Annotated in this window: 100 protein-coding genes, 3 tRNA genes, 1 other RNA gene and 4 pseudogenes (1 of these 108 only partly in view); 32 read left to right on the plus strand and 76 right to left on the minus strand. The window is 65.6% G+C overall.

The window, feature by feature from the left end; translation table 11 throughout:
* The 3 genes and pseudogenes from ABIE57_RS08855 to ABIE57_RS08865 all read right to left on the minus strand — a co-directional run.
* A pseudogene (locus ABIE57_RS08855) lies at positions 1–1203 on the minus strand (ABC transporter substrate-binding protein); it reaches 636 nt to the left of the window's first position.
* Positions 1127–2146, minus strand: coding sequence for an ABC transporter ATP-binding protein (locus tag ABIE57_RS08860; protein ID WP_354538651.1), 1020 nt, complete (start codon positions 2144–2146; stop codon positions 1127–1129). Before ABIE57_RS08860 ends, ABIE57_RS08855 begins: the two are co-directional and overlap by 77 nt.
* Entirely contained in the window at positions 2143–3114 is a 972-nt protein-coding gene (locus ABIE57_RS08865; RefSeq protein WP_354538652.1) for an ABC transporter ATP-binding protein, read from the minus strand. Before ABIE57_RS08865 ends, ABIE57_RS08860 begins: the two co-directional genes overlap by 4 nt.
* 300 nt (positions 3115–3414) lie before the next feature.
* Here ABIE57_RS08865 and ABIE57_RS08870 point away from each other — a divergent pair, with 300 nt between their 5' ends.
* The gene (locus ABIE57_RS08870; RefSeq protein ID WP_354538653.1) at positions 3415–5010 is read left to right on the plus strand and encodes a gamma-glutamyltransferase family protein; all 1596 of its coding nucleotides are present in this window, start codon (positions 3415–3417) and stop codon (positions 5008–5010) included.
* Between the two features lie 22 nt (positions 5011–5032).
* Here ABIE57_RS08870 and ABIE57_RS08875 read toward each other — a convergent pair whose 3' ends face one another.
* The 7 genes from ABIE57_RS08875 to ABIE57_RS08905 are packed head-to-tail and all read right to left on the minus strand — an operon-like array spanning position 5033 to position 12909.
* Positions 5033–6802 (minus strand): ABC transporter ATP-binding protein, encoded by a 1770-nt coding sequence (locus ABIE57_RS08875; RefSeq protein WP_354538654.1) that lies wholly within the window; start codon positions 6800–6802, stop codon positions 5033–5035.
* On the minus strand, positions 6799–7740 hold the full coding sequence (locus ABIE57_RS08880; RefSeq protein ID WP_354538655.1) for an acetamidase/formamidase family protein: 942 nt from the start codon (positions 7738–7740) through the stop codon (positions 6799–6801). Before ABIE57_RS08880 ends, ABIE57_RS08875 begins: the two co-directional genes overlap by 4 nt.
* 4 nt (positions 7741–7744) lie before the next feature.
* The gene (locus tag ABIE57_RS08885) at positions 7745–9370 is read right to left on the minus strand and encodes an ABC transporter substrate-binding protein (RefSeq protein WP_454283727.1); all 1626 of its coding nucleotides are present in this window, start codon (positions 9368–9370) and stop codon (positions 7745–7747) included.
* Positions 9371–9393: 23 nt separating this feature from the next.
* Entirely contained in the window at positions 9394–10314 is a 921-nt protein-coding gene (locus ABIE57_RS08890) for an ABC transporter permease (protein WP_354538656.1), read from the minus strand.
* The gene (locus ABIE57_RS08895) at positions 10311–11153 is read right to left on the minus strand and encodes an ABC transporter permease (RefSeq protein ID WP_354538657.1); all 843 of its coding nucleotides are present in this window, start codon (positions 11151–11153) and stop codon (positions 10311–10313) included. The genes ABIE57_RS08890 and ABIE57_RS08895 overlap by 4 nt, the downstream gene beginning before the upstream one ends.
* A 50-nt stretch (positions 11154–11203) precedes the next feature.
* Positions 11204–11794 carry an ANTAR domain-containing protein gene (locus tag ABIE57_RS08900; RefSeq protein ID WP_354538658.1) on the minus strand — a complete coding sequence of 197 codons (591 nt, stop codon included), beginning with the start codon at positions 11792–11794 and terminating at the stop codon, positions 11204–11206.
* Positions 11791–12909 carry a transporter substrate-binding protein gene (locus ABIE57_RS08905; RefSeq protein WP_354538659.1) on the minus strand — a complete coding sequence of 373 codons (1119 nt, stop codon included), beginning with the start codon at positions 12907–12909 and terminating at the stop codon, positions 11791–11793. Before ABIE57_RS08905 ends, ABIE57_RS08900 begins: the two co-directional genes overlap by 4 nt.
* 261 nt (positions 12910–13170) lie before the next feature.
* Here ABIE57_RS08905 and ABIE57_RS08910 point away from each other — a divergent pair, with 261 nt between their 5' ends.
* Positions 13171–13482, plus strand: a complete 312-nt coding sequence (locus tag ABIE57_RS08910; protein WP_354538660.1) for a hypothetical protein — start codon at positions 13171–13173, stop codon at positions 13480–13482.
* Positions 13483–13604: 122 nt separating this feature from the next.
* Here ABIE57_RS08910 and ABIE57_RS08915 read toward each other — a convergent pair whose 3' ends face one another.
* The 5 genes from ABIE57_RS08915 to ABIE57_RS08935 form a co-directional block, all read right to left on the minus strand.
* A complete protein-coding gene (locus ABIE57_RS08915) occupies positions 13605–15638 on the minus strand; it encodes an ASKHA domain-containing protein (protein ID WP_354538661.1) in 2034 nt (677 codons plus the stop codon).
* 101 nt (positions 15639–15739) lie between these two features.
* A complete protein-coding gene (locus ABIE57_RS08920) occupies positions 15740–16435 on the minus strand; it encodes a hypothetical protein (protein ID WP_354538662.1) in 696 nt (231 codons plus the stop codon).
* Positions 16436–16476: 41 nt separating this feature from the next.
* On the minus strand, positions 16477–17637 hold the full coding sequence (locus ABIE57_RS08925) for a CaiB/BaiF CoA transferase family protein (RefSeq protein WP_354538663.1): 1161 nt from the start codon (positions 17635–17637) through the stop codon (positions 16477–16479).
* Positions 17638–17860: 223 nt separating this feature from the next.
* Positions 17861–17986, minus strand: a complete 126-nt coding sequence (gene ykgO, locus ABIE57_RS08930; RefSeq protein WP_068338904.1) for a type B 50S ribosomal protein L36 — start codon at positions 17984–17986, stop codon at positions 17861–17863.
* Positions 17987–18067: 81 nt separating this feature from the next.
* A tRNA-Val gene (locus ABIE57_RS08935) sits at positions 18068–18142 on the minus strand.
* A 141-nt stretch (positions 18143–18283) separates the two neighbouring features.
* Between ABIE57_RS08935 and ABIE57_RS08940 the strand changes: the two genes are divergently transcribed.
* Positions 18284–19147 (plus strand): N-formylglutamate amidohydrolase, encoded by an 864-nt coding sequence (locus ABIE57_RS08940; protein ID WP_354538664.1) that lies wholly within the window; start codon positions 18284–18286, stop codon positions 19145–19147.
* A gap of 10 nt (positions 19148–19157) precedes the next feature.
* Here ABIE57_RS08940 and folD read toward each other — a convergent pair whose 3' ends face one another.
* From folD to tolQ, 12 genes are all read right to left on the minus strand, one after another.
* The gene (gene folD, locus ABIE57_RS08945; RefSeq protein WP_354538665.1) at positions 19158–20048 is read right to left on the minus strand and encodes a bifunctional methylenetetrahydrofolate dehydrogenase/methenyltetrahydrofolate cyclohydrolase FolD; all 891 of its coding nucleotides are present in this window, start codon (positions 20046–20048) and stop codon (positions 19158–19160) included.
* 51 nt (positions 20049–20099) lie between these two features.
* The gene (locus ABIE57_RS08950) at positions 20100–21776 is read right to left on the minus strand and encodes a formate--tetrahydrofolate ligase (RefSeq protein WP_354538666.1); all 1677 of its coding nucleotides are present in this window, start codon (positions 21774–21776) and stop codon (positions 20100–20102) included.
* Between the two features lie 134 nt (positions 21777–21910).
* Positions 21911–22507, minus strand: a complete 597-nt coding sequence (locus tag ABIE57_RS08955; RefSeq protein ID WP_354538667.1) for an MOSC domain-containing protein — start codon at positions 22505–22507, stop codon at positions 21911–21913.
* Positions 22508–22561: 54 nt separating this feature from the next.
* Entirely contained in the window at positions 22562–23278 is a 717-nt protein-coding gene (locus ABIE57_RS08960) for a methyltransferase domain-containing protein (protein WP_354538749.1), read from the minus strand.
* 62 nt (positions 23279–23340) lie between these two features.
* Positions 23341–25263 carry an ATP-dependent zinc metalloprotease FtsH gene (ftsH, locus tag ABIE57_RS08965; RefSeq protein ID WP_354538668.1) on the minus strand — a complete coding sequence of 641 codons (1923 nt, stop codon included), beginning with the start codon at positions 25261–25263 and terminating at the stop codon, positions 23341–23343.
* 78 nt (positions 25264–25341) lie between these two features.
* On the minus strand, positions 25342–26586 hold the full coding sequence (tilS, locus tag ABIE57_RS08970) for a tRNA lysidine(34) synthetase TilS (RefSeq protein WP_354538669.1): 1245 nt from the start codon (positions 26584–26586) through the stop codon (positions 25342–25344).
* The gene (locus ABIE57_RS08975) at positions 26583–27419 is read right to left on the minus strand and encodes a tetratricopeptide repeat protein (protein WP_354538670.1); all 837 of its coding nucleotides are present in this window, start codon (positions 27417–27419) and stop codon (positions 26583–26585) included. Before ABIE57_RS08975 ends, tilS begins: the two co-directional genes overlap by 4 nt.
* A gap of 9 nt (positions 27420–27428) precedes the next feature.
* Entirely contained in the window at positions 27429–27941 is a 513-nt protein-coding gene (gene pal / locus ABIE57_RS08980) for a peptidoglycan-associated lipoprotein Pal (protein ID WP_354538671.1), read from the minus strand.
* Between the two features lie 74 nt (positions 27942–28015).
* Positions 28016–29341: a Tol-Pal system beta propeller repeat protein TolB gene (gene tolB, locus ABIE57_RS08985; RefSeq protein ID WP_354538672.1), complete on the minus strand. Its 1326-nt coding sequence runs from the start codon at positions 29339–29341 to the stop codon at positions 28016–28018.
* The gene (gene tolA / locus ABIE57_RS08990; RefSeq protein ID WP_354538673.1) at positions 29338–30489 is read right to left on the minus strand and encodes a cell envelope integrity protein TolA; all 1152 of its coding nucleotides are present in this window, start codon (positions 30487–30489) and stop codon (positions 29338–29340) included. The genes tolB and tolA overlap by 4 nt, the downstream gene beginning before the upstream one ends.
* 13 nt (positions 30490–30502) lie before the next feature.
* Positions 30503–30976, minus strand: a complete 474-nt coding sequence (gene tolR / locus ABIE57_RS08995) for a protein TolR (protein WP_354538674.1) — start codon at positions 30974–30976, stop codon at positions 30503–30505.
* Between the two features lie 3 nt (positions 30977–30979).
* The gene (gene tolQ, locus ABIE57_RS09000; RefSeq protein ID WP_354538675.1) at positions 30980–31675 is read right to left on the minus strand and encodes a protein TolQ; all 696 of its coding nucleotides are present in this window, start codon (positions 31673–31675) and stop codon (positions 30980–30982) included.
* A 323-nt stretch (positions 31676–31998) separates the two neighbouring features.
* Here tolQ and ABIE57_RS09005 point away from each other — a divergent pair, with 323 nt between their 5' ends.
* Positions 31999–32733 carry a redoxin domain-containing protein gene (locus ABIE57_RS09005; protein WP_354538676.1) on the plus strand — a complete coding sequence of 245 codons (735 nt, stop codon included), beginning with the start codon at positions 31999–32001 and terminating at the stop codon, positions 32731–32733.
* Here the strand turns inward: ABIE57_RS09005 and ybgC are convergent.
* Positions 32716–33093 (minus strand): tol-pal system-associated acyl-CoA thioesterase, encoded by a 378-nt coding sequence (gene ybgC, locus ABIE57_RS09010; protein ID WP_354538677.1) that lies wholly within the window; start codon positions 33091–33093, stop codon positions 32716–32718. The two genes, ABIE57_RS09005 and ybgC, sit on opposite strands and share 18 nt — an antisense overlap.
* 89 nt (positions 33094–33182) lie before the next feature.
* Here ybgC and ABIE57_RS09015 point away from each other — a divergent pair, with 89 nt between their 5' ends.
* Both ABIE57_RS09015 and ABIE57_RS09020 read left to right on the plus strand, forming a co-directional pair.
* Positions 33183–34436 (plus strand): DNA polymerase IV, encoded by a 1254-nt coding sequence (locus ABIE57_RS09015; protein WP_354538678.1) that lies wholly within the window; start codon positions 33183–33185, stop codon positions 34434–34436.
* Between the two features lie 189 nt (positions 34437–34625).
* Positions 34626–35867 (plus strand): NAD(P)/FAD-dependent oxidoreductase, encoded by a 1242-nt coding sequence (locus ABIE57_RS09020; RefSeq protein ID WP_354538679.1) that lies wholly within the window; start codon positions 34626–34628, stop codon positions 35865–35867.
* A gap of 6 nt (positions 35868–35873) precedes the next feature.
* On the opposite strand, the gene ABIE57_RS09025 is transcribed toward ABIE57_RS09020, so the two are convergent.
* Positions 35874–36356 carry a transglycosylase SLT domain-containing protein gene (locus tag ABIE57_RS09025; RefSeq protein ID WP_354538680.1) on the minus strand — a complete coding sequence of 161 codons (483 nt, stop codon included), beginning with the start codon at positions 36354–36356 and terminating at the stop codon, positions 35874–35876.
* 120 nt (positions 36357–36476) lie between these two features.
* Here ABIE57_RS09025 and ABIE57_RS09030 point away from each other — a divergent pair, with 120 nt between their 5' ends.
* On the plus strand, positions 36477–37328 hold the full coding sequence (locus ABIE57_RS09030; protein WP_354538681.1) for an SDR family oxidoreductase: 852 nt from the start codon (positions 36477–36479) through the stop codon (positions 37326–37328).
* A 112-nt stretch (positions 37329–37440) separates the two neighbouring features.
* Here ABIE57_RS09030 and groL read toward each other — a convergent pair whose 3' ends face one another.
* From groL to ABIE57_RS09075, 9 genes are all read right to left on the minus strand, one after another.
* Positions 37441–39081 (minus strand): chaperonin GroEL, encoded by a 1641-nt coding sequence (gene groL, locus ABIE57_RS09035; protein ID WP_354538682.1) that lies wholly within the window; start codon positions 39079–39081, stop codon positions 37441–37443.
* A 56-nt stretch (positions 39082–39137) separates the two neighbouring features.
* Positions 39138–39449, minus strand: a complete 312-nt coding sequence (gene groES / locus ABIE57_RS09040; protein WP_354538750.1) for a co-chaperone GroES — start codon at positions 39447–39449, stop codon at positions 39138–39140.
* A 335-nt stretch (positions 39450–39784) separates the two neighbouring features.
* Complete coding sequence (pnp, locus tag ABIE57_RS09045; RefSeq protein ID WP_354538683.1) at positions 39785–41917, minus strand: polyribonucleotide nucleotidyltransferase; 2133 nt, start codon at positions 41915–41917, stop codon at positions 39785–39787.
* Positions 41918–42264: 347 nt separating this feature from the next.
* On the minus strand, positions 42265–42534 hold the full coding sequence (gene rpsO, locus ABIE57_RS09050; RefSeq protein WP_354538684.1) for a 30S ribosomal protein S15: 270 nt from the start codon (positions 42532–42534) through the stop codon (positions 42265–42267).
* Between the two features lie 138 nt (positions 42535–42672).
* Entirely contained in the window at positions 42673–43713 is a 1041-nt protein-coding gene (locus ABIE57_RS09055) for a calcium-binding protein (protein WP_354538685.1), read from the minus strand.
* A 143-nt stretch (positions 43714–43856) separates the two neighbouring features.
* A complete protein-coding gene (gene hisD / locus ABIE57_RS09060) occupies positions 43857–45158 on the minus strand; it encodes a histidinol dehydrogenase (protein WP_354538686.1) in 1302 nt (433 codons plus the stop codon).
* Positions 45159–45221: 63 nt separating this feature from the next.
* Positions 45222–45692, minus strand: coding sequence for a DUF2948 family protein (locus ABIE57_RS09065; protein ID WP_354538687.1), 471 nt, complete (start codon positions 45690–45692; stop codon positions 45222–45224).
* Complete coding sequence (gene murA, locus ABIE57_RS09070) at positions 45689–46957, minus strand: UDP-N-acetylglucosamine 1-carboxyvinyltransferase (RefSeq protein ID WP_354538688.1); 1269 nt, start codon at positions 46955–46957, stop codon at positions 45689–45691. Before murA ends, ABIE57_RS09065 begins: the two co-directional genes overlap by 4 nt.
* A 6-nt stretch (positions 46958–46963) precedes the next feature.
* On the minus strand, positions 46964–47128 hold the full coding sequence (locus ABIE57_RS09075; RefSeq protein ID WP_354538689.1) for a hypothetical protein: 165 nt from the start codon (positions 47126–47128) through the stop codon (positions 46964–46966).
* A 221-nt stretch (positions 47129–47349) separates the two neighbouring features.
* On the opposite strand from ABIE57_RS09075, the gene ABIE57_RS09080 reads away from it, so the two are divergent.
* Positions 47350–47424, plus strand: a tRNA-Thr gene (locus tag ABIE57_RS09080).
* Positions 47425–47635: 211 nt separating this feature from the next.
* Here the strand turns inward: ABIE57_RS09080 and ABIE57_RS09085 are convergent.
* The 6 genes from ABIE57_RS09085 to ABIE57_RS09110 all read right to left on the minus strand — a co-directional run bounded on the left by ABIE57_RS09085 (position 47636) and on the right by ABIE57_RS09110 (position 53043).
* On the minus strand, positions 47636–48376 hold the full coding sequence (locus ABIE57_RS09085; protein WP_354538690.1) for an aspartate/glutamate racemase family protein: 741 nt from the start codon (positions 48374–48376) through the stop codon (positions 47636–47638).
* Between the two features lie 8 nt (positions 48377–48384).
* The gene (locus tag ABIE57_RS09090; RefSeq protein WP_354538691.1) at positions 48385–49107 is read right to left on the minus strand and encodes an ABC transporter ATP-binding protein; all 723 of its coding nucleotides are present in this window, start codon (positions 49105–49107) and stop codon (positions 48385–48387) included.
* A gap of 3 nt (positions 49108–49110) precedes the next feature.
* Positions 49111–49893 (minus strand): ABC transporter ATP-binding protein, encoded by a 783-nt coding sequence (locus tag ABIE57_RS09095; RefSeq protein ID WP_354538692.1) that lies wholly within the window; start codon positions 49891–49893, stop codon positions 49111–49113.
* Entirely contained in the window at positions 49890–50876 is a 987-nt protein-coding gene (locus tag ABIE57_RS09100; RefSeq protein ID WP_354538693.1) for a branched-chain amino acid ABC transporter permease, read from the minus strand. The genes ABIE57_RS09095 and ABIE57_RS09100 overlap by 4 nt, the downstream gene beginning before the upstream one ends.
* A 4-nt stretch (positions 50877–50880) precedes the next feature.
* Positions 50881–51750 carry a branched-chain amino acid ABC transporter permease gene (locus ABIE57_RS09105; RefSeq protein WP_354538694.1) on the minus strand — a complete coding sequence of 290 codons (870 nt, stop codon included), beginning with the start codon at positions 51748–51750 and terminating at the stop codon, positions 50881–50883.
* A 105-nt stretch (positions 51751–51855) separates the two neighbouring features.
* The gene (locus ABIE57_RS09110) at positions 51856–53043 is read right to left on the minus strand and encodes an ABC transporter substrate-binding protein (protein ID WP_354538695.1); all 1188 of its coding nucleotides are present in this window, start codon (positions 53041–53043) and stop codon (positions 51856–51858) included.
* Between the two features lie 223 nt (positions 53044–53266).
* Here ABIE57_RS09110 and ABIE57_RS09115 point away from each other — a divergent pair.
* Positions 53267–53875: pseudogene (locus ABIE57_RS09115) on the plus strand (GntR family transcriptional regulator); the annotation flags it as partial.
* Positions 53876–54051: 176 nt separating this feature from the next.
* A pseudogene (locus ABIE57_RS20600) lies at positions 54052–54198 on the plus strand (IS256 family transposase); the annotation flags it as partial.
* A 40-nt stretch (positions 54199–54238) separates the two neighbouring features.
* Here ABIE57_RS20600 and ABIE57_RS09125 read toward each other — a convergent pair.
* Positions 54239–54315: transfer RNA gene (locus ABIE57_RS09125), tRNA-His, on the minus strand.
* A gap of 115 nt (positions 54316–54430) precedes the next feature.
* Here ABIE57_RS09125 and ABIE57_RS09130 point away from each other — a divergent pair.
* Positions 54431–54619 carry a DUF6324 family protein gene (locus ABIE57_RS09130; RefSeq protein WP_354538697.1) on the plus strand — a complete coding sequence of 63 codons (189 nt, stop codon included), beginning with the start codon at positions 54431–54433 and terminating at the stop codon, positions 54617–54619.
* Here the strand turns inward: ABIE57_RS09130 and ABIE57_RS09135 are convergent.
* The 9 genes from ABIE57_RS09135 to ABIE57_RS09175 form a co-directional block, all read right to left on the minus strand.
* Positions 54614–55054: an MmcB family DNA repair protein gene (locus tag ABIE57_RS09135; RefSeq protein WP_354538698.1), complete on the minus strand. Its 441-nt coding sequence runs from the start codon at positions 55052–55054 to the stop codon at positions 54614–54616. The two genes, ABIE57_RS09130 and ABIE57_RS09135, sit on opposite strands and share 6 nt — an antisense overlap.
* A 266-nt stretch (positions 55055–55320) precedes the next feature.
* On the minus strand, positions 55321–55653 hold the full coding sequence (locus ABIE57_RS09140; protein WP_354538699.1) for a hypothetical protein: 333 nt from the start codon (positions 55651–55653) through the stop codon (positions 55321–55323).
* 94 nt (positions 55654–55747) lie between these two features.
* Positions 55748–56347 carry an extensin-like domain-containing protein gene (locus tag ABIE57_RS09145; protein ID WP_354538700.1) on the minus strand — a complete coding sequence of 200 codons (600 nt, stop codon included), beginning with the start codon at positions 56345–56347 and terminating at the stop codon, positions 55748–55750.
* Positions 56344–57261, minus strand: a complete 918-nt coding sequence (locus ABIE57_RS09150) for a prephenate/arogenate dehydrogenase family protein (RefSeq protein ID WP_354538701.1) — start codon at positions 57259–57261, stop codon at positions 56344–56346. Before ABIE57_RS09150 ends, ABIE57_RS09145 begins: the two co-directional genes overlap by 4 nt.
* Complete coding sequence (gene hisC, locus ABIE57_RS09155; RefSeq protein ID WP_354538702.1) at positions 57258–58343, minus strand: histidinol-phosphate transaminase; 1086 nt, start codon at positions 58341–58343, stop codon at positions 57258–57260. Before hisC ends, ABIE57_RS09150 begins: the two co-directional genes overlap by 4 nt.
* 175 nt (positions 58344–58518) lie before the next feature.
* Positions 58519–58656 carry a hypothetical protein gene (locus tag ABIE57_RS09160; protein WP_354538703.1) on the minus strand — a complete coding sequence of 46 codons (138 nt, stop codon included), beginning with the start codon at positions 58654–58656 and terminating at the stop codon, positions 58519–58521.
* Positions 58657–58797: 141 nt separating this feature from the next.
* Positions 58798–59526 (minus strand): lysophospholipid acyltransferase family protein, encoded by a 729-nt coding sequence (locus tag ABIE57_RS09165; protein ID WP_354538704.1) that lies wholly within the window; start codon positions 59524–59526, stop codon positions 58798–58800.
* A complete protein-coding gene (locus tag ABIE57_RS09170; RefSeq protein WP_354538705.1) occupies positions 59523–60416 on the minus strand; it encodes a cell division protein FtsX in 894 nt (297 codons plus the stop codon). Before ABIE57_RS09170 ends, ABIE57_RS09165 begins: the two co-directional genes overlap by 4 nt.
* An 8-nt stretch (positions 60417–60424) precedes the next feature.
* Positions 60425–61102 (minus strand): cell division ATP-binding protein FtsE, encoded by a 678-nt coding sequence (locus tag ABIE57_RS09175; RefSeq protein ID WP_354538706.1) that lies wholly within the window; start codon positions 61100–61102, stop codon positions 60425–60427.
* A 164-nt stretch (positions 61103–61266) separates the two neighbouring features.
* On the opposite strand from ABIE57_RS09175, the gene ABIE57_RS09180 reads away from it, so the two are divergent.
* Complete coding sequence (locus ABIE57_RS09180; RefSeq protein WP_354538707.1) at positions 61267–62097, plus strand: zinc-ribbon domain-containing protein; 831 nt, start codon at positions 61267–61269, stop codon at positions 62095–62097.
* Between the two features lie 180 nt (positions 62098–62277).
* Here ABIE57_RS09180 and ABIE57_RS09185 read toward each other — a convergent pair whose 3' ends face one another.
* Genes ABIE57_RS09185 through argH form a run of 5 tightly spaced genes read right to left on the minus strand, consistent with a single transcriptional unit; the run spans position 62278 to position 68097 of the window.
* Entirely contained in the window at positions 62278–64857 is a 2580-nt protein-coding gene (locus tag ABIE57_RS09185; protein WP_354538708.1) for a TIGR02302 family protein, read from the minus strand.
* 39 nt (positions 64858–64896) lie between these two features.
* Positions 64897–66162: a diaminopimelate decarboxylase gene (gene lysA, locus ABIE57_RS09190; RefSeq protein WP_354538709.1), complete on the minus strand. Its 1266-nt coding sequence runs from the start codon at positions 66160–66162 to the stop codon at positions 64897–64899.
* A 41-nt stretch (positions 66163–66203) separates the two neighbouring features.
* A complete protein-coding gene (locus ABIE57_RS09195; protein WP_354538710.1) occupies positions 66204–66512 on the minus strand; it encodes a DUF2834 domain-containing protein in 309 nt (102 codons plus the stop codon).
* Positions 66509–66709 carry a lipoprotein gene (locus tag ABIE57_RS09200; protein WP_354538711.1) on the minus strand — a complete coding sequence of 67 codons (201 nt, stop codon included), beginning with the start codon at positions 66707–66709 and terminating at the stop codon, positions 66509–66511. The genes ABIE57_RS09195 and ABIE57_RS09200 overlap by 4 nt, the downstream gene beginning before the upstream one ends.
* Positions 66706–68097 (minus strand): argininosuccinate lyase, encoded by a 1392-nt coding sequence (gene argH / locus ABIE57_RS09205; protein ID WP_354538712.1) that lies wholly within the window; start codon positions 68095–68097, stop codon positions 66706–66708. The genes ABIE57_RS09200 and argH overlap by 4 nt, the downstream gene beginning before the upstream one ends.
* 24 nt (positions 68098–68121) lie before the next feature.
* Between argH and ABIE57_RS09210 the strand changes: the two genes are divergently transcribed.
* The 3 genes from ABIE57_RS09210 (at position 68122) to ABIE57_RS09220 (ending at position 73201) form a co-directional block, all read left to right on the plus strand.
* Positions 68122–68688 (plus strand): TlpA family protein disulfide reductase, encoded by a 567-nt coding sequence (locus ABIE57_RS09210; protein WP_354538713.1) that lies wholly within the window; start codon positions 68122–68124, stop codon positions 68686–68688.
* Positions 68689–68962: 274 nt separating this feature from the next.
* Positions 68963–70072, plus strand: a complete 1110-nt coding sequence (locus tag ABIE57_RS09215) for an efflux RND transporter periplasmic adaptor subunit (protein ID WP_354538714.1) — start codon at positions 68963–68965, stop codon at positions 70070–70072.
* 24 nt (positions 70073–70096) lie between these two features.
* Positions 70097–73201, plus strand: a complete 3105-nt coding sequence (locus ABIE57_RS09220) for an efflux RND transporter permease subunit (RefSeq protein WP_354538715.1) — start codon at positions 70097–70099, stop codon at positions 73199–73201.
* A gap of 57 nt (positions 73202–73258) precedes the next feature.
* Here ABIE57_RS09220 and ABIE57_RS09225 read toward each other — a convergent pair whose 3' ends face one another.
* Genes ABIE57_RS09225 through ABIE57_RS09240 form a run of 4 tightly spaced genes read right to left on the minus strand, consistent with a single transcriptional unit; the run spans position 73259 to position 77132 of the window.
* A complete protein-coding gene (locus ABIE57_RS09225; RefSeq protein ID WP_354538716.1) occupies positions 73259–73816 on the minus strand; it encodes a PqiC family protein in 558 nt (185 codons plus the stop codon).
* A gap of 3 nt (positions 73817–73819) precedes the next feature.
* A complete protein-coding gene (locus tag ABIE57_RS09230) occupies positions 73820–75886 on the minus strand; it encodes an MlaD family protein (RefSeq protein ID WP_354538717.1) in 2067 nt (688 codons plus the stop codon).
* Positions 75883–76536, minus strand: coding sequence for a paraquat-inducible protein A (locus tag ABIE57_RS09235; protein ID WP_354538718.1), 654 nt, complete (start codon positions 76534–76536; stop codon positions 75883–75885). The genes ABIE57_RS09230 and ABIE57_RS09235 overlap by 4 nt, the downstream gene beginning before the upstream one ends.
* Positions 76515–77132, minus strand: coding sequence for a paraquat-inducible protein A (locus ABIE57_RS09240; RefSeq protein ID WP_354538719.1), 618 nt, complete (start codon positions 77130–77132; stop codon positions 76515–76517). The genes ABIE57_RS09235 and ABIE57_RS09240 overlap by 22 nt, the downstream gene beginning before the upstream one ends.
* Before the next feature lie 248 nt (positions 77133–77380).
* On the opposite strand from ABIE57_RS09240, the gene ABIE57_RS09245 reads away from it, so the two are divergent.
* From ABIE57_RS09245 to ABIE57_RS09265, 5 genes are all read left to right on the plus strand, one after another.
* Positions 77381–77614 carry a hypothetical protein gene (locus ABIE57_RS09245; RefSeq protein ID WP_354538720.1) on the plus strand — a complete coding sequence of 78 codons (234 nt, stop codon included), beginning with the start codon at positions 77381–77383 and terminating at the stop codon, positions 77612–77614.
* A gap of 19 nt (positions 77615–77633) precedes the next feature.
* Positions 77634–78872: an MFS transporter gene (locus ABIE57_RS09250; RefSeq protein ID WP_354538721.1), complete on the plus strand. Its 1239-nt coding sequence runs from the start codon at positions 77634–77636 to the stop codon at positions 78870–78872.
* A gap of 53 nt (positions 78873–78925) precedes the next feature.
* Positions 78926–79684: an alpha/beta fold hydrolase gene (locus ABIE57_RS09255; RefSeq protein WP_354538722.1), complete on the plus strand. Its 759-nt coding sequence runs from the start codon at positions 78926–78928 to the stop codon at positions 79682–79684.
* The gene (locus ABIE57_RS09260; protein WP_354538751.1) at positions 79684–80661 is read left to right on the plus strand and encodes an alpha/beta hydrolase; all 978 of its coding nucleotides are present in this window, start codon (positions 79684–79686) and stop codon (positions 80659–80661) included. The genes ABIE57_RS09255 and ABIE57_RS09260 overlap by 1 nt, the downstream gene beginning before the upstream one ends.
* Before the next feature lie 75 nt (positions 80662–80736).
* Entirely contained in the window at positions 80737–81465 is a 729-nt protein-coding gene (locus ABIE57_RS09265) for an alpha/beta fold hydrolase (RefSeq protein ID WP_354538752.1), read from the plus strand.
* Between the two features lie 4 nt (positions 81466–81469).
* On the opposite strand, the gene phaZ is transcribed toward ABIE57_RS09265, so the two are convergent.
* Positions 81470–82744: a polyhydroxyalkanoate depolymerase gene (gene phaZ, locus ABIE57_RS09270; protein ID WP_354538723.1), complete on the minus strand. Its 1275-nt coding sequence runs from the start codon at positions 82742–82744 to the stop codon at positions 81470–81472.
* A 105-nt stretch (positions 82745–82849) separates the two neighbouring features.
* Between phaZ and ABIE57_RS09275 the strand changes: the two genes are divergently transcribed.
* From ABIE57_RS09275 to ABIE57_RS09290, 4 genes are all read left to right on the plus strand, one after another.
* Complete coding sequence (locus ABIE57_RS09275; protein ID WP_354538724.1) at positions 82850–84652, plus strand: PHA/PHB synthase family protein; 1803 nt, start codon at positions 82850–82852, stop codon at positions 84650–84652.
* A 139-nt stretch (positions 84653–84791) separates the two neighbouring features.
* Positions 84792–85241, plus strand: a complete 450-nt coding sequence (locus ABIE57_RS09280) for a phasin, PhaP (RefSeq protein ID WP_354538725.1) — start codon at positions 84792–84794, stop codon at positions 85239–85241.
* Positions 85242–85391: 150 nt separating this feature from the next.
* Positions 85392–85943: a polyhydroxyalkanoate synthesis repressor PhaR gene (gene phaR, locus ABIE57_RS09285; RefSeq protein ID WP_354538726.1), complete on the plus strand. Its 552-nt coding sequence runs from the start codon at positions 85392–85394 to the stop codon at positions 85941–85943.
* Between the two features lie 6 nt (positions 85944–85949).
* A complete protein-coding gene (locus ABIE57_RS09290) occupies positions 85950–86915 on the plus strand; it encodes a LysR family transcriptional regulator (RefSeq protein ID WP_354538727.1) in 966 nt (321 codons plus the stop codon).
* On the opposite strand, the gene ABIE57_RS09295 is transcribed toward ABIE57_RS09290, so the two are convergent.
* On the minus strand, positions 86910–87365 hold the full coding sequence (locus tag ABIE57_RS09295) for a nucleoside deaminase (RefSeq protein WP_354538728.1): 456 nt from the start codon (positions 87363–87365) through the stop codon (positions 86910–86912). The genes ABIE57_RS09290 and ABIE57_RS09295 overlap by 6 nt on opposite strands.
* Positions 87366–87427: 62 nt before the next feature.
* Here ABIE57_RS09295 and ABIE57_RS09300 point away from each other — a divergent pair, with 62 nt between their 5' ends.
* Positions 87428–88225, plus strand: a complete 798-nt coding sequence (locus tag ABIE57_RS09300; RefSeq protein ID WP_354538729.1) for a pseudouridine synthase — start codon at positions 87428–87430, stop codon at positions 88223–88225.
* 144 nt (positions 88226–88369) lie between these two features.
* Here the strand turns inward: ABIE57_RS09300 and ABIE57_RS09305 are convergent, their stop codons facing one another.
* Complete coding sequence (locus ABIE57_RS09305; protein ID WP_354538730.1) at positions 88370–89062, minus strand: metal-dependent hydrolase; 693 nt, start codon at positions 89060–89062, stop codon at positions 88370–88372.
* 125 nt (positions 89063–89187) lie between these two features.
* On the opposite strand from ABIE57_RS09305, the gene gatC reads away from it, so the two are divergent.
* The 6 genes from gatC (at position 89188) to ABIE57_RS09335 (ending at position 93420) form a co-directional block, all read left to right on the plus strand.
* A complete protein-coding gene (gene gatC / locus ABIE57_RS09310; RefSeq protein WP_354538731.1) occupies positions 89188–89475 on the plus strand; it encodes an Asp-tRNA(Asn)/Glu-tRNA(Gln) amidotransferase subunit GatC in 288 nt (95 codons plus the stop codon).
* A 2-nt stretch (positions 89476–89477) separates the two neighbouring features.
* Positions 89478–90965 carry an Asp-tRNA(Asn)/Glu-tRNA(Gln) amidotransferase subunit GatA gene (gene gatA, locus ABIE57_RS09315; protein ID WP_354538732.1) on the plus strand — a complete coding sequence of 496 codons (1488 nt, stop codon included), beginning with the start codon at positions 89478–89480 and terminating at the stop codon, positions 90963–90965.
* Positions 90966–91001: 36 nt separating this feature from the next.
* Positions 91002–91736 (plus strand): hypothetical protein, encoded by a 735-nt coding sequence (locus ABIE57_RS09320; protein WP_354538733.1) that lies wholly within the window; start codon positions 91002–91004, stop codon positions 91734–91736.
* A gap of 14 nt (positions 91737–91750) precedes the next feature.
* Positions 91751–92446 (plus strand): N-acetylmuramoyl-L-alanine amidase, encoded by a 696-nt coding sequence (locus ABIE57_RS09325; protein ID WP_354538734.1) that lies wholly within the window; start codon positions 91751–91753, stop codon positions 92444–92446.
* A gap of 12 nt (positions 92447–92458) precedes the next feature.
* Positions 92459–92879: RNase P RNA component class A (rnpB, locus tag ABIE57_RS09330), an RNA gene on the plus strand.
* Between the two features lie 37 nt (positions 92880–92916).
* A complete protein-coding gene (locus tag ABIE57_RS09335; protein ID WP_354538735.1) occupies positions 92917–93420 on the plus strand; it encodes a DUF2244 domain-containing protein in 504 nt (167 codons plus the stop codon).
* Between the two features lie 73 nt (positions 93421–93493).
* Here the strand turns inward: ABIE57_RS09335 and gltA are convergent, their stop codons facing one another.
* Together gltA and gltX are read right to left on the minus strand one after the other, a co-directional pair.
* Positions 93494–94789 (minus strand): citrate synthase, encoded by a 1296-nt coding sequence (gltA, locus tag ABIE57_RS09340; RefSeq protein WP_354538736.1) that lies wholly within the window; start codon positions 94787–94789, stop codon positions 93494–93496.
* A 77-nt stretch (positions 94790–94866) separates the two neighbouring features.
* The gene (gltX, locus tag ABIE57_RS09345; RefSeq protein ID WP_354538737.1) at positions 94867–96276 is read right to left on the minus strand and encodes a glutamate--tRNA ligase; all 1410 of its coding nucleotides are present in this window, start codon (positions 96274–96276) and stop codon (positions 94867–94869) included.
* A gap of 76 nt (positions 96277–96352) precedes the next feature.
* Here gltX and ABIE57_RS09350 point away from each other — a divergent pair, with 76 nt between their 5' ends.
* A complete protein-coding gene (locus ABIE57_RS09350) occupies positions 96353–98368 on the plus strand; it encodes a ComEC/Rec2 family competence protein (RefSeq protein WP_354538738.1) in 2016 nt (671 codons plus the stop codon).
* Here ABIE57_RS09350 and lexA read toward each other — a convergent pair.
* From lexA to ABIE57_RS09390, 8 genes and pseudogenes are all read right to left on the minus strand, one after another.
* Positions 98362–99060, minus strand: coding sequence for a transcriptional repressor LexA (lexA, locus tag ABIE57_RS09355; protein WP_354538739.1), 699 nt, complete (start codon positions 99058–99060; stop codon positions 98362–98364). The two genes, ABIE57_RS09350 and lexA, sit on opposite strands and share 7 nt — an antisense overlap.
* Positions 99061–99252: 192 nt before the next feature.
* Entirely contained in the window at positions 99253–99543 is a 291-nt protein-coding gene (locus ABIE57_RS09360; RefSeq protein ID WP_354538740.1) for a hypothetical protein, read from the minus strand.
* 50 nt (positions 99544–99593) lie between these two features.
* Positions 99594–100169 (minus strand): annotated as a pseudogene (locus tag ABIE57_RS09365) (integrase core domain-containing protein); the annotation flags it as partial.
* Positions 100099–100401 (minus strand): hypothetical protein, encoded by a 303-nt coding sequence (locus ABIE57_RS09370; RefSeq protein ID WP_354538753.1) that lies wholly within the window; start codon positions 100399–100401, stop codon positions 100099–100101. The gene ABIE57_RS09370 and the pseudogene ABIE57_RS09365, both read right to left, overlap by 71 nt.
* Before the next feature lie 53 nt (positions 100402–100454).
* On the minus strand, positions 100455–100751 hold the full coding sequence (locus ABIE57_RS09375) for a hypothetical protein (protein ID WP_354538741.1): 297 nt from the start codon (positions 100749–100751) through the stop codon (positions 100455–100457).
* The gene (locus ABIE57_RS09380) at positions 100714–100911 is read right to left on the minus strand and encodes a hypothetical protein (protein WP_354538742.1); all 198 of its coding nucleotides are present in this window, start codon (positions 100909–100911) and stop codon (positions 100714–100716) included. The genes ABIE57_RS09375 and ABIE57_RS09380 overlap by 38 nt, the downstream gene beginning before the upstream one ends.
* Positions 100908–101378, minus strand: coding sequence for a phage virion morphogenesis family protein (locus ABIE57_RS09385; RefSeq protein WP_354538743.1), 471 nt, complete (start codon positions 101376–101378; stop codon positions 100908–100910). The genes ABIE57_RS09380 and ABIE57_RS09385 overlap by 4 nt, the downstream gene beginning before the upstream one ends.
* A 155-nt stretch (positions 101379–101533) precedes the next feature.
* A partial coding sequence (locus tag ABIE57_RS09390) for a transposase (RefSeq protein ID WP_354538744.1) occupies positions 101534–101879 on the minus strand: 346 nt, incomplete at its 5' end.

Below are 101879 nucleotides of genomic sequence, written 5' to 3' on the forward strand. Positions count from 1 at the left end.
GACGCCATAGCTGAACAGACCCTGTTTGATGAAAAGGTCCCGGTCGAGCGCCTTGGCGATGGCCAGCCGCACCATGAAGCCCTATTCCTTCTTCAACTCCGCCACCGGCTTGTTGAAATCGCTGACCGTCATCGCCTCGTGCCAGGGATTGATCCAGATCGACTGGAATCCCGGCCCCGGCTTGATATCGACGACCAGATCGGGATTGGCCTGCATCCGCTCGATGAGCTGGGTCGGGAACGGATTGCCGCCCACGTACTGGATGTCGCCCGCTTCCAGCGCGGCTGCGAGCGGCTCCACACCGTCCACCGGCGTGATCGTGATCCGGTCGAGCTTGGGCCGGTCGGGATCGTAGTACTCGGCGAATTTCTCCAGCACGACGCCTTGCCCCAACTGATGCTCGACGACCTTGTAAGGCCCGGTGCCGATCGGCGTGAGGCCATATTGCGCAAGCCCCAGTGCCTCCAGCCCGCCGCGCGAGACGATGGTCATCGCCCGCCCCGAAGCGCGCTCCAGCGATTTGGTCAGGAACGAGGCCTGCGGCTGCTTGAGCCGGAAGCGCACCTCGTAATCGTTCAATTTCTCCAACTCGGCCACGTTGGCGATGACCCGGCTATGCACCGATTGCGCAGGGTCGCGCGAGCGGTTGAAGGTGAACACCACGTCATCCGCATTGAACGGATCGCCATTGTGGAACGTCACGCCCTCGCGCAGCTTGAAAGTGTAGTCGAGCCCGTCCTCGCTGACCTCCCAGCTTTCGGCAAGATCGCCCTGCGCCACCAGATCGTTGTCGATATGCATCAGCCCGCTGTAGATGTTCGAGGCGATCTGGAATTGCAGCACCTGGCCGATCTGCGCGGGATCGAGCGTGACGATCTCGCCGACACCGGCCCAGGCGCATTTCAACTCGCCCCCCGCCTTGCCCTGCGCCATCGCCGCCAGTGGCCGCAGGCCGGGCAGCACCTGTGCCAGCCCCAGCGCACCGCCCGCGGCCAGCAGGCGAAGCGTGGCGCGGCGGCTGAGCCGGTCGCCGCGCAACTCGTCGCGCGACAGACCAAAGAGCGGGTCGCGCGGATCATAGTCATGGGCCGCGCGCAGCTCCGCTTCGGCCCGTTTGATGAGGTCCTTATCGTCCATCTTTCTCTCCTGTTGTGGTGGTTTCTTTTGGCGGTCCGGTGGTGACGGCATGGCAGGCGACGGCATGTCCGGCACCTGCGCTTTCCAGTTCGGGGGCGATGCGGGTGCAGATATCCATCGCAATCGGACAGCGCGGGTGAAAGACGCAGCCCGATGGCGGGTCGAGCGGGCTTGGCACCTCGCCCTTCAGCATCGCCGGATTGCGGCTCTCTTCCGCGATCGGATCGGGGTTCGGAATGGCCGCGATCAACGCCTGCGTGTAGGGATGTTGCGGGTCGGAAAAGAGCGCGTCCGAACTCGCGGTCTCCATCACCCGGCCCAGATACATCACCGCCACCCGGTCGCACAGGTGGCGCACGATGGACAGGTCATGCCCGATAAAGAGATAGGTCAGGCCGTGCCGCACCCGCAGCTCTTCGAGAAGATTTATGATCTGCGCCTGAATGGACACGTCGAGCGCCGATACCGCCTCGTCGCAGACGATCAATTCAGGCTCCAGCGCGAGGGCGCGGGCGATGCCGATGCGCTGACGCTGCCCGCCGGACATCTGGTGCGGATAGAGATCGACAAACCGCTCCGACAACCCGCACATCGCCATCAACGCGACCACGCGCGCGGGGATATCCCCGGCATAGCGATGCACTTTCAGCACCTCGGCGATGATCGCGCCCGCCTTCATTCGCGGATTGAGCGAGGAAAACGGGTCCTGGAACACCGCCGACACGCGCTTGCGATAAGGGGTCAGCGCCGCGCCCTTCAGCGCGGTGATGTTCTCGCCGTCGAACCATACGGCACCGTCGGTCGCATCGACAAGGCGCAGCACCGTGCGCGCAAGCGTTGTCTTGCCGCAGCCGGATTCGCCCACCAGCCCGAAGGCTTCGCCGCGCCGCAGCGACAGCGTAACATTCTCCACCGCCTTGACGCTGGCAACCTGCCGTTGCAGCAGCCCCTTGTGCACCGGGAAATGCACGCTCAGACCCTCGATCCGCAGGAACGCATCCGCCGTCATGACGCCTCCCTCGTCTCGTCTGACAATGGGAAATGGCAGGCCACCTGTCCGTCGAACAGCGGGGCGGTGGTCGTGCAAATGGCCTGCGCATAGGGGCAGCGCGGGTGAAAGCGGCAACCGTCGATGCGCGCGAAGGGATCGGCGGGATTGCCGGCAATCGGTTCCAGCGGCTCGGAGCGGGGACGGTCCAGACGCGGCACCGAGCGCAACAGGCCCTGGGTATAGGGGTGGCGCGGCGCGTAATAGAGGGTGCGCGCCGCGCCGGTCTCGACGATCCGCCCGCCATACATGACATTGACCCGCCGTGCGTAGCGCGCGACGATGCCAAGGTTATGGGTGATCAGGATCAGCGCGGTGCCGTGATCGCGGCAGATCCGCGCCATGAGATCGAGAATCTGCGCCTGGATCGTCACATCGAGCGCCGTGGTCGGCTCGTCCGCGATGATCAGCTTTGGCTCAGCGGCGAGCGCGATGGCGATCATCACCCGCTGGCGCATCCCGCCCGAGAAATGATGCGGGTATTGCCGCATCCGTTGGGCTGCATCCGACACGCCGACCTCTTGCAGAAGCGCGATGGCCCGTGCCCGCGCCGCCGCGCCCGACAGGCCCATGTTTTCCTCGATGCTTTCGGTGATCTGGCTGCCGATGGTCCGCACCGGGTTGAGCGAGGTCATCGGCTCCTGGAACACCATCGAGATGTCGCGCCCGCGACGCTTGCGCATCTCCTCGGGCGACAACCCGAGCAGATCCACCCCCTCGAACCGGATGCTGCCGGAGGTGACATGCAGATCCTCGGCCATAAGCCCCATCACCGCCAGCGATGACAGCGATTTGCCCGACCCCGATTCCCCGACGATGGCCAGCGTCTCGCCCGCCTCGACTGCGTAGGACAAGCCCTCGACCAAAGTCGGCTCAACGCCCTGCTTGCGCAGCGTGATCGTCAGATTTTCGATCTTCAGAAGTGTCATCTTGGCTCTTGCGCTATTTGGTCTACCACATACCAAGCGTTAACGAAACGCATCGACATATCAACCTCGCGGTTTGGGGTTTGGTTTTTTTCCTATGACTTCATTGGTTTTTTCATGTGACCTCACATGATCGTGACCATTTTCGGTGCACACCGCGCGGCGTGCGGGGCGCAGCATCACGCCCTTGGTGACTGGACGCTGTGCCCGATCTTGCCTATTCATCGTGGTCATGCAGGCGGCACCCCGCCCCGTGACGGGAACGGACCGCGCAACAGGACACCACACGGAGACAGCAACCCCATGCAGATGCATCACGAACCGATCTATGCCTCGCGCCGTTCGCCGGTCCTTGCCGAAAATATCGTGGCGACATCGCAGCCGCTGGCGGCGCAGGCGGGGCTTTCGATGCTGGCGCGCGGCGGCAATGCGGTCGATGCCGCGCTTGCGGCGGCGATCACGCTGACCGTGGTCGAGCCCACCGGCAACGGGGTCGGGTCGGATGCGTTCTGCATCCTGTGGGACGGGCACGAATTGCACGGGCTCAACGCCTCGGGCGCGGCCCCCATGGCCTGGACGCCCGAGCGGTTCAAAGGGGCCACCGAGATGCCGTTCCGGGGCTGGGACAGCGTCACCGTGCCCGGTGCCGTGAGCGCGTGGGTGGAGCTGTCCCGACGCTTCGGCAGGCTCGATTTCACGACCCTGTTCGAACCGGCCATCGGCTATGCCGCGCATGGCTTCATCCTGTCGCCCGTCATCGCCGAGTTGTGGCAGCGCGGGGCAGGGGAGTTGGCAGGGCAGCCGGGTTTCGCCGAGACCTTCCTGCGCGACGGCAAAGCCCCCGCCGCCGGAGAGCGCTTTGTCAACGCTGCCCTGGCCGACAGCCTGCGCCAGATCGCCGAGACCGGGGGCCGCGCCTTTTACGAGGGTGCGCTGGCCGAGCGGATCGTCGCCGCAGCAAAGGCCCATGGGGGCGCGCTGATACTGGACGATCTCGCGCGCCACCGGCCCGATTGGTGCGGCACCCTGTCGATGGATTTCGACGATGTCACCCTGCACGAGATCCCCCCCAACGGGCAGGGCATCGCGGCGCTGATGACCCTCGGCATCCTGCGCCACACGCCGGTGCGCGAGTTCGGCCCCGACGACCCGATGGCGCTGCATTACCAGATCGAGGCGACCAAGCTCGCGTTCCGCGACATGGACGCCTATGTGGGTGACCTGCCCGCGATGACCGATATCACCCCCAAGGCGCTGCTGGACGCGGAGTATCTGGCCAGCCGCGCCGCCCTGATCCGGGCTGACATGGCACAGGATTTCGGCTCTGGCGCGCCGAAAAACGGCGGCACGGTCTATCTGTCGGCGGCAGATGCAAGCGGCATGATGGTGTCGTTCATCCAGTCGAACTATGCCGGGTTCGGCGCGGGCGTGGCGGTGCCGGGGACGGGCATTCACATGCAGAACCGTGGCGCGGGCTTCACGCTTCAACCCGGCCATCCCAATCAGGTCGCCCCCGGCAAGCGGCCGTTCCAGACCATCATTCCGGGGTTCCTGATGAAAGGCGGCGCGCCGCTGATGAGTTTCGGGGTCATGGGCGGGCCGATGCAGGCTCAGGGGCATGTGCAGATGGTGCTGCGCACGCAGCTCTGGGGGCAGGATGTGCAGACCGCGGCAGACGCCCCGCGCTGGCGGGTGGTCTCGGGGCTGGAGGTGGCCATTGAGACGGCGATGGCACCGCAGCCCCTTGAGCGCCTGCGCGCGCTCGGCCACGCGATCACGCTGGAAAGCCCCGACAACGCCTTCGGTTTCGGCGGCGCGCAGCTTGTCCACCGCCTGCTCTCGGGGGGATATTGCGCAGGCTCCGATCCGCGCAAGGACGGGCAGGCCGTGGGATTCTGAGACCCGTTTCACGCAGATCATATCAGCCCCCTCCCGCAACGCGGTGCCCGTCGGCCACGGTTTCAAGCCTTGCGCGTCGCAGCGTCTCGCCCACGGGCAGCACCGGGCTTGGCACCTCCGGCGCGGGGGGCAGGCGCGGTCGTGCGCGCAAGGGGTCTGGAACCGGCACCGCCGCCAGAAGCCGCCGCGTATAGGGGTGGCGCGGATCGTGCAGGACCGCCGCGCGCGGCCCCTCCTCCATCACCTGCCCCAGGCGCAGCACCATGACCCGGTCGGCCACCTGATCGACCACGGCCATGTCATGGCTGATGAAGAGATAGGACAGCCCGTCGGCGTCCTGCAATTCCTGCAACAGCTCCAGCACCTGCGCCTGCACCGAGACATCGAGCGCCGACACGCTCTCATCCGCCACGATCACCTTTGGCGAGAGGCTGAGCGCACGCGCGATGCAGACCCGCTGCCGCTGGCCGCCGGAAAACTCGTGCGGATACCGCCTCAGCATGTCGGCAGAGAGCCCGACCCGCTTGAACAGGAATTCGGCCCTGTCCATAAGCTCGGATCCCTGCGCCAGACCATGCACCCGGAGCGGCTCCACCACCTGCTCGCCCACGGTCATGCGCGCATCGAGCGAGGCACCGGGATCCTGGAATACCATCTGTATCTTGCGCAGAACGGGCCGCATCGCCGCGCGTGACAGCCCACGGGTCTGCTGGCCATCGATCCGCACCGAGCCTTGCCACGGCACAAGCCCCAGAAGCGCCTTGCCGATCGTCGATTTGCCCGACCCGGATTCACCCACGAGCGCAAGCGTTTCCCCGACCGCGATGTGAAACGACACGCCCTCCACGGCGTGCAGGCGCGCCACTGTCCGGTTGAAGATGCCGCCGGTCACGTCAAAGCGGACGCTCAGATCCTCGACCTCGACAATCTTCTGCGCCCCGGCCTTGGCCGCGCGCGCGGGTGCCGCGCCGAGCCGGGGCACGGCGGCCAGCAAGTGCCGCGCATAGGCCGAGCGGGGGGTGGCGAATATCTGCGCCACCGGGGCGCTTTCCTCGGGCCTGCCCTCGCGCAGGACGATGACACGGTCGGCCATCTCGGCGACCACGCCCATGTCATGGGTTATCATCAGAACGGCGGTGCCGTGATCCTTTTGCAGCAGGCGGATCAGGTCGAGAATCTCGGCCTGCACCGTGACATCGAGCGCCGTCGTCGGCTCGTCCGCGATCAGGATTTCGGGCTCGCAGGCCAGCGCGATGGCGATCATCACGCGCTGCCGCATGCCGCCCGAGAGTTCGTGCGGATATTGCTTGAGACGCCGCGCCGGATCGGTCAGTTGCAGATCCTCCAGCAGCCCGAGCGCGCGCGCGCGGGCCTCGCGGCGCAAACACATGCGATGCTCCAGCAGCACTTCGCACAACTGTTGCTCGACCGTCATCAGCGGATTGAGCGAGGTCATCGGCTCCTGAAAGATCATCGCGATCCGCCGCGCGCGGATGGCGCGGAACGCCCGCTCGTCCAGACCGGCAAGATCGCGCTCGCCGAGCCGGATCACCCCCCCTGTGATCCGCGCCATCGGTTGGGGCAAAAGCCCCATGATCGCCAGCGCCGTCATCGACTTGCCCGATCCGCTTTCACCAGCGAGCGCCAGCGTCTCGCCCGCGTGCAGATCGAACGACAGACGATCCACAACCGTCTTGCCGCCTTCGCCGGTCGCCACCTGCACGCTCAGATCGCGGACCGAGAGAACGGGGCGCGCGGTAGCGTCCCGCTCGTTGACGGCCTCCGGCTTCATTCGAAGACGATCCGGGGGAAGTAGAACGAGACCACCCAATTGGGCATGTCGACGATTTCCGAGATCCGCAGATCCCCCGCGACCGAGCACAGCAGATAGGCATCCTCGGCCGATAGCCCGTGCTCTTTGCCCAGCAGGTCGATCATGCCCGAGACGGCGTTGCGCGCCGCTTCCATCATGTCCGGCCCGATCCCCGTCGTGGCCTCATAGCCCTTGGCGTCGAGGTGACGCGTCACCGGTCCCGGGGTCGAGAAGCGGGGGAAGGCGAGCCGTTCCTGCTTGATCAGATCGAGCGTGATCTCGACATCCATCGGGCTTTCGATGGCGGTGCCGCAGACCTCTCCATCGCCCTGCGCCGCGTGCGTGTCACCCACCGAGAAGAGCGCGCCCGCAACCTCGACCGGCAGATAGAGCACCGATCCGGCGGAAAGGTCGCGAATGTCGAGATTGCCGCCCATCCGGCGCGGCGGCACCACCGAATGCAGCCCCGCCTCGGCCGGGGCAAGCCCGATGGTGCCGGTGAAGGGCTTGAGCGGCACGCGGGCGATATCGGAAAAGAGCGACGGGGCCAGCGTGTCCGGATCATAGGACCAGACCTTGAGATGCGGATCGGTGAACTGGTCGGCCAAGAGACCGAAGCCGGGGATATTGGCGGTCCAGCCGAAGCCCGAGGGGTGAAACTGCTCCAGCGTGATCTTCAGCACGTCCCCCGGCTCGGCCCCGTCGATATAGACGGGACCGGTGACCGGGTTGATCTTGCTGAAATCAAGGGCGGGCACATCCGCCGTGGTGCTGTCACGGGTCAGTTGCCCGCCCGAGCTGTCAAGGCAATGGAAATGCACGCGGCTGCCCGGTGCCACGATCTGCGCGGGCGGGAACGAATGGTCCCAGCCGTGATGATGGTGGCCATGGATGGTGTAGTCGCAGGTCTTGCACATGGTCTCACTCGCCTGTCGCGGAATGGATGTAATCGTAGTTCACCGGGATATGCACCGGATCCACGAAGAGGCTGTCATCGCCCGCGATCCTGTCTGATACCAAGGTGAAGCGCTGCTCGTGGAACACCGGCACCCAGGGCGCATCCTCCATGATGTCGAGATAGATCGACCGCCAGGCCGCCTCGCGCTCCGCCGCCTTGGCCGGGTCGGCCATCGCATCGGCGGCACTGGCGCGGGCGTCGATCTCCTCGTTGCAATACCACGACCAGTTCCAGCCGCCGGGCACCGCCCCCGCGCAGCCCAGGATGGGGCCGTAGAAATTGGACGGGTCGGGGAAATCCGCGATCCAGGCCATGCCGCCCGACCAGATCATCGGGGCCTGATCCGGCTCTCCGCCCGCTGCGATCACGTTGGCCTGTGCGAGGCTGCGGATCTCTGCCCTGATGCCGATCTCGGACAGGTCCTGCTGGATTGCCTGCGCGATGCGCGGGTTGGGATCGACATTCATCACGAAAAGCTCGGTGGTGAACCCGTCGGCAAAGCCCGCCTCGGCCAAGAGGGCGCGCGCCGCCTCGGGATCGAAGGCGTAGCCCTCATAATCGTCGGCATAGCCCGGCATGGTGGGCGGCAGGGGCTGATTGGCAGGCACCGCGCGACCGTTGATCATCTGCACGATCCGCGCCTTGTTGATCGCCATGTTGACGGCGCGGCGCACACCCACATTGTCGAACGGGGCCATCCGCGTGTTGAGCGTGATGTAGCCGGTATGCAACTGCCCGCCCTCGACGACGTTCTCGGCCTGCGCCGGATCGTTCATCACCTGAAGGAACTGCGCGGGCGGAATGCCGTCGCCCGGCACATCCGCCTCGCCGCTTTGCAGGCGTAACAGCGCCACGGTGGGATCGAGCCCGATATCAAAGGTCAACCGGTCAAGCTTGGGCACGCCGGCGCGGTGATACTCCTTGAACCGCTCGAACACGAGTTGCTGGCCCGGTGTCCACTCGGTCAGGCGGAAGGCACCTGAGCCCACCGGCTCGCGACCGAAATCCTCGCCCGAGGCCTCGACGGCCTCGCGCGGCACGATCGAGGCGAAGTTGAGCGCCATGACATGGCTGAAGGTCGCATCGGGCCGCGACAGGGTGATGCGCACGGTCTTGTCGTCCAGAACCTCGACCCCGCTCAGCCCCTCGCCCTCGCCCGCGTTCCACGCATCGAACCCCGCGATCATCCCGAAGAACCCGGCACCGGGGCTGCGGGTCTTGGGGTTGGTGACCCGGTCGAGCGAATATTTCACGTCCCCGGCGGTGATCTCGCGCCCGTTGTGGAACTTGATCCCGTCCTTCAGCACGAAGGTATGCACCATGCCATCCCCGGCAATCTCATGGCTTGCCGCCAACTCGTTGCGCAGGGTCGTGGTGCCGGGCTCATAGCCCATCAACCCGTCAAAGAGCGATTTGATCATCGACCAGTTCTGCCAGTCATAGCCGATCGCGGGATCGAGCGTGGCCACGTCATCCTGATAGGTCACGATCATCTCGCCGCCCTGCGGGGCATCCTCGTTCACCTGCGCGAACGCGCCGCCCGCGACAAGCGCCAGCCCGGCGACACCGGCCATCAATGCGTTTTTCATCGGTCTTCTCTCCTCTGTCGGTTTCATTTGGTCTTGATGCGGGGATCGATCAGCGGGGCCACCAGATCGGCGAGCAGATTGCCAAGCACGATGGCCGTGGCCGAAACCATGGTGACGCCCATGATCACGGGAATGTCGACGCGCTGGATGGCCTGCCAGGCAAGCTGACCGATCCCGGGCCATCCGAACACGCTTTCGACAACGACAATGCCCGACATGAACAACCCGATGTCGATGCCGATCATGGCGATGATCGGCAGGATCGCATTGGGCATGACATGGCGGGCGACGATGCGCAGTTTCGACAGGCCCTTGGCGCGGGCCGTGCGCACGAAATCCTGTTCCAGAACGTCGATCATCGACGAGCGCATCATGCGGCTATACCAGCCCGCGCCGAGAAACCCGAGCGTGATCGACGGCAGCACCAGATGCGCGAAGGTGCCATAGCCACCGATGGGCAGCCAGCCAAGCTGCACGGCAAAGACATAGAGCAGCAGGATGCCGATCACGAATTGCGGCGCCGAAATCGACACGAAACTGAAGATCATCAGCGAATGGTCGGCAAGGCGGTTGCGGCGCAGCGCGGCGACAACGCCGATGCTCAGCCCGAGGATCAGCTCGGTGACAATCGCCGAGACCATCAGCAGAAGGCTTGCAGGCAGGCGCGCGGCGATCAGGTCCGCCACCTCGGCGCGTTGCAGATAGGACCGGCCCATGTCGCCCTGCGCGAGGTTGCCGAGATAGCGGGCATATTGCACGAAAAGCGGATCGTTCAGCCCCAGTTGGTCGCGGATATTGGCGACCGTCTCGGCGGTGGCCGAGCGGCCCGCGATCTGCCGCGCCGGATCGGCGGGGATCAGGTAGAGCAGCACGAAGGTCACCAGGGTGATTCCGAGCAGGATCAGCGCGCTTTCCATCAGACGCCGGATCAGATAGCCGCTCATCCGTGCCGCCCCTTCAATGTCGGGTCGAGCACATCGCGCAGCGCATCGCCCACGAGGTTGAAGGCGAGCGCCAGAAGCACGATCAGCAGACCGGGAATGAACACCAGCCAGGGCGCGGTCGAGAAATAGGTCTGGTTCTCGAAGATGATGTTGCCCCAGCTTGGCATCGGCGGCTGCACACCCACGCCGAGAAAGCTCAGCGTCGCCTCCAGCAGCACGGTTGTCGAGATCCCCAGCGTGCCGAAGACGATGATCGACGACAGCAGATGCGGCAGCAGGTGCTTGCCGAGGATACGCAGCGGCGACGCGCCGATGGCGCGTTGCACCTGAATGAATTCACGTTCGGCAAGGCTGCGGGTCTCGGTATAGATTACCCGGCTCATCTGCACCCAGTTGACCATGGCAATCACCAGCGCGACGATCATCAGGCTGGGCTGGAAGATCGCCGCCAGCACGATCGCCAGCAAGAGCGCCGGGAACGCCATCATCAGGTCGGTGAACCGCATCAGGATCGCCGCCGTCCAGCCGCCGAAATACCCCGCCGTAATGCCCACACCCGCGCCAAGGATCACCGCGATGCCGTTCGCCACCACCCCGATGATCAGCGATGTGCGCGTGCCGAGGATCAGGCGCGACGCCAGATCGCGGCCCAGAAGATCGGTGCCCAGAAGATACTCTCCCCCCGGCGGCAGCGGGCCGCCCATCAGGTCCAGCCCGTCAAAGCTCTGCTCGAACGGATCATGCGGCATGATCCACGGCGCGAATATCGCGCAAAGCACCATAACCACGATCACCGCCATGCCAAAAGCCGCGCGCGGGCGGCGCAGCAGCTCCGCCATGACACGCCCAAACCTTCCCGAAGCGCGCGGGCGCAGGGTCTGCACATCGCTCATCTGGCCCGCCCCCGGATCGTGCGCCGTTCGGCCAGCAGGCGGACCGCCGCCTCCTCCACGGTGATCCGGTCCACCATGGCCAGCGTGCGCAATTGCTTGAGGGCAAGCGCCTCGTCGCGCCCCTCTTCCATCAGCGCGAGGACGGCGCGGATCACGTCGAGGCGATGCTGGCTGCGGCGGGACATCTCCGCCTCGCGGGCACGGCGCGCCGCCTTTCGCGCGAAAACCGCGTGCGCCACCACCATCGCCGAGAAGAGATTGCCGAGGCCCCCGACCGGCAGGAACGCGTCCACCTCCTGCGCCAGCGCCCATGCGAGCCTGCCGGGGCTTTCCGATCCGATAAGCCCGATCAGCGGCATCGGTGCCTCGGCGCGCGGCCACGGAAGCATCGCGTCATCGGTCGTGTCGATGTCGAGGATCACCATGTCGGCGCGGCGCGCGATCCCTGCATCGGGCGCATCCTTGTGCAACAGCGCGCGCACACCAAGCCGGTCGCAGCGCGCCTCGATCCGCTGGCCGATTTCCGGCGAGCGGTGCAGGACAAGCGCGCTCTGCCCGGAGAAATTATGCACGGGCGCGTGGCTCACTTCACGACCCTCAGCCTTGAGTGTGCCTGCGCAGCGGCGGGCCGTCGCGGGGCCTGCCCTGTCATGTAGGGATCCGCGGCAACCGGCGCACCCGCGCATTGCACGACATCGAACTGTCCATTGCGCGCAATCGCCAGCCGGGGCGTCAGCATCGCGTGCCGCATCACCGGATCAATCGGCATCTGCCCCATGGCGGTTGCCACGGGCCGCTCCGCCGCCGCGCGGAACACCGCCGAGGGCGTGTCGCTGCCCGCCCGCTCCACGGCGGCGGAAATGATCTCGACCGCAGCAAATGAGGTTGCAAAGAAGGACGAGACACGCCCGTTCGGCGCGTGACGCCGCGCGCATTCGCGTAACCGAGCGTCGGCATTCGTCTCAAAGAAACTGCCCGCCGACAAGAGCCCGTCCGCCGCCGGTCCGATCTCGGCCAGATCGGCCTCGGTCTGGTTGAAGCTCACCACGCGGACCGGTTTTTGCCTGTCCTCGCAACGCGCCGCCAGTCCCTTAAGGAAGCTGGTATTGGATGGCCCGATCAGGCTGTCGATCACGCAATCAGCCCGTTGCTCGCGGATTTCGTCGAGAATATGCGCGGGCGGTTCCGCCCCGAGCGGGACATGGCGTTCGCCCACCACCTCGATCCCGCGCGCCGTCAGACACTCCCGCGCCAGCCGCAGCGTCTCCCAGCCCCAGACGTAATTCGAGCCGAGCAGGAACGCGCGTCGCAGGCCCTGCGCTGCGATCCAGTCGGTTACCGGAACGACATGATGGTTCGGCGATGCGCCAAGATATACGACGTGATCGTTGCTCTCGAACCCTTCATAGGGGCACGGATACCAGAGCAGCCCGCCATGCCGTTCCAGCAGCGGGATCATCTCCTTGCGGCTCCATGAGGTGATCGCCCCGACGATATGCCGAACCCCGCTTTCCAGCATTGTTCGGGTCATTCGTTCATAGGCGGCCAGATCGCCGCCGGGATCGGCGATCACCGGCACGATCGGCGCGGCACCGCGCCTTGCCAGCGTCTCCATCGCCCCGAGCGCCCCTGCCAGCGCGCTTTGCCCAAGCGCGCCGTAGCTGCCGGTGGTGGAAAAGACGAGACCCAGACGCAGCGTCACGATGGTATCCTTTCCATAAAAAAACCCCGTCCCTCTGGCTGAGGAAAGACGGGGCTCGATTGCCGTTGGCTTATGCAGCCGGTTTCATGGATCGTGCAGCATCTTCGCCGGTCTGTCCAGCATGCTGTCCTCAATCAACCGAACCCGTCACCGCACCTGACTGAAAATTAATCAAAACCAAGGCGAACATTCTGGAAGAGGCGTGAGCCGCCGCCGATATGTCGAGGCGGCCCTTACCGTTCGGTGCCGTTCGCAGGCCAGATGGCCAAGGTTCCCGCCGCGGGCGCTCATCATCCCGAGGACGGTCAGGCAGGGCGTCTCCAGACGGCGTTTGCCCGGATCGATCTCAGGGCGCGAAATACTCATGAGGGCGGCTATCGCAGGGTGGAGCATTGGTCGGAGTCATCCAGCAAACCCCAACCAGCCGCCCTCAGCCAGCCCTGTATCGTGCAGGGTGATCGTGACGATATCGCCAATACGAAACACATGAGCGTTCAGTTGGGTGCCCGCAACTTATGCGCCGCGTTCTGGACTTTTTTGAGGGTGGTTGCGAAAGGCCAAAAATTCCCATGAGTTTGGAGAGAGGCCCTCGCCAGACAAACTGTCGGGGATTGGCCGGAACGGACCTCCGCTACCACCATTCCCCCCGACGCGTCCCACACCGATCATACCCGCGCAACACGAGACGCCCGGAGTTATCCCCGCCGTCGCCTGCGCCCGCCCGTATCGCCGCCGGTGTTGAAGCCCACCTGTGGCAGGGTAACGATCCTGTTGAGTTCCGGGAAGGGGTCTGTCTTGTGCGGAATCGCGTTGGCGGCCACGAAATGCTCCTGGAATTTCGGCTCGATGGCGGTCTCCACCTTGGTGATCTCGCCGACCACGCGCTCGATCTCGCGCCGTGCTGCGACATTGCACAGCGCAATCCGCGCGCCCGTGCCAGCGGCGTTGCCCGCCGAAGTCACCTTGTCCAGCGGCACATCGGGGATCATGCCAAGCACCATCGCGTGCAGGGGCGAGATATGCGCGCCGAACGCGCCCGCCAGCACCACGCGATCCACCTTGTCCACACCGCGCTCGTCCATCAGCAGGCGCGCGCCCGCATAGAGCGCGGATTTCGCAAGCTGAATCGCGCGGATATCGCCCTGCGTGACGGTGATGCGCGGGCCGCCCTCGGTGGTGCCGTCATGGACCAGATAGGCATGGGTGCGCGCCTCGGGGATCATGCGCGCCGTGCCGGTGGCTTCGGCAGACCCCATCAGCCCGCTCTCGTCCAGAAGCCCCGCCAGCCGCAACTCCGCCACCGCCTCGATGATGCCAGAGCCGCAAATGCCGGTGATACCGCCCGCGCCCACCTCGTCGAAAAACCCCGGATCATCCGACCACTTGTCACAGCCGATCACGCGGAAACGCGGCTCTTTGGTCTCGGGGTCGATGCGGATCGCCTCGATGGCGCCGGGTGCCGCGCGCTGCCCCGAGGAGATTTGCGCGCCCTCAAACGCGGGGCCGGTCGGCGAGGAACAGGCCAGAACGCGGGTCTTGTCACCCAGCAGGATTTCCGCGTTGGTGCCGACATCGACGATGAGGGCGAGATCCTCGGATTTGCCCGGCTCCTCGCTGAGCGCCACGGCAGCACAATCGGCCCCCACATGGCCCGCGATGCAGGGCAGGATATAGACCTGCGCGCGCGGGTTGAGGGTGTTCAGGTCCAGCTCTTTCGCGCCAAGCGACAGGCTTTGTGACGTGGCGAGCGCAAACGGTGCCTGCCCCAGTTCCACCGGGTCGATGCCCAGCAAGAGATGGTGCATCACCGGGTTGCAGACAAAAACCACCTCGACGATGAGCGACGGCTCGATCCCCGCCTCGCGCGCGATCTCGCCTGCCAGCGTGTCGATGGCCTCGCGCACCGCCGCCGTCATCTCGCGATCGCCGCCGGGGTTCATCATGGCATAGCTCACCCGGCTCATCAGGTCTTCGCCAAAGCGGATTTGCGGGTTCATGATGCCCGCGCTGGTCGTGACCTCGCCGGTCACAAGGTCGGTCAGGTGCGCGGCGATGGTGGTGGAGCCAAGGTCGATGGCGAGGCCATAAAGCCCGCCCTCGTGCAGTCCCGGCCAGATGTCGAGCACCTGCGCCACGTCGCCCTCATGGCCGCGATGGAGCGCCACCGTCACCTCGAATTTTCCCTTGCGCAGGACAGGTTGCAGCTTGGACAGCAAGGACAGATCGGCGCGGATGCCCTCGATCCCCCATTCGCGGCTCAACGCGCGCGCGAGGCGTTCGAAATCGCCCGAGGGTTCGTGCATGTCCGGCTCGTCCACCTCGATGAAATAGAGCCGGGTGGCCGGGTCCATCTCGATCACCCGCGCCGAGGCGGCCTTGCGCACCACCTGCTTGTGAACCTGGCTCTCGGGCGGCACGTCGATCACCACGTCTCCCATCACCTTCGCCTGACAGCCCAGACGGCGGCCCGGTTTCAGCCCGCGCTTCTCGTCATAGCGCGCCTCGACCGCGTTCCATTCCGACAGGGCATCGGCCTGCACCGTCACGCCATGCTTGGAAAACTCGCCATAGCCGGGCGTGATCTGGCATTTGGAGCAGATGCCGCGCCCGCCGCAGACCGAATCGAGATCGACGCCTAATTGCCGCGCGGCGGTCAGAACCGGCGTGCCGATGGCAAAGCGGCCGCGCTTGCCCGAGGGGGTAAAGACAACGAGGGGATCGGTGGTCATGGGGGGCTTTTCCTTGCAGCACTCCGACGGAACATAAGCCATAGGCGCGCGCCCGACAGCCCGCAAGCGTCAGAAATCCGCCCAAGCGCGGCATGGCGGGATCAGAGCCAGGGAAGTTGCAACCCGAAAAGCCAGATTGCCAGCGGCACAGGGGCTGTGGCCAGCGCGATGGTCAGCATCGTCAGCGGGGTTCGGAACAGCCCCGACAGCCCTGAAATCAGCGCGATGCCGCCGCCGCCGCCGATGACCGAATTGCCGGGAATGTTGATGAGAACGGCAAGGTTGATATAGCGGTATTTCACGATCCAGCCGCAATATTTCTTGGGCAGAAGGGTATGGACAAAGGCCACGCGCCCCTTGGGCGGCAGCGCCTCGAACCGCGCCACAAGCTGCGCCGCGCCGGTCAGGTGCAGGTCCAGAAGCACCCGGCGCAGCCAGCCAAGCGGCACGGTGCAGCCCACCAAATAGGCCAGTGTCAGCCCCGTCGCTGTAGCAAGCCAGACCAAGGGCGCGATATCCGCCCCGCCCGCCGCCAGCACCGAAAGCCCGATCTCGACCCCCGGCACAAACGGGATGGCGATGAGCACGGCATAGATCACCAGCACCAGCGCCAAGAGGCCCGGCATGGCCCAGCCGTAATCGTTGCGGGTGATCCACGCTTCGGCCCATGTGAAGAGGAAATGAAGCGCCACCGCCATCGCCGCGATGAGCGCGAGCCGCCAAAGGGTGCGCAACACCCCCAGTTTGAGCGGCGGGGGCACGGGGAGAGTCGGTGGTGACATGGCGGCTTCATCCATGGCCCGAGTCTAGGCCCGGCCCGCCCCCCGCACAATGCGCGTCACACGTTGTTCACGTCCTTTTGCAACCAGTTAATGATCTCCTGACGGTCGCCATCGAGCGCGGGCGCGGGCGGGCGGGTTGCCGGGTCCTCCATCCCGCTCAGCTTGATCGGGTTGCCCGCCGCCACAAAGGCGGGCTGCCCATCCGGCCCCAGCACGTCCACCACCATGTTGCGCGCAAGGATCTGACGGTCATGCAGCGCCTCGGCCACGGTCTGAATGGGGCCGGTGGGCACGCCTGCGGCCTCCAGCCGCTCGATCCAGTGGGATTTCGGACGGTCAAGCGTGATCGCCTCGATCAGCCGCTTGAGGGTGCGCGCGTTCTCGCAGCGCGCCGCATTGGTGGCAAAGCGCGGATCGCGGGCAATCGGCAGACCGAGCACATCGCAGAGCCGCGCGAAAAGCGCATCGTTGCCTGCGGCGATGACAAAGAGGCCGTCGGCAGCATGAAATGTTTCAAACGGGGTGATCGAAGGGTGCCGCGCACCCGATGGCGCGGGCGGCGTGCCGGTCACAGTGGTGATCGCCACCGCATGTTCGAGAATCGCCAACTGGCTGTCGAGCATGGCCACATCCACCTTGCGCCCCAGCCCCGTCTTGTCGCGGTCCAGAAGCGCCGCCAGCACGCCCTGCACCAGATACATCCCCGCCACGATATCGCCGATCGAGGCGCCCACGCGCACCGGCTCGCGGTCCTTCTCGCCGGTGATCGACATGACGCCGCCGCGCGCCTGCACCACCATGTCATAGGCCGGGCGCAGTGCATCGGGGCCGGTATGGCCAAAGCCGCTGACCGCGCCATAGATCAGCGCCGGGTGGCGGGCATGCAGCGCCTCCCAGCCATAGCCCAGCTTTTCCATCACGCCGGGGCGGTAATTCTCCAGCACGATATCGGCGCGCGCCAGCAGCGCGTCGAATATCTCGCGGTCGGCCTCGGCCTTGAGGTCGAGCGCGATGGACTGCTTGCCGTGGTTGATCGCGGCGAAATAGGCGCTTTGTCCGTCCTTGAAGGGCGGAAAGGTGCGGGTATCGTCGCCGGTGCCGGGGCGTTCCACCTTGATCACCCGCGCGCCGAGATCGCGCAGCGTGAGCGACGCAAACGGCCCCGCAAGCACATGGGTCAGATCAAGAACAGTCAAGCCGTCAAGCGGTGCGGTCATGGGGGCCTCCTTCGGTGCTGTCAGGGCGCATCTTTACCAAGCCTGCGTGACAGGTCCCTGACAAGGATCAAACGGGCGGACACGCCACGAACGGTCGCGCTGTCCCGTCTTGTCTGCCCGAGGGGCACATTTGCCAACGAGGTCCGCACCGAACCCTGCCCGTCACACGATAAAGGGCGCGAACCGCCGGTTCACGCCCCCAATCCATCGCGCAAGCGAGGTCTCAGCCCTGACGGGCCTTGAACTTGCGTTGGGTCTTGTTGATCACGTAGACGCGGCCCTTGCGGCGCACGACGCGGCAATCGCGGTGCCGGTTCTTGAGCGAACGCAGCGAATTGCGAACCTTCATGGTCGTCTCCTGTCTGTCGCGGCGCGCTCCTGCGCCTTGGTGGTTGCGGGTGTTACGTGCCTGACACGTAACGGAAATTCATGGTGGGCGATACAAGGTTCGAACTTGTGACCCCTTCGATGTCAACGAAGTGCTCTACCACTGAGCTAATCGCCCCGGCTGGCCCCAGCCCCCCGTAACAAAGAGGGGCGCGGAGTTCCGCGCCTGTCCGGCGGTCTATAAAAGGAGTCGGTGAGGGGATCAAGGGCTTTCAGCACGATGATTTAGCTCTATTATGGCCATCAAGGAGCGCGCGCGATGCCGAAGGCTGCCTATTACCTGACCCATCCCGAACGGCGCACCACATCGGTGGTGTTCGCCTCGCCGCATAGCGGGCGGGAGTATCCGTGGTCCTTCCTGCGGCGCACGGCGCTCAATGAACACTCGGTCCGCTCGTCCGAGGATGCCTTTGTCGATCAATTGTTTGACAGCGCCCCGCGCGCGGGCGCACCGTTTCTCCGGGCTGGTGCGCCGCGCGCCTTCGTCGATCTCAACCGCAGCGCGGACGAACTTGACCCGGCCCTGATCGAAGGTGTCAGCCGTCAGGGCCACAATCCCCGCGTCGCCTCGGGTCTCGGGGTCATCCCGCGCGTGGTGGCCAATGGCAAGGCGATCTATTCCGGCAAGATCTCGCTTTCCGAGGCTCAGGCGCGCATCGACAGCTATTGGCGGCCCTATCACGAGGCGCTTCAGGGCCAGCTTGACCAGGCGCATCTCATGTTCGGGCAATCCATCCTGATCGACTGCCATTCCATGCCGCACGAGGCCATGGATGCGGTCTCGCGCCGGGGGTTGCGCCGCCCCGAAATCGTGCTCGGGGACCGTTTCGGTGCCTCGGCCGATGCCGCCATCGTGGATCGGATCGAGGCGGCCTTTACCCGCGCGGGCCTTCTGGTGACGCGCAATACCCCCTTTGCCGGGGCCTATATCACACAGGCCTACGGGCGGCCCGCTCGCGGGCGGCACGCCGTCCAGATCGAAATCGACCGCGCGCTCTACATGAACGAGCGCCTCATTCGCCCCAACGGCAATTTCGAAGCCTTCCGCCGCCTTCTGCGCGGCGTCATCCGCGAAATAGCCGAGATCGGCCGCGCCGAGACGATGCCTCTCGCCGCCGAATAGCGCGCCCGCCTTACGCCGTCAGCCCCTCCGGCTCTGCCAGCCCATTCGCGCGGCAGCAGGCGGTGACGGTGTTGGCCAAAAGGCAAGCAATCGTCATCGGCCCCACGCCGCCCGGAACCGGGGTGATCGCGCCCGCCACCTCGCTCACCGAGGCGAAATCCACATCGCCCACCAGCACATTCTTGCCGTCCCGCTCGATGCGGTTGATGCCCACGTCGATCACGGTAGCGCCCGGCTTGATCCAGTCCCCCGGCACCATCTCGGGGCGGCCCACGGCGGCGACCACGATATCGGCGCGCCGCACCACATCGGCCAGATCGCGGGTGCGTGAATGGGCGATCGTCACGGTGCAGCTATCGCCCAAGAGAAGCTGCGCCATCGGCTTGCCGACGATGTTCGAGCGCCCCAGCACCACCGCATCCAGCCCGCTGAGCGATCCCAGATGGTCGCGCAGCATCATCAGGCACCCGAGCGGGGTGCAGGGCACCATGCTCTTTTGCCCGGTGCCCAGAAGGCCCACGTTGGAGATGTGGAAGCCGTCCACATCCTTGGCAGGATCAATGGAGTTGATGACCAGATCGGAATCGAGATGACCGGGCAGCGGCAGTTGCACAAGGATACCGTGCACCTCAGGGTCATTGTTCAGCGTGTCGATCAGCGCCAGCAGATCGGCCTCGGATGTGTCTGCATCAAGCCGGTGCTCATAGGAATTCATCCCCGCCTCGGCCGTCTGCTTGCCCTTGGAGCGCACATAGACCTGGCTCGCCGGGTCCTCGCCCACCAGCACCACGGCCAGCCCCGGCGTGATGCCATGCGCCGCTTTCAGGCGCGTGACGTGATCCGCCACCTTGCCCCGGATGGTGGCGGCGAAGGCCTTGCCGTCGATGATGTCTGCGCTCATGTCTTTCCCTTCCCTGTCGTCAGAGGCCGGGGTTTACCCCGGCCCCTGCTCTCAGAACAACCCTTCGATCTGGCCCGCATCGTTGAGGCGGATCGATTCCGCCGCAGGCTTCGAGGGCAGGCCCGGCATGGTCATGATCTCGCCGCACACGACCACGACGAAGCCCGCCCCGGCCGAAAGCCGCACTTCGCGCACCGGCACCGAATGGCCGGTGGGCGCGCCGCGCACGCTCGGATCGGTGGTAAAGCTGTATTGCGTCTTGGCCATGCAGACCGGCAGGTTGCCATAGCCCTGCGCCTCCCACTCGCGAAGCTGGTTGCGGATTTTCTGATCCGCCAGCACCTCGTCAGCCCGGTAGATGCGCTTGGCCACGGTCTCGATCTTTTCGAAAAGCGGCATCTCGTCGGGGTAGAGCGGGGCGAAGTCGGTCGTGCCTGCCTCGGCCAGCTCGACCACCTTGCGCGCCAGCGGCTCCGAGCCTTCCGAGCCAAGCTCCCAATGCCGCGACAGCACCGCCTCGGCCCCGTGGCCGGCGACATAGTCCCTGACCGCCTGAATCTCGGCCTCGGTATCGGTGACGAAATGGTTGATCGCCACCACCACCGGCACGCCGAAGCTCTTGACGTTCTCGATGTGGCGGCCAAGGTTGGGACAACCCGCCTTGACGGCCTCGACATTCTCCGCGCCCAGATCGGCCTTGGCCACGCCGCCATTCATCTTCATCGCGCGCACCGTGGCCACGATCACCACGCAATCGGGCGCAAGCCCCGCCTTGCGGCACTTGATGTTCATGAACTTCTCGGCCCCGAGATCGGCGCCAAAGCCGGCTTCGGTCACCACGTAATCGCTGATCTTGAGCGCCGTGGTCGTGGCGATGACCGAGTTGCAGCCATGGGCGATATTGGCAAACGGGCCGCCATGGACAAAGGCGGGGTTGTTTTCCAGCGTCTGCACAAGGTTGGGCTGCATCGCGTCCTTGAGGAGCACCGTCATCGCGCCCTCGGCCTGGATGTCGCGGCAGAAGACCGGCGTCTTGTCGCGCCGGTAGGCGACGATCATCGACCCCAGCCGCTCTTCGAGATCCTTGAGGTTCTTCGAGAGACACAGGATCGCCATGACCTCGGAGGCCACGGTGATGTCGAACCCGTCCTCGCGCGCGAAACCGTTCGAGACCCCGCCGAGCGAGGAGGTGATCTGCCGCAAAGAGCGGTCGTTCATGTCCACCACGCGCCGCCAAACGACGCGACGGGTGTCGATATCGAGCGTATTGCCCCAGTAGATATGGTTGTCGATCATGGCGCTGAGCAGGCTGTGCGCGCTGGTGATGGCGTGGAAATCGCCGGTGAAATGGAGGTTCATGTCCTCCATCGGCACGACCTGCGCATAGCCGCCCCCGGCAGCGCCGCCCTTCATCCCGAAATTGGGGCCCAAGGATGCCTCGCGGATACACACCGTCGCGCGCTTGCCGATCCGGTTCAGCCCGTCGCCCAGCCCCACGGTGGTCGTGGTCTTGCCCTCGCCCGCGGGCGTCGGGTTGATCGCGGTGACAAGCACCAGTTTGCCGCTCTTGTTGGCCTGCACCGAGGCGATGAAGTCCTGGCTGACCTTGGCCTTGTCATGTCCGTAGGGAAGCAGGTGCTCGGAGGGGATGCCAAGCTTGGCACCGATCTCCTGAATGGGCTTCTTGGTGGCTTCGCGCGCGATTTCGATGTCGGATTTGTAGCTCATGTCGGTCCCTGTTCTGGCCGCGGCTGCGGGGGTGTCACCCTTTCGCCTATAGCGGCTTTGTCCCGCGCGCTGCGCCGCGTTTCCGACATATCCCGCGCCGGTTGCGGCGGGATGACGCACGCCCCCGGCCGCTCTCAGCCCCGCGCGCGGGCCAGTTCCGACCAGACCGGTTGATCGGGGATATGCAACCGCAGCACATCGCCAAGCGCGATGCGCCCTTCGCGTTCCACCCAGGCCGTGACGCCGCGCCGCCCTTCGGCTGCGCGCTTGAAGAGCTTGCCCCGCCCCGGCCTGTGTCCCTCGATCACTTTCGCGGGCAACTGACAGGGCCGGTTCTCCATGTCGATCACCAGCGTTGCGCCGGACGGGGCCTGAAGCCGCGAGGAGGGCGGCACATGGCTGAAATCGGGAATGCCCTCGATCACCAGCGACGCCCCGAGCCAGGCCGGATAGAGCGCATCGACCCCCATTTCCCCGGCGATCATCGCAAGTTCCTCGGCCGAAAGAACCGACAATTGCCGCACATTGGCGATCTCCGTGCCGATCTTGTGCTGCTCTCTCACCCGACTGCAAGAGGGGCGCGTCACGCCGCCATGCGCCTCGCCAGCGATCCCGGCAAATGTCAGTTCGGCCTCCGCCAGCGCCTCGGCTTCCAGCCGCGCAGCGCGGTCCGTGACCCGGCCCAGCCAGACCACCCGCGCCGTGAACTCCGTCGGTGTCAGCGCCTGCATCCCGGCCCCCGTTTCATCGTTCCTGAAATACTCATATCCGGCATCGCCACCCGCTCAGACGGTGAGGGTAAAGAACATCCGCCGGAACGGGAACAGCACCGTTCCGTCTGCTCGCACCGGATAGGCGGTGTGCATCACCTCCTCGTAGCGGCGGATCAGATCGGCGCGCTCGGCCTCGTCCAGCGCGGCCAGAACCGGCCGTGCGTAGGTGCTCTCGGTAAAGCGGCGCACCGGATGGCTGCCCGGCTCGGCGGTCAGGCGCTGGTAATAGTCGGTCTCCCAGAGGCGGAACTGTCCCAGCGGGGCCAGCAACTCCTCGTATTTCACCGGGGCCATGACACCGGGCGTGCCCATCTTCTCTGCACGGCCCGGATACAGCTCTTCGGCCAGCGACAGCCACACCCGGTGCGAGGGGGCCTTGTTCTGATGCGGCATCTGCACCGCCAGCGTGCCACCCTTGCCCAGCATCCGCGCGAGCCGCGGCATCAGCACCTCGTGCCCGCCAACCCAATGCAGCGCGGCGTTGGAATAGATCAGCCCCGGGGCGCGATGCGGGTGCCAGTCGGCGATGTCAGCCTGTTGCAGCGCGTCATAGCCCGCCGCCCGTGCCTTCTCCAGCATGGCGGGGCTGGCATCCACGCCGGTGACGTTGCGCCCGCCTGCCCGCGCGCGCAGCGCCTCGGCCATCGCGCCATTGCCGCAGCCGAGATCGACCACGTCCCCCGCCCCCATCTGCCCGACCGCGTTCAGAAGGTCGAGCGCCGGGCGCAGACGCTGGTCACGAAAGCGCGCATAGGCTTTGGGGTTCCAGTCGGATTTTGCGGATGCCGGACTCACGTCGAGGGCTCAGGCTCCAGCCCGCCGTCGCCTGCACCGCGCGAGGATTTGGGCTTGGTCTTCGGGATCGCGGCAAGCGAGGGTTTGACCACCTCGGGGGTGCCACCGTCATCGTCATCCGCCATGGGTGGGTCGCCACGCATCACGCGCTTGATTTCCTCGCCGGTCAGCGTCTCGTATTCCAGGAGGCCCTGTGCCAGACGTTCCCATTCCTCTTGCCGCTCCTCGAGGATGGCACGGGCGTTCTGATAGGCCTCGTCGATGAGGCGGCGCACCTCGTCCTCGATCAACTCCTTGGTATGGGCCGAGATCGAGAAGCCACCTGCGCCGTTGCCCATGTACCCTTCATGCGCCTGCTGGTAATCGACATTGCCGACCTTGTCGGACATGCCCCAACGCATCACCATCGCGCGCGCCAGCCCGCTGGCCTGCTGGATGTCGCCCGCAGGCCCGTTCGAGACGTTCTCCTCGCCGTATTTCATCACCTCGGCGGCCTTGCCGGCCATGGTCATGGTCAGCTTTTCCTCGCACTCCGCCTTGTGCCAGTTGAGCCGGTCAATCTCGGGCAGGCTCACGACCATGCCAAGCGCGCCGCCGCGCGGAATGATCGTGGCCTTGTAGACCGGATCGCATTTCGGCAGGGCAAGACCGACCACCGCATGACCGGCCTCGTGATAGGCGGTCTTTTCCTTCTGGTCGTCGGTCAGCACCATCGAGCGGCGCTCGGCCCCCATCATCACCTTGTCCTTGGCGTTCTCGAAATCGACCATCGTGACGAAACGCCGCCCGATCCGTGCGGCCATGAGCGCCGCCTCGTTGACAAGGTTCGCCAGATCCGCGCCCGAGAAGCCCGGCGTGCCGCGCGCGATGAGGCGCAGGTCCACATCAGGACCAAGCGGCGTCTTGCGCGCGTGCACACCAAGGATCTTCTCGCGCCCCTTGATGTCGGGATTGGGCACCGTCACCTGCCGGTCAAAGCGACCGGGGCGCAACAGCGCCGGGTCGAGCACATCCTTGCGGTTGGTGGCGGCGATGATGATCACGCCCTCATTGGCCTCGAACCCGTCCATTTCCACCAGAAGCTGGTTCAGCGTCTGCTCGCGCTCGTCATTGCCCCCGCCATAGCCGGCACCCCGGTGGCGACCGACGGCGTCGATTTCGTCGATGAAGACAATGCAGGGCGCGTTCTTCTTGGCCTGCTCGAACATGTCGCGCACGCGCGAGGCACCCACGCCCACGAACATCTCGACGAAATCCGAGCCGGAAATGGTGAAGAAGGGCACGCCCGCCTCACCCGCGATGGCACGCGCCAGAAGCGTCTTACCGGTGCCCGGAGGGCCCACCAGAAGCGCCCCCTTGGGGATCTTGCCGCCCAGACGCGAAAATTTCTGCGGGTTGCGCAGGAATTCGACGATTTCCTCAAGCTCTTCCTTGGCCTCGTCGATCCCGGCCACATCGTCGAATGTCACGCGGCCATGCTTTTCGGTCAGCATCTTGGCCTTGGATTTGCCAAACCCCATGGCCCCGCCTTTGCCGCCGCCCTGCATCCGGTTCATGAAATAGATCCAGACGCCGATCAGCAAAAGGAAGGGCAGGAGAGACAGAAGGAAGGACTGGAAGCCCGATTGCTGCTGGCTCTCGGCCTTTACGGGAATGCCCCGCTCGATCAGGCGCTGCGTGATCTCGGCATCCTCGGGGCGGATGGTGCTGTAATCGTTGCCGTCATTGCCGCGATAGCGCACCGTTTCGCCATCGAGCGTGACCTGGCTTACCGCACCGCTGTCCACGGCGGCAACGAATTCGGAATAGGGCACTGACCGGCTCTGCAGCGTGTTGCCCGATCCGCTGAACAGGTTGAAAAGGGCCATGATCAGCAGGAACAGGATCAGCCAGAAGGCGATGTTGCGCGCGTTGCCCAAGAGAAATCTCCCAATTGTCGGTCTGAATGCCCATAGCATGAGGGCTTGACTAGTTAAATAGACATCCCTCGACCGGGTTCAATGAGAGATTACGCTGTCGAGATAGGCCGCGAGCGGACGGACAAGCGAAAGCTGCCAGCCATTTGCCCAACCATGGAGCGGCGCGGCGATGAGCGTATCCCCCCGCCAGAGGCCCGGCGCGGCCAGCGCGCTTGCATGCGGCAAGCCGCCCGCGCGCCAGTCGGGGCAGGCGGCAAGGCCCTCGGGGCCGAGTGCGGCAATCTCTGCCGCACCGTCGCCCGTGGCGCGCCAGCGCCCGTCCCAGACCTCGGTTGCCGGGGCGCGACATCCGGCCACGGCGCTCAATTCCCGGCCCAGGCGGAGATGCGCCCTGTCCGCGCTGAGCACGCACCCTTGCAGGGTCATCCTTTGCCCTGCGCGCGCGGCGCGCAGCAAATCCGTCATCGCCGTGCCGCGCGGCGGGTAGCCGTCACCGGTGCTCCAGCGCAACCCCGCCAGCAACAGCCGACGCGCGGTCTCGTCGGGCAGGGAGCCGAACCCGTCCCGCGCCAGCAGCAGATCGCCCGCCTGCACCGTGGCGAGCGCCCCTGCGGCCTGCCCTGCATGATGAGCCAGCGCCGCGCGCGCCTCGGCCAGACGCTCGGCCGTCCCCGCCAGCGTGTCCGCGCTCAGGTCCAGCGTGGTCAACGTGGCCAACACCGCCCGTGCGCGCGTCCGCTCGTAATCCGGGTCGGCATTGGTCGGGTCGTCGATCCACGCCACGCCACGCGCGCGCAGGTGCTCTCTGAGATGCTCGCGCCCGAGCGCGAGCATGGGCCGGTGAAAGGTCACGCCGTCCGCCTGCCACCGGGCCCGCATCGCCGAAAGCCCGTCAAGGCCCGATCCCCGCGCCAGGCGCATCAGGAAGGTTTCGGCCAGGTCGTCGCGGGTGTGCCCGATCGCCACATCCGCGATGCCGTGGACCCGCGCCCAATCGGCCAGCAAGCGGTAGCGCGCGCGCCGCGCCCGGTCGGGCAGGTTGCCGCCCGCCTCCTGGTCGGTCCAGTGCAGCGTGTCATGCGCCACGCCCAGCCCCGCGCAAAGGCGCGCCACCCCGGCGGCCTCCGCAGCGGCCTCCGCGCGCAAGCGGTGATCCACTGTCGCCACCCGGAGCAAGGGTCCCCCCGTGCCGCGCCAGTCATTCAGAAGGTGCAGCAGTGCCAGCGAATCGCTGCCGCCAGAGACGGCAACGCCCAGAACGCGCGGCGGGGCAGGGGCGAAGTGATCCGCCACTGCCCCGCGCGCGCGTCCGGTATCGCTCACGAACAGCCGAGCCGGGCCATTTCCGCCTGTGCCTCGGCCACCGCCGCAGCCCCGGGATAGCGCGGCGCGACTTGGCCCAGCGTGACGCAGGCCTCGTCGGTCTGGCCCAGCACGCCAAGCGCGCGACCCAGGTTATAAAGCGCGCCCGCCGCCTCCGGCCCGTCGGGGGCAGCACTGAACGTGTCGAGATAGGCGCGCGCGGCGGCGCTCTGCTGGCCCGAAGCCTCAAGCGCGCGCCCGCGCAAGAGCCCCGCCTGACCGCTCAGCGGGCTGCCGGGATAAGTGACAAGAAAGGCCCCAAGCTGCTCGGCCGCGCCCGCGTGATCGCCCGCGTCAAAGGCGGCTTGCGCGCGCTCGAAATCGTCGCGCTCGCCCACGGCAAGCTGCGGGCCGCCGGGGACAGGCGCGGGCGTGGGCGCGGGTATCGCTGCCCCGCCGCCCGCCTGCGGGATCACGCCGCCCAGCGTGCTGCCCGGCTCCAGCGTGCCGATATCGCAGCCCGGCTCCAATTCGCAGAGCCGAAACTCCAGATCGCCCACCCGGTTGGTGCCGTCGCTCACCACGCGGTCGATGCGAAACTCCAACTGCTCGGTTTTCGACGTGAGCCGCTGCACCTCGGATTCGATCGCGTTCAAGCGGTCAAGCGGCGAGCCGCCGCCCGAAAGCTGCCCCGCGCCGCCTGTCGTGCTCAGCTCGCGCTTGAGCTTTTGCAACTCGACGAAGAGCACGGCCAGTTCCTGCCGGATATCGGCGAGGGTCTCGGTGGCCTGCGCGGCGGCCCCGTGCGGGGCGACGAGCATCAGCGCGAGAAGCGGTCCCAGAAACGCGCGCATCATCGCCCCTTAACTGCCCAGGCCGGCGGCCAGAACCGTGACCGCACGGCGGTTCTTGGCATAGCAGGACTCGTCGCTGCAAATCTCGATGGGGCGCTCCTTGCCAAAGCTCACCACCCGGAGGCGGTTGCCCGCCACGCCCCGGCTGACAAGGTATTCCTGCACCGCGTTGGCGCGCCGCGCGCCAAGCGCGAGGTTGTATTCACGTGTGCCCTGTTCGTCGGCATGGCCCTCGATCACGGCGGTGAAATCGCGGTTGGTCATCAGCCACTGCGCCTGTCCGTCAAGCGTCGCCTGCGCCTCTCGCGACAGCGTGGACTGATCCACCGCGAAGAGCACCCGGTCGCCGATCGCTTGCTGGAAATAGGCGGGCGAGGTCGGGTCAGAGGCCGATCCGGCCAGCCCCGCGCCCGCGCCATTATTGAGATCGACCGTGTTCTGATCCGCGAACCGGTCGGGATTGGTGCAGCCCGCAAGCGCGAGCCCCGCCACCAGGATGATTGTCTTGCTCAGATAGGTCATGTCAGCCCCGTTTCTCTTGATTGGGTGTGTTCTAGCACAGGGCGCGCGCCCTGTCAGTCCTGCTCGAGTCTGCCTCAGTTCTGCAACGGCCCCCAGGACGGATCGCTCGCGCCGCCCTGTGTGGTCACCTGGCGCAGGTTGCGCCCGGTGATGTCCACCGAATACAGCCGCGCCTCGCCCTGCGCACCCTGCGTCTCGCGGGTGAACATGATCACGCGGCCGTTCGGGGCCCAGGTCGGCCCCTCGTCGAGAAACGACGCGGTCAGAAGCCGTTCCTCGCTGCCATCGAGGCGCATCACGCCGATATGGAACCGGCCTTTGGATTGCTTGGTAAAGGCGACAAGATCGCCGCGCGGCGACCAGACCGGCGTCCCATAGCGGCCCTCGCCGAAACTGATCCGCCGGGCCTCGCCCCCGCTTGCACTCATGATATAGAGCTGCGGCGTGCCCGAACGGTCGCTCTCAAACACGATCTGGCGGCCATCCGGGCTATAGCTCGGGGCGGTCTCGATCGAGGGCGCGGTGGTCAGCCGCGTGCTTGCGCCCGAACCGATATCCATGGAGTAAAGATCGGTATTGCCGCCCTGCGTCAGGGAATAGAGAACGGTGCGCCCGTCCGGCGCAAAGCGCGGCGCAAAGGCCATCGTCCCCTCCAGCGTCGGCAGCGCCCGCCGACCCACGCTTGCCACGTCGAGCACATAGATGCGCGGGAATCCCGTCTCGTAACTGGTATAGAGCACCCGGTCGCCCGTGGGCGAGAAGCGTGGCGCCAGCACGAGCGACGCGGCATCGGTCAGGAACTGCAGGTTCGCGCCGTCGTAATCCATGATCGCCAGCCGCTTGGCGCGCTGGTTCTTGGGACCGCTTTCCGAGACAAAGACCACGCGGCTGTCGAAATAGCCGCCTTCGCCGGTGATGCGCGCATAGACCTGATCGGCCACCTTGTGCGCGATGCGCCGCCAGCCGTCGCGCTGGCCGACAAGTTGCTGACCCTGCCCCAGTTCCTGCCCCGCGAACACGTCGTAGATGCGGAACCGCACCACCACGCGCCCCGCCCCGTCCACATTGACCGCGCCCGTGACCATCACCTGCGCGTTGATCGCCCGCCAGTCGGCGAATTGCACCGGGCTCTCGAAGCTGGTGATCCGGCTGATATGGGCATCGGCGGGGATCTCGCGGAAGAGGCCGGTGCCGGTCAGGTCGGCGGCAATCACGCGGGCGATGTTGCGGGCAAATTCCTGCGCGGCAGGCGTGTCGGCCACGAAGTCGGGCACGGCCACGGGCATCGGCTCGATCACGCCTTCGGTGATCTCGAGCCGCAGCGGCCCGCCTTGCTGGGCCATGGCGGGAAGACCCCAGAGCGTCAGGGCGGCAATCAGGGTCAGGAGTGAGCGCATCATTTGATCCTCATTCTCTCCGGGTTGAATGTCATTTCTATATCACGCCATTGCCCGAATTTCTCGGGCGGCAGGTCAAAGCCGTCATTGCCGCAACGGATGATCGCGCGGCGCGCGGCCTCATAGGCCTGTCTTGCAGCCTCGGCGGAGCCGCCGGAATGGCTCAGCATGCGGATACTCGACGTGTCGGGTTTCGAGGTCTCGAACATCCGCACGGTGACGACCACGGTGGTGGCGAGCGCCTCGGAACTGAGGCTGCCCACGTTCCAGCAGCGTTGCACGGCCACCCGCAGCGCGTCCTTTTCGCCGGCGGTGAGCGGCGGGCCTGCGGGGCGCTCGGGCGTCGGCGTTCCCTGTCCCAGGGCGGCGGCCAGCGCATCGCTGACGGCACCGCGGTCGGTGGCGGGCGGCGCTTGCGTCTCCTGAGGAGTCTCGGGCCGCGCGGCGGTCTCGGTCGGGGCGGCCTCGGTCGGGGCGGCCTCGGGAGCGGGCGCAGGGCGCGGGGCGGGCCGCGCGCGCGGGCGTGGCGATGCGGTCGGGGCCGGATCACGCGGGCGCTCGGCCTCGGTCACGATCTCGGTCGCGGCCTCCTCGGGCGCGGTCGCCTCCTGCGGGGCTTCTTCCACCACGGCACCGGCATCGGGGGCGACCTCGGGGCGCGCCACATCATCGACCCGCACATCCGGCTCGGACGGGGCCACCGGCTCGGGTGCCACGCGCGGTGCGGGGCGCGGTTGCGGGCGCGGCGAGACCTGCGGCACCAGCGCCGCCACATCCTCGGCGGGCGGCGCGACCTCGGGCGCGGTATCGGTCACCTCCGCTGGGGCGGGCACGGGTTCGGGCGGCGTCGGGACCGGATCGGGTGGCGGCGCGGCATTGGCCGCAGGCTGGCTTTGCGCGGGTGCGCTGTCGGCCCCGGAGGCAAGCGCGGGCGCATTTTCCCCCGGCGCGGGCGGCTCGGGGGTGTTGACGTTGGCAACCGCCTCGGGCGCGCTCGACGCGGCCAGAATCGCGGCATAATCCTCAGAGGAAATGGCCATCGCCTCCACCACCTCGAAAGGCGGCGGATCGGAGCGGAACGCACCCCCGAAGAGGGCCCATCCGATCACTGCCAGATGGCCCGCCCCCGATATGATCTGCCCGGTGTTCACGCCGTCCGCGCCCCTAGCCGCCCCGACCGTCAAGCGCCGGACCGCCCGTTTCCGTGACCAGGCCGATATTGGCAAAGCCACCGCGATTGAGCGCACCCATCACCTCCATCACCACGCTGTAGGGCGCGGCCCCGTCGGCGCGCAGGAATACGCGCGTGCCCTCGCGCTCGGCGGCGATGGCACGCAGCCGCGCCACAAGCTCCTCGCGCGGCACGTCCGTGGTCTGGATTGCCACCCGCCCGTCTGCACTTACCGTGACCGAAAGCGGCTCTTCCTGTTCTCCCGGCAGGGCGCTGGCGGCGGTTTTCGGCAGTTCCACCGGCACGCCCACCACCAGAAGGGGGGCCGCCACCATGAAAATGATCAGGAGAACCAGCATCACATCGACAAACGGCGTGACGTTGATTTCGGACATGGGCCGCGACCGGCCTTGCCCCCGTCTGCGCCGCCCGCCGCCGCCCGATTTCTGGATGACACCCGCGCCCATGGCCTAGCCGTCCAACTGGCGGCTGAGGATGGTGGCGAACTCATCGGCAAAGGCCTCGTAGCCCGCCACGAGCCGGTCGCTGTCGGCGCTCAGCTTGTTGTAGAAGATCACCGCCGGAATCGCCGCCAGAAGGCCAAGCGCTGTGGCCAGAAGCGCCTCGGCGATGCCGGGGGCCACCACCACAAGGCTGGTATTCTGCTGCGCCGCGATCTCGACAAAGGCGTGCATGATGCCCCAGACCGTGCCGAAAAGCCCGATGAAGGGCGCGGTGGAGCCCACGGTCGCCAATACCTGCAACCCGCTTTGCAGCGCGTCCGCCTCCTTGGCGATGGCCACATCCATCGAGCGGTCGATCCGCGCCGTGGCACCGGCGATCAACTCTCCGTCATTTCGATGGCTGCGCCGCCACTCGGTCATTCCGGCCGCGAAAATCCGCTCGGACTGTCCGGCCGGTTCCGGCCCGATCTCGTCGTAGAGCCCGTCCAAAGGCTCTCCCGACCAGAATCGGCGGTCGAATATCTCGGCTTCGGTGCGCCCGCGGCGATAGGTGATGAGTTTCTGGATGATGATCGACCAGGACCAGAACGAGGCCAGCACCAGAATCAACATTACCAGTTTCACGATAAGCGTGGCGCGCGCGAAGAGCGCCCACATGGAGAAATCCATCTCCTGCGCCAATGCCAGGGTTTCTGCTTCCATTTGCCTGCCTTCAAGCCTCTCATGGCCGTTTTCCGACCTTATCAAAGGTCAAATTAGCCGATTTCCAGAGGGAAAGCCATGAGGATCGGCGCACGGGCCGCAGAATGGCAAAGATAGCGTCTGAGGGAGGCGGATATTCGCCTGCGGGTCCACGCGAGGCAGCGCTTTTCCCGATTTGCAACGACGGCGTTGCAGCGACGACGCGCCGCGCGCCCGACTTTCGTCACAATTTGAGCCTTGGGTAAGAAGGCGATCAAAAGCGCACATCAGCAACCATGACGTGAGTCTATCATTTTGACATGAAATATCGGGAGACACGCCCAATGAGTATCCAGTTCTTTACCCCGCGAGGACCGGATAACGAGTTCCTTAGATTACCCGGTTCCCTGCGCCAAACCGTGCGGTGGTTGCCGCAGATCGGCGATACATTCCCCGATTTCTCCGTCACCACGACACAAGGTCCGCTCCGCTTCTGGGAATGGGCCGAGGGCAGTTGGGTGCATCTCTTCAGCCATCCCGCGGCCTTGACCCCGGTCTGCACCACGGAAATGGCCTCCCTCGCCGATTGCAGAGGGGAATGCCGGGCGCTCGATCTGAAGAATCTGGCGCTTTCGGGGTCCAGCATCGACGAGCAACATGCCTGGCATGACGACATCCGGCGGCTCTTCGGCCTGACGGTGGATTTTCCGTGCGCTACCGATCCGGGGAACCGGCTGTCGCGGCTCTTTGGCATGATGCACGCCCGGGAATCGGGCGAGTGGCCGATCCGCAAGAGCTTTCTCATCGACCCTGCGCTGCACATCCGGCTGATCTTTGAGTATCCGATCTTCATCGGCCGCAATATCGAGGAGGTGCTGCGCACGACCCGCGCGCTGCAACTGCATGACGCGACCCGCGTGGCGACGCCTGCCGACTGGGATCAGGGCGATCTCGTCATCATCCCCGACACGCGCCCGGAAAGCGAGGTCATCCGGCAATTCGGTGCGCAGTCGCAGACCCTGACCCCGTATCTGCGGGTGGTCGAAAACAAAAGCGGGCGCTCAGGGCCGCAGCACTGAGGGAAGCCGCACCGGCGCGCCGTTTGGCCCGACGCAGACAACCGTGACCATGCCGCGGAAAAGCGCGGTGGTCCCGCGCATCACAACCTGTTCCATCACCAGACGCGCCGCGCTGACCGAGGCGGTTTCGGTCACCACCTCGAGCGCATCGTCGAAATGCGCGGGAGCCATGTAATCCGCCTCCACCCGGCGCACGACGAAAACCGTGCCGCCCGCGCGCATCGCGTTCTGGTCCATCCCCAGATCGCGGACCCAGGCGCTTCGGGCGCGCTCGATGTATTTCAGGAAATTGGCGTGATAGACGATACCGCCCATGTCGGTATCCTCGTAATAGACGCGAACGGGGAAACGATGGGTCATGGCGCACCTCTCTCGGGAAGCAAGACCGAAACTAGACCGTCACGAAGGGACTGCCAAGGCGGTGCCCGACGGTGTAGACTGAACGCGTCATGCCAAGCCTCTGCCGCGATTGCCTTCACCCGTTCGAGCGCGCGCCGCGCTGCCCCGCCTGCGGCAGCCCGCGCATCGTCGCGCATCCCGAACTTTGGAACCTCTCCATCGCGCATATGGATTGCGACGCGTTCTATGCCAGCGTCGAGAAGCGCGACAATCCGGCGCTTGCCACGCGCCCGGTGATCATCGGCGGCGGGCGGCGCGGCGTGGTCTCGACCGCGTGCTATATCGCGCGTATCCGGGGCGTGCGCTCGGCCATGCCGATGTTTCAGGCGCTGCGGCTCTGCCCCGAGGCCGAGGTGATCCGTCCGCGCATGGCCGTCTATGCCGAAGCCTCCCGCGCCATCCGCGCGATGATGCTGGATCTCACCCCTGCCGTGGAACCGCTCTCGCTCGACGAGGCGTTCCTTGACCTCTCGGGCACGGCGCGGCTCCACGGCGCGCCACCTGCGGTGATGCTGGCAGGTCTGGTGCGGCGGATGCGGTCAGAGCTTGGCCTCACCGGCTCCATCGGTCTCAGCCACAACAAGTTTCTCGCCAAGATCGCCTCGGATCTCGACAAGCCGCACGGGTTTTCCGTCATCGGGCAGGCCGAGACCGCCGATTTCCTGCGCGACCGTCCGGTGAGCCTGATCTGGGGCGTCGGCCAATCGACGCTGGCGGCACTCCATGGCGCGGGCATCCGCAGCTTTGCCGATCTGCTGCGCTGGGACCGCATGGATCTCGTGGCGCGCTTCAGCGCGATGGGTGAGCGGCTCTGGCACCTTGCACGCGGGCAGGATTACCGTCGGGTCTCAGCCGATGCGCCGGTCAAGTCGATCTCCAACGAGACCACCTTTGCCGAGGATATTTCCGACGCGGATCTGCTCGACGGGCACCTGTGGCGGCTCTCGGAAAAGGTGGCAGACCGCGCCAAGGCGCGCGGCCTTGCCGGCCGCGTGATCACGCTCAAGCTCAAACGCGCGGATCACGGGCTGCTTACCCGCCGTCAGTCGCTGCGCGAGCCGACGCAGCTGGCCGATACGCTCTACCGCTCGGCCCGCGCCCTGATGGACCAGACCCCTCGGGGCGTGGCGTGGCGGCTCCTCGGGGTCGGGCTATCGGACCTCCTGCCAGAGGCCGGGGCCGACCGCGCGGGCGACCTGCTTGATCCCGACGCGCCCCGCCGCGCCGAGGCCGAGCGCGCGACCGACCGCATCCGCGCCCGCTTTGGGCCGGATGCGATCCTCAAGGGCCGCGCCCTGCGCTAGAGCATGATGCTCAAAAGTGGGAACCGGTTTTGAGCTTCTCGAACATGCGAAATCAATAAGTTAGAGCGCGTCGCGTGAATGCGAATGAACGCGACACGCTCTAAGCGCCCGGTAATCGCGTATCGGGGCTTGCGCCCGCGCCCGCGCTGCGCTTCCTTGGTGGCGCTCCAACCCATGAGGCCCGCGCGCATGTCTCCTTCCCGCACCGTCATCGTCATCGGGGCCGGTATCTGCGGCCTCTCGGCTGCGATCTGGCTCACCCGCGCAGGCCATCGCGTGACGCTTCTCGACCGGGAACACCCCGGCGCGGGCGCGTCCTTCGGCAATGCTGGGCTCCTGGCGCAATGGGCCATCGTGCCGGTCAACACGCCGGGGCTGCTGAAAACCGCGCTCAAATACCTGAGCGATCCCGACGCGCCGCTCTGGCTGCGCTGGCGCGACCTGCCGCGCCTTGCGCCCTGGCTCTGGCAGTTCGCACGCAACGCCAACCCGCGCGATACGGCGCGCATGATCGAGGGGCTTGTCCCCATCCTCACCGACAGCGTCGATCAGCACCGCGCGCTGACGCGCGGCACCCAGGCCGAAAAATGGCTCGCCACCAGCGATCTGGCCTACGCCTATGACAACCGCGCCGCGTTCGAGGCCGACGCCTATGGCTGGCGGTTCAAGCGCGAGGCCGGGTTCACCCCCGAGGTGATCGAAGGCGATGCCGTGCAGGAGGCCGAACCGATGCTTGGCCCTGCGATCCGCTGCCTCGCGATCCTGCGCGCACAGGGGCATGTGCTCAACCCCGGGGCCTATATGGCCGATCTCGCAGCGGTATTGCAGGCCGAGGGCGGCGCGTATCGCCGCGCCGAGGTGCGCGACATCACGCTCACCGATGGCCGCGTGACCGGGGTCGAGACGGATCAGGGACCGATGCGCTGCGATGCCGCTGTGCTGACGGCGGGGATATGGTCGAAACCGCTGATGCGCAAGCTGGGCCTCAAGGTCCCGCTCGAGGCCGAGCGGGGCTATCATCTTCACCTCGCGGAACCGTCACGGATGCCGCGCCAGCCCTTGATGATGGCCCGCGGCAAATTCGGCGTGACGCCCATGGCCCCCGGGCTGCGCTGCGCCGGAACGGTCGAGCTTGGCGGGATAACGGCCCCCCCCTCGCGCGCCCCCTTCGCCATGATCCGGCGCGAGATCGGCCGCGTCTTTCCCGATCTGCGCTTTGAGGGGGCCGAGGAATGGATGGGCTTTCGCCCCTCCACCCCCGACAGCCTGCCGCTGATCGGCGAGATCGGCGCAACCGGCGTCTATGCAGGCTTCGGTCATCAGCATATCGGGCTGACCGCCGGGCCCAAGACCGGCCGCCTCATCGCCGACCTGCTCAGCGACCGCCGCCCCAATCTCGACCTCGCGCCCTATGACGCCAACCGGTTCTAAGCGCCCTCAGGCGGCGCGCAACCCGGTCTCGACCAGCAGCCCCTTGCGCTTGGCCTCGTAATAATAGCCGCGCGCATACCACATGATCGCCGCATCCGGATCGCCCCCGGCCACCAGCCACGCGCCGCGCAGGTATTTCACGCCGTATTTCAGGTTCGTCTCGGCGTCGAGCAACGCCGAGGGCGGGCCGCTATGGCCCATGGTGCGCGCGGTCTGCGGCAGGATCTGCAACAGGCCATAATAAGGCCCGTTGCGCGCCTCGGGCCTATGCCTGCTCTCACGGATCGCCAGCCGATGCACAAGAGCGCGCGGCACCTCGTAGTGATCGGCATAGTGGTTGATGAGGCGCCGCAATTCCGGCGTCTCGTTGGGATGGAGCGGCGGGTCGAACAGATCGGGCGGCGCGGCGCGGCTCACCTCGGGCGCTTGCGCACAGGCGGCAGCGGCAAGACAGAGGGCAAGGGCGGCGCGGCGACTGAGACGGGACATGACACCTCGCATGTGAACGGGTCGCGCAAACCATGCCCGTCCGCGCGCGCGTCGTCCACCTCGCCTTTCATGCACAGGCGGAAGCTTGCCAAACCCCGCCTGCCCGGCCACAAAGAACGCATGACCAAAGTGCTTCTCTCCTTCGGGCACGGCTATTCGGCGCAGGCGCTGGCGCGGCTGCTCTTGCCTAAAGGCTGGCGCATCATCGGCACCACGCGCGACCCTGCAAAGGTCGCGCAGCTTGCCGGAACCGGCATCGAGCCGGTCCTCTGGGGCGACGACCTCTCCGCCGCCTTTGCCGCCGCCACCCATCTGCTTGGCTCGGCTGGCCCCTCGGAGGCGGGCGACCCGGTGCTGGCGCGCTACCGCGCCGAAATCGCGGCGCTCGCCCCCGGCCTCGACTGGGCGGGCTATCTCTCGACCACCGGCGTCTATGGCGATCATCAGGGCGGATGGGTGGATGAGGAAACGCCCCTCACCCCCGCCACCAAACGCGGCCGGTTGCGCGTTGCGGCGGAAACCGACTGGCGATCCATCCCTGGCCTGCCGCTCCATATCTTCCGGCTCGCGGGCATCTACGGCCCCGGTCGCGGCCCGTTCGAGAAGGTGCGGCAGGGAACCGCGCGCCGCATCGTCAAGCCGGGGCAGGTGTTCAGCCGCATCCATGTGGAGGACATCGCGCAGGCGCTCGCCGCCTCCATCGCGCAGCCCCGGCCCGGTGCGGTCTACAATCTCTGCGATGACGACCCGGCTCCGCCCGAAGACGTGATCGCCCATGCCGCGCATCTCCTTGCCCTGCCCGTGCCCGAGGCGGTGCCCTATGACAAGGCCGACCTCTCGCCCATGGCCCGCAGCTTCTACGCCGAATCGAAACGCGTCTCGAACCGCCTCCTGAAGGAAGAACTGGGCGTCACCCTGCGCCATCCCGACTACCGCAGCGGTCTCGCCGCGCTTCTGGCCGAAGGCGATTGACCGCGCGTTTCATCGTTCCAAAAATACTCACGATCCCCCTCACAGGGGCGCGCGCCAATGAAAAAGGGCCGCGACGCGCGCGACCCTTTCCCGTTTGCCTGCAAGGGCTGGCTTACATCATGCCGCCCATGCCGCCCATGTCGGGCATCCCGCCGCCGCCGGCGTTCTCTTTCTGCGGCTTGTCGGCGATCATCGCCTCGGTGGTGATGAGCAGACCGGCGATCGAGGACGCATCCTCAAGCGCGGTGCGCACGACCTTCGCCGGGTCGATCACGCCGAACTTGAACATGTCGCCATATTCCTCGGTCTGCGCGTTGTAGCCGAACTTCGGATCGGTGCTCTCGCGCACCTTGCCCGCGACAACCGAGCCGTCGACACCGGCATTCTCGGCGATCTGGCGCAGCGGGGCCTCAAGCGCGAGGCGCACGATGGCGATACCGCGGTTCTGGTCCGAGTTGACCCCGGTCAGACCCTCAAGCGCCTTGGCACCCTGCATCAGCGACACGCCGCCGCCGACCACGATACCTTCCTGCACGGCCGCGCGGGTCGCGTTGAGCGCGTCATCGACGCGGTCCTTGCGCTCCTTCACTTCGGTTTCGGTCATGCCGCCGACGCGGATGACGGCCACACCACCGGCAAGCTTGGCCACGCGCTCCTGAAGCTTCTCGCGGTCATAATCCGAGGTGGTGTCCTCGATCTGCTGACGGATCTGTGCCACGCGGGCCTCGATCTCTGCCTTGTCGCCCGACCCATCGACGATGGTGGTCTCGTCCTTGGTGATCGAGACTTTCTTGGCGCGGCCCAGCATGTCGATGGTGACATTCTCGAGCTTCATGCCAAGATCCTCGGAAATCACCTGACCACCGGTCAGGATGGCGAGATCCTGAAGCATGGCCTTGCGGCGATCACCAAAGCCCGGGGCCTTCACGGCCGCGATCTTGAGGCCGCCGCGCAGCTTGTTGACCACGAGCGTGGCAAGTGCCTCGCCTTCCACGTCCTCGGCGATGATCAGAAGCGGTTTCTGCGACTGGATCACGCTTTCGAGCAGCGGCACCATCGGTTGCAGCGACGAGAGTTTCTTCTCGTGCAGCAGGATCAGCACGTCATCAAGATCGGCAACCATCTTGTCGGCATTGGTGACGAAATAGGGGCTGAGATAGCCGCGGTCGAACTGCATCCCCTCGACCACTTCCACTTCGGTGGCAAGGCCCTTGTTTTCCTCGACGGTGATCACACCCTCGTTGCCGACCCGCTGCATCGCATCGGCGATGAAACGGCCGATCTCGGCCTCGCCATTGGCGGAAATCGTGCCGACCTGCGCCACTTCGTCGGAGTTTTCCACCTTGCGGGACGCGGATTTGATGTGCTCGACAACCTTGGCGGTCGCAAGATCAATGCCACGCTTGAGATCCATCGGGTTCATGCCCGCGGTCACGGCCTTGAGGCCTTCTTTCACGATCGCCTGCGTCAGCACGGTCGCGGTGGTGGTGCCGTCGCCGGCCTCGTCATTGGTGCGGTTGGCCACTTCCTTGACCATCTGCGCGCCCATGTTCTCGAACTTGTCCTCAAGCTCGATTTCCTTGGCGACCGTCACACCGTCCTTGGTGATGCGCGGTGCGCCGAAGCTCTTGTCGATGACCACGTTGCGGCCCTTGGGGCCAAGCGTCACCTTGACGGCATCGGCAAGGATGTTCACGCCGCGCATCATGCGCGCGCGGGCGTCGTTGTCGAAACGGATGTCTTTAGCAGCCATGTTCGGACTCTCCTGATAACTTGTGTGTTCTTGCGAATGAGAAACGGTTGGACGGCTCAGGCCGCCTTGGCCGCCTTCTCATCCTCGATGATCCCGAGGATGTCGCTTTCCTTCATGATCAGCAGCTCTTCGCCATCGACCGTCACCTCGGTGCCGGACCATTTGCCGAAGAGGATGGTGTCACCGGCCGAAACGGCCATGGGGATCAGCTCGCCATTGTCCTTGCGCGCGCCTTCGCCGCAGGCGACAACCTGGCCCTGGCTCGGTTTTTCCTTGGCGGTGTCTGGGATGATCAGGCCGCCCTTGGTCTTTTCTTCGCTCTCAACGCGACGGACGAGGACGCGATCATGCAGCGGTTTGAATGCCATCTTCGAGGCTCCTTGGCTCAAAGTTTCTATTTTCATGGCCCTGAGGGCCATTAGCACTCCCTCTCGGTGAGTGCTAACGAGGGACAGGTAAGGAGTGGCTCGTTCCCTGTCAACACCCCATTTCGGTAAAAATTGGCCGCGCCCTGGCCGCACCGCGGTTGTCGCATCGCTGGTCGAACCGGGCATGACCTGATCAAAGCCGGAATGGTGCCATGGCACCACACAAGATGAGGCCAAAAGGCGAAAAACGTCCCTGCGCCGGAACCGCACGCGACAAGAAAAAAGCGCGCCGCAGGGACTGCGACGCGCTTTTCCGCATGCTGAGAGAAGGCGGCTCAGTCTGCCGCTTCTTCCGCCTTGACCTCTTCGCCGGTCGCCTGATCGACGACCTTCATCGACAGGCGGACCTTGCCGCGATCGTCAAAGCCCAGAAGCTTGACCCAGACTTCCTGACCTTCCTTGAGCACATCGGAGGGATGGTTCAGGCGGCGGTTCTCGATCTGGCTGACATGCACCAGCCCGTCGCGCTTGCCGAAGAAGTTCACGAAGGCACCGAAATCGACGATCTTGACGACCGTGCCCTTGTAGACGCCACCCTCTTCGGGCTCCGCCACGATGGACCAGATCATGTCATAGGCTTTCTTGATCGACTCGCCATTGGGCGAGGCGATCTTGATGATGCCCTCGTCGTTGATGTCGACCTTGGCACCCGAGAGCTCGACGATCTCGCGGATCACCTTGCCGCCCGAGCCGATCACTTCGCGGATCTTGTCGGTGGGGATCTGCATGGTCTCGATCCGCGGCGCGTGGACCGAGAAATCATTGGCCCCCGTCAACGCCTTGCTCATCTCGCCCAGGATATGCATCCGGCCCTCGCGCGCCTGCGCCAGGGCCTGCTTCATGATCTCGGGCGTGATGCCCGCAACCTTGATATCCATTTGCAAGGACGTGATGCCGTCCGCCGTGCCCGCCACCTTGAAATCCATGTCGCCGAGGTGATCCTCGTCGCCAAGAATATCCGACAGGATCGCGAACTCACCGTCTTCCTCAAGCACCAGGCCCATGGCCACACCGGCCACCGAGGTCTTGAGCGGCACACCCGCATCCATCATCCCCAGCGACGAGCCGCAGACCGTGGCCATCGACGACGACCCGTTCGATTCCGTGATCTCGGACACCAGACGGATCGTGTAGGGGAAATCGGTCGCCGGCGGCAGCACCGCCTGAAGCGCGCGCCAGGCGAGCTTGCCATGGCCGATTTCGCGGCGTCCCGGAGGGCCGACGCGCCCCGCCTCGCCCACCGAATAGGGCGGGAAGTTGTAATGCAGCAGGAAGTTCGATTTGAAATTCCCGTGCAGCGCATCGACGAACTGCTCGTCATCACCGGTGCCGAGCGTAGTGACGACCAGCGCCTGCGTCTCGCCACGGGTGAAGAGAGCCGAGCCATGGGTGCGCGGCAGAAGGCCGGTTTCGCACACGATGGGGCGGATCTCATCCAGACGACGCCCGTCGATGCGGTTGCCGTTCTTGACCACGTCACCGCGCAGCACGGTCGATTCGAGCTTTTTCAGCGCGGCCCCAATGTTGGCATCCTCAAGCTGTTCCTCGCTCAGTTGCGCCTTGATCGCGTCCTTGGCTGCGGAAATCGCGTGCGTGCGCTCCTGCTTGTCACGGATGGCGAAAGCGGCGCGCATCTGCTCTTCCCCGGCAGCCTTCACGGCAGCGTAAAGCGCGGAATAATCCGGCGGGGTAAAGTCGAACGGCTCTTTCGCGCATTCCTCGGCAAATTCGATGATGAGGTCACAGACCGGCTTGATCTGCTCATGCGCAAAGGTCACCGCGCCCAGCATCTCGTCTTCCGTAAGCTCATAGGCCTCGGATTCGACCATCATCACCGCGTCGCGCGTCGCCGCAACCACCAGGTCGAGCCGCTGCTCGGGGTTGTTGCGCAGATCGTGCATGTCGTCGATCTCGGGGTTGAGGATATATTCCCCATCCACATAACCCACGCGGCAGGCACCAATCGGGCCACGGAACGGCGCGCCCGAAATCGTCAGCGCGGCGGAGGTCGCGATCATCGCAACCATATCCGGGTCATTGACCAGATCGTGGCTCAGCACGGTGCACATCACCAGCGTTTCATGCTTGAAACCGGGCACGAAAAGCGGGCGAATCGGTCGGTCGATCAACCGCGCGGTCAGCGTTTCCTTTTCGGAAGGACGCGCCTCGCGCTTGAAAAAGCCGCCGGGCACCTTGCCCGCCGCATAGTATTTTTCCTGATAATGGACCGTCAGCGGAAAGAAATCCAATCCCGGCTTCGGTTCCTTGGCAAAGGTCACGTTGGCCATGACCGAGGTCTCGCCAAGCGTGGCGATCACGGAGCCGTCAGCCTGACGGGCGATCTTGCCGGTTTCCAGCGTGAGCGTTTCTTCGCCCCACTGCATCGTCTTCTTCGTTTCGTTGAACATCATGTATCCTCTTGGAGGCTCTCCCGGGCGTATCCCGGGTCCTCCGTTTCCATGGCGGCCCCATTGCCGCCGACCCCTTTCAACCATACCATGCGCCGGGGCCAGGGCGTCACGTCTCAGATGTGGGGGCCGCATACATGTTTTTTGGCGTTTTGGAAAGAGCGGACAATGCGGGACCGACCGCCGCCGCAAGCATCGGCGCAAGCGCCGGATGGGCGAAAGTTCAGCCGGTCATGCGCCGATACGATCCGATGAAACCGCGGATGACGTGTGATATCCGCCGCGGTTCGTCCAAAGACAAAAGGGGCCGCAAAGGCCCCTTTCCGTCGCAGTGACGGGCTCTGCGCTCAGCGGCGGATGCCGAGACGCTTGATGAGGTCGGTATAGCGCGCCTCTTCCTTGCGCTTGAGGTAATCAAGCAGCTTGCGGCGCTGCGCAACCATCATCAGAAGGCCACGGCGGCCGTGGTTGTCCTTCTTGTGGGTCTTGAAATGCTCGGTGAGCGTGGTGATCCGCGAGGTGAGGATCGCAACCTGAACCTCGGGAGAGCCGGTGTCGCCCTCCTTGGTCGCGAATTCCTTGATGACGCGGGCCTTTTCTTCGACAGTGATCGACATCGGGATCTCCTTTTATCAAAAATGTGGCGGGCACAAGCCGGGATGTCGTCCAGCAAGGTCCGGGTCGCGACGGGCCTAAACCCGAAGGATAGGCGCATATAGGAGAGTTGCGCCGGAATGAAAAGCGGAAATCGGCCCTCACAGCCGCGCGATTGTCGTCAACTCTGCTTGCGGCACCAACGCGACATGCGCGAGCGTCACGCCCGCCGCATCGGCGATGCGCGCGATCTCGACCCCGTCGAGCAGGAGGCGCTGATCGGCGGGATTGCCCGCATCGGGTTCAAGAGAGATATCCGGCTCCGGCCCGGTTTCGTCATAGAACACCATCAGCATGTCATCGGAGGCGGAGAAATCGAGGATCTCCGCCTGATGCTCCGCCGCCAGCCAATCGCCGAGCAGGACCGTATCCGCGCCGCTGCCGGTTGTGACGATGTCGCCCCGCCCCGCAAGGATCACGTCATCGCCGCCGCCGCCATTGAGAAAATCGCGCGCATCGTCGATATCGTCGAACCGCGCGGTATCGGGATCGTCAACGATGCCGATCACCGTGTCGTTGCCATGCCCGCCAAAGAGCGTGTCCGCCCCCATCCCGCCATGCAGCCAGTCATCGTCAAGCGCGCCATGCAGCGCATCATCCCCGTCGCCACCACGAAGCGTATCATCGCCCGCGCCCCCCACGAGGCTGTCACCGCCTGCGCCGCCCAGGATCACGTCATCGCCGTTATGGCCAAGCAGCCGGTCTTCCCCTGCGTCCCCGTCAAGCCTGTCGCCGCCGTCATCGCCGTGCAGCGTATCCGACCCCTCGCCGCCCCGGATCACGTCATCGCCCGCACCGCCGCGCACCTCATCGGCACCCGCGCCCGCCCCGATCGTGTCATCGCCATCGCGCCCGAAGATCATGTCCGGGGCATCGCTGCCGGTGATTGCGTCGCCCGACGCACCGCCTTCGACAATGACGGAACCTAGTCCGGGCAAGGGCCCATCGTCATTCCCGTCCTCGCCGGCCGTGTCGCCAATGCCCGCAATCACGTCGAGAAGATCAGGCCCGGCGACATCGTCCGCGACACTGTCCCGAGGCTGCGGGTCGCCCGGTTCCTCCTCGCCGATCTCATCGCCGAAACCGACAAAGGCCGTGGCCGAAACGGCCACCAGACCCAGAAGACTGGCGAACAGCAACATGGCATCACCTTGCAAACGACCAAGCCACAGTGCCACGAGTATTCGCACATCGGCAACGACAACCGGAATTTTCAGTTAACGCGTCGGTGCGTCGCGCAGGGCAGGGCGCAAACCACCGATGCCTGTCAGCGCGCCCATTGCCCTCAGCGGTTGAGATGATCGAGCCGCGCGCGCACCGAAAGGCCATGCGCCTCGAGGCTCTCGGCGCGGGCCAATGTCTCGGCGGCGGGGCCGATGGCGGCAAGCGCCTCGGGGGTCATTTTCGCCAGCGTGGTGCGCTTGAGGAAATCGAGCACCGACAGGCCCGAGGAGAACCGCGCCGAGCGTGCCGTGGGCAGCACGTGATTCGGCCCGCCCACGTAATCGCCGATCGCCTCGGGCGTCCATGCGCCCAGAAAGATCGCGCCCGCATGGGTGATCCGCGCCGACAGCGCGTCCGGGTCGGTCACGCAAAGCTCAAGATGTTCGGGGGCGATGCGGTTCGACAGGGTGGCGGCGGTGGCAAGGTCCGGCACGGTGATGATCGCGCCATAATCGCGCCAGCTTGCGCCGGCGATGGCGCGCCGCTCCAGCGTCTCGAGCCGCGCCTCGATGGCGGTGGCCACGTCGCGCGCGAGCGCCGCATCGTCGGTGATGAGAAGAGCCTGCGCGCTTGCGTCATGCTCGGCCTGGCTCAGCATGTCGAGGGCGATCCAGTCGGGATTCTGGCCCTTGTCGGCGATGACTAGTATCTCGGACGGCCCTGCGATCATGTCGATGCCGACGCGGCCGAACACCCGCCGTTTGGCGGCGGCGACATAGGCATTGCCCGGCCCGGTGATCTTGTCCACCGGTGCGATGGTTTCGGTGCCATAGGCCAGCGCCGCGATGGCCTGCGCCCCGCCGATGCGGTAAACCTCGTTCACCCCGGCCAGCCGCGCCGCGAGCAGCACCAGCGGATTGGCCTGACCGTCCGGCGTGGGCACGGTGATGGCCAGGCGTTCGACACCCGCGACCTTGGCCGGGATCGCGTTCATCAGAACCGAAGAGGGGTAAGAGGCCAGCCCACCCGGCACGTATAGCCCCGCCGCCGTGACGGGCGACCAGCGCCAGCCGAGCGTGGCACCGTTCTCCTCGGTCCAGCTCGCGTCCTGCGGCATCTGGCGCGCGTGATAGGCACGGATGCGGGCCGCGGCCAGATCAAGCGCGTCGCGCTCTGCCTGCGGCACCTGCGCGATGAGCGCGTCAATCTCGGCCTCGGAAAACCGCAGGGTCCCGGGCGTGAGGGTCAACCGGTCGAACGTTTCGGTCAGCTCGATCACCGCCGCATCGCCGCGCGCGCGCACATCGGCGATGATCGCGGCCACGGTGTCATCCACATCGGGGCTGTCCTCGCGCTTGGCCGAGAGCAGCGCGATGAAACGAGCCTCGAAATCAGGCTGGGACGCGTCAAGGGTAACGGGCATGGACGGCTCCTTTGGACAGGCGGGATAGCCGGGGTGCGGATCAGGCTCAAGCCCTGTCGGTGTTCAGATATCGTGCTGCGGCACCTTGCCCGAGGGCGCGCGGTAAGGGCGGGTCACGTCCTTGAGCGACACCTCGAGCGCCTCGACCGAAAGCCGGATCGCACCATCGCCCGCCAGCGTCAGGATCACGTGACCCGCACCGTCCCCTGACGGCTCGAAGGCGAGCGACAGCAGCGACAGCACGGTGTCGCTGTCCGAGCGGTCGATCCCCTGGCTGGCCACGCTCAGCACGTTGTCGATCACAAGCAGTGATTGCACACGCTCCGGCCCGTGGCGTTCGCGCGCGGCATCCTCCCAGCGGAACCGATTGATGAGCAGCGCAAAGCGGCGGTCGCGCGCCACCCAGGTCATTTCGGTGATAGGAAAGACCGCGTCCTGTGCAAGGCCCGAGATCACCTGCAAATCGTCGGGGTCGAGCGCGCCCAGATTGAGCGGGGTCTCGCGCCCGTCCTCGAAGGTGGCATCGCGTGTCATTGGCCGCTGATCCTCTCGATTTTCGCGCCGACGGCGCTCAGCTTTTCCTCGACCCGCTCGTAGCCGCGATCAAGGTGGTAGACACGGTTTACGATGGTCTCGCCCTCCGCCGCCAGCCCCGCAAGGATCAGCGAGACCGAGGCGCGCAGATCGGTGGCCATCACCGGCGCACCCTTGAGATGCGCGACGCCGGTGACGGTGGCGGATCCGCCATGCACCTCGATCCGCGCCCCCATGCGCATGAGTTCGGGGGCGTGCATGAAGCGGTTCTCGAAAATACGCTCCTCAAGCACCGAAACGCCGTCCGCCGTGCTGAGCAACGCCATCATCTGCGCCTGAAGATCGGTCGGAAATCCGGGAAACGGTTCGGTGACCACGTCGACCGCGCGCACCCGGCCATTCCTGCGCGCGACCTTGAGGCCCGTGGCGGTCTCTTCCACCGAGATGCCCGCCGCGTCGAGCCGCTCGCAGAAGGCGGCGACAAGCTCGATCCGCCCGCCGAGGCATTCCACCTCGCCACCGCAGATCGCGGGGGCCAGCATATAGGTGCCAAGCTCGATCCGGTCCGGGACAACCGCATGGGTCGCGCCGCCAAGCCGGTCCACGCCCTGAATGGTGATGGTGGACGTGCCCTCGCCCTCGATCTGCGCGCCCATCTTGCGCAGGCATTGCGCAAGATCGACGATTTCCGGTTCGCGCGCGGCGTTTTTCAGCACGGTCGTGCCCTTGGCCAGGGTGGCCGCCATGAGCGCGTTTTCCGTGGCCCCGACCGAAACGAAGGGGAACTCGACCGTGCCGCCCCTGAGGCCGCCGGGGGCCTTGGCATGAACATAGCCGTCGCGCAGTTCCAGCTCCGCCCCCATCGCCTCGAGCGCCTTGAGATGCAGATCGACCGGGCGCGCGCCGATGGCACAGCCACCGGGCAGCGAGACCACCGCGTGCCCGTCCCGCGCCAGCATCGGCCCCAGCACGAGGATCGAGGCGCGCATCTTGCGGACGATGTCGTAATCGGCGACATGATTGTTCAGATCGTGCGAGGACAGCGCCAGAACCTGCCCGCCCTGCATCTGTGCCACCTCCGCCCCCAGCGACTGCAAAAGCGTGGTCATCGTCTTGATATCCGACAGGCGCGGCGCGTTTGTCAGCGTCAGCGGTTCTTCGCTCAGAAGAGTCGCGGGCATGAGCGTGAGACAGGCATTCTTGGCCCCGGCAATCGGGATCTGCCCGCTGAGCGGGCCATTGCCCGTGACGATGATGGAATCCATGCTGCTCTAGTCCTCGTTCTTGTTCTTTGTAACGGCCCCGTCCTGAGCCGTGCCCCGCGCATGGGCTTGCGCCTTTCGCCGCGCCAGATTGGCCTTTAGCGCGGATTTGAGCCTCTCCTCCCGGAGAGCGGCACTGGCGGCGGGGCGTTTTTCGGGACGTTTTTCGGTCATGAAGCCTCTCTTATAGCAGGGGCGAAATTGCGTCCAGTTACCCCTTGCACGAGGGACGAGAAGCGTCTAATCAGCCCGCCACATACTGTTGCTGTTGCGCAGAGGTGGCGTTTTTCCGAACAAGGACGCATTCCTGATGGCAAGACGGCAACACCTGAAGAGCTTTCCAGAGCACGGTTGGCCCGGGGCATCGCCCCGAGTGGAGTTCTGGAATGGGTTAGGCTGTGGTAGCTCAGTGGTAGAGCACTCCCTTGGTAAGGGAGAGGTCGAGAGTTCAATCCTCTCTCACAGCACCATTCTCCCGAAGTAAGTCAAGCGGTTGGGCAAAACGTCCGAAATCTCCGGCCTGTTACCCCGCACCACCCCAACACGCCCGGCCAGATGCAGAACCGCCCCCCCGGAATCGTGGGGTAGCAAGCAATCGGCCAAATTTGCGACCTCTACGACCCAACCGAGTGCCCGAACCATTTCAGGGCTGCCGGATCTGTCTCAAGCGAGCTGAAAAGGTCAGGTGCCTTCAAGCAGGGGACTTTCGTCGGGTATACGCGCGCTGCACTGCTTGATGACCGCAGGCGCATAGGCCCCGCGCTTTGACGTGGCCAGTCCAGCCGAAACAAGCGCCTCGGCCATGCCGACGGCGCAGGCGATCCCGTCGATCACCGGAATGGTGAACTCGGCGGACAGATCCTGCATGAGGTCCGCCATGCCGGCACAGCCAAGCACGATTGCCTCGGCCTTGTCCTGCGCAATGGCCGCCGCGATCTCGGATCGAATCTGATCAAGGCTGGCCGGGTCGCCCTCCTCGAGCTTCAGGACGGGAATATCGGTTGCTCGGACACTGGCGCACTTCGCATCCAGCCCGTAGCGCCGCAGATTGTCCGAAATGCCCGCCACCGACCGGCTGAGCGTCGTGACCACCGAAAAGCGATGCGCGAGCATGGCCGCCGCGTGATAGCCCGCCTCACCGATCCCGATCACCGGCACATCGAAGAGGCAACGCAGCGCGTCCAGCCCGGTATCGTCGAAACAGGCGATGACGACCGCATCGACATCCGGGTGTCGCCGCGCCTCCTCGATCAGGCCGGGCAGGCAGGCCGCGACATCGTAGAAGCCCTCGATGCTCGGCGGGCCGGAGCGCGAGTTGGTGGCGATCACCTGCGTGTCGGGACGCGCCACCCGGCGCGCGGCAAGCTCGGCCTTGCGGGTCATCGAGACGGTCGTGTTCGGGTTGATCAGTAACAGTTTCATGCCGCCCCCTAGACGTCGCCGCCAAGATAGGCGGCCTTGATCCGGTCATCGTGCAGCAACTCGCGCGAGTTGCCTTCGATCACCACCTTGCCGGTGCTGAGCGCATAGGCCCGGGTCGAGATCGACAGCGCCATGCGCGAGTTCTGTTCGACCAGCAGCACCGATACCCCCTCGTCGCGGTTGATCGCCACGATCGAGCGGGCGATATCCTGCACCAGCTTTGGCGCGATCCCGAGCGACGGCTCGTCAAGCAGCAGGAGGCGCGGCCGCGCCATCAGGGCGCGCCCGATCACCATCATCTGCTGCTCACCGCCCGACAGCGTGCCGGCCGATTGCTTGTAGCGTTCCCTGAGCCGCGGAAAGCGCGCAAGAACGCTGTCGAGCGTGTCCTGAATGTCCGCATCCCTGCCCCGCGTGAACGCCCCCATCATGAGATTGTCGCGCACGCTCATATAAGGAAAGACACGGCGCCCCTCGGGGACCATGGCGATGCCACGCGCGACGATATCGGCAGGGTTGGTGCCATCAATGCGCTCACCCTCGAAATGGACGCTGCCCGAGCGGGGCCGCGCCAGCCCGGTGATCGCGCGCAGAATCGACGATTTTCCTGCCCCGTTTGCCCCGATCAGCGCGACCGTCTCACCCTTTTCAAGGTCGATGGAGACACCCTTGAGCGCATAGACATGATCGTAATAAAGCTCGACATCGCGGAATTCCAGCATCTTGCCCATGGCTCAGATCCCTATCTCGTCATCGGCACTGCCCAGATAGGCCTCGATCACGCGCTCGTTGTTGCGGATCTCCTCGGGCGTGCCCTCGGCGATCTTTTCGCCGAAATTGAGCACGACGATCCGGTCGGAGATCTTCATCACGGCGGGCATGTCATGCTCGACCAGAAGCACGGTCACGCCGCGTTCGTCGCGCACCTTGCGCACCAGATCGACCATTTTCATGGTCTCGTCGTGGTTCATTCCGGCAAAAGGCTCGTCCAGAAGCAGAACCCTCGGATCGGTCGCAAGACCGATGGCGATGCCGAGCGCGCGCAGGTTGCCCTGCGGCAGGTTCGACGCCTGCTCATCGGCAATCGCGCGCATCCCGAGAAAGTCGATCAAGTCATCGGCATAGTTGCCAAAGCTCTCGACATCCTCGCGCGCGCGGCGCGTGCCCCAGAAATACCCGGCCAGAGACGCCCGCGCGCGCAGGTGCTGCGCCACGATGACGCTTTCGCGCACCGTCATCGACTTGAAGATCGTTGTCTCCTGAAAGGTGCGCACAATGCCCATGCGCGCCACGATATGCGGGCTGAGGTTCGAGATCCGCTCGCCGTTGTAAAGCACCTCGCCGCTCGTGGTGGGCAGAAAGGACGAGATCATCTTGAACAGGGTCGACTTGCCCGCGCCATTGGGGCCGATCACCGACAGGATTTCGTTCTCGTGCACGTCGAAGGAGATGTCGTTATTGGCCGTCAGCCCGCCGAATTTCTTGGTGACGTGTCGCAGTTCGAGAAGCGCGCTCATTTGCCCGACCCTCCCCGTTTCGGCAGACGCAGGCTCAAAAGCCCGTTGGGAAGAACGAGGATCAGCACGATCAGCAGACTGGAATAGATCAGCATCTGGTATTTGCCGAACTCGAACAGCAGATCCCACCCGAAATAGAGCACCAATGTCCCCAGCATCGGCCCGAACACATAGCCCAGACCGCCGAGAAAGCAGTTGAGCATGAAGTTGACGCTATCGGCGACCTGAAAGCTGGACGGGTAGACCGATTGCGCTATGGAGCCGAACATCGCCCCGCCGATACCGCCGAAAAAGGACGAAATGGCAAAAATCACGATCCGGATATAGGCAATGTTGACGCCGATGGAGCTGGCCAGTTCCTCGTTTTGCTGCATCGACCGGCACAGATGGCCCAGCCGCGAATTGACCAGCCGATACATCGCCGCGAAAGTCAGCACCATAAGCACGGCGGTGGTGTAGTAGAACGCCTGCCGCGGACTCTCGAGGTCCGCGAAATCGGGGATGAGCGTGATCCCCAGAACCGACAACTCCCCCGGCAGCGGGATCGAGGTGATGCCCTTGGCCCCGTTGGTGATTGGCAGCGCCAGAGCGGTCAGCGTGACGACCTGCGTCAGAACAAGGGTGATCATGGCAAAGTAAACCCCCCGAAGCCGCAGGATCGGCAGACCGATCAACACCGCGCAAAAGGCGGCGAAAAGCCCCGCAATCGGCAGTGACAGCCAAAAGGACATCCCCGCCTTGGTCACCAGGATAGCCGAGACATAGGCCCCGATCAGCGCAAAGGCACCCTGTCCGATATTGATCCGACCGATATAGAAGGTCAGCCACACCCCCGCGCTTGCGATGGCCAACAGGCCGACCGAGGTCAACGTGAAGAACAGGTCGTTGCGCCCCATGGCGGCGATGGTCATGGGCACGGCGACGAACACCAGGGCCAGAAACACCGACAGACCGACCCATTCGGTTTTCGACAGGTTCAGCATCCCCTCACCCCCACGGCTTGCCCATCAGCCCTTGCGGGCGGAAGGCCAGGAAGATCATCAGCGACACGAAGATCATCAGATAGGTAATGTCGCCATATTGCGAGAGCACGGCCAGGCCGATCGCCTCGAGAAAGCCGAGGATGATGCCGCCCGCGATAGCGCCCGAAATGACGCCCGCGCCGCCGATCATCACCATCATGAAGGCCTTTATCGAGGTTGGCCCCCCCATCCCGAGATTGACCCCGGTGATGGTGACCAGAAGCCCGCCGACCAGCCCCGCGAGCATCGCGCCCAGGGCAAAGCCGATCATCGAATACCGCTCGACATTGACACCCATCAACTGCGCCGCCGTGCGGTCCTGAGCCAGCGCGCGCAGGGCGCGCCCGGTTCTGGAATGCTGCATGAAAAGGATGAATCCGACGATCGACAGGATCGCCAGACCGCAGATCAGGATGCGGTCATAGGGCATGATCAGGCGGAAATCCCAGTTGAAAACGCCATCAACGATCTTGGGCACGCCGCGCTGTTTTTCGCCGAACACAAGCAGGATCACCGCATCGAACAGGAACGCGAGCCCTGCGGCCAGAAGCATCGTGCTTTCTTCGCGCGAGGATCGTCGGATCACCGGCCCGAAGAGGAATTTCTCGATCAACGCGCCCAGAACGAACAGCGTGACGCAAGACATCAGCAGCCCCACGACAAACGGAAAGCCAAGCTGCCCGTAGAACGTGTAAGTGACAAAACCGCCGAGAACATACATTTGCCCATGGGCAAAATTGAGGACGTTCATCAGCGCGAAGATAAGCGTAAGCCCGAGGGCGATCATCGCGTATTGCGCGCCCAGATAGACCCCGTTCGCAAGAATTTGTTCCATGCCGTCCCCGCCGGTTTGTCAGTGTCCGCTCCGGGCCATGGCGCGGCCCGGAGATGAGCATGTCTGCGGCCGGGCATGACACCCGACCGGGAGGGCGCGCGCCGCTCAGTCGACCTCGGCGACGAACAGCGTCTCGAACCCGCCATCGCGGTAGACGTTGACGACCAGCGGCACCGCCACCTGACGCTTTTGCCCGAAGGACGTCATGCCGACGTAACGCAGCTTTGCATCGCCCACCATGTAGGGGTTGGGGGCCTCGAACGTGTCCATTGTCGCCTTGAACGCCTCGACATCACCAATCCCGGCCGGGTTGGCCTTGAGCGTCTCGAGGATGTATTCGAGCGCATAGACCTTGGTGTTGGACTCGTCGTTGTATTCCCCGAACATATCGGTATAGCGCGTCACGAAGTCGCGCATCATGTCCGAGGCAAGCTCGGGCGTGGAGGCTCCGCCGACCGAGATGAAACCGTTGGCCAGATCGCCCGCCCCCTCTTGCAGCACCTGCGCATCCTGCGCGGTTTCGGTCGAGATGATCCCCTGAAAGCCCAGTTCGCGCGCCGAGCGGATCAGCTGCGGCGCATTGGCGGGCGATACGCCCGACAGCACCAGCAGATCCGGCCGCGTCCGCATCACCGGCGTCAGCACCGGGGTGAAATCGGTCGTGTCCACCTGATAGGTCACGCTGTCCGAAACCACGTCAAGACCGAGTTCTTTCGCGGCGGCCACACCGCCGTCACGCTGGCTGAGGGGGTCGGATTCGTTGGCCGCGATGAACGCCACCGTTTTCACGCCCTCGTTTTCCATCAGGTATTTGTAGATCGCGGGCCCGGACTGGTAATTGGCCACCATGCCCAGGACGGCGTTCGAGGCGGGGGGCGTGTATAGCTCCTTGGGAAAGGCATAGGGGAAATAGATGATGCCATTGGCCTCGGCCACCGGACGCACGGCGGCGGCACCGTCATCCACGTTCGGCCCGACCACGTAGTGAATGCCCTCCTGCGCCATCTTTTCCATGCCCGCGATCGCGCGCTTGGGGTCTTTCTGATCGTCAAACGACACGATTTCGATGTCATAGGTGGTGTCGCCGATGGTATAGCCGCCGGTCTCGTTGATCCAGGCGGCGCGCGTCTCCATCGAGCGCTGGTTGGAAATGCCCCAGGCCGCCGCCGGGCCGCTCGTGACCCCGACGAAGCCGATCTTGAGCGTCGGATTCTCGGCCAGCGCGCCGGTGCTCGTCAGCGCCGAGAGCGCAACCGCCGCCATGGTGGATTTCAATATCGTTCTGCGTTTCATGACTTTCTCCTCTGTTGAGCGTGACCCGATCGCCTCTGTGCCGGGGTTCACAAACCTATTCTTCGGTGCAGGCTGGTAACAGGGAAGTATTGTTAACAATACATGTCAACAAAAATATCGCGCGGACAACACAATCGAGAGGCTCCGTGTTGACCTCTTGCGCGGTTGGTGTCTTTTTTAGGCACATGCGTAACTCTGCCAGCGGGGGTCCAGAGCTTTGAGCGTGCGGCACATTCGGGATGCGGATTCTTCGCTTGACGACGAACACAGGATCGTTGACCGGATCTACAGCGCGGTGATGCAGCAGGCCCTCGCGCCCAGAACCAAGCTGAGCGAGGCCACCATCTGCGAGAGTTTCGGTGTCGGGCGGATGCGCGCCCGCCGAGCGCTTTTGCTGCTGGCGAGCCAGGGCATTGTCGAATTGCGCTCGAACCGCGGGGCCTTTGTGGCGAGCCCGGACCAAAGGGATGCCGACGAGATTTTCGAGGCCCGCATCCATATCGAGCCAAGCCTGACAGCCCAGGTGGCACAGCGCTACGACGCGGCGGGCCTGAGGACATTGCGCGATCATGTCGCCAAGGAAAAAAGCGCGCGAGCCTCCGAGAACAGGCAGGAAATCATCCGTCTGTCGGGAGAGTTTCATGTTCTCATCGCAACCGTGTCCGGCAATGGCTTTCTCACCCGCACCCTGCGCGAACTGGTGACGCGGACATCGCTTATCGTGGCGATGTTCGGATCGGGGCCGGCATCATGCTGCCGCGAGGACGAGCATGAAACGATCCTCGACGCCATCGAGGCGCGCGATGCCTCTCGCGCGTCAGACCTCGCAAGGGCGCATCTCGAGACGATCCGACGCAATCTGGACTTCACCAAGACCCCTGACTCCGGCTCCGATCTGGTCAGCGTTCTGCGGTCACCATCCTTCTCCGGTTCGGTCACAAGCCAGACGGCCGCGCCGAAGGAATTGAAGAATTTCGCCAACGGGTCGTGATCGAAATCGCGCTGGCGGGCACACGTGCCAATGCGCGCAAGCGTGAGACCGAACGTTGTTTGCGGCCTGTGTCGGTCTCTCAATATGGCCGAAAGGAGCTTCTGGCGATGACGGATGGCTTTCGCGAAAGCAAGCAAGGCTGGCGCGCGCTGCTGCTCGATCTCTAGCGCCTCAAGTTGATTTACTGATTTTTGATTTGTTTTTTGGTACCGCCTCCCTGGCTTGAACAGGGGACCTCTGGATCCACAATCCAGCGCTCTAACCAACTGAGCTAAGGCGGCACTGGAGGGCGATTTAACTTTACCGCTCTGTGATTGCAAGCCCGTTCTGACGCCTGCGGCCCTTGTCAGCCATGGACAAACCCGCTAGCAAACTTCGCAGATCGAGGAGGCGGCCATGGGCATCAATACCGAGCGCGACATCGAGGCCAATCTTCAGATCGGACCGACGGATCAGGGCATGGTGCGGCTGTTCATCGAGGCGCAAGGCCTCGAGATACCCATGGATTTCGACCCGGAAGAGGCCGAGGAGATCGCCGAGGAACTGCGTGCCGCCGCGGCTGCGGCGCGGCGCAAGGGGTCATAGGCCGGGATCGCTCAGGCGCTGAACCCGGCGCGCGGCGTCGCGGGCAAAGCGCCGGATGAGGGCTGTGCGGCGCGCCGGTGCCAGCCGCGTCCCGGGAGCCATGCGCAGGATTTCGGCATCGTAATCGTCGGCGATGATGAGGCCGGTGCCTTCCGGCAGAAGGTCGGTAGGGAAATCCGCATCCACCGCCCAGAAATACCGGTCACACCAGTCAAGATAGCCCTGCCACTTGCCATCGCCGAGGTAATCGGCGCGGCTCGATTTGCATTCCACCACCCAGATCTCTCCCTTGGGCCCAAGCGCCATGACATCGACACGCCGCCCGCGTTCGGGAACGAATTCCTCCAGTGCCGCGAAATCGAGGCTGGAGAGGTGCCGACAGACGCCGCGCGCAAGGCGCTGACCGGGCAGGCGGGGGCGAAGGGTCTGTGCCATGGTGAAATTATGAACAGAACACGAACGTGCGCAACCCCTTGTCGTGGGACCTGCAAACGCCTACTTCTGCGATGTGACGGGTGCTGCTCTTCTCGACAACGGTTGCATTCCAGTGGCCTTAAGCAATTCCGAGGGAGTTGGCTCTGTCCGGATCCTGGTCCGGTTACCCGACGCCCACCTGTATATACAGGTCCTCGGGAATGAGAACACCGAACGGCTGCGGCGGGCCCGTCACACCCTCCGGCAACACCATGAAAAACGCGGGATTACTGCCCGCGCCACGGCGTCCGGTTGCGGGCCTCCACCCGCACGGGGATGGTCGCATACTCGCGCCGCATCACGCGCTGACGGTGGCCGCCGCGCGGCTCGTCATCGTCATCATCCTTCATCCGCATGACGGCAATGGCGAATTGCACCCCGGCAAAGACGATACCGTTGGCCAGCCAGAGAATCAGCACGGCCAGCACGCCCTTGTCCGAATGGGTCACGAGATGCCAGAGATTGGCGATGTTGAACCACAGGAGCATGGCCACAAAGACGCCCGCGAGGCCAAAGCCGATGGCAACCTGCGTGATGTAGAGGCGAATGAGCTTGGGCATGGCGGACCTCCGTTACTCCGCACATAAGCCTAAGACGTTAAGAATGAATTACAAGCGTTGAAATACGGATGTGACCCGGACAGCGGCCCTCCGCTCAGCGGCAATAGGGCCCGCCCCGGTGCCGCGCGGTATCGAAATGAAAGTGATCGCGGTGGTGGCGGTCCGATTCGGGGCCGAGCACCGTGCCGAACGGCCCGCAGGCATCGCGATGCAAGCGTCTGAGAATGCGCCCCTTCTGCCCCCGGTCCCAATCCTCGAGCACCGAGATTTCCGAACCATCGCGCAGTTGCAGCGCGGCGATGTCGATGGCGCGGCCCTTGCCGTGTTCGGAGATGCGCGCGCCGCTTTGGTGGTTGCGGGTGCGGCAGACGTAATGCGCCGGCACGCGCAGGCCCACAAGCCCGCCCCCCATGCGCCCCACCTCCGGCTGCGCGCTCTCGCGCACCCATTGGCCGAGGCTGCGCGCGGTCGGGCAATCGAGCGTGGCAGGCTGGCTGAGGCGCACACCATGCACCGCTTCGAGGCGCACCGCGCGCTCGACCCCGCAGCCCGGGACCTGATCGGGGACAAGGCCCGAGACCGTGCCCGAGAGACCCGGCACGCCGCACAATTCTCCTGCGCGGCTCACCTCAGTGTCACCGCGCCCGCAAGAGGTGGCCATGAGGGCGAGGGCGAGGGCAAGCGCGGACCTCATGCCTTTTTCGCCCGCCCGAAATCGGGCGCGTCCACGTCCTGACCAGCCTCGATGATGCCGCGACGGATCGCGCGGGTGCGGGTGAAATAGGCGTGCAGGTGATCGCCGTCGCCGGTACGGATGGCGCGTTGCAGCGCGAAAAGCTCTTCGGTGAAGCGGCCCAGAATCTCCAAAGTCGCCTGACGGTTGTTGAGAAACACGTCGCGCCACATGGTCGGGTCCGAGGCCGCGATGCGGGTGAAATCGCGGAAACCGGCGGCGGAATACTTGATCACCTCGCTGTCGGTCACGCGGCGCAGATCGTCGGCCACGCCCACCATGGTATAGGCGATGAGATGCGGCGCATGAGAGGTCACCGCCAGCACCAGATCGTGATGCTCGGCCTCCATCTCGTCGGTATGGCTTCCCAGCGCCTGCCAGAACGCCTCCAGCCGCTCGACGGCGGCGCGGTCGCTGCCCTCCTGCGGCACGATGAGACACCAGCGGTTGTCGAAAAGCTCGGCAAAGCCCGCGCGTGGCCCGGAATGCTCGGTCCCCGCCAGCGGATGCGCGGGGACGAAATGCACGGTGTCGGGCAGATGCGGCGCCACCGCCTCGATCACCGCTTTCTTGACCGAGCCGACATCGCTGACCGTGGCCCCCGGTTTCAGCACCGGGCCGATTTCGGCAGCGACCGCGCCCATGGCCCCCACCGGCACGCAGAGCACCACAAGATCCGCGCCCGTCGCGGCCTCGGCGGCGCTGTCGCAGACGCGGTCACAGAGGCCGATCTCACGCGCGATTGCACGGGTCTCTGCGGTGCGGGCATAGCCCGTGATCTCGCCCGCCACGCCCGCACGCCGCATTGCATGGGCCATGGACGAGGCAATGAGGCCAAGCCCGATCAGAGCCACGCGCTCATAGATCACGCTCATCGCGCGCCTGCCTTGAATTGCCCAACGGCATGGGCGACACGGCGGCAGGCGGGCTCGTCGCCCACGGTGATGCGCAGGCAGTTGGGCAGTTTGTAGCCCGCCACGCGCCGCACGATCAGCCCCTCGGACCTAAGGTAGGCGTCGCAGGCTTCGGCCTCCTCGCGGCTGCCAAGCCGGGCCAGGATGAAATTCGCGGTCGATGTGTCGGAGGGCACGCCATGCTCGGCCAGCGCTTCGGCCAGCCAGGCGCGCAGGCGGGTGTTCTCCTCGCGGCATTTCTCGGCCCAGGCGGTATCGCGTATCGCCGCCTCGGCGGTGGCAAGCGCCGCGCTCGAGAGGTTGAACGGCCCGCGCACCCGGTTGAGCACATCGACGACATGCCCCGGCCCGTAGCCCCAGCCGACGCGCAGCCCGCCCAGCCCGTAAAGCTTGGAAAAGGTGCGCGTCATCACCACGTTCTCGCGCGCCTCGACCAGCGCTGCGCCGCCATCATAGCCCTCGACATATTCGGCATAGGCCCCGTCGATCACCAGAAGCGCGCGGTCGGGCAGCCCCTCGGCCAGACGGCGCAATTCTGCCTCGCCGATCATCGTTCCGGTGGGGTTGTTGGGATTGGCGACAAAGATCAGTCGCGTGGCCTCGGTGCAGGCGGAAAGGATCGCGTTCACATCGGTCACGCGCTCGCGTTCGGGCACCTCGACCGGGGTTGCGCCATTGGCCAGCGCGCTGATGCGATACATGGCAAAGCCATGCTCGGTATGGATCACCTCATCGCCGGGACCGGCATAGCACTGGCAGAGAAAGGCAATGATCTCGTCGCTGCCCACACCGCAGACGATACGCGCGGGATCAAGCCCGTGAACCTCGGCGATGGCCGCGCGTAGCGAAGCGTGATCGGTGGACGGGTATCGATGCAGATCGAACGCCGCGCGGCGGAACGCCTCCTTGGCGGCCTCGGAGGGGCCGAACGGGTTTTCGTTGGAGCTGAGCTTGACCACATTGGCCACACCCTCCACATGCGAGGCACCGCCCTCGTAAAGGGCGATGTCGAGGATGCCGGGTTGCGGCGCGATCTGGGTCATGGCAGGTCTCTCCTTGGCCGTTCCCGTATCTAGCCTCGGGCGCGGGGCAAGGAAAGATTGAAACTGCCACCAAAGGGGCTCTGTGGCCCTCGGGTCTCATGCCGACGGTAGACCACCGCTTTCGGGGGGATGACGGTGCGCCGGTGGCCAAGCGCACGTCAATCGCGGCGCGCGATCAGGCGGTCTTGAGGCTGCGCAGCAACTCGAACAACTGCGCGCGCCGCCGGGCCTGCCGGGCCGCGCGGTGATAGGGCAGGGCGGGGGCCGCCTCGTTGCTGTGTTTCACCACGGATTTGAGCCACCGCTGTTTCATCTGCCTTGTCCTTTTGCTCGATTGCCGCCTTGGGCATTGTTTCGGTTAAGGCAACGATGCTCCCGGTTTGAGGCCGTGATTTGACAAAACCGGGATAATATCGGGCAGAGTAAGACTTTCTTTCGCCGCAATCCAAGCGGGTCACACGGCAAAGTCCGCCTCGCGCATGAGCCGGTTCGAGGCGGTCTCCACCTCCTCCTCCAGCCGCGCGAGAAACACGTGCTTCTCAAGACCGGGGGCGATCTCGGGCAGGTATTCGATCACCGCTACCCCCGGCTTGCGGTAGATGCCGCGCTTGGGCCAGAACACGCCCACATTGGTCGCAACCGGGTGGCAGGTCTGCCCCAGTTGCTCATAGAGAACGGCGGTGCCGATCTTGTAGGGGCGCACATCTCCCGGCGCCACCCGCGTTCCCTGGGCGAAAATGATGAGCTGACCGGGCCGCGCCAGCCCGCGCGCGACGTCGGCCACCATCTTCTTGATCGCCGCGCCGCGCTTGCCCCGGTCCACCGGCACACAGCCGATGCGCAACCCGTATTGGCCAACGATGGGTGCCCAAATCAATTCGCGCTTCATGATGAACTTGCCGGAGGGCAGGCTGCCGAAGATCATCAGGATGTCGAGAAAGCTCTGATGCTTGGCAGCGACCAGCACCGCGCCCGAGGGCGGCGTGCCGCGCACCTCGGTCTTCAGCCCCACCATCCAGCCTGCGGTCCAGCAGACCCAGCGGCAATAGCTCTTGCACGCCGCCAGGGCACCGCGCGGGCTGAGCAGGGCCCAGGGTAGAAAGCCAATGCCGATCACCCCCAGCATGACATACATCTGGCAAACGAAAAGCAGCGAGCGCACCCATTGCACGACATATCTCATGGCATTTCCTCCAGTGTGCGGCGCGCGGCGGTCAGCGTCGCCCCAAAGGCCACCAGCCCCGCGAGCGGCGGAATGACGAAGGGCCAGAGCCAGTGCCAGCCCTGAAAGCCGAGGCCCGTCAGAAACCCGCCCTCGACCTGCGCCGCAGGCAGCGCGAGAATCGCCAGACAGCCCAGAACCGTGCCGATCGCCGCCCCCGCCAGCCCGCGCGCGGCAAAGCGGCGGACGAAGGCGCGCGCGATATAGCCGTCCTGCGCCCCCACCAGCCGCAACACGCTGATCACCTGCGCATTGGCGGCAAGGGCGGCCTGCGCGGCGAGCGTGATCATCGCCGCCGTCGCCGCCGCGATGAGGCCAAGCGCGACCAGCCCAAGCAGCCGCAGCCGCCCCGCCGCGCGCGTCAGCGGCTCGCGCCAGCGGGTGTGATCGTCAAGCACGGCGCCCGGCACCTCGGCCGCCAGCCGCAGCCGCAGGCCCTGCGCGTCGAACCCCGCGCCGGTCTCGATCACCTCGATCAGGCGGGGAATGGGCAGTTGATCGAGCGGCAGGCCCGGGCCGAACCACGGCTCCAGCAGCGCCGCCTGCTCGATATCCGAAAGCGCGCGGGCGCGCGCCACGCCGGTCGTCGTCTCGAGCACCCGCAACGCCGCGGCGGTCTGCGCGGCCATCTGCGCCTCCGGGGCCGAGATGCGCACGGTCGCGGTGCGCGCAAGCTCGTTGCCCCAGCGATCCGCAAGCCGCCCCGTCGCCAACGACAGCGCCAGCGCGAAGACCGCGAGAAACGCCATCGCCCCCGCGCTGAAGAGCGTGAGCCAGGCCGTGAACCCGGTGGGCGGCACGACCCGGTCGGCCTGCGCGTCCCCCGCAAGCATCCCCCGCACCGCGGTCATGTCGAGCCTCAAAGGTCCGCCCCCGCGAATTGCAACCGCCGCGACGCGATCCGCAGCACCCGCGTCTGCACATGCGCCTTGGCCGCGCGGATGAGCGCCAGATCATGCGTGGCGATAAGGATGGTCTTGCCCATGCGGTTCAGTTCGATCAGCAGGCGCAGCAGGCGCTGCGACATCTCCCAGTCCACGTTGCCGGTGGGCTCGTCCGCCAGCACCACATCGGGCGACATGATCACCGCGCGCGCCAGCGCCGCGCGCTGACGTTCTCCACCCGACAGTTCCGGCGGCAGGGCCTGCGCGCGCTCCTTGAGACCGACCCAGCCCACCAGTTCGCGCAGGTTCGGCTCCTCGGCCAACAGGTCGCGCCCCGAAACCGACAGCGGCAGCGCGATATTGTCCGCGACGCTCAGATGATCCAGAAACTGGCAATCCTGATGCACCACCCCGATGCGGCGGCGCGCCATGGCCACGTCGTCGCGTGTCATCTCGCGCCGGTCCTGCGCAAACAGGCGCACCGTGCCAGAACTTGGCACCAACGCGCCGTAGCACAGCTTCAGCAGCGTCGTCTTGCCCGACCCGGACGGCCCGGTGAGGAAATGGAACGAGCCGGGCGCAAGCGAGAGCGACACATCGCCCAGCAACTCACCCCCGCCATAGGAATAGGCCACAGATTCAAGCTCGATCACCGCACCGCCCCTTGTGTCCAGCAGCCCCCTTCATGCCCCAGAGGCCACACATGTGCAATCACTGCACGCGTGATTCGCTTTGTCCTTTTCCATGAGCGGTGAAGCGCTTATGGTCCTTAACAACGAGCACAACCCAAGAAGCGGAACAGGCGGCAGGGGGTGAAATGAGGCTGACATGTCCGAATTGCGGGGCGCAATACGAGGTGCCCGATGCGGTCATCCCTGTGTCGGGCCGCGATGTGCAATGCTCGAACTGCGGCAATACGTGGTTTCAGCATCATGCCGACCATGCCCCGGACGACACGGAAACGGAACCGGAGCCAGAGGCGGTTGAGCCAGAGCGTGAACCGGAGCCAGAGCCGGTCCCCGAGGATGTGCCTGTATCCCCGCCGGAAGCGGCCCCCGAACCGCTGCCACAGCCGGGGCCGCCCCCCGCCGCGCAACGCCGCATCGACCCCGAGATTGCCGAAATCCTGCGCGAAGAGGCCGAGCGCGAGCGCGCCGCGCGCGCGTCCGAGGCAGGCGACCGGCTTGAGACCCAGCCCGATCTCGGGCTTGACGCCCCCGCCTCCGACGAACGCAGCCAACAGGCCCGCTCGCGCATGGAGCGGCTGCGCGGCGGCGCGACCCGGCCAGAGCCCCCTCCCGAGGACACCACGCCCGAAGAGATCGACCCGCCCTCGCGGCGCAACCTTTTCCCCGATATCGACGAAATCAATTCCTCGCTCTCGGCGCACGAAGACAATGGTGCCGTCGTGCGCCCCCCCATCCTGCCCGAAGAGGCGCTGCCCACGCCTCGCAAGAGCGGCTTTCGCACCGGCTTTCGCCTCGCGGTGATCACCTGCGTGGTCGCGCTCATTGTCTATCTCATGGCCCCGACCATCACCGCCATGGCACCGGGTCTGGAACGCCCGGTTGCGCAATATGTCGCTGCGGTGGATGCTCTGCGGGGGTTGCTGTCACAGGCGGTCGCAGGGATCATCGGGCGGGGGTAGCGTCTGACTGATCTTCCGCATCGCCCCATTCCGGGCTGCGTGTCGGTCCAACCGGTCCCACGCCGGAACTGACCGTCCAGAGCGTGTCGCGTTCATTCGAATTCACACGACACACTCTAACTTATTGATTTCGCATGTTCGAGAAGCTCAAAACCGGTTCCCACTTTTGAGCAACATGCTCTAGAACCGCTCCAGCAGCCGCTTGAGATACTCAAGCTCCACATCCGGGCGCGCGCCCTCGCCCGAGCGGCGGCGGATCTCGTCCAGCAGGTCGCGCGCGCGGCGATAGACATCGTCGCCCTGAAGCAGGTTGTCCTGCGTGCCCGCGTTGCGCCCCTGACCCCGTTCGCGGCCCAGCGGATCGGCCTGCGCCATGCCCGGCTGTCCCTGCTGTCCGTTCTGCCCGCCGGGCTGGCCCTCCTGTGCCATCGCCTCGCCCATGTTGCGCATCCCCTCGCGGAGCGCCTCCATTGCGTCGGCCTGTTCGCCGAGCGCGCCCGCCAGATCGTCGTTGCGCAGCGCCTCCGCCGCGCCCTCCATCGAGCGTTCGGCGCGCTCCAGCGCATCGCGGGCGGCCTCGCCCGCCTCACCGCCCAGTTGCGGCAGACCGCCGCGCTGGCGCTCCAGCTCGCGGCGCAGCGCCTCCTGCCGCTCCGCAAGCGATCCGGCCTCATTGCCCTCCGCCTGATCCTGACCCTGACCGCCGGGTTGCGCGCCGCCTTCACCGCCGCCCTGCCCCTGCTGGCCGTCATGGCTCTGGCCGCGACCGTCACCGCCCGACCGGCCCTCGTTGCCCTGCGACTGGCCGCGCTGCGCATTGGGGTTGAACTGTTCCTGAAGATCGCGGAACGCCTGATCCGACAGGCCCTGCTGCTCGCGCAGCGTCTCGGCCAGACCCTCCATCGCCTGCTGGCCCTCCGACTGGCCCTGGCCTTGGGTGACCTGCATGTTCTCCATCATGCGCTGGAATTCCTCCAGCGCCTGCTGCGCCTCGGCAAAGCGGCCCTGTTCCATCAATTCCTGGATGCGGTCCATCATGTCCTGCAGATCCTGTTGGTTCATCTGCATCATGTTCTCGGCGCTTTGCTGGCTGCCGCCCTCCTCGTCCTCGCGCTGTGCCTCGGCCATCTTCTGGCGCAGATAGTCCTGCGTCGCGTCGCGCAGATCCTGCATCAGGCGCGCGATTTCCTCAGGCGTGGCGCCGTTCTTCATCGCCTCGCTGAGCCGCTCCTGCGCCGCGCGCATCCGTTCCAGCGCGTCGCCGATATCGCCATCCTCCAGAAGCAGCGCCAGATCCCACAGCGCCTGCGCGATCTCGTCACGCCCCGCCTCATCCAGCCCTTCGACCGCCTTCGCCTCCAGTTGCCGCAGAATCACCCGCAGCCGCAAATAGGCTTTCTCGGAGCGAAACAGCCCCTCGCGCGGCTTGTAGGACACCGCCCGCAGCACCTGCGCCACGCGCGCGGCATTGTCGCGCGTCCACAAAAGGTCGCGCCGCTGCTCGATCACCGCTGCCGCCAGCGGGTTGAAAAAGCGCCGCGCGGGGAGGGCCATCTCCACCGGGTCGGAAAGCCCGTCCTGCCCCGCAGCATCCGTAACCCGCAGCCGCAGCGTGACCGGCAGATGCGCCCAAGGGTGTTCCGACAGGTTCTCGATCAGCGTCTCGGTAAATTCCGCGCGGTTGCCGGTCAGCGGCAGCGGCAGATCGAGCGTGATCGCCTCGCGCGGCTCGGGGTCCGCCGCCAGACCATGCCGACGCTCGAGCCGGTCCATGTCGAGCGCGAAAACCGCCGCGCCCCCGGTCACGCCATAATCGTCGCGCGCCTCGAAGGGCTGGCTCATCTGACCGTCAAAGGTCGTCTTGGCCTCGCCCTCGATGATCGCCACCTCGGGGGCGGTGTCGGGCACCGCCGTCACCCGCCAGCCGCGCCCGCCCGGACCGGCAATCGTGATCTCCCCGTCGCGCGCGATGGTCAGGCTCTGCTCGGGTGCCTCCGGCGTGGCAACAGGCTCGCCCGAAACCGTCTCTTCCAGCCGCAGCGCCCCCACCTCGCCGTAGAAACGCAGCGTGACCCGGCTGCCTGCCGGAGCCTGTAGCGTCTCACCCTGATCAGCCAGGTAAAGGCTCGGCAGGCCGGTATGGACGGGCGGCTCGATCCAGCCTTCCCATGCCGGACCAGAGGCCAGCGCCGCGCCCGTGCCCGCCCCCGGCACGATCTGTGCCACGGTGCCCGCGCGCCAGACCGACCCAAAGACCAACCCCGTCACCAGCGCCAGAAGCGCCACGTATCGCATCCCGTAAGGGTCGCGCCGCGCCAGCCGCAGATCGGGAGAGACGGCGCGCGCGTCTTGCGCCCGAGCGGCCATGCGCGCCTGATGCGCGCGCCAGAGCGCGGCAGAGGCGGCATCGCCCGCCCCCACCGCCTGCACATCGCCCAGCGCCGCCAGGGGCCGCCCCGGCATCACCGCATCGACCCTCGCCAGCGCCTCGGCGTGCGCGGGCCACTGAAAGCGCCGCCAGCCCCGAACGCCAAAGATCATCGCCGCCAGCGCGATGACGCCCGCCGCCGCCTGTGCCACCGCCAGCGGCACCAATTCGTGCAGGCCCAGCAAGACCGCCGCCGCCCCAGCCGCCAGCACGCTCCACAAAGGCCAGAAGGCGCGCACCAGCCGCTCGGCAAGCAGTCCCGCCCAGGTCAGCCACAGAACCCGGCGCAACCGCGCCAGAATCGGGGTCAGAAGCTCGCCTTGCTCGGTCATCGCGTCACCGCTCCTATCCGGCCCTTGACGCGCCGTGCGTCAGAGCCACTCGGGGATGGTATCGCGATTCAGCATTTCGTCAAAGCTTGGACGCGCACGGATCACGGCAAAGTCACGCCCGTTCACCAGAACCTCGGGGATCAGGGGCCGTGTGTTGTATTCGCTCGCCATCACCGCGCCATAGGCCCCGGCGCTGCGGAACGCCACCAGATCGCCCGCCGCCAGCGGGGGCATCTGGCGCGCGCGCGCGAAGGTATCGCCGCTCTCGCAGACGGGCCCCACAACGTCATAGGGGCGGTGCTCTACCCCCGGCGCGGGTTCGATCACCGGGACGATATCGTGATGCGCATCATACATGGCCGGGCGAATGAGGTCGTTCATCGCCGCGTCGAGAATGAGAAAATCGCGCCCCTCGCCCTCTTTCACGTAGATCACCCCGCTCACCAGCACGCCGGCATTGCCGACGATCAGGCGACCCGGCTCGATCTCGATCTCGCAATCCAGATGCCCCAGCACCTCGCGGATCAGCGCGCCGTATTCGGTGGGCAGGGGGGGGGCCTCGTTCGAGCGGGTATAGGGAATACCCAAGCCCCCCCCCAGATCGAGACGGCGGATGTCATGACCATCGGCGCGCAACGCATGGGTCAGCTCGGCCACCTTCTCATAGGCAGCGCGAAAGGGCGCAAGCTCGGTCAACTGGCTGCCGATATGCACGTCGATACCAACCACCTCCAGCCCCGGCAGTCGGGCCGCTTCGGCATAAACGGTGCGGGCGCGAGAAATCGGAATGCCGAACTTGTTCTCGCTTTTGCCGGTGGCGATCTTGGCATGGGTTTTCGCGTCCACATCCGGATTGACCCGGATGGTGATCGGGGCAACCTTGCCAAGGCTTGCCGCCACCTCGCTCAGCACGCGCAGCTCGGGCTCACTCTCGACATTGAACTGCCGGATCCCGCCGATCAGCGCCACGCGCATTTCCTCACGCGTCTTGCCCACGCCCGAGAACACGATCCGCTCCCCCGGCACGCCCGCCGCGATCGCGCGGGCATATTCCCCGCCCGAAACCACATCCATCCCCGCGCCAAGCGCCGCCAGCGTGCGCAAGATCGCCTGATTGCTCGCCGCCTTCATGGCGTAGCACACCAGATGATCCATCCCCGTCAGCGCCTCGTCGAAGAGGCGATAATGCCGCGCCAGCGTCGCGGTGGAATAGCAATAGAACGGTGTGCCCACCGCTGCCGCGATCTCCGGCAGCGGCACCTCCTCGGCATGCAGCACACCGCCCCGGTAGATAAAATGATCCAAGCCCTAGCCCCGCTTCATCTTGCCAGAAATATCCAAATCGCTCACGCCTGCCGCAGGCCGCGCAAGAAAAGATAGAGCGGCAGGCCGCAACTGACCCCGATGCCGAACGTCGCCGGAATCGCCAGCAGGCCCAGCCAGCGCCGATGCTGCACCGCCTCGGCCACGACCCAGACCGTCAGCGTCACGGCGGCAATCGTCAGGTCCCAGACCAGCCCCGATGTGGCCGCGTTGACATGCCAGGCATCGACCATCGCCATCAGGTCATAGCCGTTCTCACCGAACCACGCCAGAAACCACGACATCGGATGCACCGCGCCCCAGAGCGCCAGCGCCAGCCAGACCCATCTCACAGGCTCACCCCCACGCCGACGCTGACCCCGTTGTTCGAGGCCCCGGCGGTGACATTTCCCACCTTGACGCCCACCCCCGCCGAGACGTTCCCGCCGCTGCCGGCCGTCACCACGGTGTCGACCTTGGGCCGCACCGGATCGCCCTCCACGCCGCAGCCCGCCAGCGTGAGCGCGGACATCAGAACCAAGAGCCTCATTTCAAACGCTCCTTCCAGCGCGCCACCTGCACGCGCACCTGTTCGGGGGCGGTGCCGCCGTAGCTCATCCGTGACGCCACCGAATTATGCACGCCCAGCACATCATAGACCGCTGCGGTGATTTCGCCATGCACCTCTTGCATCTCGTCAAGGCCGAGATCCGGCAGGTCACAGCCCCGCGCCTCGGCGCGGGCCACAAGACTGCCGGTGACGTGATGCGCATCGCGGAACGGCATGTCCAGCACCCGCACCAGCCAATCGGCCAGATCCGTCGCGGTCGAAAAGCCGGACCCGGCGGCGGTCTCCAGATTGTCCTTTTGTGCCTGCATGTCGCGGACCATCCCCTCCATCGCCGCCAGCGCCAGCATCAGGTTGTCGGCGGCATCAAAGACCTGTTCCTTGTCCTCCTGCATGTCCTTGGAATAGGCCAAGGGCAGCCCCTTCATCACCATCATCAGCGCCACATTGGCCCCGAAAATGCGCCCCACCTTGGCGCGGATCAATTCCGCCGCGTCGGGGTTCTTCTTCTGCGGCATGATGCTTGATCCGGTCGAGAACCGATCCGACAAAGCGACAAAGCGGAACTGCGCAGAGGACCAGATCACCAATTCCTCGGCAAAGCGGCTCAGATGCATCGCGCAGATGCTGGCCGCACCCAGAAATTCCAGCGCGAAATCGCGGTCGCTCACGGCGTCGAGCGAATTGGCACAGGGGCGATCAAACCCCAACGCCCGCGCCGTCATCTCCCGATCAATCGGAAAGCTGGTTCCGGCTAGCGCCGCCGCGCCCAGCGGGCATTCGTTCATCCGCACCCGCGCGTCCCGCACCCGGCTCAGATCGCGGCCGAACATCTCGACATAGGCCATCATGTGATGGCCCCAGGTGACGGGCTGCGCGGTTTGCAGATGGGTGAAGCCCGGCATCACCCAATCCGCCCCCGCCTCGGCCTGTGTCACCAGCGCGCGCATCAACGCTTGCAAGGCCTGATCCACCGCATCCAGTTGATCGCGCACCCAGAGCCGGAAATCCGTGGCCACCTGATCGTTGCGCGAGCGGCCCGTATGCAGCCGCCCCGCCGGCTCCCCCACCAAAGCCTTCAATCGCGCCTCGACATTCATGTGAATATCCTCAAGGGCGGTCGAAAATGCGAATTCCCCCCCCTCGATCTCTGACAAGACCGTGAGAAGCCCTTCCCTCATGGCCTCGGCATCCTTATCACTGACAATACCTGTGGCGGCCAGCATGGCGGCATGGGCACGCGACCCGGCGATATCCTGCGCCGCCATCCGCTTGTCGAATGAGATCGAGGCATTAATTGCCTCCATGATCGCATCCGGCCCGGCGGCGAAGCGGCCGCCCCACATCTGGTTCGAGGTCGTGTCAGTCATGTCTTTTGCCCTTCGGAGGGATTTATGAGAACCATTCGTCAGCTCGTCCTTTATATGTCCCTCGCGCTTGGTGCAAACGCCGCTGTGGCCGATACCGCAGCCCTTGAGGCGCTGCGCGACGGGCACATGAAAAAGCTCATGTTCCACGCCGCGCCCAAACCCGCCCCGCTCACCGAATTCGAGCGTGCAGACGGCACGACCGGCACGCTTGCCGATTATCGCGGGCAGCATGTGGTGCTGAATTTCTGGGCCACATGGTGCGCGCCCTGCCGCGCCGAGATGCCGACGCTCGCCAATCTCCAGACCGAGTTGGGCAGCGAGGCGTTTTCCGTCGTGACCATCGCCACCGGCCGCAACCCACCGCCCGCGATGAAGAAATTCTTCGACGAGATCGGCGTCACCAACCTGCCGCTGCACCGCGACCCCAAGAGTGCACTTGCCCGGGAAATGGGTGTCTTCGGCCTGCCCATCACGGTGATCCTCGACCCCGACGGCCATGAGCTTGCGCGGCTCACCGGCGACGCCGATTGGGACAGCGACAGCGCCAAGGCGATTATCCGGGCGCTGGTCGAGGGGACGGCAGAGGGCTGAGTTCGGGCAAGCGTCAGGCGGGGGGTGTCCTGCCCGTCCGGCATCCAGTGTCGTCCAGTGTCGTCGTCCCGTCCTCATCCGCGACTTGCCCATCCCGGGCGGGGCGGGTAGTTTCGCGCTGTGACCGGGGGTCAGGGCGTCGGTCATCATTGAAATCCGGTTGGTCGGGTGGTCTCTATCCGACTGCGTTTCGCCCTCACCGCAACGGCGACATGACCCCTGCCGTTGCGCCAACCAGATCTTGAAAGGGCGTTTGATGGCGCAGTTTTCCAGAATGATCCGCGTTCTCGCACTCTGCACGGGTCTGGTGCCAGGTTTGGCCATGGCGCAACAGGCGGCACCCGCCCCGCCCGTGACGGTGGTGACACTCTCGCCGCAGGATGTGACGTTGACTTCGCTTTTGCCGGGGCGGGTGGCGGCCTCGGCCGAGGCAGAGGTGCGCCCACAGGTCAATGGCATCATCACCGAACGCCTGTTCGACGAGGGCGCGGATGTGACGATGGGCGACCCGCTCTATCAGATCGACACCGCCACCTATGAGGCCGCCGTGCGACAGGCGCGCGCCAGTGTGGCGCAAGCCGAGGCGCAATTGCGGGCGGCAGAACGCGAGGCACGCCGGCTGGTGGAATTGCAAGCGCGCAACGTGGCCAGCGAACAGGCGCTGGATGAGGCGACATCGACCCGCGATTCGGCGGCGGCGGGGCTTGATCTGGCCGAGGCGCAGCTCAATTCCGCCGAGATCGAGCTGTCGCGCGCCACGATCCGGGCGCGGCTATCGGGGCGTATCGGCCTGTCGAAGACCTCACAGGGGGCGCTTGTGACCGCCAGTCAGGCAGAACCGCTGGCGGTGATCCGCACCATAGATCCGGTTTATGTCGACGTGACCCAATCCGCCGCCGAGCTTCTGCGCTGGCGTCGCGGCGAGACGGCGCGCGACCTTGAAGGCGCGGACGCCACGGTGCGGTTGCGGCTGGCGGACGGATCCGACTTTGGCGAGACGGGACATCTCAAGGCGGCAGAACCGAACGTGAACCCGCAAACCGGCGTCGTCACGCTGCGGATGCAGTTCGACAATCCCGATCTTCTCTTGCTGCCGGGCATGTATGTGCTGGTGGAAATGCCCGTGGAAAAGGCCGAAGCGGTCTATCTCGTGCCGCAGGAGGCCGTGATCCGGGACCGGCGCGGGCGGCCCATGGCCTGGGTGGTCAATGGCGCGGGCGTGATCGAGGAACGCGCGCTCAGCGTCATTCAGGACCGGGGTAACGCCTGGGTGGTGGATGCGGGGCTGAACCCCGGTGATCGCGTGATGGTGGCGGGATTTCAAAAGGCCGCGCCCGGTGCCACGGTCACACCCGAAGAGCGCGCCGACGCGCCGCAACAGTAACCAACCGGGCAGGGATTATTCCGCATGGCCAGCTTTTTCATCGACCGCCCGGTATTCGCATGGGTCATCTCCATCCTGATCATGGGGGTCGGGGTTCTGGCCATCCTGATCCTGCCGGTCGCACAGTATCCGCAGATCGCACCGCCCTCTGTCACGGTTTCGGCCGCCTATCCCGGGGCCTCTGCCGATACGGTGGCCAACACGGTCACGCAGGTGATCGAGCAGCAGATGACCGGGCTGGATGGTCTTCGGTATTTTTCGTCGCGCTCGACCTCGGCGGGGAGCGCAGAGGTCACCCTGACCTTCGAGACCGGCACCGATGCCGACATCGCGCAGGTTCAGGTTCAAAACAAGCTGGGACAGGCCACGCCGCTTTTGCCCGAGATCGTGCAACGGCAGGGTATCACGGTCGAGAAATCGTCCGCCGGGTTCCTGATGGTGGTGGGGATGATCTCGACCGATGGCACGCTCGAACAGGTGGACCTGTCGGATTACATGGTCACGAACCTTGTTGATGAACTGAGCCGGATCGCGGGGGTCGGATCGGTCAATGTGTTCGGCGCGCAATATGCGATGCGCATCTGGCTTGATCCGTCCAAGCTGGCAGGGTTCGGCCTGACGCCGTCGGATGTGGTGGCGGCGGTTTCGGCGCAGAACGCGCAGATCTCGGCGGGCGCTTTTGGCGCGCTCCCGACAGTCGAGGGACAGCAGCTTAACGCCACGGTCACCGCGCAATCGCTGCTCGGCACGCCCGAGGAGTTCCGCCAGATCGTTCTGCGCGCCGAGACCGATGGCGGTCTCGTGCTGCTTGACGATGTGGCGCGGGTCGAGATCGGGGCGGAAAACTACGCCACCACGGCGCGGTTCAATACGGACCCGGCGGCGGGCATGGCGATCACCCTCGCACCCGGTGCCAATGCGCTCGATACCGCCCGCGCGATCAAGGAGCGGATGGCCGAATTCGCCCGGTTCTTTCCCGAAGGTGTCGATTACGTGATCCCCTATGACACCACGCCCTTTGTCGAGATTTCGATCAAGGAGGTGGTCAAGACCCTGTTCGAGGCGATTGGCCTCGTGTTCCTCGTGATGTTCCTCTTCCTGCAGAACCTGCGCGCCACGCTCATTCCCACACTGGCGGTGCCGGTCGTCCTGTTGGGCACCTTCGGCGTGCTGGCGGCGGCCGGGTTCTCGATCAACACGCTGACCATGCTGGCGATGGTTCTGGCCATTGGCCTCTTGGTCGATGACGCCATCGTGGTGGTGGAAAACGTCGAGCGGATCATGGAGGAAGAGGGCCTTGGCCCCCGTGAGGCCACGCATAAATCCATGGGTCAGATCACCGGCGCGCTGGTGGGCATCGCCATGGTGCTCTCGGCGGTGTTCGTGCCGATGGCGTTCTTTCCCGGCTCCACCGGCGTGATCTATCAGCAATTCGCGATCACTATCGTTTCGGCCATGGCGCTGTCGGTGGTCGTGGCGATCACGCTGACACCGGCGCTTTGCGCGTCCCTGCTCAAGCCCAAGGGCCATGCCCCGGCGCGCGGACCGTTCGCATGGTTCAATACAGGGTTTGGCAAGCTCACCAATGGCTATGGTGGCACGGTGGGCTGGTCGGTGCGCCGACCGGTGCGGGTCTTCGTGGTCTATCTGGCGCTTGCACTCGGCATGGCGCTGATGTTCCTGCGCACACCCACCGGGTTCCTGCCCGAAGAGGATCAGGGTATTCTATTCACCCTCATCCAGACGCCCACCGGTTCGAGCGCCGAGCGGACGCTGGAGGTGATCAAGCAGGTCGAGGACTATTATCTGACGCAGGAAACCGATGTGGTGAATTCCATGTTCGGCGTCGTCGGCTTCAGCTTTTCCGGCAACGGTCAGAACATGGGCCTGGCCTTCGTGCAACTCAAGGACTGGGACGAGCGCCCGCGCCCGGATCAAAGCGTGCAGGCCCTTGCGGGCCGCGCCTTTGGTGCCTTCAGCCAGATCCGTGACGCCATGGTGTTTCCCGTCGTGCCGCCCTCGGTCATCGAGCTTGGCAATGTCTCGGGGTTTGATTTCTATCTGCAAGCGCGTGCCGGGCAGAGCCATGCCGACCTGATGGCGGCGCGCAATCAGCTTCTGGGCATGGCCGCGCAAAGCGATCTCATCGCCTCCGCGCGGCCCAACGGGCTGGAGGATGCGGCGCAGTTCAACCTCGATATCGACTGGCGCAAGGCGGGGGCCATGGGCCTTACCCCGACCGACGTGGGTCAATTGCTGCAAATCGCCTGGGCCGGGACCTACGTGAACGATTTCCTCGATCAGGGCCGGATCAAGCGGGTCTATGTGCAGGGCGAGGCCGATGCGCGGGCACAGCCCACCGATATCGAGAAATGGCGGGTGCGCAACGCCAGCGGCGGGTTGGTGCCGTTTTCCAATTTCACCGAAGGCCGCTGGGATTACGGCGCACAGGGCCTATACCGCTATAACGGCATCCCGTCGGTGCAATTGCAGGGCACGCCCGCGCCCGGCGTCTCGACCGGCGAGGCGATGGCCGAGATGGAGCGTCTCGTTGCGCAACTCGGGCAGGGGTATGAACTGGCCTGGACCGGCCTGTCACTCGAGGAACGCGAATCGGGCAGTCAGGCACCGCTGCTTTACGCGCTCTCATTGGCGGCGGTGTTCCTGTCGCTCGCGGCGCTTTATGAAAGCTGGTCGATTCCCTTTGCGGTGATGCTCGCCATGCCCATCGGTATCGTCGGCGCGCTCACAGGCGCGTGGATCGGCGGCTTCGAGAACGGGGTGTTCTTTCAGGTGGGCTTGTTGACGGTGGTCGGCCTGACCGGCAAGAACGCCATCCTGATCGTCGAGTTCGCCCGCGACCGATACGAGGCGGGCGAGGGCATCCTGGAGGCCGTGACCGAGGCCGCGCGCCAGCGGTTTCGGCCCATCATCATGACCTCCATGGCCTTTTCCCTGGGCGTTCTGCCGCTGGTGCTGAGTTCCGGCGCGGGCTCCGGCGGGCGCAATGCCATCGGCTCCGGCGTGCTGAGCGGGACGATTTCCGGCACGGTGCTGGGCGTGGTGTTCGTGCCGCTCTTCTTTGTCATCGTGACGCGGCTCTTCGGGCGGACCAAGCCGCGCGAGTGATCCTTTGTTCTTGTGTGAGGGCATCGGGCTCTGACGCCTTCCGTGCGGCGGTGGAAACTATCGCAGGCCGCGCCGGGCCAGATCGAGCGCCAGATCGCGCACCAGTCGCGCGCGCGCATCCGCCAGATCCGCGGGGGTCCGCTCGCCGCCGATACGGGTGCTCAGATCGAAAAGAAGCGCGCGGTCACCACCGTTTTCGGAGGTGACGAAATACTGTCCCGAGACCCCGAACGTGCCATCGGCCCGCGCGTGCATGGCCTCGACGCGGATTTCCACCTCGGCGGCGGCCGGATCCAGAAACGGCCACGGCTCCGAGGCCACGCGCGCGCCGGTGATCGCGGTCAGGTGCCGCGCCAGTTCGAGGGTCATCGCGCGGCCTGGATCGTCCGCCCACAAAAGCCCGCCGCTGGTGCGCAGACGCCCCGTCTCATCGGCGACAAAGATCGCCTCGCCCGCCGCATAGGTCGGCAGGGAGACCGTGCGCAGCGCGACGCTTGAATGGGCGATTCGCTGGGTTTCCGTGACCTGCGCGCGCGGCACGGCGATGCGCTCTTCGGGAACGGTGGCGCAGGCCGCAACCGCGACAAGGCCCGCGATCGAGATGGATTTGAACATGGGTCAGCGTCCTCGGATCAGGGAACTCGGATTGCGTTCGATGGCCCGCGCGAGCGCGGCGACGGCCCTGGCCGCGGCCTCGACCTCGCGCAGGGCGGTGCGGACATCCCGCCCGACGCCCCCCGTGGCCTGATAGCCCTCGAGCGTGGTATTGGCGCGCGCCAGCATGCCGCGCGCCTCGGCGATGAGACCGGGCAGGTCATTGCCGGCCGCGGCGAAGGTATCGGCGGCGCTGCGGGCGGACTCGAGTGTGGCGACGGCATTCTCCACCACGCCACCTGCCCGCAGGTCTTCCAGCACGAGGGCCAATTCGCCAAGCGTGCTGTTGAGCTGGCCGGGCAAGGCACGGGTCTCCGCCTGCCCGATCAGGGCATCCGCACTTTTCAGCAGCGCCGAGAGATCGGCGGCCAGCACGTCGAGGTCCACCGCACCCGCGCGCGCGGCGACTGCATCCAGCAGCTCGACCAGTTGCGGGATGCCTTCGGTGGCGGCACCGACGCCGCGCGCGGCCTCTGCCGCCTCGGTCAGCAGATCGGACACGCGCGCGGCCAGCGCCTGCTCGTTGATCTGCGCGATCAGGCTTTCAATCTCCGAGAGCGTCGCGTCAAGCCGCGCGGGCAGGGCCTGCGCCCCGGTCAGAAGCGCGTTCACATTGCCGGGCACGGCGCGGGTGTCGTCGCTGGCGATGAGCGCGTTGGCGTTCTGCATCAGGGTGATGGCCTGCGCCATGATCTCTTCGACCGGCAGCGCGTTGATCCGTTCGAACACGCCTTCGGCGGTGGCCGCGACATCGGCAATCTCGCTGTCGGTGGCGGGCAGGACCGGGGGCGCACCGTCGATCTCGGTGATCGCCGCTTCGGGCGCGTCCGGCACCTCGACCAGTTCCACCTTGAGGCCGCCGGTGAGGATCGACGCGGTGGCAAGCCGCGCGCGCAGGCCCGCGGCAACCCGCGCGCGCAGGTAATCGAGCGCAGCGGCAGGGCCGTTCTCGCCGCCAAGGCCAAGTCGGCCGGGCCGGATTGCCAGCGTCACCGCAAGGCGCACGTTGCCATCGCCAAAGCGCGCCTCGTCCACCACACCGTTGAGCGCCTCGACATCGCCGATGCGCAACCCGTTCAACTCCACCGGCGCGCCGGTGGCGAGGCCGGTAATGTTCTCGTCGAAGAGCACCGAAAGCGTCAGCGTCTCGCCCTCGTTACCGGCAAAGATACTGGCCTGGGCCGCGGCCTCATCGGCAAAGACGGTAAAGCGCGCGCCGGGATCGACGGGTGTGCCGCCCGAGAGCAAGGTATCGAACGTGATCCCCCCCGAGACCAGCGAGGCGATGGACGAAAAATCGATCGCAGCGCCCCCCGGACCGAAGGACACCGAGAACCCCGAGGCATCCCAGAACCGCGTCGCGCTGTTGATGAGCCGGTCATGCGGGGCGTAGATCACGGCCTCGGCCTCGGCGGTGCTGCCTTCGGAGGAGATGACCGGCTTGCCGATACGCCCCACCTCGATTCCGCGATAGAGGATCGGCGCGCTCTCGGTCAGGGACGCCCCGCCCGCAGCCCGCAGCATCAGTCGCACCCCGTCTTGCCCCAACCGGTCCAGCGGGGCGTCGGGCAAACCGTCAAACCGGGTGGCTGCCGTGCCCGGCTCATTGTCCCAAAGCCCTTCGATAAAGACACCCGAGAGCACCGTGTCGAGCCCCGAGACGCCCTGCGTCGTCACCCGTGGCCGCACCACCCAGAACCGCGCCTCGCCATCGACATAGGGGGCCACCGTCTTGTCCAGCCGCACCCTGACCAGCACCTGCCCCAGACCCTCGCCGAAGCCCACGTGCTCGACCAACCCGACCTTGACGTCACGATAGCGCAATTCCGTGCTGCCCGCGCGTACGCCGCTGGCATTCTCGAACCCGATCTCAATCAGCGGGCCGCGTTCCGCATAGCTCTGCCAGGCGATGGCCAGCACCACGACGAGCGCGGCAAGCGGCACGATCCAGACGATCGACAACCGCTGCCAGATCGGGCGGCTGGCGGGGCTGACCGGGGCCTCGGGCGGGGATGTGCTCTGGTCGCTCACGTGGGTCGCACCTTCGGTTTGCGGGCGCGCGGCACAGTGTCCGCGCTGTCCCAGATGAGGCGGCTGTCAAAGCTCTGCGCCGACAGCATGGTGAAGATCACCGAGAGCGCGAAGAACAGGCTCGCCCGTCCCGGCGTGATCGAGGCCAGCGCCTGAAGCTGCACCAGCGAGGACAGGATCGCCACCACGAAAACGTCGATCATCGACCAGCGCCCGATATAGTCCACCACCTCATAAAGGCGATGCCGCCAAGCCTCGGATATCTGCGGCCCGTGCCGGACCCCGATGGCGAGCCCCGCTAGCGCCACGAACTTGCCCACGGGGATGAGAACGCTGGCAATCAGGATGATCGCCGCCACCCCCCAGTTGCCGTGCCTTGCCAGTTCGACCGCACCGCCGACGATCGTGTCGCTCTGGGTGCTGACCAGCGTGCGCGTCTCCAGCATCGGGTAGAGATTGGCCGGGATATAGCAGCCCAGCCCTACCAGCCACCACGCCCAGACCTTTTGCAGCGACATCGCATCGCGCGATTGCAACCGGCTGCCGCAGCGCGGACAGCGCGCGGTGCCTGCGGGCGAGGGACGGGTGCAGCGGGTGCAGCCGACAAGCCCCTGTTCCCTTGCGGTTTTCACTCCTTCAGGGAGGTCCATATCGAATACCTGCACATCAATCGGTCACTTGCCACCACGAGCACGACGAGCACGGCAAAAAGCCATGCCGCCGGGCCAAAGATCACCTCTGCCAGATCGCTCAGCTTGACAAGGGCCACCGCGCAGCCAAGCGCGAAAATCTCGGCCATCGACCACGGCAGGAGTTTCTCCGACAGGCGGAACGCGTCCCGTGCATATGGCGCGGGCGGCCGGTCGCGGATGATCGGGGCCAGCACGTAGATCAGCAAGATCAGCCGCAGCGCCGGGATGATCACGATGAACAGAAGCACCGCCACCGCGACCCCCGACAGGACCCCGGAAAAGGCAAAGGCGGTATCGAGCACCGATGCCTCGTGCCGCACCCCGCCCGCGCCGATGGCGAGAAACGGAAATACAGTGGCCGCAGTGATCAGGATCAGCACGGTCAGAGCAAGCGCGATAAGCTGTTTGCCCGCCTTGCGCCGGGGCGCGATCAGCACGGTATGACAGCGCGCGCAATAGGCCCGCTCGCGCGCCGCCACCTTGGGCGCGCGATAGACCAGATCGCAGCTTGGGCAGACGATCATGCCATCGAGTTCGTCCGTTGCGTCGGGCATCGGTCCCTTTCATCCTTGTCGCGGGTGCATCGCGGCAAGTGCCGAGAGTGGGCGAAGCCGGGATGGAACTCAACCCCTTGGCGCCCTGAGGATGGGCGCGGCCCGGTTCGGCCGGATCGGGCGATGACGGCAGGGCATACATATCGACGCAGGGTGAAAAACCCACTGGACATGTCGCATATCGCGCCCTAAATGCCGCATATCCGCCGCGCAAGAATGTTGCGCAGCCAGTTCAAAGGGGGCAAGACATGCCGGGTTACAATTCGAAATTCGAACTGTCGGTCGAGGACATGGACCTGATCGAGACCGCGTTGCACCGCACGAGGACAGAGCTTTCGTCGCGCGCCATAGCGCCCGAGGGGATTGCCAACGAGGACGAGGCCCCCGCGGCGACCTTGCGCAGAGTTCATGACCTTCTGGGCCGGTTGCACAATCAGAAGGTGTTTTACCGTCCGCGTCGCGGGGGCTATGTCGGGGGCTGACCTGCCCCCGGATATGCCCTTGTCCCTGCCCGACCGCCTTACCGCGCGCCTGATCTCCACTGGCCTTGATGAGACCGAAGCCCGGAACGCGCGTCGACACGTGGGCGCGCTGACGCTCTCCAAGCTCGCCGACGGCCTTGTCGATCCCAAACTGATCCTGAGCTGGCTGCTGGGAAGCCTTGGCGCGCCCGCGGCGTTTGTGGCGCTTTTAGTGCCCATCCGTGAGGCGGGCGCGCTTCTGCCGCAGCTTGTGATCGGTGCCTGGATCGGGCGCTTGCGCTATCGCCGTCTGGTCTGGGCCGGGGGCAGCGCGCTTCAGGGGGCGGCGGCGGGCGGGATCGCGCTTGTGGCGCTGATGGTGTCCGGCTGGCTGGCGGGGGCGCTCATCTGTGCCTTGCTTGCCGTGCTGGCGCTGGCGCGCGCGGCCTGCTCGGTGAGCTACAAGGACGTGCTCGGCAAGACGATTGAACAGTCGCGGCGCGGCAGGGTGACGGGGCTTGCGGGGTCTGTTTCGGCGGCATTGGTGGTTGGTTTCGCCGGCTTGCTCATCGCGGGCACCTTGCGCAACGAGGCAGCGGTGATCGCGGCCATCGCGCTGGCCGCACTGGCGTGGTGTGCGGCAGCAGTGATTTTCGCGGGGATCGACGAAGCGGCGGGCACGCCCGAAAACATCACATCGTCAGGTGGTTATCTTGCCATCCTGCGCGAGGATGCGAACCTGCGCCGGTTCATTCTCGTGCGCGGACTTCTGGTCTCGACCGCGCTGGCCCCGCCTTTTTTCGTGCTTCTTGCCACCGAGGGGGCCGGGTTGAACCGCCTCGGCGCGATGCTGCTGGCCGCGTCGCTGGCGACGTTTCTCGGCTCCTATTTCTGGGGGCGGCTGGCGGATCGTGACAGCCGCCATGCCATGCTGGGCGCGGGATGCCTCGGGGCGGCGGCGATGGCGGCGGCAATTCTGCTCCACGTCGCCGGGAAGGCCGGGGGAATCCCGGTTGCGCTCTTCGTGCTGATGCTGGGCTGGAACGGGGTCAAGCAGGCGCGCACGATCTACCTTGTGGACATATCCGACGCGGATCTGCGCGCGCGCAACACCGCGCTCGCCAATACCGCGATCGGCATGATCCTGCTGCTGGCGGGCTTTCTGGGCGGGGCGCTGTCGGTTCTCGGGCCGGTGGCGGCGCTGGCGGGCTTTGCCGTCATGGCGCTGGCGGGCGGGCTGTTGGCGCTGACGCTGCGCCCTGTGGGCGGGGCGCGGTAAAACCGGTTTACGGGCGCGTGCGCCCCGGTGCATGATCAGGATCCGGAGGAGCCATGCCCGAACCAGAATTTTTCGAGACCGCCACGGGCCGCTGCCTGGCCTTTCACCGCACCGGCGGTGCGGGTCCGGGCGTCATCTTTCTCGGCGGATTCAAATCCGACATGGAGGGCACCAAGGCGCTCTGGCTTGAGGACCGGGCGCGCGAGCGGGGTCGTGCCTTTCTGCGGTTCGATTATTCGGGGCATGGCCAATCCTCGGGGGCGTTCACCGAAGGCTGTATCGGTGATTGGGCCGAAGATGCGCGCAGGGCGCTGGAGGGGCTGACCACGGGGCCGCAAATCCTTGTCGGGTCCTCCATGGGGGGCTGGATCGCGCTCTTGCTGGCGCGCGCCTTGCCGGACCGGGTGGCGGGGCTTGTGACCATCGCCGCCGCACCGGATTTCACCGAGGACTCGATGTGGGCCGGGTTCGACGCCGCACAGCGCGAGGCGTTGATGACCAAGGGACAGGTTGCGTTGCCGTCGGAGTATGGCGAGCCCTATGTCATCACCCGCCGCCTGATCGAGGAGGGGCGCGGGAATCTCGTGCTGCGCACGCCGCTCGCCCTGCCGTTTCCGGCGCGGTTCCTGCAAGGGACGGCGGACCGGGATGTGGATATGTCAGTCGCGCTGCGCCTGCTGGACCATGCAAAGGGGCCGGACATGCGCCTGACGCTGGTCAAGGGGGCCGACCACCGGTTTTCCGATCCCGACTGCCTCGCGCTCATCGGTGCGGCGGTGGACGAGGTCACGGCGCGGGCGACAAAGGCGTGATGCGCTGGATCGGGCGCGCGCTTCTTGCCCTTGCCGTCCTTGTCGCAGCGGGGCTTGTCCTTGCCCCGAAAGAGCCGCTCGAAATGCCACCCGCCTTCGAGCCGCGCCGCTTTGGCGAAGGCATCGGCGTCTATCTGGAGGCGATGGAATCGCGCTTTGACGACATCCGCCCCGACAGCCACAAGCGCGTGATCTGGGCGGGCGAGCAGGAGACGCGCACAGCCCTCTCCATCGTCTATTTTCACGGGTTTTCCGCGTCGTCACAGGAAATCCGGCCGGTGCCGGACCTGCTGGCGCAGGCCTTCGGTGCCAATCTCGTCTATACCCGGTTTCGCGGTCACGGGCGCGACAGTGACGCCATGGGAGAGGCGAGCGCCTCGGACTGGTTTGCCGATGCCGCCGAGGCGCTGGCGGTCGCGCGCGCGACTGGCGAACGGGTGGTGATCCTTGCCACATCGACCGGCGCGACGGTCGCGGCGGTGGCCTTGCAGGACCCGGCCTTGCGCGAACAGGTGGCGGGCGTCATTTTCGTGTCGCCCAATTTCGGGATCAACAATCCGCTGGCCCCGCTGCTGACATGGCCCGGTGCGCGTCACTGGCTGCCGCTTTTGGCAGGTGACCGCCGCAGCTTCGAGCCGCGCAACCCCGAACAGGCCGCCGAATGGACGACCGAATACCCGAGCATTGCCGTCTTTCCGATGGCGGCGCTGGTGGCCCATGCCCGCAGGCTCGATTTTTCCGCGATGACGCTGTCCGCGCTCTTCTATTATTCTGACGATGACCGGGTCGTGCGCCCCGATCTCACAGACAAGATCGTGGCCCGATGGGGCGGGCCGGTCACGCGCATCGCGCCCGATCTCGCGCCTGAGGACGATCCCTTTGCCCATGTCATCACCGGCGACATCATGTCACCCGGCACCACGGACGCGGCGGTGCAGGCCATGACCGAGTGGCTTGCGCCGATCCTCGCGCGATAGGGCTTGCCCTTGTCCGCGCGCAGGTGTCATGCTGATGGCCAAGGGGCGCAGATCCCCGAGGTATAGGCCATGTCGATGAGCAGTGATCCGGTTGTTTTTCTACCCGGCATGATGTGCGACGCGCGACTCTTTGCGCCGCAGATTGCCGATCTGAGCCGTGACACGGCCGTGACGGTCGCGCCGATCACCTGCGGCGAGCGGATCGAGGAAATCGCATCGAACCTGCTCGATCTCCTGCCCGCGCGATTTGCGCTGGCGGGGCTCTCGATGGGTGGCATTGTTGCCATGGAACTCCTGCGGCGAGCGCCGGAGCGCATCACCAAACTCGCGTTGATGGACACCAACCCGCTGGCCGAAACCCCGCAATCCGCCGCCGGATACGAGCCGTTTGTCGCCAAGCTGCGCGCAGGGCTGATGTCCGAGGCGGTGGCGATGATGCTGGGCGGAGATGTTCTGGCACCGGGGCCTGCGCGCGCCGAGGTGCTGGCGCTGGCCGCGCTGATGGCGCAGGGGCTGGGGGCGGAGGCCGTCATCCGCCAAGTGCGCGCGCTGCAACGGCGGCGGGATTATCAGGGCACTCTGAGGCGCTGCAAGGTGCCCACGCTGATCCTGTGCGGGGCCGAGGATCGGCTCACGCCGCCGCGCCGCCATGAATTCATGGCCGGGCTGATGCCCAATGCGCGGTTGGTCACCGTCGAGGGTGCCGGACACCTGCCCGTTCTGGAGCAGCCCCAGATCGTCATCGCCGCACTGCGCGGCTGGCTGGCGCAACCGCTCGTGCTGCAAAACCGGGTTCGCGCCTGACGGGTCAGGCGCGCGCGGTGTTGCGGTTGGCGGGTTGCGGTGCGGCCTTGGCCGCGTTCTGGTCGATGAAATCGAGCACCAGCGGGCGGATGTTGTTGCGCCACGACCGGCCCGCGAAGATACCGTAATGGCCCGCCTCCGGCTCGATGTAATTGGCCTTCATGTGATCGGGCACGCCGGTGCACATATCAAGCGCGGCGACGCATTGGCCGGGCGCGGAAATGTCGTCCTTGCCGCCCTCCACGGTCTTGATCGCGACACGGGTGATCTTGCCGATATCGACTCGGTGGCCGTCCACCACAAAGCGGTTCTGCGCGATTTCCAGCCCCTTGAACACACGTTCGACCGTCGAGAGGTAAAACTCGGCGGTCATGTCCATCACCGCCAGGTACTCGTCATAAAAGCGGTTATGGGCGTCGTTGTCGCTGGCCTCGCCCTGCGCCACGCGCACGATCTGATCGGTGAATGCCTTGGAGTGCCGCTCGGCGTTCATCGACATGAAGGAGGCGAGTTGCAGAAGGCCGGGATAGACCATGCGCCCGACACCCTTATGGGAAAAGCCGACACGCTGGATCATCATCTCTTCGAGCTGGCCCATGGTCACACGGCGACCAAAATCCGTCACGTCGGTGGCCGCCGCATCGGGATTGACCGGCCCGCCGATGAGAGTGAGGGTGCGCGGCTGCGCCTCGGGGTCAAGCTCTGCCAGATAGGCGGTGGCCGCCAGCGTCAGCGGCGCGGGCTGACAGACGGCGATCACGTTGATATCGGGACCGAGTGCCTTCATGAAATCGACAAGATAGAGGGTGTAATCCTCGATATCGAACTTGCCCTCGGAGACCGGGATATCGCGCGCGTTATGCCAGTCGGTGACATAGACCTCGCAATTGACGATCAGCGATTTGACGGTCGAGCGCAGCAGCGTGGCGTAATGACCCGACATGGGCGCGACCAGCAGGATCTTGCGCGGCTGTTCCGGGCGGCCCGAGACGTTGAAGTGAATGAGATCGCCGAACGGCCGAGAGACGACGGTCTCGATGTTCACCAGATGGTCGCGCCCGTCCTCGTGCGTAAAGGTGCGGATGCCCCAATCGGGCTTGGCCACCATGCGCTCGAACGTGCGTTCCGTGACCTGACCCCAGGCAGACATCCATTGAAAAGCAGGATTTGGCACCATGCTGAAAAGCGGATAGGATGCGAATGACAGCGCGGAGGCCCCCAGCCATTGGTTTGCATTGCGGAAAGATTCCATCAGGTCATAGGTTGCCATCTGGCGCATGATCGTCTCCTTGAGAGGGAGTGGGCGGAAAATTTACCGCGGTCGAGTCTCCGGCATGAGAACCGTATGCTGCATAGCAGAAATTGTTAAGGGGAAATGTAAAAAATGACAACCGAGACCGAAGTCGCAGGTAAAAATGTCGATAAGCTCAACGAAAACCTTGCGAAAGTCGAAGAGTTGTCGCAGCGCTTCATCAAGGCGCTGGCCTCACGCAATCCCGCGAATCCCACGCTAAGCGCCCCCTCGCAGGAGCTTTTCGTCAAGGCGGCCCAATCTTACTGGTCTGAAATGATTGAGAATCCGGGGCGGATTTACGAACAGCAACTGGAATACTGGGGCAAGTCCGTGCGCCATTTCCTGGATGCCCAACAGTTGTTGATCCGCGGCACCCCGGTCGAGGAGGAAGGGCCCGATCCTCTGGAAGGGGACAAGAGATTCGCCAACCCGCTGTGGAACAGCCACCCGTATTTCCGTTACATCAAGCAGCAATACGCCCTGAATTCACAGGCCATCGAACATGCCCTCGACGACATCGAGGAGGACCTGCCGCCCAAGGAGCGCAAGCGGCTCGATTATTTCGCCCGGCAGATCATCGACATGATGTCGCCCACCAACTTTCTGAGTACGAACCCCGACGCGCTTGAACGCGCCGTGGCGACCGAGGGCGAGAGCCTTGTGAAAGGGCTGGAGAACCTGATTGCCGATCTGGAGGCCAACAGCGGCGAACTGGTCGTGCGGCTGGCCGATGACCGCGCGTTCGTTCTGGGCGAGAACATCGCCACCACGCCCGGAGAGGTGGTCTATCGCAATCACATGATGGAACTGATCCAATATGCCCCCGCGACAGATGAGGTTCATGCCACGCCGATCGTGATCTTCCCGCCCTGGATCAACAAGTTCTACATTCTCGATCTCAAGCCCGAGAACAGCCTGATCAAATGGATCACCGAACAGGGCTACACGCTCTTCGTGGTCAGTTGGGTCAATGCCGATGCCAGCCATGCCGATATCGGCATGGATGATTACATCGAGGACGGGTTCCTGACCGCCATCCGGGAGGTCAAGGCGATCACCGGCGAGAAACAGGTCAATGCCGTGGGGTATTGCATCGCGGGCACGACGCTGCATCTCACCCTCGCGCTGATGGCCAAACGCGGCGACAAATCCGTGAAATCGGCCACCTTCTTCACCGCGCTCACCGATTTCTCGGAGCAGGGCGAATTCACCCCCTTCCTGCAGGACGATTTCATCGACGGTATCGAGAAAGAGGTCTCGGCGCAGGGCGTGCTGCGCTCCTTCATACTGGGACGCACCATGTCCTTCCTGCGGTCGCGCGATCTGATCTATCAACCCGCCGTGCGCCACTACATGATGGGCGAGGCCCCGCCCGCCTTCGATTTGCTCTACTGGAACGGTGACGGCTCCAACCTGCCGGGACGGATGACGGTGCAATATCTGCGCGGCCTGTGTCAGGGCAACGAATTCGTCGAGGGCGGGATCGAGCTTTGTGGCGAGCGGCTGCATGTCTCGGATGTGAAGGTGCCGCTGATGTCGGTCACTTGCGAAGGCGACCATATCGCGGCGTGGAAGGATTGCTATCGCGGCTTTCAGCAGACAGGTGCCAGGGACCGCACCTTCATCGTATCGGAATCCGGCCATATCGCGGGGATCGTCAACCCGCCCGCCAAGAAGAAATACGGCCACTACACCAATGACGACCTGAGCGGGAACGCCGATGCCTGGCTGGCGGGCGCGGCCCGGCACGAGGGCTCGTGGTGGCCGCGATGGGAGGCGTGGCTGGCCAAGCGCTCGGGCAAGATGATCCCCGCCCGCGACCCGGGCGATTCGGAGCACAAACCCCTCGCCCCGGCCCCCGGAACCTATGTCCGGAAAAAGGCAACCATCTGATCGCACGGATAAATCCGGACTCCATGACAGTTTTGCTGCACCGCAGAAAAAATCCTTGAAATGCTGCGGTGCAGCACGTATATTCCTCTCAGTTGCACAACACAGCGGATGCCCCGCTCCAACTGAAAGGACTACGATCATGACCAAGACCCAGGACTTCACCGCCGTGTTCAAAGATTTCCTCGGCGCGTTCCCGGTTGACACCAAGGCGTTCGAGGACTCCTTCAAGAACCAGGCCGCCCTGAACGAGAAGCTGTCGGGCGTTGCCCTTTCGGCTGCCGAGAAGTCGGCTGAAATCTCGAGCAAATGGACCAAGGAAACCCTGGCCAAGCTGGCCGAGATGTCCAAAGCCAAGACCGAGCCGGCCGACTACGCCAAGGCGATGACCGATTTCGCATCGGCCAATGCCGAAGTGGCCGCCGAGCACCTCGCCGCCTATGCCGAAGTCGCGAAAAAAGTGCAGGCCGAGACCGTCGAACTGCTTCTCGCCGCTGGCAAGAACATCCAGGAAGAAGCCGCCAGCGCCGTCAAGAAAGCCGCTGACGACGTGACCGCCGCGACCAAGAAAGCGACCACCGCCGCCAAGTAATCGGCCACGGTCGGAGTTGCCGGACTGTCCCATTCCCCTCCCAAGCGGGACAGGATCCGTGCAGGGCGAGCCAATGCGGCTCGCCCTTTCTTTTTGCCGCGCACGCAGCTAAGCTGCAATGCAGCGCTGCACACCCTGGGAGGGTTCCCTTTGGCCGATACGAAAAAACCGCTGCTGATCAAACGCTATGCCAGCCGCCGCCTCTACAATACCGAGACCTCGGATTACGTGACGCTCGAGGATATCGCCTCGTTCATCCGAGAAGGGCGCGAGGTTCAGATCATCGACCTCAAGTCAGGCGATGACCTGACACGTCAATACCTGCTCCAGATCATCGCCGAACACGAGAGCCGCGGCGAAAGCGTGCTGCCCATCAACGTGCTCACCGATCTGGTGCGCAGTTACACGACGCAGGCCACCAGCGTGGTGCCGGAATTCCTTGCCGCCAGCTTCGAGATGCTGCGCGACGGACAATCCAAGCTGCTCCAGAACATGACCAAGGCCAACCCGCTCGCCGCCATGCCGGGCATGGAGGCGATGCGCGCCCAGCAGGAGGCCTTCATGAAGGCGATGACGGGCGGCTTTGGCGGCCTGTCCGGGACCGGACCGAAGCAGGAGACCGGCGACGAAGGCGAAGATCTCGACTCGATCCGCAAGCAGCTTGCCGAATTGCAGGCCAAGCTGTCGAAAATCGACAAGTAGGCCGCGATGGCCGAGGGTCGGGGGCGGATCACCCTCTGGGGCATAGAGGTGTTCATGGCCGCCGCCGACGAGCGGTCCATTTCCGCTGCCGCCCGCCGTCTCGGGTCCAGCCCTTCGGCGGTGAGCCAGCAACTCACCAATCTCGAGGGTGCGGTGGGGGCCACGCTCCTGCAACGCAACGCGCGCCCGATCCGTCTCACGCCCGCAGGCGAGATCATGCACCGGCGGGCCCGCGCCATCCTCGACGAGGCGGCACAGGCCCGCGCCGAACTTGCCATGTCGCATCTCTCGACGCTGACGCGGTTCCGTCTCGGCACGATCGAGGATCTGGAGGCCGATGTGACACCGCATCTGCTCACCCATATGGCGGGCGATCTCAAGGGGTGTCAGTTCCTTCTGGAAACCGGGGCCAGCCATGACCTCTATGACCAGCTTGACGCGCGCGCGCTCGACATCATCGTGGCGTCAGAACTGGGCGACGGTGATGACTGGACCGAGGTGCATCCCGTCTTGCGCGAGTGTTTCGTTGTGGTCGCCCCCAAGGGCGCGATCCGCCCCGAACGCGAGCTTCTGCGCGAGTTGAAGCGCCTGCCGCTGATCCAGTATACGCAACGCCACTACATGGGCCGCCTCATCTCGGCGCATATGGCACGCGAGGGGCTGAGCCTGCCCTACCGGTTCGAACTGGACAGCTACCACTCCATCCTTGCGCTGGTGGGGCAGGGGGCGGGCTGGTCGGTCCTGACGCCCCTGGCGCTCATGCGGGCGCGCCGCTTTGCCGATCAGATCGACGTGATGGAACTGCCGCTGGCCCCCCTCACCCGCACGATCAGCGTGATCGCGCGCAAGGGCATCCTGCAGGACATGCCCGCACGGATCGCCGCGCGGCTCAAACCGGTGTTGCAGGAGGCCGTTGTCGCACCGGCCATCGCGCGCCATCCGTTCCTCGCCTCGGGGCTGACGCTGCTATGACCCGCGCCGCTCGGCAAAGAACCGCGTGAGCAGCGCCTCCGCTTCGCCCGCGCCGATCCCGTCATAGACCTCCGGCACGTGGTGACATTGCGGATGCGAAAACACCCGCGCCCCTTGCGCCACGCCGCCCGATTTCGGATCGCCCGCCCCGTAATAAAGCCGCGAGATCCGCGCAGCCGAGAGCGCCGCCGCGCACATCGCGCATGGCTCCAGCGTCACGTAAAGATCATGACCGGGCAAGCGTTCCGATCCGGCCGCCGCACAGGCCTGCCGCAGCGCGAGGATCTCCGCATGTGCCGTCGGATCGCTCAATTCCCGCGTCCGGTTGCCCGCCCGCGCCACGATTTCCCCCGAGGGCGCCACCACCACAGCCCCCACGGGCACCTCGCCGCGGCGGGCGGCGGCCAGCGCCTCGTCCAGCGCGGCGTGCATATGGCTGCGAAACACCATGTGGGCTTGTCGCCCGCGCGCGGCCCTTTCGCAAGCCCCGGCTTTGCGCTATGGCCGCGTCCATGAACAGCACCCCCCCAGAAGGCGAGCGTATCGCCAAGGTCATCGCCCGGTCGGGCCGCGCCAGCCGTCGCGAGGCCGAACGCCTCATCGCCGAGGGCCGCGTCACCGTGAACGGCGCGAAAATCACCTCGCCCGCGCTCAATGTCACCGCCGCCGATCAGATCGTGGTGGACGGGATTGCGCTTGCCGCGCCCGAACCCGCCCGCCTCTGGCTCTACCACAAGCCCAAGGGGCTCGTGACCACCAGCCGCGACGAAAAGGGCCGCCCCACCATCTATGACGACCTGCCCGGGGACATGCCCCGCGTGATCAGCGTCGGCCGGCTCGACCTCAATTCCGAGGGGCTGTTGCTGCTGACCAACGATGGCGAACTCAAACGGCGTCTGGAACTGCCTTCGACCGGCTGGCTGCGCCGCTACCGTGTGCGCGTCAACGGCACGCCGTCGGATGCCACATTCGAGCCATTGCGCAAGGGACTGACCCTCGACGGCGAGCGCTTCCAGCCGATGACCGTCACGCTCGACCGTCAGAAAGGCGCCAATGCCTGGGCCACGGTGTCCATCCGCGAGGGCAAGAACCGCGAGATCCGCCGCGCGATGGAGGCGCTGGGGCTGGTGGTCAACCGGCTCATCCGCCTTTCCTACGGCCCGTTTCAGCTCGGCAAGCTCGACCCCGGCGCGGTCGAGGAAATCCGCGCCCGCGTGCTGCGCGACCAGCTTGGCCTCACCGCCCCCGACGCGCCCGCGCCGCTCAAGCCCAAACCCAAACCGCAGCGCAGCCGCCGCCCGCGCGCCTGATTTCTTCTGGCCTGAAATATCCCGGGGGTGTGGGGGCTGGCCCCCACTTGACCCTGCGTGTGGGGGCTGGCCCCCACTTGACCCTGCGTGTGGGGGCTGGCCCCCACTTTACCATGCGTGTGGGGGCTGGCCCCCACGCCGCGCTCAGAGGTCAATCGCCGCCATCACCTCCGGCTCGATCACCTCGACCCCCGGCAAGGCCGCCACCAGCGCTGCCGCCGATTGTTCGAGGATCGGGAAGGTGCGGTAATGGCACGGGATCACCACCTTGAAATCGAAAAAGGTCCTGGCGGCATAGGCGGCACGCGCCATGTCCATTGTAAAATGCCCGCCCGCGCAGAGGATGCCGATATCGGGCGCGTGCAGGGCGTTGAACACGCCCATATCGGCCATCACGTCGGTGTCGCCCGAGAGATAGATCACCCGGCCTTCCCCGGCGACCATGTAGCCGCATTCGCTGCCCGTCACCTGTGGGCCGTCGGGCGTGGCGATCGAGGTGGAGTGCGTCGCGTGCACCATCGTCACCTTGACGCCAGCCAGATCGACCGTGCCACCCTTGTTGAAGCCCACGGTCTCGATCCCCTCCCTTTCGGCCCAGAAGGACATGAGGTCGTATTGCCCCACCACCGGCACGCCCAGCCGTTTGGCCAGCGGCAGCACATCGGCCACATGGTCGAAATGCGCATGCGTCAGCAGGATATGCGTGGCCCCTTCGGTTGCCGCCGCGTGGCTGTCCTCGGGCAGCATCGGATTGCCGTTGAGCCACGGATCAACAAGCAGGACCTGCCCGCCGATCTCGAGGCGGAACGAACTGTGGCCAAGCCAGATTATGCGCATTTGGGTCTCCCTTCCCCTTGTGTCGCGCATAGCCTAGCAGAGCTGTTGTCGTTGAAAACCCCCGCCCGCTTGCCTCTGCCGCGCCGCGCGGGTAAACGCATTCCGACCCGATCATGGAGCGCTGCATGTCCATCGACACCACAACCGCCGCCCGCGTGGCCAAGCTTGCGCGCATCCGCGTGGATGAGGCAGCACTTCCCGCGCTTGCGCAGGAATTCAACACCATTCTCGGCTTCATCGAGCAGTTGAACGAGGTTGATGTGACCGGCGTCGAGCCGATGACCTCCGTCACGCCGATGCGTCTCAAGCGCCGCGCCGATGTGGTGACGGATGGCGACCGGCAGGCCGCGATCCTGTCGAATGCGCCGGATGCGCGAGAGGGCTTCTTTGCCGTGCCGAAAGTGGTGGAATGAGCATGACCGATCTCAACACGCTGACCATTGCGGGCGCGCGCGACGCGCTGCGAAAGGGCGAGGTGACGAGCCTTGATCTGACCGAGGCGTGCCTCAAGGCCATCGAGGGAGCGGGCGCGCTGGGTGCCTTTGTCCACCACACACCGGATCTGGCGCGCGATCAGGCACGGGCGGCGGATGCGCGGCTCAAAGCGGGCGACGCGCCCGCGATGTGCGGGATTCCCCTCGGGATCAAGGATCTTTTCTGCACCAAAGGCGTGCCAAGTCAGGCGGCCAGCCGCATCCTGCAAGGGTTCAAACCGGAATACGAATCGACCGTCACCCAGAACCTCTTTGACGCAGGCGCGGTGATGCTGGGCAAGCTCAACATGGACGAATTCGCCATGGGGTCGTCGAACGAGACCTCGTGCTACGGCAATGTGGTCAACCCGTGGCGGCGCGGCAATGACGCCACGCCGCTCACGCCCGGCGGCTCATCGGGCGGTTCGGCCAGCGCCGTGGCCGCCGATCTCTGCCTTGCGGCGACCGGCACCGATACCGGCGGCTCGATCCGCCAACCAGCGGCCTTTGCAGGCATCACCGGCATCAAACCCACCTATGGCCGCTGCTCGCGCTGGGGCATTGTCGCCTTTGCCTCGTCGCTCGATCAGGCCGGTCCGATGACCAAATCGGTGCGCGACGCGGCGATCATGCTGGGGGCAATGTGCGGGCACGATCCCAAGGACAGCACCTCCGCCGATCTGCCCGTGCCGGATTTCGAGGCGATGCTGTCGGGCGACATTCGCGGCAAGGTGATCGGAATTCCGAAGGAATACCGAATGGACGGTATGCCCGCCGAGATCGAAACGCTCTGGTCCGAGGGTGCGGCGATGCTGCGCGACGCGGGCGCGGAGATTCGCGATATCAGCCTGCCGCATACCAGATACGCGCTGCCCGCCTATTACGTGATCGCGCCTGCCGAGGCCTCAAGCAATCTCGCGCGCTATGACGGGGTGCGCTATGGCCACCGCGCGAAGCTGGCGCAGGGCGACGGCATCACCGAGATGTATGAAAAGACCCGCGCCGAGGGCTTCGGGCCGGAGGTGCAGCGGCGCGTGATGGTCGGCACCTATGTGCTCTCGGCCGGGTTCTACGACGCCTATTACAACCGCGCGCGCCGCGTGCGCACGCTCATCAAGCGCGATTTCGAGGAGGTGTTCTCCGCCGGGGTCGATGCGATCCTGACGCCCGCCACGCCCTCGGCGGCCTTTGGTCTGGGCGAGATGGCAGAGGCCGATCCGGTGCAGATGTATCTCAACGACGTGTTCACCGTGACGGTGAACCTTGCGGGTCTTCCCGGCATCTCGGTGCCTGCGGGTCTGGACCGGCAGGGGCTTCCGCTTGGCCTGCAACTGATCGGTCGGCCTTGGGAAGAGGGCGATCTGCTCAACACCGCCTATGCGCTGGAGCGTGCGGCGGGGTTTGTGGCCAAGCCCGCGAAATGGTGGTAAGCCCAGTCCTGTCGGGTCGTTTTTAGGAAGTCGTCCATGCGCTCTCTCTCTCTTGTCGGTGTTCTTGCGGTGCTGGCCGCCTGTTCCCCTGCGATCCCCGATAGCGGCCCGGCCGTGGACCCCGGAGCCGGCGTGGGTTTCGGCAATTATCAGGATTATCAGCGCCAGAAGGCCGAGCGCGAGGCGGCGCTTGCGGGCGCGGCCCTGCCGCCGCCCAATGCGGTGTCCTCCGAACCGCTGGGCACCAGCGCAGCCCCGGCGAGCGAGGCCGAGCGCCTGGCCGCCGACACCCGCGCCGCCCTCGGGGTCGATCCCGCAACGGGCCGCGAGATAGTGCAGGCCAGCCCCTCGAACCCGCCGCCTGCGGTGACCAACGCGGTGGGGATCTCGCAGGAGAATAGTTTCGACGCGGTCGGATCGGAACGCTCGATCGAGCAGGACGCGGCCCGGATCGCACAAAATCGCGCGCAATATCAGGTGGTTCAACCCGAGGCGATCGGCCCGCGCCCCGGCGATGTCGGCCCCAATGTCGTGGCCTATGCGCTGGCCACCAACCACCCGCGCGGCACCCAGATCTATCGCCGCGTCGGTGTCAATCTGCAAGCCAAGGCCGAGCGGGCCTGCCGCAGCTATCCGTCGCCCGATCAGGCACAACTCGACTTTCTGAGCCGGGGCGGGCCGGAGCGCGACCGTCTGGGGCTGGACCCCGATGGCGACGGCTATGCCTGTGACTGGGATCCAGCGCCGTTCCGCCGCGCGGTGCAGAACTGAGCGTGACGGAGGGGATGACGGGGGCGGTCCAAACCCGCCCCTCGCCCAACCACGGCCCGCGCCGCGATGGCGCGCGCCCCGACCTGATCGTGCTGCATTACACCGCGATGACGAACGCCGAGGCCGCGCTCGAGCGGCTTTGTGATCCTGGGGCGGAGGTCTCGGCGCATTACCTGATCGCCGAAACCGGCACGATCTGGCACCTGGTGCCCGAAAACCTGCGCGCCTGGCACGCCGGGGCCGGGCGATGGGGCCGGGTGCGCGATGTCAATTCGCGCTCCATCGGGATCGAGCTGGCCAATACCGGCGCGCACCCCTTTCCCGCGCCGCAAATGTCGGCGCTGCGCGCGCTGATGGCCGGGATCATGGCGCGTTGGTCCATTCCTCCCGCCCGCGTCATCGCCCATTCCGACATGGCACCGCTGCGCAAATCCGATCCGGGACCGCGCTTTGATTGGCGCGGGCTGGCGCGTGACGGGCTGACGGTCTGGTCGGATGCCATGGGCCAGGCATGCAATATGGGTGCGTTCCTGCGCGACGCCGGACGGTTTGGCTATGACATTGGCGACAACGCGCCCGAGACCGTGCTCAATGCCTTTCGCCTGCGCTTTCGGCCCTCGGCGCGCGGCCCGCTCGACAGCACCGATTGCGCGCGCATGGCCGATCTGGCCGCGCGCTTTCCCGTTGACCGGACAACGCCGACCGCCTAAGTCGGGCAACGCGCGGAGGGCTGGATGGCCGCGACACGCCCGTGAGGGAGTGGCGAGGAAAGTCCGGACTCCACAAGACAACGGTGCCGGGTAACGCCCGGCCGGGGCAACCCGAGGGAAAGCGCCACAGAGAAGAGACCGCCCAGCGGGCCCGGCCTTGCCGACGCGGCTGGGTAAGGGTGAAACGGTGGGGTAAGAGCCCACCGCGGGACGGGCAACCGGACCGGCATGGCAAGCCCCACCGGGAGCAATGCCGAATAGGGACCGCGCGCGGGGCACAGGTCGGGCAACCGATACCGCCCGCAGGCCATGTCTTGGCCCGGCGGTCCGGGTAGGCAGCCAGAGGCGCGCGGGCAACCGCGCGTCAAGACGAATGGTCATCCAGGGAGGGTCTCCTCCTGGACAAAATCCGGCTTACAGGCCCTCCGCGCGCTCTTTTCATTTCTGCCGGGGGGATTAGAACCAAGGCCATGCCGTATCAGTGGAGCGCCCCGCCGCAAGGGGCTCAGGACGACATCACGCTTACCCTCTGGCCGCACCGCTCTTTGCCGCGGCGGGGCTTTGCGGGGTTTGTGCTGGCCACCTTCGTGCTGATCTGTATTCCGCTCTTGCCGCTCTTGGGCACGGTCGTGCTGTGGGGGTTGCTGCCGTTTTTGCTTCTTGCCGTCGGCGGCATCTGGTGGGCGCTTGAGGCCACCTATCGCAGCGCGCGGCTGAACGAGGTGCTGACACTCGGCCCTGATGAGGTGCATCTGCGGCGCGTGGAGGCCAGGGGCGAGGCGCGCGAATGGCAGTGCAACCGCTATTGGACGCGGGTGACACTGCATGTCACGGGCGGGCCGGTGGCGCATTACGTGACGCTTGCGGGCAATGGCCGCGAGGTCGAGATCGGCGCGTTTCTCTCGGAGGACGAGCGCAAGGCGCTCTATGCCGATTTGTGCAGGGCGCTGCCCGTGGTGCCACAAGCGGGTTGACGCTTCCTCCGGTCAGTACGGAACGGTAAAGAACCCGGCACGGGGGCCGGGTCCTTTATGTGGCGCCCGTGGTTCAGCGTTTCTCGATATCCACGTAATCGCGCAGCGTCGCGCCCTGATAGAGCTGGCGCGGGCGGCCGATCTTCATTTGCGGATCGGCGATCATCTCTTTCCACTGCGAAATCCAGCCGATCGTGCGCGAGACGGCAAAGATCGGCGTGAACATCGATGTGGGGAACCCCATCGCTTCGAGGATGATGCCCGAGTAGAAATCCACGTTCGGGAAGAGCTTCTTGTCGGCGAAATAGGGGTCGGCCAGCGCCTGTGCCTCCAACTCCTTGGCGACCTGAAGGATCGGGTTGTTCTCGACCCCCAGAAGCTCCAGCACCTCATCGGCGGATTGCTTCATCACCTTCGCGCGCGGATCGAAGTTCTTGTAGACGCGATGGCCAAAGCCCATCAGGCGGAACGGATCGTCCTTGTCCTTGGCGCGCGCGATGAATTCGGGGATGCGGTCGGGCGTGCCGATCTCGCGCAGCATCTCAAGGCACGCCTGGTTGGCGCCGCCATGCGCGGGCCCCCAGAGGCAGGCGATGCCCGCCGCGATGCAGGCAAACGGGTTGGCCCCCGACGACGACGCCAGCCGCACCGTCGAGGTCGAGGCGTTCTGCTCGTGATCGGCATGCAGGGTAAAGATCCGGTCCATCGCGCGGCTCAGGATCGGGTTGACCTCGTAATCCTCGGCGGGCACGGCAAAGCACATGCGCAGGAAATTCGACGCGTAGTCGAGATCGTTGCGCGGGTAGACGAAGGGCTGTCCAACCGAATACTTGAACGCCCAGGCCGCGATGGTCGGCATCTTGGCGATGAGCCGGATCGACGCCACCTCGCGCTGCCATTCGTCGCGCACATCGGTGCTGTCATGGTAGAAGGCCGACATCGCGCCCACCACGCCCACCATGATCGCCATCGGATGTGCATCCCGGCGGAACCCGCGGAAGAAATACTGCATCTGCTCATGCAGCATGGTGTGATTGGTCACACGGGCTTCGAAATCCTCAAGCTCGGCGGGCGAGGGCAATTCGCCGTAAAGCAGCAAATAGCAGACTTCGAGGAAATGCGATTTCTCGGCCAGTTGGTCGATGGGATAACCGCGATGCAGAAGCTCGCCCTTGTCGCCGTCGATGAAGGTGATGGTGCTGTCGCAACTCGCCGTCGAGGTGAAGCCCGGATCGTAGGTGAACACCCCGGCAGTGCCATAGAGCTTGCGGATGTCGATCACGTCCGGCCCTGCGGTCGGTGAGAAGATCGGCAAGTCATAGGTCTTGCCGTCGATTTCCAGCTTTGCGGATCTTTTCTCGTCAGACATCAGGGGTCCTCCCTTGCAGCGACCGAAAGCGCGCGGAGTGCGCCCCGGACCGGGTAAGTGTCATGCCTGCCCGAGGATCAATCCCCGACGCAGGCGGCATCGGTCAGCCGGGCGGTGGTTTCGTCCCGCCCAAGGACCAGCATCATGTCGAACACGCTCGGTGTCGCGGTGCGGCCCGCGAGCGCGGCCCGCAGAGGGCCGGCAAGCTTGCCGAACTTCATTCCATGGTCTTCGGCGAATTGGGTTACCAATTCCTCAATACCGTCACGCGTCCACGTAGCATTTTGCAACTGCGGCGTCAATTCTTTCAGTATACCACGGGATACATCACCGAGATGCGCCGCCGCCGCCGCGTCCGGCACGACGGGGCGCTCGGCAAGAATAAAGGTCGCTTTGTCAAGAAGTTCGGGGAATGTCTTGGCGCGCTCCTTCAGACAATACAGGCCCCGTTCCAGCAAGGACATCTTGGCGTCGGAGAGCGGCGGCTGATCGGTCGCAGCGAGGAATCCCCGCAATTCATGCAGCAGTGCAGCATCCGCCATCGCCGCGATATGCTGGCCGCAGAGATTCTCGAGCTTCTTGAAGTCGAGTCGCGCGGGCGATTTGCCGATTCCGGTGATGTCGAACCACGCCTGCGCTTCGGCATCGCCAAAGAACTCGTCATCGCCATGGCTCCAGCCAAGCCGCGCAAGGTAATTGCGCATCCCCGCCGCCGGATAGCCCATCTTCTGGTATTCCTCGACACCAAGAGCGCCGTGGCGCTTGCTGAGCTTCTTTCCGTCGGGGCCGTGAATGAGCGGGATATGCGCATAAACAGGCAGCGGCCAGCCCATGGCCTGATAGATCATCATCTGGCGCGCGGCATTGTTGAGGTGATCGTCGCCCCGGATCACATGCGTCACGCCCATATCGTGGTCATCCACCGCCACCGCCAGCATATAGACCGGAGTGCCATCGCTGCGTAACAGCACCATGTCATCAAGCTGGTCGTTGCGGATGGTGACATCGCCCTGCACCACATCGCGGATCACCGTTGCGCCTTCAAGCGGGGCCTTGATGCGGATCACGAAGGGCGCGTCGGGATGGGTGGCGGGATCGGCGTCACGCCAGGGACTGCGAAAGAGGGTCGAGCGGCCCTCGGCGCGGGCCGCCTCGCGGAAGCCCTCGATTTCCTCCTGCGTGGCAAAGCATTTATAGGCATTGCCCGCCGTCAGAAGCTGATGCGCCACCTCGGCATGGCGGGGGGCGCGGGCAAACTGGCTCACCGCCTCGCCATCATGGTCAAGCCCCAGCCAGGCCAGCCCGTCGAGAATCGCGCGGCTCGCCTCGGGGGTGGAGCGGGCGCGGTCGGTATCCTCGATCCGAAGCAGGAATTTGCCGCCGCGCCCCCGCGCATAGAGCCAGTTGAAGAGGGCCGTGCGCGCGCCCCCGATATGCAGATACCCGGTGGGCGAGGGGGCAAAACGGGTCACGACCTGTTGCGACATGGGCAAGCTTAACCTTTTGGTAAGGATCATCGGGTGAGAATGCGCTCTGTGTATCGGCCCGCCGGGAGGGTGACAAGTGCGGCGCACCGCAGAGGGGATCGCGGCTGTCTGGCTCGCGCAGAGGGGGGCGCTCTTTCCATGGGTGCCGGTGCTGCTTTCGGTTGGGGTGGGCGGATATTTCGCCCTGTCACAAGAGCCGCCTGTCGCTGTGCTGGCGGTCTCGGGCGGGCTTGGCGCGGTGCTTCTCATGCTGGCGCTCTGGCGCGGGCGGGAATGGTCCGGGCCTCTGGGCGTGGCAGGGGCGAGCCTGCTCATCGGGTTTGCCATCGCCGGCGCGCGGGCGCACTGGGTCGCGGGGCCGGTGCTTGGCTGGCGGTATTACGGGCCGGTCGAGGGGCGGATCGTGGGGATCGACCGGTCCGCGTCGGACGCGTTGCGCCTCACGCTTGACCGGGTGGTGTTGTCGCGGGTCGATCCGGTCCGTGTGCCGCACCGCGTGCGCGTCTCGCTCCATGACACGGGTGGGGTGGCGCCGATGGCCGGCTTGCGGGTGATGACCACGGCACATCTGGCCCCGCCTTCGGGACCGGTCGAGCCGGGCGGCTTCGACTTTCGCCGCCACGTCTGGTTTCAGGGAGTGGGCGCTGTCGGCTATGCCCGTGTGCCGCTGCTGGCGGTGGAAGAGCCGGAAGGCGGGCCGCGCGTTTTCGCGGCACGCATGGCGCTGGCCGATCATGTGCGCGCGCGGATGCCTGGGCAGGTCGGTGCCTTTGCCGCCGCGATCATGACGGGCGATCGTTCAGGCTTGTCGCAGGAGACGCTGGCGGCGATGCGCATTTCGAACCTTGCGCATCTGCTGGCGATTTCGGGTTTGCATATGGGCCTTGTGGCGGGCTTTGTCTTTGCCGCCACGCGTCTGGCGCTTGCGGCGATCCCGCGTCTTGCCCTGCGCTGGCCGGTCAAGAAACTCGCCGCCGCCGTCGCTGTCCTCGCAGGTGCGGGCTATCTTGCGCTGTCGGGCGGCAATGTGGCGACCGAGCGCGCCTTTGTCATGGTCTCGGTGATGCTGGTGGCGGTGATGCTGGAGCGACGCGCGCTCAGCCTGCGGGCGGTGGCCGTCGCGGCCGTGATCCTGCTCTGCCTGCGGCCTGAGGCGCTGCTTGGGCCGGGCTTTCAGATGTCCTTTGCCGCGACCGTGGCGCTGGTGGCGGTGTTCGGGTGGTTGAGGGATGCGCGCGTGCCCCTTGGGCCGCGCTGGCTGCGGCCCGTGCTGGCGGTGGTGATCTCCTCGGCGGTGGCAGGGGCGGCGACCGCTCCGGTGGCCGCCGCGCATTTCAATCAGATGGCGCAATACGGTCTTCTGGCCAATTTGCTGAGCGTGCCGCTCATGGGGGTGCTGGTCATGCCCGCCGCGGTGGTCGCCGCGTTGCTGATGCCCCTCGGTCTCGATTGGGTGCCGCTCTGGGTGATGGAGCAGGGGCTGCGCTGGATCCTTCATGTGTCGAACCGGGTGGCGGGGCTGGACGGTGCCCGCATCGCGGTGGTGGCACCGGGGCCATGGGTCCTGCCGCTGATGGCGTTTGGTGCGCTGACGGTCGTTCTGTGGCAGGGGCGCGGGCGCATTCTCGGCCTTTTGCCGGTGCTGGTCGCTGTCTGGCTCTGGTCCGGGGCAGAACGCCCGCGTCTTCTGGTGTCGGACACGGGCACTCTTGTGGGGGTGATGACCGCCGAAGGGCGCGCGCTCAACACGGCGCGTGGCGGCGGCTTTATTGCCGGGAACTGGCTTGAGAACGATGGTGACGCCGCGGATCAGTCAGAGGCCCATGCCCGCTGGCGCAACGACATGCTCGATCCTCTTGGCGTGGTGCTGGTCTCGGGCAAGGCGGCAGCACGCGCGCCGCGCGACTGTGGCGGGGCCGACTTCGTGATCTTCACGACAGATCCGGAAAATCCCCCCATCGGCCCCTGTCAGGTGATCGCGCCGGAAACGTTGCGCCGCTCAGGCGCGCTCGCCCTCGTGGAAAAGGCGGGTGCGCTGCATCTGCAAAGCGCCGCCGACATCACCGGACAGCGCCTGTGGTCGCCTCAATAGCTGCGGATAAGACCGACAAGACGACCCTGAACACGCACCATGTCCTCGGGCAGGACGCGGGTTTCATAGGCCGGGTTCGCGGCCTCGAGCGCGATGGCGTTGCCGCGCCGGAAGAAGCGTTTGAGCGTTGCCTCCTGATCCTCGATCAGCGCCACGACGATATCGCCGTTATCGGCCACTGCGGTTTCGCGGATGATGACCACGTCGCCGTCGTTGATCCCGGCCTCGATCATCGAATCGCCTTTGACCTCGAGCGCGTAATGCGTGCCGCGTCCCGCAACCATATCACCGGGAACGGCGACGGTGTGGCTGACATGGGCGATGGCCTCGATCGGGACCCCGGCAGCAATGCGCCCCATGACCGGCAGCGTCACCGCTGTCGCCGTCTCGACAGGCAGAGCATTGGCCGGTTGCGGCGCGCTCGGGCGATCGCCCTCGATCACGCGCGGGGTAAAGCCCGTGGCCGCGCCGCCAAGCGCCTCGGGCAGTTTTACGATTTCGAGCGCGCGGGCGCGATGCGCCAGACGACGAATAAAGCCCCGCTCCTCCAACGCCGTGATAAGACGGTGGATGCCCGATTTCGACCGCAGGTCCAGCGCCTCGCGCATTTCATCGAAACTGGGCGGCACGCCATCGCGCTGCACCCGTTTCTGAATGAACTCCAGCAAATCGAGCTGTTTTTTCGTCAGCATCTCGCCGCCCTCGCAATAAATTCTCTTTTGTTCTATTCTCGTTCTCTCTTTGTGTCAATCCGAACGTGAAGTGTTGAGACCAAAAGGGCATGGTGGAAGGCCTTTGGCGATGCAGCGTGACGATCTATTCCGAAGTAAATTACAGTCTATATTGTAGCATCCAATTTTCGGAAAACGGGGCGTTAAACACGCCTATAATGCCCTCTTGATCTGCCACAGGTTCCAACCCACCACGCCCCAGATGCCGACAGCGATCACGGCCACGGGCAGGACCGTTCCGGACCACCAATGCAGGCCTGCCGCGATGCCGACAGCGGCGAGGATGCGTGGCACCCACCACCATCTGCCAAGCCGCGCCTGCATCCAGCGCCAGAGCGGGTGCGCCCCGGTCACGCCGCGATTGAGGAATGCCCGCGTGGTCAGCACGTCTCCCAATTGCGCCAACCCGAAGACCACCCAGACGAGGATTTCAAGCGCGCTCATGCCATCGCCCCGAACCGCTCGGGAGGGGTGTAGCTGTCACATCCCGGAAGCTAGTATGGCTGCTTCCTGAACAACTGCGGCTTGAGTTTGTGCCAGTCTTTCATCGCCTGCAAGGGCGACTTGCTGCCCAGGGCTGATTGCGGGAGCTTCTGGTTATAGAGCCAGACATAGCGGTTCAGCGTGGTTTCCAGTTCCTCACCAGATCGGAAGTGGTGGCTTTGCAGCACCTCCTCGATCCGACCGTTGAAGCGTTCAACCATGCCGTTGGTTTGCGGCGACTTGGGCGGGGTCAGGCGATGCTCGATACCAAGTTCGGTGCAGAGCTTGTCGAACTCGTGATCGCCGGTTGCGGCGCGCTTGCGCAGGCCGAACAGGCGATCGGTGAACTCCTTGCCGTTGTCGGTCAGGATGGTGCGGATGCGGATCGGGCAGGCGCGCTCCAGGTCGCGCAGGAAGCGCCGCGCATTGGCCGCCGTCTTTGCCTTGAAGATGCGGATGAAGACCCAGCGGGTCGCGCGGTCGATGGCGACGAACAGATAACGCCGTGAGGTTTCATCAGCCATTTGAGGCAGATACTTCACGTCGATGTGGAGATAACCGGGCTCGTAAGCCTTGAAGCCACTGTGTTTCGGCCGCCCCGAGCGCGCGGCCCTCGCCATCGCGCCGCCATTGCGAGGCCATCGCCAGAAACCAGCGCAGCGCGGGGGCACACCAGGCGAACACCTCGATCCCGTCCTCTCTGGCCGCGCCCTGGGCGGCCTTGACCATCGCATCGATCTGCGCCGGGCCAAGGCCGAAGGCCGCCATCTCGGCGCGAAACCTGTCGGGACCGGCGGCGGGGGTCGATTGCCTCAGCATCGCCTCCGCCGCCATGGTCAGTTTTTTGTCTCGATCCCCGCCGTCGCGCGCTGTTAGGCCCCGGCCAGCCCCAGCGCGATATAGCCGTAGCCCATCAGCTGCTCGCGCGCCGTCTCGGAGAAGGGCACGGGCTGGCCGTCGATATCGGTGATCCCCTCCCAGTCGAGCCAGAGCTGGCCAGCGCCTGACGCTCCTCCTCCGGCAGGATCAGGAACTTGGCGCGAAAGCTCTGCACCTCGATCCCGTCCTCGCCGGGGGCGTTGACCTTGACCGTCGCCCAGGTCACCGGTCGCGGGGTGAAGCGGAAAGCGGTCATTGGGCGGTGATCCTGAATTCGTTGGTGGCGTCATCGCGCAGGTAGAGCAGATCGAACGTGGCGGTGACCTCGTTGCCCGCCGCGCCCTCGCGCGCCGCGCGCGCCATGTCCCGCGCGCCCGCGACCGAGCGATAAAGTCCCGCCGCCTCGATCCGGGCGATGATGGGGGCGAGCTGCAGGACCGGCGCGCTCATTGGAACGCCCCGCCGAAATAGGCCTCGACCGTGGACGCGATATCGGCCTCGTCGCCCGCGTCGAAGCCCAGAAAGGGCCGCGCCGGGATCTCGACCTGATCGACCATGATGAACTGGCCGTTGGGCAGGAAGAACGCGAGCTTGGCCGCCGCGTCGCTCTTGTCCAGCGGCTCGATGAACGCGCCGAACTGGTGGGTGGCGGCACAGGGTTCGTTGCTGCCTACCTCGACCGATCGTGCCCCGGCCTCTCGCGTGATGCCTCTCTGCAACTGGCCAGTATCCACCACCTCGGTGTCGGGCACCGTGAACATCTGATCGGGCGGGAAATACGTCCACTTGAACTCAGGCGACATGACCGGCACGCGCGGCATCACCTGATCGGCGATGAAGGCAACATCCGGGTTGCGGTAGTTGACGGCAATCGCGGTCAGGACCGGATCGACGACAAGGGGGGTGGGGGTGCTCATGGAAGGGCTCCTTCAGGATCAGGTCACGGAATGACGGGCGATGGCCACGTCGATGATGTCGCCATCCGACCAGGTCGACAGCGCGTAGGCGATGGCCTCGGGGAGTGTCATGAACTCTGTGTAACTGGTCCGGGCCATGCGGGTTTCAGTTACGGTCACGCGTTGAAGCGTTCGTCGAACATGATAGCGAATTGATTGCGGGCGGCAAACCATTCTCGGACATTCCGGCCTCCTTTCTCGAAGTTGCGGATGGCCAGGTAGATCAGCTTTGTCGCGGCTTCTTCGGTTGGGAATGAGCCGCGGGTCTTGATGGATTTGCGGATCACACGGTTCAGGCTTTCGATAGCATTGGTCGTGTAGATGATCTTGCGGATCGCCGGATCGAAGGCGAAGAACGGGATCACCTCCTGCCACGCTCGCCGCCATGCCGGAGCGATTGAGGCATATTTTCCGGCCCATTTCTCTTCAAATGCATCCAGTTCCGCGGCCGCCAGATCGGCT

Source organism: Roseovarius sp. MBR-6 (assembly GCF_040547525.1).
Taxonomy (GTDB): domain Bacteria; phylum Pseudomonadota; class Alphaproteobacteria; order Rhodobacterales; family Rhodobacteraceae; genus Roseovarius.

Excerpts from the sequence above, each read along its gene's own strand:
- ABIE57_RS08860 (WP_354538651.1), bottom strand. The coding sequence starts at position 2,146 with ATGACGGCGGATGCGTTCCTGCGGATCGAGGGTCTGAGCGTGCATTTC.
- ABIE57_RS08865 (WP_354538652.1), bottom strand. The coding sequence starts at position 3,114 with ATGACACTTCTGAAGATCGAAAATCTGACGATCACGCTGCGCAAGCAG.
- ABIE57_RS08870 (WP_354538653.1), top strand. The coding sequence starts at position 3,415 with ATGCAGATGCATCACGAACCGATCTATGCCTCGCGCCGTTCGCCGGTC.
- ABIE57_RS08875 (WP_354538654.1), bottom strand. The coding sequence starts at position 6,802 with ATGAAGCCGGAGGCCGTCAACGAGCGGGACGCTACCGCGCGCCCCGTT.
- ABIE57_RS08880 (WP_354538655.1), bottom strand. The coding sequence starts at position 7,740 with ATGTGCAAGACCTGCGACTACACCATCCATGGCCACCATCATCACGGC.
- ABIE57_RS08885 (WP_454283727.1), bottom strand. The coding sequence starts at position 9,370 with ATGAAAAACGCATTGATGGCCGGTGTCGCCGGGCTGGCGCTTGTCGCG.
- ABIE57_RS08890 (WP_354538656.1), bottom strand. The coding sequence starts at position 10,314 with ATGAGCGGCTATCTGATCCGGCGTCTGATGGAAAGCGCGCTGATCCTG.
- ABIE57_RS08895 (WP_354538657.1), bottom strand. The coding sequence starts at position 11,153 with ATGGCGGAGCTGCTGCGCCGCCCGCGCGCGGCTTTTGGCATGGCGGTG.
- ABIE57_RS08910 (WP_354538660.1), top strand. The coding sequence starts at position 13,171 with ATGGCCAAGGTTCCCGCCGCGGGCGCTCATCATCCCGAGGACGGTCAG.
- ABIE57_RS08915 (WP_354538661.1), bottom strand. The coding sequence starts at position 15,638 with ATGACCACCGATCCCCTCGTTGTCTTTACCCCCTCGGGCAAGCGCGGC.
- ABIE57_RS08920 (WP_354538662.1), bottom strand. The coding sequence starts at position 16,435 with ATGGATGAAGCCGCCATGTCACCACCGACTCTCCCCGTGCCCCCGCCG.
- ABIE57_RS08925 (WP_354538663.1), bottom strand. The coding sequence starts at position 17,637 with ATGACCGCACCGCTTGACGGCTTGACTGTTCTTGATCTGACCCATGTG.
- ykgO (WP_068338904.1), bottom strand. The coding sequence starts at position 17,986 with ATGAAGGTTCGCAATTCGCTGCGTTCGCTCAAGAACCGGCACCGCGAT.
- ABIE57_RS08940 (WP_354538664.1), top strand. The coding sequence starts at position 18,284 with ATGCCGAAGGCTGCCTATTACCTGACCCATCCCGAACGGCGCACCACA.
- folD (WP_354538665.1), bottom strand. The coding sequence starts at position 20,048 with ATGAGCGCAGACATCATCGACGGCAAGGCCTTCGCCGCCACCATCCGG.
- ABIE57_RS08950 (WP_354538666.1), bottom strand. The coding sequence starts at position 21,776 with ATGAGCTACAAATCCGACATCGAAATCGCGCGCGAAGCCACCAAGAAG.
- ABIE57_RS08955 (WP_354538667.1), bottom strand. The coding sequence starts at position 22,507 with ATGCAGGCGCTGACACCGACGGAGTTCACGGCGCGGGTGGTCTGGCTG.
- ABIE57_RS08975 (WP_354538670.1), bottom strand. The coding sequence starts at position 27,419 with ATGCGCGCGTTTCTGGGACCGCTTCTCGCGCTGATGCTCGTCGCCCCG.
- pal (WP_354538671.1), bottom strand. The coding sequence starts at position 27,941 with ATGACCTATCTGAGCAAGACAATCATCCTGGTGGCGGGGCTCGCGCTT.
- tolB (WP_354538672.1), bottom strand. The coding sequence starts at position 29,341 with ATGATGCGCTCACTCCTGACCCTGATTGCCGCCCTGACGCTCTGGGGT.
- tolR (WP_354538674.1), bottom strand. The coding sequence starts at position 30,976 with ATGGGCGCGGGTGTCATCCAGAAATCGGGCGGCGGCGGGCGGCGCAGA.
- tolQ (WP_354538675.1), bottom strand. The coding sequence starts at position 31,675 with ATGGAAGCAGAAACCCTGGCATTGGCGCAGGAGATGGATTTCTCCATG.
- ABIE57_RS09005 (WP_354538676.1), top strand. The coding sequence starts at position 31,999 with ATGAGTATCCAGTTCTTTACCCCGCGAGGACCGGATAACGAGTTCCTT.
- ybgC (WP_354538677.1), bottom strand. The coding sequence starts at position 33,093 with ATGACCCATCGTTTCCCCGTTCGCGTCTATTACGAGGATACCGACATG.
- ABIE57_RS09015 (WP_354538678.1), top strand. The coding sequence starts at position 33,183 with ATGCCAAGCCTCTGCCGCGATTGCCTTCACCCGTTCGAGCGCGCGCCG.
- ABIE57_RS09020 (WP_354538679.1), top strand. The coding sequence starts at position 34,626 with ATGTCTCCTTCCCGCACCGTCATCGTCATCGGGGCCGGTATCTGCGGC.
- ABIE57_RS09025 (WP_354538680.1), bottom strand. The coding sequence starts at position 36,356 with ATGTCCCGTCTCAGTCGCCGCGCCGCCCTTGCCCTCTGTCTTGCCGCT.
- ABIE57_RS09030 (WP_354538681.1), top strand. The coding sequence starts at position 36,477 with ATGACCAAAGTGCTTCTCTCCTTCGGGCACGGCTATTCGGCGCAGGCG.
- groL (WP_354538682.1), bottom strand. The coding sequence starts at position 39,081 with ATGGCTGCTAAAGACATCCGTTTCGACAACGACGCCCGCGCGCGCATG.
- groES (WP_354538750.1), bottom strand. The coding sequence starts at position 39,449 with ATGGCATTCAAACCGCTGCATGATCGCGTCCTCGTCCGTCGCGTTGAG.
- pnp (WP_354538683.1), bottom strand. The coding sequence starts at position 41,917 with ATGTTCAACGAAACGAAGAAGACGATGCAGTGGGGCGAAGAAACGCTC.
- rpsO (WP_354538684.1), bottom strand. The coding sequence starts at position 42,534 with ATGTCGATCACTGTCGAAGAAAAGGCCCGCGTCATCAAGGAATTCGCG.
- ABIE57_RS09055 (WP_354538685.1), bottom strand. The coding sequence starts at position 43,713 with ATGTTGCTGTTCGCCAGTCTTCTGGGTCTGGTGGCCGTTTCGGCCACG.
- hisD (WP_354538686.1), bottom strand. The coding sequence starts at position 45,158 with ATGCCCGTTACCCTTGACGCGTCCCAGCCTGATTTCGAGGCTCGTTTC.
- ABIE57_RS09065 (WP_354538687.1), bottom strand. The coding sequence starts at position 45,692 with ATGACACGCGATGCCACCTTCGAGGACGGGCGCGAGACCCCGCTCAAT.
- murA (WP_354538688.1), bottom strand. The coding sequence starts at position 46,957 with ATGGATTCCATCATCGTCACGGGCAATGGCCCGCTCAGCGGGCAGATC.
- ABIE57_RS09075 (WP_354538689.1), bottom strand. The coding sequence starts at position 47,128 with ATGACCGAAAAACGTCCCGAAAAACGCCCCGCCGCCAGTGCCGCTCTC.
- ABIE57_RS09085 (WP_354538690.1), bottom strand. The coding sequence starts at position 48,376 with ATGAAACTGTTACTGATCAACCCGAACACGACCGTCTCGATGACCCGC.
- ABIE57_RS09090 (WP_354538691.1), bottom strand. The coding sequence starts at position 49,107 with ATGGGCAAGATGCTGGAATTCCGCGATGTCGAGCTTTATTACGATCAT.
- ABIE57_RS09095 (WP_354538692.1), bottom strand. The coding sequence starts at position 49,893 with ATGAGCGCGCTTCTCGAACTGCGACACGTCACCAAGAAATTCGGCGGG.
- ABIE57_RS09100 (WP_354538693.1), bottom strand. The coding sequence starts at position 50,876 with ATGCTGAACCTGTCGAAAACCGAATGGGTCGGTCTGTCGGTGTTTCTG.
- ABIE57_RS09105 (WP_354538694.1), bottom strand. The coding sequence starts at position 51,750 with ATGGAACAAATTCTTGCGAACGGGGTCTATCTGGGCGCGCAATACGCG.
- ABIE57_RS09110 (WP_354538695.1), bottom strand. The coding sequence starts at position 53,043 with ATGAAACGCAGAACGATATTGAAATCCACCATGGCGGCGGTTGCGCTC.
- ABIE57_RS09130 (WP_354538697.1), top strand. The coding sequence starts at position 54,431 with ATGGGCATCAATACCGAGCGCGACATCGAGGCCAATCTTCAGATCGGA.
- ABIE57_RS09135 (WP_354538698.1), bottom strand. The coding sequence starts at position 55,054 with ATGGCACAGACCCTTCGCCCCCGCCTGCCCGGTCAGCGCCTTGCGCGC.
- ABIE57_RS09140 (WP_354538699.1), bottom strand. The coding sequence starts at position 55,653 with ATGCCCAAGCTCATTCGCCTCTACATCACGCAGGTTGCCATCGGCTTT.
- ABIE57_RS09145 (WP_354538700.1), bottom strand. The coding sequence starts at position 56,347 with ATGAGGTCCGCGCTTGCCCTCGCCCTCGCCCTCATGGCCACCTCTTGC.
- ABIE57_RS09150 (WP_354538701.1), bottom strand. The coding sequence starts at position 57,261 with ATGAGCGTGATCTATGAGCGCGTGGCTCTGATCGGGCTTGGCCTCATT.
- hisC (WP_354538702.1), bottom strand. The coding sequence starts at position 58,343 with ATGACCCAGATCGCGCCGCAACCCGGCATCCTCGACATCGCCCTTTAC.
- ABIE57_RS09160 (WP_354538703.1), bottom strand. The coding sequence starts at position 58,656 with ATGAAACAGCGGTGGCTCAAATCCGTGGTGAAACACAGCAACGAGGCG.
- ABIE57_RS09165 (WP_354538704.1), bottom strand. The coding sequence starts at position 59,526 with ATGAGATATGTCGTGCAATGGGTGCGCTCGCTGCTTTTCGTTTGCCAG.
- ABIE57_RS09170 (WP_354538705.1), bottom strand. The coding sequence starts at position 60,416 with ATGACCGCGGTGCGGGGGATGCTTGCGGGGGACGCGCAGGCCGACCGG.
- ABIE57_RS09180 (WP_354538707.1), top strand. The coding sequence starts at position 61,267 with ATGAGGCTGACATGTCCGAATTGCGGGGCGCAATACGAGGTGCCCGAT.
- ABIE57_RS09185 (WP_354538708.1), bottom strand. The coding sequence starts at position 64,857 with ATGACCGAGCAAGGCGAGCTTCTGACCCCGATTCTGGCGCGGTTGCGC.
- ABIE57_RS09200 (WP_354538711.1), bottom strand. The coding sequence starts at position 66,709 with ATGAGGCTCTTGGTTCTGATGTCCGCGCTCACGCTGGCGGGCTGCGGC.
- argH (WP_354538712.1), bottom strand. The coding sequence starts at position 68,097 with ATGACTGACACGACCTCGAACCAGATGTGGGGCGGCCGCTTCGCCGCC.
- ABIE57_RS09210 (WP_354538713.1), top strand. The coding sequence starts at position 68,122 with ATGAGAACCATTCGTCAGCTCGTCCTTTATATGTCCCTCGCGCTTGGT.
- ABIE57_RS09215 (WP_354538714.1), top strand. The coding sequence starts at position 68,963 with ATGATCCGCGTTCTCGCACTCTGCACGGGTCTGGTGCCAGGTTTGGCC.
- ABIE57_RS09220 (WP_354538715.1), top strand. The coding sequence starts at position 70,097 with ATGGCCAGCTTTTTCATCGACCGCCCGGTATTCGCATGGGTCATCTCC.
- ABIE57_RS09225 (WP_354538716.1), bottom strand. The coding sequence starts at position 73,816 with ATGTTCAAATCCATCTCGATCGCGGGCCTTGTCGCGGTTGCGGCCTGC.
- ABIE57_RS09235 (WP_354538718.1), bottom strand. The coding sequence starts at position 76,536 with ATGGACCTCCCTGAAGGAGTGAAAACCGCAAGGGAACAGGGGCTTGTC.
- ABIE57_RS09240 (WP_354538719.1), bottom strand. The coding sequence starts at position 77,132 with ATGCCCGACGCAACGGACGAACTCGATGGCATGATCGTCTGCCCAAGC.
- ABIE57_RS09245 (WP_354538720.1), top strand. The coding sequence starts at position 77,381 with ATGCCGGGTTACAATTCGAAATTCGAACTGTCGGTCGAGGACATGGAC.
- ABIE57_RS09255 (WP_354538722.1), top strand. The coding sequence starts at position 78,926 with ATGCCCGAACCAGAATTTTTCGAGACCGCCACGGGCCGCTGCCTGGCC.
- ABIE57_RS09260 (WP_354538751.1), top strand. The coding sequence starts at position 79,684 with ATGCGCTGGATCGGGCGCGCGCTTCTTGCCCTTGCCGTCCTTGTCGCA.
- ABIE57_RS09265 (WP_354538752.1), top strand. The coding sequence starts at position 80,737 with ATGAGCAGTGATCCGGTTGTTTTTCTACCCGGCATGATGTGCGACGCG.
- phaZ (WP_354538723.1), bottom strand. The coding sequence starts at position 82,744 with ATGCGCCAGATGGCAACCTATGACCTGATGGAATCTTTCCGCAATGCA.
- ABIE57_RS09275 (WP_354538724.1), top strand. The coding sequence starts at position 82,850 with ATGACAACCGAGACCGAAGTCGCAGGTAAAAATGTCGATAAGCTCAAC.
- ABIE57_RS09280 (WP_354538725.1), top strand. The coding sequence starts at position 84,792 with ATGACCAAGACCCAGGACTTCACCGCCGTGTTCAAAGATTTCCTCGGC.
- ABIE57_RS09290 (WP_354538727.1), top strand. The coding sequence starts at position 85,950 with ATGGCCGAGGGTCGGGGGCGGATCACCCTCTGGGGCATAGAGGTGTTC.
- ABIE57_RS09295 (WP_354538728.1), bottom strand. The coding sequence starts at position 87,365 with ATGGTGTTTCGCAGCCATATGCACGCCGCGCTGGACGAGGCGCTGGCC.
- ABIE57_RS09300 (WP_354538729.1), top strand. The coding sequence starts at position 87,428 with ATGAACAGCACCCCCCCAGAAGGCGAGCGTATCGCCAAGGTCATCGCC.
- ABIE57_RS09305 (WP_354538730.1), bottom strand. The coding sequence starts at position 89,062 with ATGCGCATAATCTGGCTTGGCCACAGTTCGTTCCGCCTCGAGATCGGC.
- gatC (WP_354538731.1), top strand. The coding sequence starts at position 89,188 with ATGTCCATCGACACCACAACCGCCGCCCGCGTGGCCAAGCTTGCGCGC.
- gatA (WP_354538732.1), top strand. The coding sequence starts at position 89,478 with ATGACCGATCTCAACACGCTGACCATTGCGGGCGCGCGCGACGCGCTG.
- ABIE57_RS09320 (WP_354538733.1), top strand. The coding sequence starts at position 91,002 with ATGCGCTCTCTCTCTCTTGTCGGTGTTCTTGCGGTGCTGGCCGCCTGT.
- ABIE57_RS09325 (WP_354538734.1), top strand. The coding sequence starts at position 91,751 with ATGACGGGGGCGGTCCAAACCCGCCCCTCGCCCAACCACGGCCCGCGC.
- ABIE57_RS09335 (WP_354538735.1), top strand. The coding sequence starts at position 92,917 with ATGCCGTATCAGTGGAGCGCCCCGCCGCAAGGGGCTCAGGACGACATC.
- gltA (WP_354538736.1), bottom strand. The coding sequence starts at position 94,789 with ATGTCTGACGAGAAAAGATCCGCAAAGCTGGAAATCGACGGCAAGACC.
- gltX (WP_354538737.1), bottom strand. The coding sequence starts at position 96,276 with ATGTCGCAACAGGTCGTGACCCGTTTTGCCCCCTCGCCCACCGGGTAT.
- lexA (WP_354538739.1), bottom strand. The coding sequence starts at position 99,060 with ATGCTGACGAAAAAACAGCTCGATTTGCTGGAGTTCATTCAGAAACGG.
- ABIE57_RS09360 (WP_354538740.1), bottom strand. The coding sequence starts at position 99,543 with ATGAGCGCGCTTGAAATCCTCGTCTGGGTGGTCTTCGGGTTGGCGCAA.
- ABIE57_RS09370 (WP_354538753.1), bottom strand. The coding sequence starts at position 100,401 with ATGCTGAGGCAATCGACCCCCGCCGCCGGTCCCGACAGGTTTCGCGCC.
- ABIE57_RS09375 (WP_354538741.1), bottom strand. The coding sequence starts at position 100,751 with ATGACGCCACCAACGAATTCAGGATCACCGCCCAATGACCGCTTTCCG.
- ABIE57_RS09380 (WP_354538742.1), bottom strand. The coding sequence starts at position 100,911 with ATGAGCGCGCCGGTCCTGCAGCTCGCCCCCATCATCGCCCGGATCGAG.
- ABIE57_RS09385 (WP_354538743.1), bottom strand. The coding sequence starts at position 101,378 with ATGAGCACCCCCACCCCCCTTGTCGTCGATCCGGTCCTGACCGCGATT.